Annotated in this window: 121 protein-coding genes and 1 riboswitch (1 of these 122 only partly in view); of the genes, 56 read left to right on the top strand and 65 right to left on the bottom strand. The window is 68.0% G+C overall.

Annotation, left to right across the window (positions count from 1 at the left end; genetic code table 11):
- Positions 1-589, top strand: partial view of a ParB/RepB/Spo0J family partition protein gene (locus V7D63_RS00605; protein WP_333590318.1) — the 3' portion only. The gene continues 1421 nt to the left of window position 1, outside the view; the window shows 589 of its 2010 coding nt (coding positions 1422-2010); the start codon falls outside the window, past its left edge; it ends in the stop codon at positions 587-589.
- 61 nt (positions 590-650) lie between these two features.
- Here V7D63_RS00605 and V7D63_RS00600 read toward each other — a convergent pair whose 3' ends face one another.
- On the bottom strand, positions 651-1283 hold the full coding sequence (locus V7D63_RS00600) for a hypothetical protein (RefSeq protein ID WP_333590317.1): 633 nt from the start codon (positions 1281-1283) through the stop codon (positions 651-653).
- A 110-nt stretch (positions 1284-1393) separates the two neighbouring features.
- Between V7D63_RS00600 and V7D63_RS00595 the strand changes: the two genes are divergently transcribed.
- The 8 genes from V7D63_RS00595 to V7D63_RS00560 all read left to right on the top strand — a co-directional run bounded on the left by V7D63_RS00595 (position 1394) and on the right by V7D63_RS00560 (position 10988).
- A complete protein-coding gene (locus tag V7D63_RS00595) occupies positions 1394-2353 on the top strand; it encodes a hypothetical protein (protein WP_333590316.1) in 960 nt (319 codons plus the stop codon).
- Positions 2354-2357: 4 nt separating this feature from the next.
- On the top strand, positions 2358-3866 hold the full coding sequence (locus V7D63_RS00590) for a hypothetical protein (protein ID WP_333590315.1): 1509 nt from the start codon (positions 2358-2360) through the stop codon (positions 3864-3866).
- Between the two features lie 88 nt (positions 3867-3954).
- Positions 3955-4869: a HEPN domain-containing protein gene (locus tag V7D63_RS00585; protein WP_333590314.1), complete on the top strand. Its 915-nt coding sequence runs from the start codon at positions 3955-3957 to the stop codon at positions 4867-4869.
- Between the two features lie 33 nt (positions 4870-4902).
- On the top strand, positions 4903-6624 hold the full coding sequence (locus tag V7D63_RS00580) for a hypothetical protein (RefSeq protein WP_333590313.1): 1722 nt from the start codon (positions 4903-4905) through the stop codon (positions 6622-6624).
- Positions 6625-6648: 24 nt separating this feature from the next.
- Positions 6649-7269, top strand: coding sequence for a hypothetical protein (locus tag V7D63_RS00575; RefSeq protein ID WP_333590312.1), 621 nt, complete (start codon positions 6649-6651; stop codon positions 7267-7269).
- On the top strand, positions 7270-8604 hold the full coding sequence (locus V7D63_RS00570) for a TIR domain-containing protein (RefSeq protein ID WP_333590311.1): 1335 nt from the start codon (positions 7270-7272) through the stop codon (positions 8602-8604).
- A 3-nt stretch (positions 8605-8607) separates the two neighbouring features.
- On the top strand, positions 8608-9675 hold the full coding sequence (locus V7D63_RS00565) for a hypothetical protein (RefSeq protein WP_333590310.1): 1068 nt from the start codon (positions 8608-8610) through the stop codon (positions 9673-9675).
- Between the two features lie 1016 nt (positions 9676-10691).
- Positions 10692-10988, top strand: a complete 297-nt coding sequence (locus V7D63_RS00560; RefSeq protein WP_333590309.1) for a DUF736 domain-containing protein — start codon at positions 10692-10694, stop codon at positions 10986-10988.
- Between the two features lie 54 nt (positions 10989-11042).
- Here the strand turns inward: V7D63_RS00560 and V7D63_RS00555 are convergent, their stop codons facing one another.
- Positions 11043-12170 carry a hypothetical protein gene (locus V7D63_RS00555; RefSeq protein ID WP_333590308.1) on the bottom strand — a complete coding sequence of 376 codons (1128 nt, stop codon included), beginning with the start codon at positions 12168-12170 and terminating at the stop codon, positions 11043-11045.
- A 246-nt stretch (positions 12171-12416) separates the two neighbouring features.
- Here V7D63_RS00555 and V7D63_RS00550 point away from each other — a divergent pair, with 246 nt between their 5' ends.
- From V7D63_RS00550 to V7D63_RS00530, 5 genes are all read left to right on the top strand, one after another.
- On the top strand, positions 12417-12938 hold the full coding sequence (locus V7D63_RS00550; RefSeq protein WP_333590307.1) for a MobC family plasmid mobilization relaxosome protein: 522 nt from the start codon (positions 12417-12419) through the stop codon (positions 12936-12938).
- Entirely contained in the window at positions 12935-13930 is a 996-nt protein-coding gene (locus V7D63_RS00545; protein ID WP_333590306.1) for a relaxase/mobilization nuclease domain-containing protein, read from the top strand. Before V7D63_RS00550 ends, V7D63_RS00545 begins: the two co-directional genes overlap by 4 nt.
- Before the next feature lie 76 nt (positions 13931-14006).
- Positions 14007-14600, top strand: coding sequence for a DUF6088 family protein (locus V7D63_RS00540; RefSeq protein WP_333590305.1), 594 nt, complete (start codon positions 14007-14009; stop codon positions 14598-14600).
- Entirely contained in the window at positions 14593-15606 is a 1014-nt protein-coding gene (locus tag V7D63_RS00535; RefSeq protein ID WP_333590304.1) for a nucleotidyl transferase AbiEii/AbiGii toxin family protein, read from the top strand. The genes V7D63_RS00540 and V7D63_RS00535 overlap by 8 nt, the downstream gene beginning before the upstream one ends.
- Before the next feature lies 1 nt (position 15607).
- Positions 15608-16450 (top strand): hypothetical protein, encoded by an 843-nt coding sequence (locus V7D63_RS00530; RefSeq protein ID WP_333590303.1) that lies wholly within the window; start codon positions 15608-15610, stop codon positions 16448-16450.
- A gap of 11 nt (positions 16451-16461) precedes the next feature.
- Here V7D63_RS00530 and V7D63_RS00525 read toward each other — a convergent pair whose 3' ends face one another.
- The 17 genes from V7D63_RS00525 to V7D63_RS00445 form a co-directional block, all read right to left on the bottom strand.
- Positions 16462-17064 carry an LPD7 domain-containing protein gene (locus V7D63_RS00525; RefSeq protein ID WP_333590302.1) on the bottom strand — a complete coding sequence of 201 codons (603 nt, stop codon included), beginning with the start codon at positions 17062-17064 and terminating at the stop codon, positions 16462-16464.
- Entirely contained in the window at positions 17061-18809 is a 1749-nt protein-coding gene (locus V7D63_RS00520; protein ID WP_333590301.1) for a type IV secretory system conjugative DNA transfer family protein, read from the bottom strand. The genes V7D63_RS00525 and V7D63_RS00520 overlap by 4 nt, the downstream gene beginning before the upstream one ends.
- A gap of 34 nt (positions 18810-18843) precedes the next feature.
- On the bottom strand, positions 18844-19851 hold the full coding sequence (virB11, locus tag V7D63_RS00515) for a P-type DNA transfer ATPase VirB11 (RefSeq protein WP_333590300.1): 1008 nt from the start codon (positions 19849-19851) through the stop codon (positions 18844-18846).
- On the bottom strand, positions 19851-20975 hold the full coding sequence (gene virB10 / locus V7D63_RS00510; protein WP_333590299.1) for a type IV secretion system protein VirB10: 1125 nt from the start codon (positions 20973-20975) through the stop codon (positions 19851-19853). The genes virB11 and virB10 overlap by 1 nt, the downstream gene beginning before the upstream one ends.
- Entirely contained in the window at positions 20972-21799 is an 828-nt protein-coding gene (locus tag V7D63_RS00505; protein WP_333590298.1) for a TrbG/VirB9 family P-type conjugative transfer protein, read from the bottom strand. Before V7D63_RS00505 ends, virB10 begins: the two co-directional genes overlap by 4 nt.
- Positions 21796-22479: a virB8 family protein gene (locus V7D63_RS00500; RefSeq protein WP_333590297.1), complete on the bottom strand. Its 684-nt coding sequence runs from the start codon at positions 22477-22479 to the stop codon at positions 21796-21798. The genes V7D63_RS00505 and V7D63_RS00500 overlap by 4 nt, the downstream gene beginning before the upstream one ends.
- Positions 22476-22694 (bottom strand): hypothetical protein, encoded by a 219-nt coding sequence (locus tag V7D63_RS00495; RefSeq protein WP_333590296.1) that lies wholly within the window; start codon positions 22692-22694, stop codon positions 22476-22478. Before V7D63_RS00495 ends, V7D63_RS00500 begins: the two co-directional genes overlap by 4 nt.
- Position 22695: 1 nt before the next feature.
- A complete protein-coding gene (locus V7D63_RS00490) occupies positions 22696-23616 on the bottom strand; it encodes a type IV secretion system protein (protein WP_333590295.1) in 921 nt (306 codons plus the stop codon).
- 11 nt (positions 23617-23627) lie between these two features.
- Positions 23628-23843, bottom strand: coding sequence for an EexN family lipoprotein (locus tag V7D63_RS00485; protein WP_298123379.1), 216 nt, complete (start codon positions 23841-23843; stop codon positions 23628-23630).
- A complete protein-coding gene (locus V7D63_RS00480) occupies positions 23840-24568 on the bottom strand; it encodes a type IV secretion system protein (protein ID WP_333590294.1) in 729 nt (242 codons plus the stop codon). Before V7D63_RS00480 ends, V7D63_RS00485 begins: the two co-directional genes overlap by 4 nt.
- Positions 24565-26940 carry a VirB4 family type IV secretion/conjugal transfer ATPase gene (locus tag V7D63_RS00475; RefSeq protein WP_333590293.1) on the bottom strand — a complete coding sequence of 792 codons (2376 nt, stop codon included), beginning with the start codon at positions 26938-26940 and terminating at the stop codon, positions 24565-24567. The genes V7D63_RS00480 and V7D63_RS00475 overlap by 4 nt, the downstream gene beginning before the upstream one ends.
- Positions 26933-27268: a type IV secretion system protein VirB3 gene (locus V7D63_RS00470; protein WP_066624953.1), complete on the bottom strand. Its 336-nt coding sequence runs from the start codon at positions 27266-27268 to the stop codon at positions 26933-26935. Before V7D63_RS00470 ends, V7D63_RS00475 begins: the two co-directional genes overlap by 8 nt.
- Complete coding sequence (locus V7D63_RS00465) at positions 27261-27443, bottom strand: hypothetical protein (protein WP_333590292.1); 183 nt, start codon at positions 27441-27443, stop codon at positions 27261-27263. Before V7D63_RS00465 ends, V7D63_RS00470 begins: the two co-directional genes overlap by 8 nt.
- Positions 27443-27742: a TrbC/VirB2 family protein gene (locus V7D63_RS00460; protein WP_066624959.1), complete on the bottom strand. Its 300-nt coding sequence runs from the start codon at positions 27740-27742 to the stop codon at positions 27443-27445. Before V7D63_RS00460 ends, V7D63_RS00465 begins: the two co-directional genes overlap by 1 nt.
- Position 27743: 1 nt before the next feature.
- Positions 27744-28370, bottom strand: coding sequence for a lytic transglycosylase domain-containing protein (locus tag V7D63_RS00455; protein ID WP_084375296.1), 627 nt, complete (start codon positions 28368-28370; stop codon positions 27744-27746).
- 61 nt (positions 28371-28431) lie between these two features.
- Entirely contained in the window at positions 28432-28695 is a 264-nt protein-coding gene (locus V7D63_RS00450) for a helix-turn-helix domain-containing protein (RefSeq protein WP_292072504.1), read from the bottom strand.
- Between the two features lie 82 nt (positions 28696-28777).
- Positions 28778-29272: a helix-turn-helix domain-containing protein gene (locus tag V7D63_RS00445; protein ID WP_218015909.1), complete on the bottom strand. Its 495-nt coding sequence runs from the start codon at positions 29270-29272 to the stop codon at positions 28778-28780.
- A 236-nt stretch (positions 29273-29508) separates the two neighbouring features.
- Here V7D63_RS00445 and V7D63_RS00440 point away from each other — a divergent pair, with 236 nt between their 5' ends.
- From V7D63_RS00440 to V7D63_RS00420, 5 genes are all read left to right on the top strand, one after another.
- The gene (locus V7D63_RS00440) at positions 29509-30075 is read left to right on the top strand and encodes a GntR family transcriptional regulator (protein WP_066624965.1); all 567 of its coding nucleotides are present in this window, start codon (positions 29509-29511) and stop codon (positions 30073-30075) included.
- Positions 30076-30144: 69 nt separating this feature from the next.
- Positions 30145-30270, top strand: coding sequence for a hypothetical protein (locus tag V7D63_RS00435; RefSeq protein ID WP_280513207.1), 126 nt, complete (start codon positions 30145-30147; stop codon positions 30268-30270).
- 93 nt (positions 30271-30363) lie between these two features.
- Positions 30364-30489 carry a hypothetical protein gene (locus V7D63_RS00430; RefSeq protein ID WP_280513208.1) on the top strand — a complete coding sequence of 42 codons (126 nt, stop codon included), beginning with the start codon at positions 30364-30366 and terminating at the stop codon, positions 30487-30489.
- A 92-nt stretch (positions 30490-30581) separates the two neighbouring features.
- On the top strand, positions 30582-31238 hold the full coding sequence (locus V7D63_RS00425) for a lasso peptide biosynthesis B2 protein (RefSeq protein WP_333590291.1): 657 nt from the start codon (positions 30582-30584) through the stop codon (positions 31236-31238).
- 1 nt (position 31239) lies between these two features.
- Complete coding sequence (locus tag V7D63_RS00420) at positions 31240-32955, top strand: asparagine synthase-related protein (protein WP_333590290.1); 1716 nt, start codon at positions 31240-31242, stop codon at positions 32953-32955.
- On the opposite strand, the gene V7D63_RS00415 is transcribed toward V7D63_RS00420, so the two are convergent.
- The 4 genes from V7D63_RS00415 to V7D63_RS00400 all read right to left on the bottom strand — a co-directional run bounded on the left by V7D63_RS00415 (position 32888) and on the right by V7D63_RS00400 (position 39803).
- On the bottom strand, positions 32888-35269 hold the full coding sequence (locus V7D63_RS00415) for a S9 family peptidase (RefSeq protein ID WP_333590289.1): 2382 nt from the start codon (positions 35267-35269) through the stop codon (positions 32888-32890). The two genes, V7D63_RS00420 and V7D63_RS00415, sit on opposite strands and share 68 nt — an antisense overlap.
- A gap of 6 nt (positions 35270-35275) precedes the next feature.
- Positions 35276-38227 (bottom strand): TonB-dependent receptor, encoded by a 2952-nt coding sequence (locus V7D63_RS00410; RefSeq protein WP_333590288.1) that lies wholly within the window; start codon positions 38225-38227, stop codon positions 35276-35278.
- A 93-nt stretch (positions 38228-38320) separates the two neighbouring features.
- Complete coding sequence (locus V7D63_RS00405; RefSeq protein WP_333590287.1) at positions 38321-39307, bottom strand: FecR family protein; 987 nt, start codon at positions 39305-39307, stop codon at positions 38321-38323.
- Between the two features lie 7 nt (positions 39308-39314).
- A complete protein-coding gene (locus V7D63_RS00400) occupies positions 39315-39803 on the bottom strand; it encodes an RNA polymerase sigma factor (RefSeq protein WP_066625047.1) in 489 nt (162 codons plus the stop codon).
- A gap of 476 nt (positions 39804-40279) precedes the next feature.
- On the opposite strand from V7D63_RS00400, the gene V7D63_RS00395 reads away from it, so the two are divergent.
- Positions 40280-40522, top strand: a complete 243-nt coding sequence (locus tag V7D63_RS00395) for a helix-turn-helix transcriptional regulator (protein ID WP_298123417.1) — start codon at positions 40280-40282, stop codon at positions 40520-40522.
- 194 nt (positions 40523-40716) lie between these two features.
- The gene (locus V7D63_RS00390; protein WP_333590286.1) at positions 40717-41016 is read left to right on the top strand and encodes a DUF7662 domain-containing protein; all 300 of its coding nucleotides are present in this window, start codon (positions 40717-40719) and stop codon (positions 41014-41016) included.
- A 67-nt stretch (positions 41017-41083) separates the two neighbouring features.
- On the opposite strand, the gene V7D63_RS00385 is transcribed toward V7D63_RS00390, so the two are convergent.
- The 7 genes from V7D63_RS00385 to V7D63_RS00355 all read right to left on the bottom strand — a co-directional run bounded on the left by V7D63_RS00385 (position 41084) and on the right by V7D63_RS00355 (position 46145).
- Complete coding sequence (locus V7D63_RS00385; RefSeq protein ID WP_017505554.1) at positions 41084-41311, bottom strand: hypothetical protein; 228 nt, start codon at positions 41309-41311, stop codon at positions 41084-41086.
- Between the two features lie 10 nt (positions 41312-41321).
- Positions 41322-41705 (bottom strand): copper resistance CopC family protein, encoded by a 384-nt coding sequence (locus tag V7D63_RS00380; protein WP_333590285.1) that lies wholly within the window; start codon positions 41703-41705, stop codon positions 41322-41324.
- 17 nt (positions 41706-41722) lie between these two features.
- Complete coding sequence (locus V7D63_RS00375) at positions 41723-42919, bottom strand: copper resistance protein B (RefSeq protein WP_017505552.1); 1197 nt, start codon at positions 42917-42919, stop codon at positions 41723-41725.
- Positions 42916-44727: a copper resistance system multicopper oxidase gene (locus tag V7D63_RS00370; RefSeq protein WP_442882100.1), complete on the bottom strand. Its 1812-nt coding sequence runs from the start codon at positions 44725-44727 to the stop codon at positions 42916-42918. Before V7D63_RS00370 ends, V7D63_RS00375 begins: the two co-directional genes overlap by 4 nt.
- A 126-nt stretch (positions 44728-44853) precedes the next feature.
- Positions 44854-45417, bottom strand: coding sequence for an RNA polymerase sigma factor (locus V7D63_RS00365; RefSeq protein ID WP_296166747.1), 564 nt, complete (start codon positions 45415-45417; stop codon positions 44854-44856).
- 9 nt (positions 45418-45426) lie between these two features.
- A complete protein-coding gene (locus V7D63_RS00360) occupies positions 45427-45867 on the bottom strand; it encodes a Spy/CpxP family protein refolding chaperone (protein ID WP_017505549.1) in 441 nt (146 codons plus the stop codon).
- Entirely contained in the window at positions 45864-46145 is a 282-nt protein-coding gene (locus V7D63_RS00355) for a hypothetical protein (RefSeq protein WP_017505548.1), read from the bottom strand. The genes V7D63_RS00360 and V7D63_RS00355 overlap by 4 nt, the downstream gene beginning before the upstream one ends.
- Positions 46146-46274: 129 nt before the next feature.
- On the opposite strand from V7D63_RS00355, the gene V7D63_RS00350 reads away from it, so the two are divergent.
- From V7D63_RS00350 to V7D63_RS00340, 3 genes are read left to right on the top strand one after another with little or no spacing between them, the layout of a single operon-like run.
- On the top strand, positions 46275-47426 hold the full coding sequence (locus V7D63_RS00350) for an acyltransferase family protein (protein ID WP_333590283.1): 1152 nt from the start codon (positions 46275-46277) through the stop codon (positions 47424-47426).
- A complete protein-coding gene (locus V7D63_RS00345; RefSeq protein WP_066629153.1) occupies positions 47423-47899 on the top strand; it encodes a DUF411 domain-containing protein in 477 nt (158 codons plus the stop codon). Before V7D63_RS00350 ends, V7D63_RS00345 begins: the two co-directional genes overlap by 4 nt.
- Positions 47900-47939: 40 nt before the next feature.
- On the top strand, positions 47940-48431 hold the full coding sequence (locus tag V7D63_RS00340) for a YybH family protein (protein WP_017505545.1): 492 nt from the start codon (positions 47940-47942) through the stop codon (positions 48429-48431).
- A gap of 175 nt (positions 48432-48606) precedes the next feature.
- Here V7D63_RS00340 and copD read toward each other — a convergent pair whose 3' ends face one another.
- The 5 genes from copD to V7D63_RS00315 form a co-directional block, all read right to left on the bottom strand.
- Entirely contained in the window at positions 48607-49521 is a 915-nt protein-coding gene (gene copD, locus V7D63_RS00335) for a copper homeostasis membrane protein CopD (protein ID WP_296166751.1), read from the bottom strand.
- Between the two features lie 4 nt (positions 49522-49525).
- Positions 49526-49888 carry a copper homeostasis periplasmic binding protein CopC gene (gene copC, locus V7D63_RS00330; protein ID WP_296166753.1) on the bottom strand — a complete coding sequence of 121 codons (363 nt, stop codon included), beginning with the start codon at positions 49886-49888 and terminating at the stop codon, positions 49526-49528.
- Between the two features lie 200 nt (positions 49889-50088).
- Complete coding sequence (locus V7D63_RS00325) at positions 50089-50535, bottom strand: DUF305 domain-containing protein (protein WP_066629159.1); 447 nt, start codon at positions 50533-50535, stop codon at positions 50089-50091.
- Positions 50536-50631: 96 nt separating this feature from the next.
- Positions 50632-51075, bottom strand: a complete 444-nt coding sequence (locus V7D63_RS00320; RefSeq protein WP_333590282.1) for a DUF305 domain-containing protein — start codon at positions 51073-51075, stop codon at positions 50632-50634.
- A gap of 146 nt (positions 51076-51221) precedes the next feature.
- A complete protein-coding gene (locus V7D63_RS00315; protein ID WP_054765702.1) occupies positions 51222-51635 on the bottom strand; it encodes a MerR family transcriptional regulator in 414 nt (137 codons plus the stop codon).
- Positions 51636-51703: 68 nt separating this feature from the next.
- Here V7D63_RS00315 and V7D63_RS00310 point away from each other — a divergent pair, with 68 nt between their 5' ends.
- The gene (locus V7D63_RS00310) at positions 51704-52468 is read left to right on the top strand and encodes a glutaredoxin family protein (protein WP_055808283.1); all 765 of its coding nucleotides are present in this window, start codon (positions 51704-51706) and stop codon (positions 52466-52468) included.
- Positions 52469-52711: 243 nt separating this feature from the next.
- Positions 52712-53881 (top strand): metallophosphoesterase, encoded by a 1170-nt coding sequence (locus V7D63_RS00305; RefSeq protein ID WP_333590281.1) that lies wholly within the window; start codon positions 52712-52714, stop codon positions 53879-53881.
- Here V7D63_RS00305 and V7D63_RS00300 read toward each other — a convergent pair.
- Together V7D63_RS00300 and V7D63_RS00295 are read right to left on the bottom strand one after the other, a co-directional pair.
- The gene (locus tag V7D63_RS00300; protein ID WP_333590280.1) at positions 53878-54525 is read right to left on the bottom strand and encodes a glutathione S-transferase family protein; all 648 of its coding nucleotides are present in this window, start codon (positions 54523-54525) and stop codon (positions 53878-53880) included. The two genes, V7D63_RS00305 and V7D63_RS00300, sit on opposite strands and share 4 nt — an antisense overlap.
- Positions 54526-54538: 13 nt before the next feature.
- A complete protein-coding gene (locus V7D63_RS00295; protein ID WP_333590279.1) occupies positions 54539-54985 on the bottom strand; it encodes a VOC family protein in 447 nt (148 codons plus the stop codon).
- Between the two features lie 98 nt (positions 54986-55083).
- Here V7D63_RS00295 and V7D63_RS00290 point away from each other — a divergent pair, with 98 nt between their 5' ends.
- Entirely contained in the window at positions 55084-55428 is a 345-nt protein-coding gene (locus V7D63_RS00290; RefSeq protein WP_333590278.1) for an ArsC family reductase, read from the top strand.
- Here the strand turns inward: V7D63_RS00290 and V7D63_RS00285 are convergent.
- Positions 55425-55664, bottom strand: a complete 240-nt coding sequence (locus tag V7D63_RS00285) for a DUF2188 domain-containing protein (RefSeq protein ID WP_333590277.1) — start codon at positions 55662-55664, stop codon at positions 55425-55427. The genes V7D63_RS00290 and V7D63_RS00285 overlap by 4 nt on opposite strands.
- Positions 55665-55803: 139 nt before the next feature.
- Between V7D63_RS00285 and V7D63_RS00280 the strand changes: the two genes are divergently transcribed.
- From V7D63_RS00280 to V7D63_RS00270, 3 genes are read left to right on the top strand one after another with little or no spacing between them, the layout of a single operon-like run.
- Positions 55804-56241 carry a hypothetical protein gene (locus V7D63_RS00280; RefSeq protein WP_333590276.1) on the top strand — a complete coding sequence of 146 codons (438 nt, stop codon included), beginning with the start codon at positions 55804-55806 and terminating at the stop codon, positions 56239-56241.
- A gap of 30 nt (positions 56242-56271) precedes the next feature.
- On the top strand, positions 56272-56802 hold the full coding sequence (locus V7D63_RS00275) for an RNA polymerase sigma factor (protein ID WP_333590275.1): 531 nt from the start codon (positions 56272-56274) through the stop codon (positions 56800-56802).
- Entirely contained in the window at positions 56792-57091 is a 300-nt protein-coding gene (locus V7D63_RS00270; protein ID WP_333590274.1) for a hypothetical protein, read from the top strand. The genes V7D63_RS00275 and V7D63_RS00270 overlap by 11 nt, the downstream gene beginning before the upstream one ends.
- Here the strand turns inward: V7D63_RS00270 and V7D63_RS00265 are convergent.
- Positions 57078-57899, bottom strand: a complete 822-nt coding sequence (locus V7D63_RS00265) for an endonuclease/exonuclease/phosphatase family protein (protein ID WP_333590273.1) — start codon at positions 57897-57899, stop codon at positions 57078-57080. The genes V7D63_RS00270 and V7D63_RS00265 overlap by 14 nt on opposite strands.
- Positions 57900-58062: 163 nt before the next feature.
- Between V7D63_RS00265 and V7D63_RS00260 the strand changes: the two genes are divergently transcribed.
- The 8 genes from V7D63_RS00260 (at position 58063) to V7D63_RS00225 (ending at position 64661) form a co-directional block, all read left to right on the top strand.
- Complete coding sequence (locus tag V7D63_RS00260; protein ID WP_333590272.1) at positions 58063-58458, top strand: DUF6249 domain-containing protein; 396 nt, start codon at positions 58063-58065, stop codon at positions 58456-58458.
- 25 nt (positions 58459-58483) lie between these two features.
- On the top strand, positions 58484-59032 hold the full coding sequence (locus tag V7D63_RS00255) for an RNA polymerase sigma factor (RefSeq protein ID WP_333590271.1): 549 nt from the start codon (positions 58484-58486) through the stop codon (positions 59030-59032).
- Positions 59022-59435, top strand: coding sequence for a hypothetical protein (locus tag V7D63_RS00250; protein ID WP_333590270.1), 414 nt, complete (start codon positions 59022-59024; stop codon positions 59433-59435). Before V7D63_RS00255 ends, V7D63_RS00250 begins: the two co-directional genes overlap by 11 nt.
- Positions 59435-60271, top strand: coding sequence for a 3-methyl-2-oxobutanoate hydroxymethyltransferase (gene panB, locus V7D63_RS00245; RefSeq protein WP_333590269.1), 837 nt, complete (start codon positions 59435-59437; stop codon positions 60269-60271). The genes V7D63_RS00250 and panB overlap by 1 nt, the downstream gene beginning before the upstream one ends.
- A 78-nt stretch (positions 60272-60349) precedes the next feature.
- Complete coding sequence (locus tag V7D63_RS00240; protein ID WP_333590268.1) at positions 60350-61123, top strand: tetratricopeptide repeat protein; 774 nt, start codon at positions 60350-60352, stop codon at positions 61121-61123.
- A 28-nt stretch (positions 61124-61151) separates the two neighbouring features.
- Complete coding sequence (locus V7D63_RS00235; RefSeq protein ID WP_333590267.1) at positions 61152-62582, top strand: PQQ-like beta-propeller repeat protein; 1431 nt, start codon at positions 61152-61154, stop codon at positions 62580-62582.
- Positions 62583-62602: 20 nt separating this feature from the next.
- On the top strand, positions 62603-64225 hold the full coding sequence (gene der, locus V7D63_RS00230) for a ribosome biogenesis GTPase Der (RefSeq protein ID WP_333590266.1): 1623 nt from the start codon (positions 62603-62605) through the stop codon (positions 64223-64225).
- Between the two features lie 181 nt (positions 64226-64406).
- The gene (locus tag V7D63_RS00225; protein ID WP_333590265.1) at positions 64407-64661 is read left to right on the top strand and encodes a hypothetical protein; all 255 of its coding nucleotides are present in this window, start codon (positions 64407-64409) and stop codon (positions 64659-64661) included.
- Between the two features lie 9 nt (positions 64662-64670).
- Here V7D63_RS00225 and V7D63_RS00220 read toward each other — a convergent pair whose 3' ends face one another.
- Positions 64671-65423 (bottom strand): SDR family NAD(P)-dependent oxidoreductase, encoded by a 753-nt coding sequence (locus tag V7D63_RS00220; RefSeq protein ID WP_333590264.1) that lies wholly within the window; start codon positions 65421-65423, stop codon positions 64671-64673.
- A 71-nt stretch (positions 65424-65494) separates the two neighbouring features.
- Between V7D63_RS00220 and V7D63_RS00215 the strand changes: the two genes are divergently transcribed.
- Together V7D63_RS00215 and V7D63_RS00210 are read left to right on the top strand one after the other, a co-directional pair.
- Positions 65495-65755: a CopG family ribbon-helix-helix protein gene (locus tag V7D63_RS00215; RefSeq protein WP_333590263.1), complete on the top strand. Its 261-nt coding sequence runs from the start codon at positions 65495-65497 to the stop codon at positions 65753-65755.
- Positions 65752-66051, top strand: a complete 300-nt coding sequence (locus tag V7D63_RS00210) for a type II toxin-antitoxin system RelE/ParE family toxin (protein WP_333590262.1) — start codon at positions 65752-65754, stop codon at positions 66049-66051. Before V7D63_RS00215 ends, V7D63_RS00210 begins: the two co-directional genes overlap by 4 nt.
- A gap of 90 nt (positions 66052-66141) precedes the next feature.
- On the opposite strand, the gene purF is transcribed toward V7D63_RS00210, so the two are convergent.
- The 10 genes from purF to rpsF form a co-directional block, all read right to left on the bottom strand.
- Positions 66142-67647 (bottom strand): amidophosphoribosyltransferase, encoded by a 1506-nt coding sequence (purF, locus tag V7D63_RS00205; protein ID WP_333590261.1) that lies wholly within the window; start codon positions 67645-67647, stop codon positions 66142-66144.
- Between the two features lie 30 nt (positions 67648-67677).
- Positions 67678-68265, bottom strand: coding sequence for a CvpA family protein (locus V7D63_RS00200; protein ID WP_333590260.1), 588 nt, complete (start codon positions 68263-68265; stop codon positions 67678-67680).
- A 155-nt stretch (positions 68266-68420) separates the two neighbouring features.
- The gene (gene radA / locus V7D63_RS00195; protein WP_333590259.1) at positions 68421-69785 is read right to left on the bottom strand and encodes a DNA repair protein RadA; all 1365 of its coding nucleotides are present in this window, start codon (positions 69783-69785) and stop codon (positions 68421-68423) included.
- A 73-nt stretch (positions 69786-69858) separates the two neighbouring features.
- Entirely contained in the window at positions 69859-70902 is a 1044-nt protein-coding gene (gene alr / locus V7D63_RS00190; protein WP_333590258.1) for an alanine racemase, read from the bottom strand.
- A gap of 39 nt (positions 70903-70941) precedes the next feature.
- Positions 70942-72420 (bottom strand): replicative DNA helicase, encoded by a 1479-nt coding sequence (locus V7D63_RS00185; RefSeq protein ID WP_333590257.1) that lies wholly within the window; start codon positions 72418-72420, stop codon positions 70942-70944.
- Between the two features lie 136 nt (positions 72421-72556).
- On the bottom strand, positions 72557-74974 hold the full coding sequence (locus V7D63_RS00180; protein ID WP_333590256.1) for a TonB-dependent receptor plug domain-containing protein: 2418 nt from the start codon (positions 74972-74974) through the stop codon (positions 72557-72559).
- 290 nt (positions 74975-75264) lie between these two features.
- A riboswitch (SAM riboswitch) is annotated at positions 75265-75375 on the bottom strand.
- A gap of 183 nt (positions 75376-75558) precedes the next feature.
- On the bottom strand, positions 75559-75945 hold the full coding sequence (locus V7D63_RS00175; protein WP_333590255.1) for a hypothetical protein: 387 nt from the start codon (positions 75943-75945) through the stop codon (positions 75559-75561).
- Positions 75946-76069: 124 nt separating this feature from the next.
- Positions 76070-76654 (bottom strand): 50S ribosomal protein L9, encoded by a 585-nt coding sequence (gene rplI, locus V7D63_RS00170; protein ID WP_333590254.1) that lies wholly within the window; start codon positions 76652-76654, stop codon positions 76070-76072.
- Position 76655: 1 nt separating this feature from the next.
- Positions 76656-76931: a 30S ribosomal protein S18 gene (gene rpsR, locus V7D63_RS00165; RefSeq protein ID WP_333590253.1), complete on the bottom strand. Its 276-nt coding sequence runs from the start codon at positions 76929-76931 to the stop codon at positions 76656-76658.
- An 11-nt stretch (positions 76932-76942) separates the two neighbouring features.
- The gene (gene rpsF / locus V7D63_RS00160) at positions 76943-77329 is read right to left on the bottom strand and encodes a 30S ribosomal protein S6 (RefSeq protein WP_333590252.1); all 387 of its coding nucleotides are present in this window, start codon (positions 77327-77329) and stop codon (positions 76943-76945) included.
- A 481-nt stretch (positions 77330-77810) separates the two neighbouring features.
- Here rpsF and V7D63_RS00155 point away from each other — a divergent pair, with 481 nt between their 5' ends.
- From V7D63_RS00155 to gmk, 9 genes are all read left to right on the top strand, one after another.
- Positions 77811-80597, top strand: coding sequence for a class I SAM-dependent DNA methyltransferase (locus tag V7D63_RS00155; RefSeq protein WP_333590251.1), 2787 nt, complete (start codon positions 77811-77813; stop codon positions 80595-80597).
- Between the two features lie 13 nt (positions 80598-80610).
- Positions 80611-81870, top strand: coding sequence for an Nramp family divalent metal transporter (locus tag V7D63_RS00150; protein ID WP_333590250.1), 1260 nt, complete (start codon positions 80611-80613; stop codon positions 81868-81870).
- Positions 81871-81923: 53 nt separating this feature from the next.
- Positions 81924-82868 carry an ACP S-malonyltransferase gene (fabD, locus tag V7D63_RS00145; protein ID WP_333590249.1) on the top strand — a complete coding sequence of 315 codons (945 nt, stop codon included), beginning with the start codon at positions 81924-81926 and terminating at the stop codon, positions 82866-82868.
- A gap of 163 nt (positions 82869-83031) precedes the next feature.
- Positions 83032-83772: a 3-oxoacyl-[acyl-carrier-protein] reductase gene (gene fabG, locus V7D63_RS00140; RefSeq protein ID WP_333590248.1), complete on the top strand. Its 741-nt coding sequence runs from the start codon at positions 83032-83034 to the stop codon at positions 83770-83772.
- Between the two features lie 275 nt (positions 83773-84047).
- Positions 84048-84287: an acyl carrier protein gene (locus tag V7D63_RS00135; protein WP_008264317.1), complete on the top strand. Its 240-nt coding sequence runs from the start codon at positions 84048-84050 to the stop codon at positions 84285-84287.
- A 115-nt stretch (positions 84288-84402) separates the two neighbouring features.
- Positions 84403-85677 (top strand): beta-ketoacyl-ACP synthase II, encoded by a 1275-nt coding sequence (gene fabF / locus V7D63_RS00130; protein ID WP_333590247.1) that lies wholly within the window; start codon positions 84403-84405, stop codon positions 85675-85677.
- On the top strand, positions 85674-86870 hold the full coding sequence (mltG, locus tag V7D63_RS00125; RefSeq protein ID WP_333590246.1) for an endolytic transglycosylase MltG: 1197 nt from the start codon (positions 85674-85676) through the stop codon (positions 86868-86870). The genes fabF and mltG overlap by 4 nt, the downstream gene beginning before the upstream one ends.
- A gap of 14 nt (positions 86871-86884) precedes the next feature.
- A complete protein-coding gene (locus V7D63_RS00120; RefSeq protein ID WP_333590415.1) occupies positions 86885-87751 on the top strand; it encodes a YicC/YloC family endoribonuclease in 867 nt (288 codons plus the stop codon).
- Positions 87741-88382: a guanylate kinase gene (gmk, locus tag V7D63_RS00115; protein ID WP_333590245.1), complete on the top strand. Its 642-nt coding sequence runs from the start codon at positions 87741-87743 to the stop codon at positions 88380-88382. The genes V7D63_RS00120 and gmk overlap by 11 nt, the downstream gene beginning before the upstream one ends.
- 20 nt (positions 88383-88402) lie before the next feature.
- Here gmk and rsmA read toward each other — a convergent pair whose 3' ends face one another.
- From rsmA to V7D63_RS00085, 6 genes are all read right to left on the bottom strand, one after another.
- Positions 88403-89233, bottom strand: coding sequence for a 16S rRNA (adenine(1518)-N(6)/adenine(1519)-N(6))-dimethyltransferase RsmA (rsmA, locus tag V7D63_RS00110; RefSeq protein ID WP_333590244.1), 831 nt, complete (start codon positions 89231-89233; stop codon positions 88403-88405).
- 126 nt (positions 89234-89359) lie between these two features.
- Positions 89360-90361 (bottom strand): 4-hydroxythreonine-4-phosphate dehydrogenase PdxA, encoded by a 1002-nt coding sequence (gene pdxA, locus V7D63_RS00105; RefSeq protein ID WP_333590243.1) that lies wholly within the window; start codon positions 90359-90361, stop codon positions 89360-89362.
- On the bottom strand, positions 90358-91692 hold the full coding sequence (locus tag V7D63_RS00100) for a peptidylprolyl isomerase (RefSeq protein ID WP_333590242.1): 1335 nt from the start codon (positions 91690-91692) through the stop codon (positions 90358-90360). Before V7D63_RS00100 ends, pdxA begins: the two co-directional genes overlap by 4 nt.
- Before the next feature lie 70 nt (positions 91693-91762).
- A complete protein-coding gene (locus V7D63_RS00095) occupies positions 91763-94216 on the bottom strand; it encodes an LPS-assembly protein LptD (protein ID WP_333590241.1) in 2454 nt (817 codons plus the stop codon).
- A 35-nt stretch (positions 94217-94251) separates the two neighbouring features.
- On the bottom strand, positions 94252-95388 hold the full coding sequence (gene lptG / locus V7D63_RS00090) for an LPS export ABC transporter permease LptG (protein WP_333590240.1): 1137 nt from the start codon (positions 95386-95388) through the stop codon (positions 94252-94254).
- Positions 95385-96518 (bottom strand): LptF/LptG family permease, encoded by a 1134-nt coding sequence (locus tag V7D63_RS00085; RefSeq protein ID WP_333590239.1) that lies wholly within the window; start codon positions 96516-96518, stop codon positions 95385-95387. Before V7D63_RS00085 ends, lptG begins: the two co-directional genes overlap by 4 nt.
- Before the next feature lie 148 nt (positions 96519-96666).
- Here V7D63_RS00085 and V7D63_RS00080 point away from each other — a divergent pair, with 148 nt between their 5' ends.
- From V7D63_RS00080 to V7D63_RS00065, 4 genes are read left to right on the top strand one after another with little or no spacing between them, the layout of a single operon-like run.
- Positions 96667-98106 (top strand): leucyl aminopeptidase, encoded by a 1440-nt coding sequence (locus V7D63_RS00080; RefSeq protein WP_333590238.1) that lies wholly within the window; start codon positions 96667-96669, stop codon positions 98104-98106.
- Between the two features lie 7 nt (positions 98107-98113).
- Positions 98114-98575 (top strand): DNA polymerase III subunit chi, encoded by a 462-nt coding sequence (locus V7D63_RS00075; protein ID WP_333590237.1) that lies wholly within the window; start codon positions 98114-98116, stop codon positions 98573-98575.
- On the top strand, positions 98533-98886 hold the full coding sequence (locus V7D63_RS00070) for a hypothetical protein (protein WP_333590236.1): 354 nt from the start codon (positions 98533-98535) through the stop codon (positions 98884-98886). The genes V7D63_RS00075 and V7D63_RS00070 overlap by 43 nt, the downstream gene beginning before the upstream one ends.
- A 23-nt stretch (positions 98887-98909) precedes the next feature.
- Complete coding sequence (locus V7D63_RS00065; RefSeq protein WP_333590235.1) at positions 98910-99203, top strand: I78 family peptidase inhibitor; 294 nt, start codon at positions 98910-98912, stop codon at positions 99201-99203.
- A 33-nt stretch (positions 99204-99236) separates the two neighbouring features.
- Here V7D63_RS00065 and V7D63_RS00060 read toward each other — a convergent pair whose 3' ends face one another.
- Genes V7D63_RS00060 through V7D63_RS00050 form a run of 3 tightly spaced genes read right to left on the bottom strand, consistent with a single transcriptional unit; the run spans position 99237 to position 101810 of the window.
- A complete protein-coding gene (locus tag V7D63_RS00060) occupies positions 99237-99617 on the bottom strand; it encodes a hypothetical protein (protein ID WP_333590234.1) in 381 nt (126 codons plus the stop codon).
- Positions 99618-99666: 49 nt separating this feature from the next.
- Positions 99667-99906 carry a DUF2164 domain-containing protein gene (locus V7D63_RS00055; RefSeq protein ID WP_333590233.1) on the bottom strand — a complete coding sequence of 80 codons (240 nt, stop codon included), beginning with the start codon at positions 99904-99906 and terminating at the stop codon, positions 99667-99669.
- On the bottom strand, positions 99903-101810 hold the full coding sequence (locus V7D63_RS00050) for an ABC-F family ATP-binding cassette domain-containing protein (RefSeq protein WP_333590232.1): 1908 nt from the start codon (positions 101808-101810) through the stop codon (positions 99903-99905). Before V7D63_RS00050 ends, V7D63_RS00055 begins: the two co-directional genes overlap by 4 nt.
- 142 nt (positions 101811-101952) lie before the next feature.
- On the opposite strand from V7D63_RS00050, the gene ndk reads away from it, so the two are divergent.
- Complete coding sequence (gene ndk, locus V7D63_RS00045) at positions 101953-102372, top strand: nucleoside-diphosphate kinase (RefSeq protein WP_333590231.1); 420 nt, start codon at positions 101953-101955, stop codon at positions 102370-102372.
- A gap of 121 nt (positions 102373-102493) precedes the next feature.
- On the opposite strand, the gene purN is transcribed toward ndk, so the two are convergent.
- Both purN and purM read right to left on the bottom strand, forming a co-directional pair.
- A complete protein-coding gene (purN, locus tag V7D63_RS00040; protein ID WP_333590230.1) occupies positions 102494-103084 on the bottom strand; it encodes a phosphoribosylglycinamide formyltransferase in 591 nt (196 codons plus the stop codon).
- 4 nt (positions 103085-103088) lie between these two features.
- Positions 103089-104126: a phosphoribosylformylglycinamidine cyclo-ligase gene (purM, locus tag V7D63_RS00035; RefSeq protein ID WP_333590229.1), complete on the bottom strand. Its 1038-nt coding sequence runs from the start codon at positions 104124-104126 to the stop codon at positions 103089-103091.
- 82 nt (positions 104127-104208) lie between these two features.
- Here purM and rnd point away from each other — a divergent pair, with 82 nt between their 5' ends.
- The gene (gene rnd / locus V7D63_RS00030; protein WP_333590228.1) at positions 104209-105360 is read left to right on the top strand and encodes a ribonuclease D; all 1152 of its coding nucleotides are present in this window, start codon (positions 104209-104211) and stop codon (positions 105358-105360) included.
- Positions 105361-105418: 58 nt separating this feature from the next.
- Here the strand turns inward: rnd and V7D63_RS00025 are convergent, their stop codons facing one another.
- The 4 genes from V7D63_RS00025 to V7D63_RS00010 are packed head-to-tail and all read right to left on the bottom strand — an operon-like array spanning position 105419 to position 110237.
- Entirely contained in the window at positions 105419-105784 is a 366-nt protein-coding gene (locus V7D63_RS00025) for a VOC family protein (protein WP_333590227.1), read from the bottom strand.
- Between the two features lie 5 nt (positions 105785-105789).
- Entirely contained in the window at positions 105790-107313 is a 1524-nt protein-coding gene (locus V7D63_RS00020; protein ID WP_333590226.1) for a Ppx/GppA phosphatase family protein, read from the bottom strand.
- Positions 107313-109523 (bottom strand): RNA degradosome polyphosphate kinase, encoded by a 2211-nt coding sequence (locus V7D63_RS00015; protein WP_333590225.1) that lies wholly within the window; start codon positions 109521-109523, stop codon positions 107313-107315. The genes V7D63_RS00020 and V7D63_RS00015 overlap by 1 nt, the downstream gene beginning before the upstream one ends.
- 36 nt (positions 109524-109559) lie before the next feature.
- Positions 109560-110237 (bottom strand): chromosomal replication initiator DnaA, encoded by a 678-nt coding sequence (locus tag V7D63_RS00010; protein WP_333590224.1) that lies wholly within the window; start codon positions 110235-110237, stop codon positions 109560-109562.
- 210 nt (positions 110238-110447) lie between these two features.
- On the opposite strand from V7D63_RS00010, the gene V7D63_RS00005 reads away from it, so the two are divergent.
- A partial coding sequence (locus V7D63_RS00005; RefSeq protein WP_333590414.1) for an OB-fold nucleic acid binding domain-containing protein occupies positions 110448-110598 on the top strand: 151 nt, incomplete at its 3' end.

The following is a 110598-nucleotide window of genomic DNA, read 5'->3' as shown; positions in this document are numbered from 1 at the left end:
TTATCCGGGCTACAGCGTGTGGACGCCCCTGCAGCTTCGGCTGACGACCACGGGGCTTGAGCGGCTGGCGCCGGGGGTGGACGACGGTCCCGCCGGTCGACGAGTCCGCGACCGGTGCGAGGCGTGGGGCGCGCGTCTGCCCGAGCGTCCGGAAGACCTCTGGGGCGTGGTGGTTGGTCTGGCGCCTTCGGACCAACTGGACCTTATGGCCTGTTGCGCCGGGGTCGGCCTCTACGCCGTGCGCGATCCGCACGACCGACGGCCCGGCGCCTTGGCGCAGGCCGAGACGCTGGCGACGGCGGTCGGGCTCGACATGGCCGGGACGTGGACGGCGACAGCGGGCAGCTACTTCACCCGTGTCGCCAAACCCAAGGTGCTGGAGGCGGTGACGGAGGCGGCGGGCGCCCAAGAGGCCGCACGGATCGCCGGGTTCAAGAAGGCGGACATGGCCGAGGCCGCCGAACGGTTGGTGGAGGGGAAGGGGTGGTTGCCCGTGCCGCTGCGGACGGTGTCGGACGCGGCCGAGCCAGAAGAGTCGGGCTCCGAACCGCCCCGCGATGACGACGCCTATTCGTTCGCCGCCGAATAGCGCCGTCCGAGGCGAAAACTCGCCGCGCGCCCTTTGGGGGCGCGCGGCTTTTTGTTGAGCGTCAGCTCACATCGTCGGCGACCTTGAGCAGCTCGCGAGCGAACTCGAACTCGCTGACGAGATCGCTGGCCTTCTCCTTCGGCCATCCCTGCTCTCGCAGGGTCGCATAGAGCAGATCGGTATCGAGACGCTTGCCGCTCCGATGCACGGTGGCGAGGAAGATCGCCCAGCGTCTGAAATCCGCAGGATGCGATGACCCTGACGACTGGTTGGCCGCACCCGAAAACTGCACGAGCAGCCGCGCGATCTCGGGGCCGAATTCCGCCGCGAGCGAGGTGCGGGGCAGCGATGTGACCACCGACAACGAGAGCGCCGCCGCCGCCGGCTGAACCAGCTGTTCGAGGAACTCTTGAAGGGCCGCATTGTAGACGGTCGTACCAAGGTTGCCGACGTCGCGGGGAACGATGTTCACGATCTGAATGCCCTCCGGCTCCAGATGCAGGGCCACCCCGAGGGCCGGAATTGAGCCGTCGGCCTCTCGCGAGAAGACGCGATAGTTGTCGTCGCCGATGTTTGCCTCGCCCTCCGTCGAGCGCGCCCAAGGCGCCTTGGCGGCGCGCGTCATATGGTCGACCAGCGCATTGATCTCTGCGCGGGTCCCGCGGACCTCAAGGTCGCGCATGACTTCCATCATCGTGTTTTCCTGTCTGGTGTTCGCATATTGTTCTTAGCGCGAAGCGGGCTAGGATCAAAACCGTCGCCATACCGGAACGAGAAATGCCCACAGGTTCGCTGTACGCAAGGATGCAGGCTCACGGCACCCTGACGGAGTCGCCGCGCGACATCCCCGACGCCGTCTATGCATTGCCGTCGACCCTGCACTGGATGCGGGGGCTGGCCATCCTGTCGGAAGCGCACGCCGTCTCGTTCCAAACTGGCAAGGCTTTCTATCAGCGAGTTCAACGCAAACACCTGCCCGAGCCCCAGCTGAATTCGATCTACGAACAATTGCTGTTCTCGCTGAACCAGGTCGCTGCGCTCGATGCGCTCGTCTTCGCGCCCAACAAAGCCGATGTCGCCCGGGTCGGCATCGTGACCTGGTATTACGGCGTCTATGGCGCCGCCTCGGCGATGATCGCGGCGGCCGACGGGTCGTTTCCGGAGACGCACGCCACGACGGCGAAGCAGTGGGACCGCCAGTTTGCCATCCCCGGACTGATCCTGCCCCCGTTCGCGGACCGGATCGACCGCCTCTGCCCGGCGGACGTGGAAGAGGCCCTGAAAGTCCCGCGCAGTCGCGGCAAGCATCCGCTGACCACCAAACCCCAGACCACGGAGGAGGGATGGGGATGCGTCGCCGAATACCTCTCCGGCACTGCGGGCTGGGAGCAATGGAACATCGAACAGAGCGTCAGGAGCGGGAGAGAGTTTCGCGATCTCGGCGTGGACAACTTCCGGACCAAGGCCGCCCGCGCGCTGAGGGACGAGGCGTTCGGGCGCCGCAGCATCTGCTTCCTTCATCAGGCCTCGCGTTACCGGGGCAAGGCCAACTACCGCGATGCGATCTTCCTCGCCTACGGCAAGTCGGTGCCGAAGCTGGTCGATGGCTTTATCGACGATCTACGCTTGGTGCTGAGGGCGTTCAGCGCCATGGCCGCCTCCTACTGTTCGGCCCGGGTCGGACCCGAGGAATGGGCATGGTTCGTCGGCGATCTCGCCGAACGCCGCGCGATCTCGTTGTCGCCGACTGATGTCTGGACCTGACCGCATGGCGGCCGCGCTCGCGATCCCCGACCTGGTCTCGGCCACGGACGAGCAGGTCGAAGCGATGTTCCCGTCGTTCGACGGTCGATGGAGCTCGCAGACCAAGTCCCTTCTGGCGCTTCACACCACCGACGGGCTGAATCTGGACGACAACTGGGCCAGCGTCCCGCAGGCTTGGAGGTGTCACGCCTGCGGCCGCCACAAGCGCGACCTGGCGCGCAAATCGCCGGCCGGCGTCCTAGTCTGCCGACTGGACTGGCATCACGACCACCTGCGCGACTTCGGCAAACGCCTGCTGCGCGACAAGGCGCATCGGCCGACCGATCCAGAGGCCTTCCGCCGCTGGTTCGGGGCCACCGACGCCTGCAAGGATCTGATCGAGCGCTTCCACCCGTCTTTCGTTTGCGTCGATTGCAACGCCGCCGACGGAGACGCGAAGCGCCGGCTCAAGGGCGTGGTCCATCCCGACTTCAGCTTCGCCCCGTCGGAGATTTCTCAGTTCATCACAGCCAGGCCGAACCTTCCGCACGAGGTCGACGTCGAGGCCGCCCTTGGCGTCTGGCGATCCGTCGAGGACGACGTGGGCGATCGTATCGCCTTCGTCGGTGTCCTCGCCCAGCGGGTGTCGGAAGGCCGCCATCAGCGGCTGGGCCGCAAGACCCATCCGGAAGACTGTCTGCGTCCGGTTCTGCGGGATATGACGCGACGGCAGCCGGACCCCGGGCTGAAGCTCGCGAGGGTGCCGCAGCTCTTGTCGGAACGATCCGTTCAGAACGACGGATTCCGGTCCTCGCTGAAGGCCCGCGCCAAATCGGTGCGTGTCCCCACCCAGGCAGATCTCGACGCCTTTACCGCCTCTCAGGATTCCCGCTCGCCGTGGGTTTGGCACGATCCAGACTGGCGCTGCCCGGCGTGCGATCGCTCGCGGTTCGAATGCCTGCGCGCGTCGGGGTCGGGGAAGTGGACAGGCCGGCTGCACTGTTTCCACGTCTACGAAGACGAGACGGATCCCGTCGCCTTGGAGCGCCGCAACGGCTGGAATGAAGGCCTGACCTTCCGATCGCATTCGGACGTGTATCTTTGTCAGGACTGCCGGTTGGTGATCACCGACACGAACAGGAGCCTCGCCGAGCCGTCCGACGACTGTCTGCGCCTGGCCGACTTGCGTGACCTGGCTGGGCAGGCGGCGCCGCACGCTCGCCCCGAGATCGACCTCGCTCGCGCCGCCGCCTTGGCCGAAGAGAACTTCGAGCATACCGAGGCCGCCAAGGCCTACTGGCGTCACAGGTCGGACAGCCGGGGGATCGCGATCGAATACGACCATCTGACCCGTTGGGTCGGGGTGTCGCGTGAGACGGCCATGTGGAACGTCTTGGAGCGGTTGGGCCGCTATGACCTCGAAGAGGAAGAGCTAGGGCTCCTGCTCGACTTCATGCTCGCGGAGGCCAAGCGGTTCTCCGCCGAGGACGAGGCCCGCCCGCGACGGCCGTGGGCCGGGAATGCAGCGGCGTGATGGCGACCACACAGTTCAGTGTCGGGAAAGTCCGCTTCGCGGCTAGATTGCGCTTGCGACGGCGCTGCCCGTCGGGGAGACTCCGCACGTGAAAAAGAGTCTCGATCATCTGCCGCCGCGCAAGCAGGCCGAGCTGCGCCGCGTGGTCGAGGTGCTGCAGGAGTCGTTCGCCGAGGCGACCTCGACGCGCCGCGCCGCGCGCCTGAAGAACGGCAAAATCCTCAAGATCGTCCTGTATGGATCGTACGCGCGCGGTGACTGGGTCCACGACCCGGTCGGCCGCTATTTCTCTGACTTCGACCTGCTGGTCGTCGTCGATCATGAAGACCTGACGGACGGCGAGTTCTGGCATGACGCCGAGAACCGGCTCATGCCGCTCGGGCCAGACATCCGCACGCCCGTCAGCCTGATCGTGCACAGCCTTAATGACGTGAACGAGCAGCTAGATCGGGGGCGCTACTTCTTCGCCGACATCGTACGCGAGGGGATCGTTCTGTTCGATACGCCCGGCGCCAAGCTGCACAAGCCCGCTGATCTGAAGGCTGCCGCGGCCTTGGAAGAAGCGGAGCAGCACTTCGAGAAGTGGATGACCAGCGCCACTGGCGCACAATCCATAGCGCAACATTCGATCGAGACAGGCCAGCCCAACTGGGCGGCGTTCATGCTCCATCAAACTGCAGAGCACCTCTATCACTGCATCCTGCTGGTGGTGACGCTGTACAGTGGCAAGGCCCACAACCTGGCCTTCCTCCGCAAGAAGACCGAGGCCATCGACGCCCGCCTGACCGAAGCTTGGCCGCGAGAGACCAAGTTCGAACGCCGTTGCTTCGAGCTGCTGCGCGAGGCCTATGTGAAGGCCCGCTATTCCAAGCACTACAAGATCAGCGGCGAGGAGCTGGCTTGGCTGACGGAGCGGGTCGAGGTGCTGCGTAGCCTGACGAAGGCGGTCTGCGAGGAGCGGCTCACACAGCTGCGCCGGGACGCCGGAGACGAGGACGAATGATCCGGCCGGCCCGGGTCGGATGAACAGGCGGCGATGAGCAGCAAGAAGCAGTTCGAGGCCCTGAAGGCCGTCGGCATCCTTCCGGACGAAGGACGGACCCAATGGCTTTCAGGCGCGGAAGAGAGCGTCAAATTCCTCGGTGCCAACGCAACGAGCGAGTTTGTCGTTCTGTACGCCAGCATGCCCTGCGCCTGGATCGTCAGCGCGTTTGCACTTACCGAACGGCTTCATCCTGTGGATCGGGAGAGTCTGCGCGAAGCGAGCATTTCTCTCGATGACACCTGGGTCATTCAGAAGAGCTACGGTGGAGGGGAGGGGCATCGCGTCTACCTTGATCCCCCTTTGTCCTTCTCCGCAAAGGCGCTCGAAGGCGGAGACCTACCGGTGTTCCGTAGAACGTTCTACGGAATGGACCGCGTTGAGCCTTTCGAGATCAATCAGAAGCTTCTGCACTGTCTGGGCTTGTTCTTCGTCGAACACCGAAAAGCGTACTGCCGCCTCGACTCAAACGGCGACCTTGAGGATGTGATCAACATCCACCGCGAAGAGGGCGCGGACGCATTCGATCGCAGAGAAATGGTGACGATCCGCATCGAGGATTTGGCGGAGTACCTAGCGCTCAGCAAAATGACGCTTGTTCGCAGGTTCGACTTCACCCGGGTCGATCATCGCACCTTCACCGGGTGGGGCGAGCCACAACGAGAGACCAAGGGTCAGGACGAGCTCTACTACAACCTGGGTTTGGGCGGCGGCAACGGGAGCTGGGCGAACGGCTACCAGCTGTTGCGGACCTCAATCACCATCGCGGACCTGGAAGCGCGTTTCGCCGCTGAGAATTCGTCCAAGGCGCATCGGGAGTACGAGACTTTCATAGCCTATGACTGGAAAAACCGGCGGGTCGTGGAGACTTCGTGTTCGCCTGAGGCGACCGGAAACTACTGCACTGAAAACGAGTTGCCATTCGAGCTCTCGCCAGCCTTTTTCCGCCCGGAGGTCTTGGCCCGCTATAAGGCTGACCCGGAGAAATACCGGCTCGACGACCGGTCCATCAGCTGTCGAAACGCCTGGACGCTGAAGACTTTCGATATCAGCGAGGCCGGCCAGGTTCACACGTATCTGGTCTATCTCGCCGACCTGCCTATCGCCGAGCAGCGCTACTGGAAGGCTTTCAACGAAGCCCCGAAAGCTGGCATTTCCAAACGTGCGTTCGAAACGGATTTCCAGGGCGAGTGGTCATCCCAATACGATCCGCTGTTCGAAGTGAAGCAGGCGGTCGAGCTGCTAAACAAGGCTGGTGTAGCTTGGTGGTCGCCCCGCGCCGAAGCGCTTTCTGACACCACACGGTATCCCAACACGGATTCGGAGAAGGAGTGGTCCGACGAAATCCTGGCGCTCGACCAACTGGTTGTTGAAGGCTTCATCGAGCGGGCGCTGAAGGCGTTGATCGAACATGCGGGTGGGGTCCAACCGACGCACTCCGGAGGTTTGAATGCGCTTGCCGCTGCGCTGCGTGCCCGTGGGCTGAGAGAGGATGAAGCGGCAAAGACCGTGCAGCCGTTCAAAACCCTGCATCATCTTCGCTCGAAGGTGAAAGGTCACTCGTCTCCGAGGGAGAAGGCTGAGCTCATCAGCGCGGCACTGCAGGCTCACGGATCGTTCCCTGCCCATTTTCTGGCTCTGGCTTCGGAAATCGATGTCGCTCTCGCCAACGTGCTGGCGGCGCTGGATGTCCCCGGCCGTAAAAGCAGCACATAGCGAACCGCCGGGGCGTGAAGTTCGATGGTCAAACTCAACTTCAATCTCGCCGCCTTTTCGTTTCAACGCGGCGTGGCGATTCTGGCGAAGAGCTTCGCTTCTGCGATCGTCGCGCTGAACGCGGATGTCCAGAACGCCAAGGACGAAGCGTTCGGCTACCAGCAAGCCCTCGAACAGGGAGGTGAGTGGATCGGCGAAACTGACGAGGACGGCACCGTCATCTGGGATCAGTCCCAAATCCTGGATTACGAGGTCGATGTCGTGGACGAAGCCGCTCAGGAACTAAGAAAGGCGTTCGCGCTTGCGCTCTATCACCACTGGGAGCGCTCAGCGCGACTGTGGACCCAAGCCGACAACTGGTCGCACGAGCAGCTCGTCGCCGCGTCATTGAACAGGGGCTATCCCATTGACCCAAGGCTCGCGGCCGTCCGGGATCTGGTGAACACCTTGAAGCATAACAAGGACCGCTGGGGACGGGATCTGCTGAAGAGCTGGCCGGACGTATTCCCCTCGGATTTCGTCGAGCGCCCGAACAGGCGTACCGATTGGTACGAAACTATCCAGTTGTCGGACACGCAGGTTCGGGACGCGTTCAACATCGTCGCCGCTTCCGGACCGACGACCGACATGTTGCCGAGCACCTGAATGCAGCACGACGTCTTCATCTGTCACGCCAGCGAGGATAAGGACGCGGTCGCGCGTCCGCTCGCCGAAGCGCTTCGTGAGCGACACATCGACGTCTGGTACGACGAGTTCTCCATGAAGGTCGGTGACAGCCTGCGGGAGGCCATCGACCGCGGCCTGGCGAACTGCCGTTACGGCATCGTCGTCGTAAGTCCGGCGTTCTTCCGCAAGCGGTGGACACAGCGCGAGATGAACGGTCTGGTTGCTCGCGAAATGAGCGAAGGGCGCAATCTAGTGCTGCCGGTGTGGCACGAGGTGGAGCTGTCCGACGTCGTCGCCCAATCTCCGCCGTTGGCCAATGTGGTCGCGACGCGCTCTGCTGTCGGTCTGGAGCGGATGTGCGCGGAGCTCCTGCGCACCATTCGCCCGGACGAGAGCCCGCTTCTGGTCGCGCGCGACGAACTCATTCGCTTCGGCTGGTCGCCGCCTCCGATCTCGGACGAGTGGTGGCTCGACATGACTGAAGCCCAGGAACACGCGGTCTCGTCGATGTGGTCCGTACCCTGGCGGTTTCCGCTGCCGGAGCAGCTCGGCAGCCAAGGCCGCCGGCGCGGACTGAACATCGCCTGGACCGCTCTCCAGCTCGACTGGCAGCATCAGGCCGAGCATCACAAGATTTGCCAGATCACTCCGCCGGACGAGGTGCTTGCCTTCGTCCGCAGTGACCCGGCACTCACCGAGGCCGCCCACGACTATCCCCAGTATCTGGCGAACTATGCGCCACAGCTGCTGATCCCTGAGTTCTCGGCGGAGTTCGCAGAGGATTTTGACGAGCTGCTGCGAGAATCCGAAGACCGTTGGCGCACCGATCCGGATCGACGGTTCCCGGACGCTCGCTGTGATCGGCAGCTGGCCTTTCGGCACGCCGAGCTCGGCCGCCATTCGGCGAAGGAGGTCGCCGAGAAATGGATGGTCGGCTTGGGCGGAGACCACAGCGCGAGGATCTACGACGAACCCGACTACATCTTCTGGCTTCTGTCATCCGACAGCGATTGGATGCCGACGCATATCCGGGCCTTCCTGATAGAAGGCTTCAAAGAGCGCGCCATGTGGGAGCGGAATCTCCTGGATGAAACGAAGGGGGCTTTCTTTGACGCCATGCTGAAGACGCGAAGGACACCGTTTCGGTGGACGCGCGCCTTGAAGGCCGATCTCGAACGGATCGTATCGAAGACGATCCGTTCGATGGGCCTCAAGGCGAAGGCGAGCGAGATCGTCGATCGTTTCATCGAGGAGGACTTCGTCGGGGTCGTGGATCGGGTCGAACGCGAGCGCGCTGCGGCGCGCAGGCGCTGATCCATGACCGAGGACGGGGATGATCGTCGGCGGTTCTGGAGTCGGTCCGCGCCGCTGCGCGCGCTAACCGAGGAGGAGAGGGAAGCCGCTCTAAGTCATCTCAAGGACCGCGCGGTGGGTCGGATGGCCGCGCATCATTTGGCCTTGGAAATGCAGGCTGGGCAAAAGCGGGCGCACCACGGAGATCCTGACGCCGCGCGGCATTATCTGGAGCTGGTTCGCGCCCTTCGCCAAGGCGGACGCATCACCTATGCCGAGTACGTTCTGCAGGTCGGCAGCCGTATGGAAATGGTCTCGGATCATCGGTGGTTTCAGGGCGACTACACCGCGGACTTGCAGCCGATCAGCGACGCGATGGACCGGATCACGCAGTCGCATGGGCTATCGCGGGAAGAGTACTGGCCTCGAGGAGAAGAGCCGGAAGACTACCGTGTCCTGTCCGACGCCTATTCCGCCTGTCTGAACGCCAAGCTGATCGAGACCATGCGCGAGTTCGGCGAGGAGGAGCTTGCCGATCTTCGGGAGCGGGAGCCCGCGCGTTACGACGCCTTGCGCGAGGAAGGACGGCGGTCCGTCTTCGAGAAAGATAACCGCCTTACCGCGCTGGCCACCCTGATCGACTACTATGAGCACGAAGCCGAGGCGGCCGGAAACGCGGGCGCGTACCTGGCCGGGTGCCTGATGTGGGGCGCAGCGGCGGAGGGGAGATTGCTGCTGTGGTGCCTGCGCGCGCCCGCTCTTGCCGAACAAGCTCGCCAAGCCCTGCCGTCAAAGAGTCGGCCGAAGAAGCCGGACCCGGCGGACTGGACCTTGGACGGTCTCGTTCAGGTGGCGCACGGCGCAGGGTGGATCGGTGTCTTGGAAGACGATGACTTCGTCTTTGTCGTTGAGGGTTTGCTGCAGAACCTGCGTCAGTCGCGGAATCTCATTCATCCTGGCCGATCGCTCCAGCTCGAACCGCATCTGCGGAGGGACAAGACCGCTTTTGATGATGCGAAGGCCGCCTATGCGGTGCTCAGGATGAATGAGGTGGCGCACGCGCCCCGGCAACCGGATGACCAGTCCAACTAGGGCGGGCTTCCACAGGATAAGAACAAAAAGAGAACAAATATCTTGCGGCGGCGGCCTCGTTCTGCGTAACCCGACGACCGGGTCGGTTGGCTGGATCGGAGCGGACCGTGAGAGAGCAGAGCATGCGGCGTGTGCCGCGAGAAGACATGGCGCCCGAGGTCGGGCGACGCTTGGTGGTGCGGTGTGACCGTCCGCTCTGTGATCGTGCTGTCTTGATGGATCCGCGTCCGGTCTTCGGCGCGCCGCGATACTGGCCGGCTGTCGGGCCGTCTTATCGGTTCCGATGCCAGTGCGGGCATCGGGTGGCCTACGTCTCCTATACCGACAACGCGGATCAGGCCGAGGGACCGATTTCGCCGGCCGCGCTCAAGCTCTGGTTCTAGGATGCACAGGCCGTTTGGGCCGCCGGCTCCGCCGCGCCTCGTTACGATGCAGTCGGCACGGCGGCACGGGCTGCTGTTGCGCATCGCCTGCGAACCCTGCGGCAGGACCGAGTCGATCGAGGGGGCCGCCTTGCCCGTGATCCCGCGCGCTGTCGCCGTGGGCGAGTTGTGGTTCGCCGGGCGCTTCCGGTGTGCGACCTGCCGGCGGCCGGCGTCCAGGCTTGAACTGATCGAACGGGGGCAGTTGCAGAAGACGCTTGAACGGTGGGGCCTTGGCGAACCCTTCGTGGCGGAAAGGCTGCGTCGACATTGGCGACATGATCCCTACGACCGGCGTGACTGGCCCGCGTGGTTCAGGCGTGGGTGACCACCCGTCTCCTCTGCAGTAGGTCAGCCTTGCGCGGCCTCTCAATGGCCTGATCTGACCGAAGCCCGTCCGCCTTCCGCAACCGGTCGCTCGGCTTTCTTCCCCGGCCTGACGGCCTTCCTCGCGAGGCAAGAAAGCCGCTCTCCCGGTCCTCCGCTGCGCTGCGGGGTCTCGCAGTGCTCGCCCTGCGGGCCGTCCGGCCCCCGGTCCGCCGATCGCCATCGAGGCCGCGGCAGGCGTGGCCCGACAGCAAAGGAGAGACGACCATGGCCACCATCGGCACCTTCAACCAGCAAGCGGACGGCAGCTACAACGGTTCGATCAAGACCCTGACCCTCAACGTCAAGACGGCCCAACTCCGGGCCAATGAGAAGACCGACGACAAGGCTCCCGACTTCCGCATCTTCTCCGGCCAGACCGAGTTCGGCGCCGCCTGGAAGAAGACGAGCCAGCAGAACCGCGAGTACCTGTCGGTCAAGCTCGACGATCCCAGCTTCCCGGCGCCGATCTACGCCTCGCTGGTCGAGATCGAAGGCGGACACAGCCTGATCTGGTCCCGCTGATCTAAGGGCCGCGGCGGCGCGGGGACCGCGCCGCCGCTCCGGCTTCGGCGGTGTTCAGAAGTCGAGGAAGAGGGCGGCCTTGTGACGGTCCGCGAGGCTGACGATCGTATGGGTGAACGCCGCGTTCTCCGCATAGCTGGCCTCGAGCAGTCGGATCAGGCGTTCCCGGTTTCGCGCCTGGGCCGGCGACAGATTGTCCTTGAGGTCAGAGACATCCTCCGCGGTGCTCGCAGACACCCAGCTGAAGAGCCGTCCCAGCAGGCCCACCAGCACGTCTGAAACCTGGACCCCCGGGTCGTCGTGCGACCGCGTAACGAAGCGGTAGTTGCAGAACGGCGCTCCGTTGTCGGTCAGCGTCATCGCGGCGAGCTCGCTGGAAACGACATCCTCGGCGTCGAAGATGTGGCTCGCGTTCTTCAGGATGCAGATGCGTTCAAGGAAGAAATCTCTGAAACCGTCGATCAAAACGCGCGCCTTACCGCCCTCAATGAAGGGCAACGGGTTGTGGCGGCCCATTTGGAGAAGTCCCCGGAGCATCTGATAGCCAAAGTGGTCCAGGTGGTCAGAATAGTCGCTCGCGAACTCGATCAGCGCGCTCATGAAGGCGTGCCGGTTTTCCGGAAGAAGGTCCGGGTAGTCGAACCGGGACATCAGCGCCGCGGTCCGGGCGCGGTCGGCGCGAAGCACGGTGGAGAGATCCGATTTCAGGGTCTCGTCGAAGCCGTCCGGCATCTCGCCGGTAGCCAGCACCGAGTCGACGACATCGACGACCGACCAGTAGAACGGGTCGAGCGCGAGGTAGTGGACCAGGAGCTTTTGCTCGATCGCCCACTCAAGAAACACCTCCAGCTTTCGCGACCCCAATACGGTCGGAAAGTCACCCTTGCCGAAGAGGCCGAAATGCAGCTCCTCCGCGTTGGACTGGATTCTGGCGCGGGTTCTTAGGGGACCGAGATCGATAGGCGCCGCGTCCCGTCGGCCGAACCCGCCGAGCACCCAGCAGTTCAGCACCGGCACGTTGAAGGCGTTGGTTTCCAGATGCAGCCGCCGGATATTGTTGGTCTCGTCGTAGTAAAGGACGTAGGCGACATCGGCCCGATGAAGGCCGTTCTGACGAATGAATGGAAGCCGCATCGCGTTGACGTCGATGGGCCCACGTTCATTCGCTTCGGTCGGGTTCATGCTCAACTCTCTGCGGATCTCGGCGAGACTCCGGCCTGCCTTCTGATGCGACGATTCTCGCTTGGGTCTCGCAGTTCCTGGCAGGTCCCCGCCTAGGCTGGGGCGCCCTTCAGGGCGGCGGGCGAGCGGCCGGCTTCGGACGCCGAGGGGAGGGCGGGCACCCCCGGAGGCCTACGGGGCGAGGGGGGTGACGGTCTAGGGCAGGATAGGCTTTGCGCCGGCAATGTCTGACAGACCCGCTCTCCCATGGACCGCCTCACCCTCCGCGTTTCGCCCGATCTGATCCGCCGGTTCGACGCCGCCGCGGCCGGTCAGGGCGGACGCTCGCGGCTTCTCCGGCGGCTCATGGACGGCGCCGCCCAGGCGGCTCTTCCGGCGCCGGAGGACGCGCCGGTGGCGGTGCAGTCGGGCAAGCTGACCCTGCGTCTGGGCGAAGCGGACCTGCGTCTCCTGGAGCGCGAGGCGGCGGCGACGGGCCTGTCGCGAACCCAATGGAGCGTGGCGCTCATCCGTCGCCGCCTGCATGATCGGCCGCAGTTCAGCCGGCCGGACGCCCTGGCCCTGATCGAGGTGCGCCGCGAGCTCAGGCGGATCGGCGTGAACATCAACCAGATCGCCCGCGCGCTGAACACCGCCGTGATGGACGGCATGGTGCTGGATCTGGAGGTGGCTCAGTTGGGGGTCTTCCAGGCCGAAATCTCGGCCTGGGTCGAAGCGCTCGGCGAGGCTTTCGAGGGCAATCTCGCCTACTGGGCGCCGGCGTCGTGACCGACTTCCGGTCATCGCACGGGTTCGAGGAGGTGCTGCGTCCGCCCGTCGAGATCCGGCGCGCCCGGATCACGCCTGCGGTGCTGCGCCCGTCTCGCGGGGATGGCGGCGATCCGGCCGTCCGGTTCACGCGGGTGGCGCGCAGCGTACCCGAGGTGATGGTGAAGATCACCGGACGGACCCGGGACAGCGCTCATCTGAAGGCACACCTGGACTACATCAGCCGTAACGGCGCCCTGGCGCTGGAAGGGCCCGATGGAGAGCGACTGGAAGGCCGTGGGCAGGTGCGAGAGCTGGCGCGCGACTGGGCCGAGGAGTTCGCCCTCGAGCCGGGACGCCGGCGGGATGCGTCGATCACCCTGTCGATCGTGCTGAGCATGCCGGCCGGGACCGACGCCGCCCGTCTGCAGGACGCGGCGAGGGCCTTTGCGGCCGGGACGTTCGGCGAGCGCTTTCCCTATGTCTTCGCCCTGCATGATGAAGGCCGACATCCCCACGTCCATCTGACGGTGCGAAGATTGGGGCGGGACGGCGAGCGGTTGAATCCCCGCAAGGCGGACCTGCAGGTTTGGCGGGAAGACTTCGCGCGCGCCCTTCGCGACCGGTCGGTCGAGGCCGAGGCGACGCCGCGCCGGACGCGGGGCGTCACTCGCAAGGCTGAGCGCATCCCGGTGCGCAAGATGCGAGAGCGGTTCGCGGCGGGGCAGGGGCCATTGCCCGAAGTGCTCGCCGCCGCCTATCGGGCCGCGCTCACGGCAGGCGGTGGCGAAGCGCCCTGGCTGGACGCGATCCGGATACGCGAGCTGGCCATCCGGCGGACTCTGGTGGTCGAGGCCCTGCGTCTGTCGCGATCGGAGCGGCCCCGGGACCGCGCTCTCGCCGCTCTGGTGGAGCGGTTCGTCCGGGAACGGCCGGCCCCGATAACGCGAGATCAGGCGCTGCGACAGAGACGGGAGGCCCGGCGCGATGCCGACCGGACGCATGACCGATAGATCGAACATTGCAGGTGGGAGCGTTGCGTTTGCGAAGTGTCAGAAGTTGTCTTATATTTCTGACACAGAGGTTGTGATGCAAACACTAGCCGATCAAATCATGGAGCGCGCCTCGACGCTGCCGGAAGGCGCGCCGCTCGCCGCCAAGGGGTTGCTGCACTTGGGCAGCCGCGCGGCTGTGGACCAGGCCCTGTCGCGGCTGGTGCGCCGGGGCCGGCTGCTGCGCGCCGGTCGCGGCGTCTACATGAGCCCGCTGGAAAGCCGGTTCGGCGCTCGTACGCCCTCGATCGAAAAGGTGGTGCGAGCCGTCAGCGAGCAGCGTGGCGAGGTCGTCGCCTCCAACGGGGCGGCCGCGGCCAATGCCCTCGGCCTGACCACCCAGGTGCCGATCCGCATGGTCTATCTGACCAACGGTAAGAGCCGTATCTTCAGCGTCGGCAAGCAGACGGTGGAGTTCCAGCACGCGCCCGCATGGCAGCTGCTCCTGGCCGATCGTCCCGCCGGTGAAGCGGTGCGCGCCCTGGCCTGGCTCGGGCCAGAGAAAGCCGGAACCGCGCTCGAAACCCTGAAGCGCAAGCTGGGCCCTTCGGCGTTCGGAGAGCTGGTGTCCGTCGGGCCACGTCTGCCGACGTGGCTGGCGCGGTCGGTGAGCCAGGCGGCGCATGTCTGACGTCTTCCTGCAACTGTCGGCCGAGGACCGGATCGAGGCGCTTGCGACGGCGGCGGCCGGGTCCGGGCGTCCCGCGCATCTGCTTGAGAAGGACGTCTGGGTCGTGTGGGCGCTTCGGGCTCTGTTCGAGGCGCCGTTGGGCGAGGCGCTGGTCTTCAAGGGCGGCACGTCCCTGTCCAAGGCCTATGACGTCATCCAGCGCTTCTCCGAAGACATCGACCTGACCTATGATATCCGCCGGCTCCTTCCGGACCTGGCCGACGCGCCCGAAGACCCCGTGCCGGAAACCCGCGCCGAGGAGCGGCGTTGGTCGCGCGACGTTCAGCGGCTGTTGCCGCTCTGGGTTGAGGGCGAGGTCCGGCCGATGCTCAAGGCGCGCCTGGCTGCCGACGGCGTCGCCGCCAAGGTGCGGATCGAGGGCGCCAAGGCCTTCGTGGACTACGCCCCGACCAGCACCGGCACGGGCTATGTCTCGCCCAGCGTGATGCTCGAGTTCGGGGCTCGTGCGACCGGCGAACCGAGCGCTCCGCGTCCGGTGGTCTGCGATGCGGCCGCTCATCTGCCGGGGGTGGCGTTCCCTACCGCCACGCCGCGGGTGATGGCCGCCGAACGAACCTTCTGGGAGAAGGCCACGGCGGCCCATGTCTATTGCGTCCAGGGTCGCCTGCGCGGGGATCGCTTCTCGCGTCACTGGCACGATCTGGCCCGCTTGGACGCCGCCGGTTTCGCGGAGACAGCGATCACCGATCGCGCGGTGGCCGAGGCGGTCGCGCGGCATAAGGCGATGTTCTTCCGCGAGACCGCCGACGGCGCGGAGATCGACTACGGCCAGGCGGTCGCCGGCGGTCTTCAGTTGAAGCCGGAGGGCGCATCCCTGGAGGCCTTAAGCGAGGACTATCGTCGGATGGTCGAGGACGGTCTGCTCGAGGCGGACGCCGAACCGTTCGAGGCCTTGATGGAGACCTGTGCGGATCTCGCCCGGCGCGCCAACGCCGGGGCGGCCTGACGTGACCTACGCCGCTGTCGAGCAGGAGGCGATCCTGCTGAAGGCCGTCTGGGACATGATCGACGACATGGTCAATTTCGAGATCTTCCAGTACCCGGTGACCTCTCGGCCGACCAATCTGGTGTTCGAGTCCGGCTCGCACAAACGGGTTTTCGCGATCCTTCTGGCCGACTTCCTGGCCCAGCCGAAACCGTCCGCCCTGCCGTTCGCCTTCGCGCCGTCCGGTCAGCCTCCGCGTGAGACCGATCGCACCTATCTCTTCTATCTCGAGGCCATCGGCCGCGAGCCGCAGCTCGGTCCCGACGCCTCGGGACTGGCGGCGGCGGCCTCGGCCTTCGCCGACTGGCTGAACGCCGAGTGCTACTGTCCGGCCGTCTGGCTTTCCGAACTGGATCTGTCCCTGGACCTGCGCGTCTCAAGGATCTGGCTGCTGAAGGTGGTCGGGGACGCCAACAAGCACAACTTTTCACGGCTGGGCGCGCGGGTGAAACAGATCCGCAAGATGCTCGCCCGGCACGGCCATGATATCGATGAGGGCAGGGTCTACCGCACCCTTCCGGACTTCCAGCACTGGTTCTACAGGGACGTCTTCTCCTATCACGCCAGTACCATCGCGGAGTTCCTGGACCAGATCCGGCGGGCCCTGTTCGACTATCTGTCGCCGGAATATGCGCGGGCCTGGCGGCGCGGCGATCGGTTCGACGGCGACTACAGCTTCGACGTCCCGACTGAGATCCGCGATCCTCTGGCGCTTGGCATGTACTGGGACCTGATGAATCTGAAGCGGGGCGGCCTTGCGTTTCCGGCCTTCACGGTCTCGCCCTACCTAAAGAACCAGTTCTAGACAGGGCGCCGCTAACGCTGCCGGTCGCGTCCACGCGCCGGTTCCCGTTCTGTCGGGCGGGAGCGGCCTGCGCGCGCCCAGGCGGCCTCGAGCAGGCGTGTCTGGATTGCGGCGTCAGGGACCAGGCGCGCCACGACGATGGCGGCCTTCGCCAAACGCTCGCCGAGCGCGTCGTGTGCCTTCGCGGTTTCGGCGTCTCGCCGGGGCGACGGACGGTCGAGGCCGGCGGCCTGCCGATCCCTTTCGCGCGGTCGATGGCCCTGCACCTCCAGCCCCAAGGCCTGGGCCTGAATCCACACCTCGCGCCGGAAGGCCGGATCGCCGGACACCCGAACCTGATCCCAGCCGCGGTGGCGGGCGATCTTGAGCATGTCGACGACCGCGTCCGGATAGGTCTGGCTGGAGACGAGCGACCTGCCTTGATCGCGGAACATCGGCTCGGACGCGCGATGATCGCGGAAGAAGCGTTCCGGTCGGCCCCGCAGGTCGCGCTCGACCAGATAGCGATCGAGCACCGCCTCCGGCACATCGCCTTTGGCGGTCGAACGCCGCGACCCGGTCGGGCCCGATGCGGGGCCGAGGCGGTTGGACGGGGCGGCGTCGGGCGTCCTCATGGCTCGCGCTCCAGCAAGGCCGCATCGACGACCCGATCCAGCCAGGCGCCGACGGCGCTTTCATCCGCTCCGGCTGGAGGCGGCAGCAGGCCTTCGGCGGCGAAGGCCCGGGCGATGACGTCGAAATCCATCGGATCCTCCTCCGGAACCGGGGGCGATGTCGGCGCGGCGACCGGCGCCAGATCGGGGGCGGGCCGCAGCCGGCGCTGGAAGACGCGCTCCCGGAAGTAGGCGATCTTCCGGCCCCGCACCGGCGGCAGGCCGGCCTTCAGCACCATCAGGGCCGATTGCGGGAGCTGCATCAGCTCCTGGGGCAGCATCAGCGCCCGGCGCTGGTCGGACACGGTCGTGCTGCGGCGACCCTGGCTCAGTCCCGTCGGTCGGCTGCGGCTGCGGCCGTCCGTCGTATAGGCGCCCAGCCGATCGCTGAGCTCCTGGGCGATCTTGAGCTCCTTGGGCGCGAAGACAATCTCGACTCCGCAGTTGGTCATCACCTCCTCGGCCACGTCCGGGCCGTAGATGGCCCTCAGCTGCGACGGGCTCTGAAGCACCGCGAGCAGCCGCAGACCGTAGCCGGCGACCCAGGCGAAGGCGTGGGCCAGCACCGGCGCGGGCCCGAGACGGGCGAACTCGTCGAGCACGATCAGGGCGGGGCGGTCGGCGGGGCCGGGCAGGGCGCGGCTGTTCAGGTCGACCAACTGCTGGAAAAGCAGCGCATAGAGCGGCTGGATCCGCAGCATATTGTCCGGCGTGGCGCCCAGATAGAGGGAGAGCCGGCCGCCGCGCAGGTCACGCAGGTCGAAGTCCGACGCGGCGGTGGCGGCGTCGACCCGGGGATTGAGCCAGAGCCCCATGCGGGTGGTGATCGACTGGCGCACCGAGGCGAAGGTGTTCTCGCTGGAGCTGGTGAAGTCGGTGAGCGCCACCACGACCGGGCCGGGCAGGGGGCGGCCCTCTTGTTCCCGGGCCGCGACGATCCGGGGCAGGCGTGCGCGGGCGTCCCCGGCGGTCAACTGACGGAAGATTTCGCCGAGGGTGAAGGGCCGTTCGGGCGTGGCCGCGACATAGCCTCCGACACCGATGAATCCGGTTCGCGCCGCTTCCGCCCAGAAGGGATCGGCGCGGTCGTGGACCGGGAACAGCATCACCGCCATGCGCTGCAGCTCGTCCAGCACGGCGATGGAGTCCGTGCGATCGACATGGCCGAGCGGATTGAACCGCGCCGTGCGCCCGTCCCGCGCCAGGGGATCGAACAGATGGACAGTCTGGCCGGCCTCGGCGCGATAGCCCGCCGTGGCGAGGAAATTCTCGCGCTTGATGTCCAGCACGACCACGGAGTCCGGCCAGGCTAGGAGATTGGGGATGACCACGCCGACGCCCTTGCCGGTCCGGGTGGGGGCGTAGAGCATGACGTGCTCGGGGCCGTCGGCGATGAGGAAGCCACCCTCGGTCCGGCCCAACACGATCCCGCGGCGCGCCCGCAAGCCCGCGTGGCGTTGTTCCGATCCCGACGCCCACCGGGCGGCGCCGTGCAGAGGCCGGCGTCGGGCGAGCAGGACGGCCGCGCCCAGAACCCCGCCCGTCAGCGCCGAACTCGACAGGCCGATGATCAGCCAGCGCCGCACCTCGGGATCCTGACGATAGTACCAGAGCCAGCCGGGAACGCGGGCCGGTTCGATGGTGCTGGAGAACTGCCCCAGGCCGATCAGGGCGATGAGCGCGGCAAGAACGGCCAGGATGGCCATGGCGGCCAGACCGCCGACGGCGAACGCCGTCGTCCTAGCCGCCGGTCTGGCGCTTGCGAACCGGGTCATGCCAGACCTCCGTCACGCGAAAACGCCCGTCGACCTTCTTCATCTGAATGACGACGTCGACGAGCAGATGCAGCAGGGCGCGGATGTCCTCGCGCGGCAGATCGCGCCCGCCTTCGGATTCCCGCACCAGCAGCGTCAGTTGCTCGAAGGCCAGGGCGGCGGAATCGGCATGCACCGTGGTGATCGAGCCCGGGTGCCCGGAGTTGACGTTGCGCAGATAGAAGAAGGCCGTTCCGTCGCGAAGCTCCTGCAGCAGGATGCGGTCCGGTCGCATGCGCAGGGCGCTTTCCAGAAGCTGTTTGGGTCCGATCTTGGCCAGCCCCTGTCCGTCCTTGGAATAGACCAGATGGACGACATTGCGGTGCGGCACCACGAACTCGCGCGTGTCCTCGATGGTCAGGAGCCGCTCGTGATCCGGGATGAGCTCGATCAACCCCTTCGCCAGGGTCGTCTTGCCCGATCCGGTCGCGCCGGAGATCAGGATGTTCCGGCGGGCCGCGACCGCCAGGGTCAGAAAGCCCGGCCAGTCGCCGGCCTGACGCAGACGCAACAGTTCGGCGTCGGCGAGGTCCGTGGACTCTGCCTGGGCGTCGGCGACCTGGTCGAACAGCCCGGCCGCTGCGAAGTCCTTCAGACCCATGCGTCGTCGCGACGGCTTTCTCAAGGTGAGGGAGATGCCCCCGTCCGCGGCGACCGGCGGCAGCACGATCTGACAACGCACGTCGCCGGGCAGGGTGGTGGAGCAGATCGGCTGTTCGGGCCCGACGTCCTGTCGGGTGTAGGCGGCGGCCGCCACCGCCAGGGTCCGCAGCCACGCCTCCGTCAACTCCGGCGCCTCGGACCAGCGCCACGCGCCGTCCGCCTCGACCCCGACTTCGCCCGGTCGATTGATGACGACCTCGGTCACGTCCGAGGGCTCCAGAAAGGGACGGAGCGGCGCGAGGTAGTGATCCAGGACCGAAGTGTCGTCCATCAGCGGGGCTGCAATCGATAGACACTGGAGAAATCCAGATCCTGGGCCACGAAGATCGTCACCTCGGCGCCCTGACCCTTGCGGAGCGTCGGTGGGATATCGACGGACCCTTGCAGGGCGACGCTGGCCGCGTCTGACGGCAGGCGCCCCGTAGAGGACGCGCCGTCGTTCTGACCGACGGCGGTGTAGACGCCGTCGTCGACGATAGAGAGCAGCAGCGCGCCGCCGAACCGGTCCCAGAAATGGGTGTCGACGACCCCGTCAAACCCCGATCGGCCCAGGGCGTCGGCCGCCGGCGAGGCGAGGGTCACGACGACCCCGGTCGGCGTCACCGCCCGGGTCCACAGGACGAACAGCCGGCGTCGGCCCTGCTGGAGACCGCCGCGATACTCGCCCAGAACCCGCGTACCGCGTTCCATCAGCACCACGGCGCCGTTGTCGGACCAAGCGTCTCGCGGCAGGACGCAGGTCACATAGCCCGGCGTCGTGCTCTCCAAGGCGGTCTGCAGGACGCAGGGCACGCTGGTTCCTGCGGTGATCAGCAGATTTCGTTCGGGAAGGCGGCCCGCGCGCGCCTGCCCGACGGGCGTAACCTGACGCAGCTGGTCGAGCGAGGTCGGAGCGCCCGGAGCCGGTGGCGTGGCCAAGGCTGGCGGCCGGGTTGTCTGGCCGGCGCCGCCGGCACGGCTGTAGGCGAGCACAGGCGCGCGTCGGGCGCTTTCGGCCAGGGCGCGGCGTTCCTCCGCCGGGGAGGGGCCGGAATGGCTGGTCGTCCTGTCCGGCGATTGAGCTTCGAGCGGCGGGATGGTGTCCCCGTCGGTCAACATCGGCGCTTCCGGATCGACGGCGTCGCTCAGCAGCGGCGGAGTCTCGCGACGGGCGGGCTCGAACGGCGCAGTCTGTCGGGGCGGGTCATCGCCTCGGGTCTGTTCCGCCCCGTCGGCGTCGCCGCGATCCCAGCTGGCGATCAGGAAGACGCCGCATCCGAGGGCCAGGGCGGCCATGGTGATGATCTTGCCCTGTCGCCCGCCGAGCCGCCCGGCGACGGGCGAGATTCCGCGATCGCTCGCCTGCGACGGAGGCCGAGGCTCATCGGCAGGGGGCGTTGGATCGAGGCTGGTCATGACCGGCCTCCGACGGGCGCGCGATCGACGGCGGGCGAGGCCGTGCCAGTGCCCAGGCCGACGCCGAGGGCGTCATAGGCGTCGTTGAACAGGCAGAGGACCGATCGGCCGCGTCTCAGCCGCAAACCCCGCGCGACGCCATGAATCACTACGAACTCGCCGCGGACGTCATAGGGGATGAGTCGTTCCGATCCGTCCTCGGCGACCTCGAACAGGGCCGGCAGGGCCTGGACGCCGGGAAAGCGCAGCACGGTGAAGCGACCGTTGTCGCTGACCTCGCTAGGCTGCAGGGCGGCGTCGCCCTGCGCGGACCAGGCCAGATTGCGCGTCCCCTCGACCACGCCGTGTTCCAGTTCCAGGCCGATGAGCCGCTGCTCCACGGCCTCGGCCTGGACGGCCAGCGCGCGGGCGGCCTCGGCCTGTTCGTCGGCTGGGTAGCGGAAACGGACCTGATAGGCGATCGCCGTGCGGTCGTCGGGTTCGCGGGCGAGCAGTTCGAAGGCGTAGTGCCGGACCGCGCCGCCGCGCTCGGTGACGACCAGAAGATTGGTCGCCTGATGGCGCTCGCGGGGTTTTAGAAACAGCACCGATCCTTCGGCGGCCACCTCCCAGGCGACGCTGTCGCCGATCGCGGCGTGACGGATGGTCTCCTCCGGAGAGAAGACGATCTGTGTCGCCGTTCGGAAGGCCCCGGCGATCCGGTAGACGGCCGCCGGATCATAGGTGAGCTCGCGGATGCGCGGGTCCAGCGGCGCCTGCGCCGCGACCGGGGACCCGAGGGCGAGGCCGGCGACCAGCGTCAGCAGGGGAAGGGGGCGTCTCATCGGATGACCTCCGGATCGGCGCGGTAGGACGTCACCTGGAAGCCGAGGGGGTTCCTCAGCCGGTCGGGTTCCGACATCGGCGCGCGGGTGTAGGTGAAAGCGATGGTGGCGATCCAGTCGCTCTCCACCGTCTGCTGGGCCTGGCGGACCGTGCGGTGGAAGCGGACGTTGGCGACGCCGTCGTTGATGAAGCCGATGGCGCGGATCGAGATGACGGCCTCGCCGTCGCGGCCATAGAGGTTCTGCGGGCTGTCGGGATTGGAGCCGCGGAACAGATCGGCCCAGCGCCGCTGTTCGGCCGGCGCCGACAGGATGGAGACCAGACGGAAGGCGTCCTCGGCGGCCGGGTCGAGATAGCCCTCGCGCTGGCGCACATATTGGCCGAGGAAGTATTTGCTGACGGCCTCGTCGTAGCGGACCGGCCCGTCATCGGCCGAGAGGCCACGCACGACATCGACCGCGCCGGTCGTCCGGTCCACCCGGATGACGAAGGGTTCGGTGGACTTCAGCGGCGTCAGCATCGCCACCGCGCCGGTCGCGATTGCCGCCAGACCCGTGGCCACGGCCGCCGCCGACCAGGCCAGCCGGCGCGACCGGAGCGCCGAGGCCAGACGGTCCTGGTCCCAGCGCCGCGCCTCGGTGAAATAGCGCTTTAGCTCGGAGGAGGGGACGCCGCTCATGCGCAGCCTCCCGTTCCGACGCCGGGGCCGGCGTCGGGGCCGACATCGACGGCGGCCTCGGCCGGTCGCGGTTCGGCCCGGGGCGCGAGCACCGAACCATGGGGGTTGGCCGGCCGCCGGGCGGAGCCGTCGCAGGTCGGCAGGGCCGGATCGCCCCGGTGGGCGCAGGCGCCCAGCAGGATCAGGCCGGCGAGCAGGAGGGAGCGGTGGGTCATGTCAGGCGCCTCTCGGTCGGATGGAGCCGCCGCCCCTGGGCGGTTGGCGGCTGGCTTCTTGCGGACCCTGGGTGCGGCCCGAGCCGCTCCCGCCCAGGGCCGCGGCGTTGGCGAAGTCGGCGAGGCCGGCGCTGGCGCCGCCCGCGATGCCGGCGGCGATGGCCGGGGTCTGCAGGAAGAAGATCGCCCCCAGCAGGCACAGGGCGATGAAGATCAGGCCGCCGATCATCGAATCGGCCCCCTGGATCGCGCCCCACTGGTCGCGCACGAGCGACAGGACGAGCTGGAAGATGACGATGATCAGGGCGAACAGGACGAGGTAGTTCACCGCCTGGCTGAGCCAGCCGAAGAAGAAGCGGCGGGTCGCGTCGAACAGGGCGCAGGCGATGAAGATGGGGCCGAGGGTGACGAGCAGGGCCAGGGCCAGCTTGGCCACCAGCACCACGCCGAAGCCGAGGGCGGCGGCCAGGGCCCCGATGATGAAAACGGCGGCCGAGACGACCCAGGGGCCCGGATTGAAGGCGGAGCCGTCGCGCGAGATGTCCTCGCCGAGCCAGGCCGCATAGGCGAAGAACTGGTCGAAGGCCGCGCCGACGCTGGGAGTGTCCGCGCCGCTGACCGCCCGGGTCAGGGCGTTGGGCAGGCCGGTGAACAACGGCTCGGTGACGAAGGTGGAATAGGCGGCCGTGGTCGCCAGCAGATAGAGGAAGGCCAGTTTCAGCGACCGGACGGCGAAGTCCATCACCGGCTCGCTGATCGCGCCCCTGAGGATGGCGACGCCGTAGAGCACGACATAGAGCACTAGGGCGATGCGCAGCGGGCCCTCGACCTCGGCGATCACCGACGACAGACGGTCGCCGAGGAAGACGTTGAGCCTTTCGTCGATGAAGTCGTAGCTGGGCTCGAAGACGCGAAAGCTCATCGTCGGGATCCTCAGAAGGCCCGCTCATAGACGCGCATCCGCGCCTGCCGCCGCGCTTCGGCCAGACCCTGACGCGCCGCTTCGCATTCGCGCTCGGCGCGACCGGCGTCGCAGGCCGCCACGACCGCCTCGGCCGCGTCGGGATCCGCGGCGAAGTCTTCGGCGGTCCGCTCGGGCGCCCCGCAACCGACGAGTCCGAGGGCGACGAGCAGGGCGGACCGTTTCACCGGAACGCCCTTTCATAGACGTCCATGCGCGCCGTCCGGGCGGCTTCGGCCCGTTCGCGGGCGCGCTGCTCCTCCAGACGCGCCTCGGCCGCCTGGGTCAGGGCGAGACCCTGCAGCCGGACCTGTTCGTTCTGGATCATCGCCTGCTCGGCCGCGAGGCGGGCTTCGAGATCCAGGACGGCGCGGGCGTTGGGCGCGGTGTCGAGGGCGGAGCGGAGCGTCTCCAGACCCTCAAGACGCCGGTCCGCCGCGCCGCCGACCGCCTCGCCGATGGCGAGGTCCCGCGCGGTGCGGGCGCCGGCGCGTTCGAGGCTGTCGCGGTAATAGGCCTCGGCCGGATCGAGGTCGCCCGCCGGCGGCGTATAGAGCCGGGTGTCGCGGCGGATGGCGTCGGCGCGGTCGGCGAGGTCGCCGAGCGCGGACAGGTCGCCGTCGGCCGCCGCGCGAAGGGCGCGCATGTCGGGCAGCGGATTGCGCACCGTCGGCAGGCCGAGCTCGCCGGCCAGGGCGTTGACGCCGGACAGGTCGTTCAGGCTGTCGAACAGCTGCCGGCCCTGTTCGACCTGGGTCTGCAGCGCCCTCAACTGGTCCAGGGTCGTGCGCGCCTCCTCGATCATTTGGGCCAGGGCCCGGGGATCGTGGACGATCTGCTGGGCCTGGACCGTCGGGGCGACGGCGAGGACGAGGGCGGCGGCCGCCGCGGCGAAGGGAATGCGGGTTCTCACAGGAACCTCCTCTGGTCATGGAAGGGATCGCGCCAGCGCGCGTACTCGTCGCCGACCTCGGCGCGCAGCCGGTCGAGCAGGGCAGTGGTCTCGGTGCGGCCGGACAGGATCGACAGGGCGTCGTCCATGCCGCCCAGGTCCAGTTCCACGACCACGCTGTCATGGCCCTGCTTGACCAGGAAGCGGTGCGACTCCGGGGTCAGCACCTCGCGCACCAGGCGGAACTCCTCCTGGGTCAGGCCGAAGCCGTCGACATAGTCGCGCGCCTGACCGTGGGCGTTGGGCAGGAAGATCTTGGTCGCGCACTGCTCGAGGATGGCGTGGGCGATCGGGGAGCGCAGGGCGTCGGCGGGCGACTGGGTGCCGAACACCATGAAGGCGTTCTGCTTGCGCCAGGTCTTGAGCCCGTCCTGGGCGAGATCGGTGAAAGCCGGGTCGCCCAACACCTTCCAGAATTCGTCGATGTCGAGGACGAGGCGGCGGCCGTCAATCCGTTCGGCGATGCGGTGGAACAGATACATCATCGCGGGGGTGCGGACCTCATCGTGGTCGAGCACCTGGGTGATGTCGAAGCCGGCGAATCGGGCCTCCAGGCTGAGAGCATCCTCGTCGTTGTCGAGCACCCAGCCGAGCGGCCCGCCCCTTTGCCAGCGTTCCAGCCGGGCCCCCACGCCGCCGGCGTCGCCCTGGCCGAGCAGGCTGCGCAGGGCGGCGATGGAGCGACGTTCGGGCGGAAGGGCCTCCAGCGCAGCCACGCCCTGATCGATGGCCCGGGCCTCGGGCACGGTCAGGGTTTCGTTCGGTCGGGCGACGAGGGCCCGGACGAGCCGGACCAGGAAGGCGCGGTTGGCGGGGCCAGGATCGAGCGCCTTGAACGGGGCGAAGCCGGTCGGCTCGCCGTTGCGCAGGGCGAGGTAGGTTCCGCCGCAGGCGCGGACGAAGATCTCGGCGCCCCGGTCCTTGTCGATGAACAGCTGCTGGGCGTCGAACCGCTCCAACTGCGCCAGCATGAAGTTCTGGACGACGGTCTTGCCCGATCCGGACGGTCCGCAGATGAAGGTGTGGCCCAGATCGCCGACATGGAAGTTGAACCAGAAGGGCGAACCGGCCGTGGTGCGCAGCACGGCGACGGCCTCGCCCCAGTGATTGCCGTGGGCCTTGCCGACGGGATGGGCGTGGAACGGCGCCAGGGCCGCGAAATTGCGCGAGGTGATGGCGGCGGGCCGGGTGCGGCGGGCGAAGGCTCCGGGGAACTGGGACCAGAAGGCGGCTTCCAGCCCCAGATCCTCGCGCGCGACGACCAGGCCGGAGTCCGCGAGGATGGCGCGGGCCTTGGACAGATGCTCCGCCAGCGCGGTCGGCGTGTCGCCGTGGACGAGGATCGAGGCCTGATGCTCGCCCATGACGAAGCGGTTGCTGACGAGATCGTCCAGCGCGTCGGACAGGCCGGTGATCTGGGAGGCCGCGCGGTCGCGCGCCGAGACCATCTGGTTCTGCTTGCGCTCCATCACCGCCCGGGCCGAGGCCTTGGACAGGAAGGCGAAGGACTGGCTGATCACGAAGCCGAAGCGGACGCTCAGCAGGTCGTCCCACAGTCCGGGCCGGGTCGTCGCCGGATACTCCTTGATGGCCAGGACGCCGGCGTAGCGCGCATCGGCCGCGTCGCGCAGCTCGAGGGTCTCGCGACCGAAGATGGCGCGCACGGTGTAGACCGCCGAGCCAAGGTGGCCGAACACGATTGGGACCGGCGACCGGCGTCCGGTCAGGACGAGGCGCATGACCTCCATCGGCTCGGAGAACCACAGGCCGTCGCGTTCGTAGAGACCGAGCCGGCGCGGCGCGTAGCGCCCGAGGTACTGCGCCAGATCGCGCCCGGCCTCCTCGATGCGCCGGATATGGGCGACCTCGACCTCGCCGTCGTTGCGGCGCGCCGCCTTCAGACGCTTCGCCAGCGCCGCGGCCCGGTCGCCCGCGTCGCGACCCGGATGCAGGACGAGGGTGACGAACAGTTCGTTGATCCAGAGCTGCCGGCCCGCGACCCGATTGTCGTAGAGGGCGCCGAGCTCTCCGGCGAAAGTCGACCGAAAGCCGGAGGACCGCTCCAGGTCGACCGGACGGCGGACCACATGATGCCAGACCGCCAAGCGGTCGTCGGCGAGATTGCGCCAGGCCTGGTTGAGCTTGACGTGCCAGTCGTTGAGATCCCGGGCGTCGGCGGTCTCGAAGCTGGCGCCGTCGATCTGGAACACCATCATCAGGGCGCCGCTGTCGAGTGCGACCACAGGGTCGGAGACATGACGCGCATAGGGCAGGTGCGGCCGGGCGTCGGCCTCCCGCCGCAGGCGCGCCGGAGGAACCCCGCCCTCAGCCACGGGTCAGCTCCGCCAGGCGATAGCGGCGGACGAGGGGGAGGGGCGTCGCCGAACTCCCGCCCCAGAGGCCCGCATTGCGCGACCGGCCCTTGGTGTCGACATAGACGAAGAGGAGCCGGAAGGCGTTGTGGTCCGCCCGGCAGATCGCCCGGAAGACCAAATGCAGGGCCGGGGCGACGAGCAGATAGAGCAGGCTGCCGCCGACGAGGAAGACGACGCCCGAGACGATGACGTTGACGCCCATGGCCTCCATGGGCACGCCCAGGATCATGGCCGGCCGCGTGCAGGCCAGGAACAGCGGGTCCTCGGTCAGACGTTCGTCAGCCATGATGACCTCCGGCGGACAGGCGCGACAGGGTCAGGGCGAGGGCGAGCCCCGAGGCGAGGCCGGCGAGGATCTGGGCGAACCGCGTGGGCGAGATCAGCTTCAGGCCGAGCATCAGGCACAGGGCCAGGACGATCGAGGCCGAAGCGACCGCCAGCCAGGGCAGGGTCGCCTCCATCACGCACCGCCAGTGATCAGGTTGACGATCTCGGCCGCGCCGAAGACCACGACGATGCCGAGCACGACGATCGCCGCCCGCCGCAGGTCGAACAGGCCGAACATCCACAGGATGCCGACGACCACGACCGCCAGCACGGCCAGAAGCCGGGCCGTGTTGCCGGTGAGCATGTCGACGACGTTCTGCAGAAGGCCTTCGACATTGGCCGAGGCGAAGGCGGGCTGGACCAGGACGAGGCTGGCGGCGAGGGCGATGGCGCCGGCGGCGCCGGCCCTGCGGACGGTCGCGGATGCGGTCATCTCAGAACTCCGTGTCTGGGGCGGCGGTGAAGGTGAGGACGGCGCTGGCCTGGGCCCGCCCGAAAACGTCCCAGGCGGGCGGCGGCAGCGGCGGAGCGGGTGGTGCGGGCCGGTCGTCTGCAGGGGTTCGAACAGGGGCGAGCGGCAGGACGCCGAGGGTCGCGGCGGCCGCCTCGACGCGAGCGACGTAGCCGTTGCGGAAGCCGCGCTCCGGATGGCCGGTGTTGTATCGGGACAGCGCGACCCTCAGGGTCGTCTGGCGATCGACACCTTCGGCCGGGCGATAGCCCGCGCGCAGGACGACGCCGGCGGCGGCGAGGTTGCGGCACGGGTCGAAGGCCGCCTCCACGGACAGGCCGAGCCAGTCCAGATTGTCGCTGTTGATCTGGGCCACGCCGAGATCGAGGTTCGCGCCCCGCGCCAGCAGGCCGCGGGCGATGCGCGCCGCGTCCGCGGCGTCCCGAGGCGATCGGGCCGGACGCGGACCCCGGTTGACGCCGATCGCGATCGGGTTGAACCGGCTCTCCGCATAGGCGATGGCCGCCAGGGTTTCCGGCGCCACTTGCGGCGCGCAGGCCTGGGACAGGGCGAGGATCAGATTGAGGTCCAGCACGGCGGGCTCCAGCATGAGCCCCCAGCAAACCCGATCGGGAGCGGGACCGGCGACCCGCGAGCTCCCCGCCGCAAATCTACGGTAGGAAGGTCCGGGGTTCGGACGGCCGCTGAGCGGCGGCGAGCCGGGCGACGGCCTGGATGCGGGTGCGGACGCCGAGGACGCGACAGGCGGCCATGAGATGCTCGTCGACCGTTCGGGGCGACAGGCCGAGCCGATCGCCGATCCGGGCGGAGGTCAGACCCAGAGCCGCCAGGTCCAGACATTCCCGCTGGCGATCCGACAGCCGGTGGCAGGGTGAAGCAGATGGGGCGGGGGAATGAGGGGGGAGGACTTTCATGCCCGAATCCAACCGCGCAATCGGTCCCGCGCGCCAGTCCGCGAGTCTCGGACCGCAAGTCTACGACCGTGGCGAGGGGGCGTTACGCGCCGTCGCCGGTCCCATCCTCCCGGGCGGGCGCCATCAACCGTCCCCGGCGCTGTTCAAGCCAGGCCTCGGCCTCGGCGTCGCGCCGGACGGATTGATCGGCGAGGTCCTTCAGGCTCTTGGTGAAGGCGTTGATGATGGTGCGGGCGTCCAGATCGCCGATGGCGTCCCCGGCTTCTTCGTCGAACTCCTGCAGCGCCACGGCGAGGATGGTCGCCAATTTGTTGTCGGCGCACCGCAAGGCGAAGGCGGGCGACCCAAGGGCCAGGGCGGCGAGGATTCCGTGCGGATCGCTGTCGGTGACCTCCGCGAAGCGGTGAATACGTTCGAGGTTGATCCGACCGGCGCCGGACTCGAAATGCTCATAGGACCGCAGCGCCATGTTCATGCCCTGGGCGACGTCCGCGGCCCGCATCCGCCGATGGGACCGGATCAGGCGCAGGCTGGAGGAGAGCACCGCGTTCGCCGTCTGGGTGTGTCGGGCGTCCATGTCTCCAGTTACTCCCTCGCCTCCGGCGCCACACGACTACGAAGCGAGTGCACCCCTACAGGTTGAAAAATGCCTTAGCGATGCGCCAAATGAAAGCCTAGAAAGATCAACAGCATAAAAGCTGCGGATACCGCGCAACTTTCTTGCGGACATCAGTATAGGAGGCGCCGCATGTCCCGATCGCCCCGAAGCTTGCCGGTCGTCGATCTGCGTCCCGGAGCGGCCCGGAGGCGGTCGTGAGGCAGCGCGATCCCTTCGGCCTGGCGCTCGCCAGCCTGCGCGCCGCGCTCGAGGACGGCCTGGCCCCCGGCCAGCATCTGTCCGTGGTCGACATCGCCGCCTCGCTCGGGCTGAGCACCAGCCCGGTGCGCGAAGCCCTGTCCCGCCTGTGCGGCGAAGGCCTCGTCGAGGATCGCCGCGGTCTGGGCTATTTCACCCGCGCCGCGCCTCTGGAGGACGTTCTGGGTCTGCTCGATCTGGAGGCCGCCCATGTCGGTCTCGCGGCGCTCTACACCCGGGTCGCCCAGCCCTGCGACGCCACGGACGCGTCCGTCGAGGCGTGGATCGACGACTTGGTCGACGCCTGTGACAACCAGCCCCTGATCGAGAGCCTCGTTCGCGTGCGCCGTCGCCTGGCGCCGCTCAGACGCCTGAACGGCCCGACCGAAGCGGCCGCGGGTCCCGCGCCGGCGAGCAAGGTCGAGGCCTACTATGCGCGCTGGCGGATCGCCGCGACGGGCCTCGCCTCCCGTGTTCGGCGGATCGATCCAGGTCAGTCGAAGTATACGCGAAATATAGTTTGAATCGATTTGCTTTCCGGCGTTGATGGTTCGTCGTCGACGTTTTGTCGGCCTTCAAAACAGGAGACGACCATGACCAAGAGCACCTCGCGCCTCGTGCGCCTCGGGGCCGCCCGCACCCTGACCCGCGCGGTCTCGCGCGGCGAATTCGACGAGCTGAATCCGGTGCTGAAGTACACCATTCCGCCCAGCGAATGATCGGACGGGCCGCTTCGGCGGCCCGGACGTCCGGGCCCGGCCTCGCCCCGGACGCCGCAAGCAGGGGCCATTCCTGACACAGGAGAGGGATCGATGAAGATCCAGAACGAGACGCGCATGCTGCGTCTGGGGGCCGCCCGTCGGCTGACCCGGGCGATCCTGATGGGACCGTTCACCGAACTGAACCCGGCCCGTCACTGGACCATGCCGCCGGAATGAGCCCAGGGGGCCGTCCGGTTCCGGACGGCCCCGCCGGGTCCTGCCGCAGGGCGGACCAGCCAAGTTCAGCTCTAACAGGGAGAGGTCTGGGAATGGCCGAAGCGCTTCGCGCCGAGGACGGTCACTGCGGCTGGCTCGCCGAGGGCATTCACGCGGTCCGTGTCGGCGACGATCTGGTCCTGCTCGATCTCGCCGCGGACGATTATCTGTGCCTGCCGGAGTGCGGCGATCTCCGGATCGAGGGACGGCGGGCGCTGGGGTCGATAGACGATCTTCTTCGCCTGGCCGCCGAGGAGTTGCTGCATCCCACGTCGGCGCCGGAAGATCGGAGCCCGCCGCCGGCCCTGCCGTCGGCGCGCCTGCCGCCTGCGCCGCCGATCCGGCCGACGCTGCGCGACCTCGCCACCTTCGGCCTCATCTGGATCGACGCGGTGCGCCGCCGCCCGACGCTTCTGGACCTCAGCCGGCGATACGCCCGGCGTCGCGGTCGCCGGTCGGATCCCGAGGCGCTCGCCGTGCGGGTCGAGGTGTTCCGCCAGTTGCTGCCGCTGGCGCCCTGGACCGGCGCCTGCCTGCTCCAGGCGGAACTGCTCCTGCGCTTCGTCAATGCCGCGGATCTGGACGCGGACTGGGTGTTCGGGGTCCGCACCTTCCCCTTTCTCGCCCATTGCTGGTTGCAGAGCGGAGACCAGTGCGTCAGCGAAGCCCCGGAAACCCTGACCGTCTATCGACCGATCCTGGTGATCTGAGGTGGCGGCGGACTCTGCGATCATTCTGGTCGGCGACAATCCGGCTGCGCTCGACGCCTTGGTCGCGCCGCTTCGACAGCGCCTGAGCCGGGCCGGCTGGTCCCGCAAGTCGCATGACCCCTTCATCCAGGTGTTCGCCCCGACCGGCGGACGGCTCGAGGTGGCGCGGGGGCTCGACGGGCACGGCGTGGTGCTCGGCGAGATCTACGACCGCGAGGGCCAGGCGCTGTCGCTGCGGGCGCGCGGCGCCCTGGGATGCCGACGGCTGGACGCGGCGCAGGCCCGCACGGTCTGTTCGGACCATTGGGGGCGCTACCTGCTGGTCCGGCGGGTCGAGGGCGACGTCGCCGTGCTCCGCGACCCGTCGGGCGCCCTGGACTGCGTCGTCTGGCGCAAGGCCGGCGTGACCTTGATCTCGACGAGCGCCGCGGCGGTCATCGATCCCTGGCTGCCCGACGGGATCGCGCTGGATTGGGACGCGGTCGCCGCCCTGGTGGCCCGCCCCGGCGAATATCGACATCGACTGGCCCTAACCGGATTGCAGGCCGTCGCCGGTGGCGAACTGCGGGTCGTTGGGGAGGGCGTCAACCAAGGTCGCCAGATCTGGAGGCCCGCGGAGGTGTACCGGGACCGGGGTTCGCGTCCGCCTCCCGACCTCCGAGGGGCGGTGCAACGGTCGGTGCGGGCGCTGGCGGGCGACAGGCCCTGGATCACCGAGGTCAGCGGCGGCCTGGACTCCGCCATCGTGGCGGGCGTCCTGACCGCCGACCAACGCCGCAACGTCGCCGCCTGGGTCAACCATTACGTCGATCAGCCCGAGGGCGACGAGCGGGCCTACGCCCGTGCGGTGGCGGAAAGGCATGGCTTTACGCTGACGGAAGTCCGTCGCGACGGCCTCAGGCTCGACGCCGCCCGCCTGGCCGCGTGCGCCGAGACCTTCCGGCCAGCGGCCAACGACATCGATCCCGACTACAACGACGACATCGCCGACCGGATCGAGGCGACGGGCGGCTGGGGCTCGCTGACGGGGCAGGGCGGCGACGCGGTCTTCTTTCAGATGCCCAGCCTGCTGATCGGGCTGGACGAGATCTGGGAGCGGCGCGGTCGCGCGCGGTTGGTGGTCCTGCATCGCCTCTCGCGCTGGCTGCGGCGCCCCCTGTGGCCCACGGCGCTCGCCCGGGACTGGCGCGAGGAGGTCTGCCATCGCGCCGGCTGGGACCACCCCTGGCTCGACGATCTGCGCGGCGTCCCGCCTGCCAAAGCCTTGCAGATGTCCGCCTTGGCCTTCTGCCAGACGTTTCAGGGGCCGGCGGTGCGCAGCCGTCTGGGCCCCTGCGTCAATCCGCTGCTCAGCCAGCCGGTGGTGGAGGCGGGGTTGGCCCTGTCGGCGGTCGATCTGACCTGGGGCGGGCGTGACCGCGCCGCCGCGCGCGCCGCCTTCGCGGATGTCTTGCCGCCCTCGATCCTGGATCGCCGCTCCAAGGGCGAACTGGGCGCCTATTACGGCGGCGCCGTCGCCGCGCACCTGGACTTCCTGCGCGACTATCTGCTCGGCGGCGCACTGGCGGAGGCGGGGTTGATCGATCCCGGACTGGAGGACCGCCTCACCCGGGACGCCCTGCTGTGGCGCGGTGGTCATTCCCACCTGCTCAGTCTGGCGCTGACGGAGGCCTGGGTGCGCCGCTGGCGGGAGCGGCTGGACCGCCGGGTCCCATGAGATGCCGGCCGAACCAGTCGCGCACCTGGTCGTAGTAGAGCCGGATGTTGCCCGGGCTCTGAACGCCGTGGTCCTCGCCGATGAGGAGAGTCAGGGCCACCGGGCGGTTCAGACGGTGCAGCGCCCCGTAGAGCTGCTCCGACTGGCCCAGCATAAGGTCGTATTCTCCCACCACCAGAAGCGTCGGCGCGGTGATGCGGTCCGCCTGCTCGAACGGACTGTTGCGCCGATACCGGTCGGGCGCACGCCAGTAGGCGTCGCGCATCTCGGCCTGGCCGGACTCCAGCCAGCGGGCCCCAGCTGTCGCGGCGAGCGCATGCCCGCCCTCCAGCCGCAGGGTCGAACCGACGTCCCCGATGACCGTCGAGAAATTCATCGGCCCGTTCAACGCCACCACGGCGTCGAAGCGGGGAGACTGGGCCGCGCTCATCACGGCGGACCAGGCGCCGAAGCTCCAGCCCCACAAGCCGATCCGGTCTGCATCGACCAACCCTTCCGCCGCCGCGGCGTCGACGACCGACAGGATGCGTTGGGCGAGGCCGTCAGCCGGTTCCGGGGTCGCGGGAAGGTCCGGGATGAGGATGGCGTAGCCCGCCGTGACCATCAGCTGCGGCGCCAGCGACAGGCTGGTGGACTCCCGCCGCATCCACCACGGCGGGGCGGGGTAGGCCTCGCCCTGATAGGGCACCACGATCACGGGCGGCGCCGCTGTCGGGTTTGACGGCGGATAGAGCCAGCCGCCCGCGCCGCCGACGCCGGTGACCCGCCGGGGCGCCGCGACCGCGATCCGGTCGAGTTCGGGGTTCAGCCGCCAGACCACCTCCCGGCGAGGACCACTCTGTAGGCGAAGCGTATTGGATTCCGCCTCCGGCCCGCTCCGGTCGAGGCCGATCTCCCGGCTCCAGCTGATCGCGGCCCCTGGCGTCGCTGCGACGCATCGAGACTCGGCTCCGGGATCGGCCCAGACTTGGCACAGTCGCCCATCGGGACGCTCGGCCACGGCGAAGGCCGCCTTCAGCGGACCGCTCTGCGCCCGTAATCCGAAAGGACCGCGGGGGTTCACCGCCGACGCGACGGCCCCGAGATCGGGGAGCTCGCCGTCTGCACCAAGGCGCACGACGCGCCCGCCGCTGGTAAACAGAACCGAGGACCGACCCTCGGCGACGAGCCGGGCGTCCGGAGACAGGCCCAGGAGCGGCAGGGCGTCGGCGCCGGCGACGAACCAGCCCTCGCGGGATCCGGAGCGGCCCTTGAAGATCGGGGTCTCGCCCAGCCAGCCGCCCTCGGCCGTCGCCATGCCCTGGAAGTCGATCGGCGTGGTCGGGTGCGCTCCGGCCGGGGTCACATCCCGCGCCGCGCCGTCCGGAGCGACGGTCAGGAGCCGGGCCGGCTCGTCGCCGATCGTGGCCACGAGAAGCGCGTCGGAGGCTGGCGACCAGGCGAGCAGGCTCGTAGAGATGTTGCCGGCTTCGGGCGGCCGGACGGCGGCCCCGGTGGTCAGCTCGACGAGCTCCAGCCCCCGGGCGCGGCGCACCTCGCTCGCGGTATCGGCGGAGGGCGGCGGCAGGAGGGGGCCGTCCAGCAGAAGCGCGGCGTATCGTCCGTCCGGAGAGACCTCGAGGTCGAGGAAGGGACCGTCGGCGATCGCCGCGGCCTCTCCGGTGACGGCGTCGATCCGCCAGAGACGTCGCGGCGGCAAGGCTTCCGGCGGGCCGTCTTCGCCCACCGTGATCGCAGCCGGCGACCCGGCCGTCGCCGCCGCCCTCAGCGCCAGCAGGCGTGCCTGTTCGGCGCGGGGGCCCGCCAGTCTTGGAGGAAGCGCCCCGTCCGGCATGCCAAGCACGACGAGGGTGTCGTCCGTGAGCCATTCCAGGGACCGGCCCCATAGGCCAAGCTCCGGCGCCACATCGGTCCACACCACCTCCCCCGCGGCGATCTCGACGATTCCCAGCCGCCATTCGTCGTTCCGGAGCCGAAACACGGCCAGACGCCGACCGCTGGGCGAGAAGGCGCCGACGGAATAGCCGGCGTCTTCGTCCATCGTCAGGAGCGGTTGCGGATGGTCGGGGGCGTCGAGGTCGATGCGGTACAGCCGGGCGTACCGGTTGGCGCCTTCGGCCTCCAGATCATGGCGGGGGAGATCGCCTCGGGCGCGCCGCTCCTCGAAGACGGCGACCGCGCCGGACGGATCGATCGCGACCCGTCCGAAGCTCTCGAGCCCCAGAATGACATCCACCGTGAGCGGCTCTTGCCTGGCCAACGCCGGGCCCGCCGTCGCGAGCAGGCCCGCGAGGGCGAAAGCGACCATGCGCATGGACGCTCACCAGCGCTTGACGAGCTGAAGGGAGATCTGCCGGCCCAGCACATTGGTGTTGGCGGCGTCGTAACCGATCCCCGCCGGCGCATCGTAGAAGGGCGGCTCCTCATTGGTCAGGTTGAGCACATTGAGGGTGAGCGAAAGGCCTTCGCCCCATCCGCTCCCGAAGTCGTAGCGGACCTGGCCGTCCAGGGTGATCCAGTCATCGATCCCGCGTCCGTTGACCCGATCGCGTCCTCCGCTGACGTGGTTGAGGGCGCTGCCGAGGGTGAGCGGGCCCCGCTGCCACTGGGCGCCGAAGCGGCCCCGCCACCGGGCGGGAAAGTTCGGGGCGCCGAGCAGGTCCTCGGTGGGCGACGCAGCCGTGACCGTCCGGTCGTTGGTCAGCAGATGGGTCACGCTCGCGTCGAGCGAGATGTCATCCGACCCCAGGGTGAAGCGATAGCGGGTCGAAAGGTCGAGCCCCTCGACCTCCACGGCCGAAGCATTGACGTAGCGGTTATCGATGACGGCGCCGTAGGCGGTCGCCGGGAAGACGTTCGGATTGAAATTGCCCGGGTGGCTGAGCAGGGACTGGACATAGGCCCGGTCGTCCGCGTTAGAGCCGGGGCTCACATAGCGGATGAAAGGGGCCAGGGTCGGATCGTTGAGCGCATTGATCAGGTTCTCCGCGACCGGGGTCGCGATCCGGTCCTCGAAGGTCGTCCGGAACCAGCCGCCCTCGATCCGCAGCCCTTCGGCGGCGGCAGGCGTCCAGACGAAGCCCGCCGTCCACGATTCCGCGGTCTCCGGGATGAGATTCGGGTTGCCCCCGTACTGGACGATGCTGATCACATTGACGCCGGCGCGGTCCAGGAACACCGGGCCGAGCCGGTAGGCGCTGTTCAACTCCCTCAGCGAAGGGGCGCGGAACGAGGTGCCGTAACTGGCCCGCAGGAGCAGATCGGGGGTCGGGTTGTAGAGGACGCCGACCTTGGGATTGCTGGTCTGGCCGATCCCCTCATGGTCCTCGACACGACCGGCGAGGGACAGCTCCAGCCGTTCGAGGCCGGGCCGGGCGTTGTCGGGCCCCACGAGCGGGGCGCGCAGTTCGACGAATGCGGCCGAGACGTCGCGCTCGAACGCCGTCGGGGCGGCGATGCGCGGCGCCGCGCCGGAGATGAAATTCTCGCCGGAGGTCTCGAAGCGCTCCTGGCGATAATCGACACCGACGGCCATGCGCAGGTCGCCGCCCGGCAGGGCGAAGAGGACGCCGTCGGCCTTGAGATTGAAGGAGCCGACCGTGCTGATGTTCTCGGACCGAAGGTAACCGGACCCGATGAAGGCCAGCAGGGCCGGGCTGTGGGCGGCGGGATCGCCATAGGGATTGAAATAGCCGTCGACCGCCGGGTTGAATGGGGTCCTCGGATCATTCGGCGTCGCGCCGAGGGCCTCGTCGAGCCGGGTCGTCTGCACCCGGTTCGAGGCCGTAAGCCCGGTGGTCTCGCGACCGCCGCTCAGATAGGCCGCGAGGTTCCATCCGGCGAGTTCGCCCGTGATCCCGACGGCGCCGCCGACGCTGCGGGAGAAGCCTTCGTCACGGCCTGGTCCCAGGTCGTTGATGAAGGAATAGGCGATCTCCTGATAGGGCTCGCCCGCCACCGGCACGAAGAAGGGATTGTCCGGCGTCACGAACAGGATGCCGATATCGGCCACCGAGTCCTGGCTGTAGGTCCGGTCGGTGTAGCGAAGGTCGCCGTCCAGACTGAAACCGCCCGGAAGGTCCTGCCGGCCCGCCACAAACAGGCTGTGCCGACGCTGGTGCGGCAGGCTCCAAAGACCCTCCATCTGATTGGTCAGATTGACCTCGCCCGGGCGAAAGTCTCCGGGCGTGAGGCCCACGCCGTTCTGGTTGCGAGGGACGGCGTAGACCGGTTCATAGGATCCGCTGACCGGATCGAAGGCCATGAGGTTGCCGGGGGCCGCGTAGGTGAAGCGCCGGTCCGAACCGCCCAGCGGACGCAGGTCCGCATTCGCGGTCGCGCGACGGTCGGCGGCGCGCAACTCGCCGCGGTCGTGGAATTCGTAAGCGGCGATGAGGCCGCCGCTGGACCAGTTGAAACCGCCGCTATGGGACAGGAGCGTCTCCTCGGCCCCGCCGTCGCTGGTGCCGCCGACGCGCAGCCGTGTTTCGGCGCCGTCGAACCGGGACTTCAGGATGATGTTGACGACGCCGCCGACCGCGTCAGCGCCGTAGAGGGCCGATGCGCCGTCGAGCAGCACGTCCGCCCGGGCGATGGCGCTGCTGGGAAGGTTGGAGATGTCCGAGAAGTCGCCGGCGCTGCCGGTGCCCGCGATGCGCCGGCCGTTGACCAGGACGAGGGTCGCATCCGCGCCCAGACCCCGCAGGTTCACCCCGGTCGCATAGGCCGAGTTGCGGCTCGTGCGGTCCGCGCCCGTTCCGGCCGAGCCCTCGTACGCGGCGCCCGTGAAGTTCTGGGGCAGGGCGGCGAGCGTCTCGGCGACCGTCGCGCGCCCCTGCCGCGCGATGTCGTCCTGGGTGATGACGGTGACCGGCGACGGACTGTCCGCGCCTCGCAGATAGGTCCCCGTGACCACGACTTCCTCAAGCTGGGTGGCCTGCGGTTCGGCTTCGGCACGGGCCGAGGGATCAACGAGCACGAAGACCGTCGGGCGGCTCTGGCGATAGGCCAGGCCCGTCCCGCGCAGGAGCTCCGCGAGCGCGGCTTCGGGGGTGTAGTCGCCGGTGAGGGCGCGGGCCTGTCGGCCGGCCACGAGTGCACTGGGATAGAGAATCTGCAGGCCGCTCTGCTGGGCGAACACCGGCAGGCTGCGCTCAAGCGGACCGGCGCCGATGCTGAACGTCCGGACAGCCTCGGTCGATTGCGCGATGACCGGCGTCGCGACACCCAGCATGAGCGCGGCGAGCGCGGTTGAAGTGAACCTGTGACTCATGATTTTCCCCCCTCTTTTCTACCCGCGGCTTTGCGGGGCGGGGAGGAGACGTTGGGTCGCGGGGCGTCCCCTAAGTCCGGACGCAGATTATTTTCATGCCGGCCCCAAAAGGATCAGATGGCCGTCGGCCGCCGTGGCGGCTTCCAGGTGATAGAGGTCGCGCAGGGCGGCGACGAAGCCGTCGACGTCCCCGGCATTGAAAACGCCGCTGACCCGGATCGACGAGATGCGTTCGTCGCGAAGCTCGATCGGTTTGGAGGTGTAGCGGTTCACTTCCGCCACGGCCGCAGCGATTGGCGTGTTCTCAAAAGTCAGCCGCCCGACCGTCCAACTGGTTTCGGCCGGGACATTGACCGCGACGACCCGGGGCGTTGGACCCGAGGTGGTGACCTGCTGGCCGGGCTCCAGGGTCCATTGGGCCGTCCTCGAGGACGGCTTGTGAACGTCGACGCGCCCTTCGACCAGGACGACACGCGCCCCGGAGCCGGATCGCCGAACGTCAAAGCGCGTGCCGACGGCGGTGACCTCCGTGTCGCCCGCCTGGACGAAGAAAGGCCGCGCAGCGTCGCCCTCGACCTCAAACATGGCGCGTCCTGCTGCGAGCGTGACCACGCGACGGGCGTCGGTGAAGCGAACGGTGACCCGCGAGTCCGTGTCGAGGACGATGCGGGAACCGTCTTCCAGCCGCACGGTGCGTTGCTCGCCGATGGCCGTGGCGTAGGCGTCCGGCCGCTGCAGGGACCACCAGGTCAGGCTCCCGGCTCCGATCACAAGCGCCATGGCGCCCGCGACGCCGAGCGGGATCAGACGGCCGGCGTCCCGCATCCGACGGCGCGGGCGCGCCTTTTCGACCCGACTCAAGGCCTCGTCGGCGAGCCCCGCCACCCCGGGGCTTTGCGCCAGCGTCCCTGCCGCGTCCCACATGGCTTCGAGACGGCTGAAAGCGCGCGCGTTCTCCGGGTCTCGCCGCCACGCGCTGAACGCCTTCACGTCGGCGGTCGTGACCTTGCGCTGGTTCAACTTGCTGAACCAGTCGGCGGCTTCCTTGCGCCTGATGTCGGCTTCAGCCTCGATCATCATCCGTTGCCTACAGGTCCAGCCGAGACGCGCAGTACTGAAGCGCCCTGGACATTCGCCATTCCACCGTTTTCACGCTGATCTCGAGCGACACGGAGATCTCGGGATAAGTCATACCGCCAAAGCGGTTCAAGACGAAGACGTCGCGGTAGAGTTGCGGCATGGACCGGATAACCTGTTCGAGAAGGACTTGGTCGAACTGCGGCGCGGCCTCGGCCTCGGCAGGTCTTTGAAGCGCCTGGCTCTGGCGGCGTCGGCCCTCTCTTCGGCTTTCATCGCGGACCAGATTGAGGGCGATCTGCAGCAGGAACGCTTTTGGATGGCGGATGTCCGACACGGCGTAAGGCGCCGCCCTGAGGTAGGTCTCCTGGACGACATCCGCCGCAGCGTCGGCGCCGATGTGAGGGCGCAACCGGCGATCCAGCCAGACGGCGTATCGCCGGTAGAGACGGTTGATCCCGTCCTGCGCCTCCACCCCCAGCTGCTTCGTATCGGTCACCACGGATCTCCGACCTCTCGACGAGAGGGGCGGGAATCCCGGCGTGGCCGCGCGATTCCGGGCAGGCGCGCCGACGCGCGCGCTCAGATGGCGGCAACCGGCCGACGCACAGAGCGGCAGCCGTCGATGATTTGATATCGCACAGGGGATTCCAGGCCCCTATCGGCGCGAACGCCGACATCGAAGCATGAATCAAACGGAATCCCGACGCAAGCGGGAGGGGTCGGGCGTTGGAATCCTCTGCGATCGAGGCCCGTTACTTCAGCGCGCAGCGCCGCCTCCGTCAGCGACGAACCCCGGCTCCGGCTGTGCGCCTATCTCGCGGCGCCCGACGGCTCCGCTGTAGGCGCGACCCTTCTACGGTTCAACCGGCGCCGTCGGACCGCAAGAAACCTGCGGGCGGCCCGCAATTGATCGACGTTGCCCGGGTCCGAACCCGCCGTGTACGGAGAAAGTCGGACAACCCGTGGTGTAATATGGAAGCTGTCTCCGAAGATCCGGACCGTGGATCGCCTGCGGTCGGCCTGAGCCCGCGCGAACAGGAATGCCTGCAATGGGTCTGTCGCGGGAAGAGCTCCTCCGACATCGGAACCATATTGTCGCTGTCGCCCCGCACCGTGGACAGCTATCTTGAGAAGGTCTGTTCCAAACTCCGGGTCCGGACCCGGATCGAAGCGGTCGCCTCGGCGGTCCGGCGCGGTCTGATCGACCCGGGATGAGGGAAGGGGGCGGGCCAGGAACTTCTGTGATGAAGCCCGGCGTTTCGCCGCCGATCGCCGCCGACGTTTGCACGTCCCCTGGCTCTCGATCGGCGCCTATCGTTCCCGGAACCCGCCGCCGGTAAGTCTAGATCGGGCAGCGCAAGCGCGCCAGCCGGGCTTGACCCCCGGCAGCAGCGGAGCAAGACACCCAGATGGCTAAATACACGCCGCTCGCAGCCTTTCTCAGACGTCAGACGGGCGCCGAGGTGGACCTGTCGTTTCGGGACATCGAGCGGATCGTCGGCGGCATCTTGCCCAAGGCGGCGTCGCTGGAGGACTGGTGGCGCGCGAATCCGGCGAGGGAGCAAATGCCCCAGCACCTCGCCTTCGCCGACGCGGGCTTCGTCGCCGATCCGCGGACGCGGGCCGAAACCGTCCGTTTCATCCGGGTTGCGGGAGTGGGCGTCACAGGGAGCGCGGCGCGGCTCAGCGCGACGAAGGCCGAGGGTTGAGGCCTGTCTGCTCCGGACAGACCTCCGACCCGTCGGAGCGCCTGCCGGAGTGGTTCAGATCGGGCGGTCAGTTATGGTCGGCGTGACCCTGGGGAGCCGGAGCATCCGAGGGCGCCGGCGCGGGCGGCGCGGGTTCGGCGGGCGGCGGAGCGTCGGACTTCATCTTGTCACAGCAGCTCATGGCGGCGTCAGCGGCCATATCCTTGCAGCATTCGCAGCCTTCGGCGGCCAAGGCCGCTCCAGCGCTCAGGGCCAGAATCGCGCCGGCGGCGGCCAGCAGGTTGGAAACTCGCATCGTCGTTCTCCTAGTGAACCATGAAGCTGACAGAGCCGGACATCTTGTGGCCGTCCGGACCTTCAGCGGTCCAGGCGGCGGTGTAGGTTCCCTGGGCAAGCCGGGGAAGGGCCACGCTGACGGTCGCGGCGGCCGGTGCGGCGGGGGCATTCACGACCACCGGGGCCTGCCCCTCGGCGCTCAGGGTCACCGTCTTCAGGACCATCGCATGGGGGAAGGTGACGCTGAAGCGTTCTGGCGATCCGTGGGTCATGGCCCCGTTTGCCGGAACCGTGGTGACGGCCGATTGAGGCTCGGCGGCCTGCGTCTGCATATTGTGCCCGGCGTGCGGATCCTGGGCGGCGGCGGCGCCGGCGAAGGCCAGGGCGGCCGTGAGGGTGAGAATGCGGATCATGGGGTGGTCTCCTTGGGTCAGAACCAGGCCTTGAGGCCGACGACGAAGCGGGTGTCATCAGCCTCACCGCCTCGGGCTTCGATGTAGTCGGCGGTGTTTCCCAGCGCCCGGCTCCACTCAACGCCGACATAGGGGGCGAACTCCTTGCGGAACTCGTAGCGCAGGCGCAGGCCCGCCTCGATGGACGACAAGCCCGAGCCGATCTCCAACTCCGGAATGTCGCTAGCTGAGGCGTCGATTTCGAGGCGGGGCTGGAGGATCAGGCGCTGGGTGATGCGCTGGTCGTATTCGGCCTCGACGCGGGCGGTCAGGTCGCCCTCGGTGGAGAGGAAGGCGGCCGCGTCGATCTCCCACCAATAGGGCGCCAGGCCCTGGAGGCCGAGGACCAGGTGCGTCGTATCCTCGCCGTCGGGCCGGAAATCCTGACGCACGCCGGCCTGCACATCCCAGAACGGCGCTATCGCGCGGCTGTAAAGCGCTTGGAGTTCGGCCTCTTCCAACTTGCCGCCAAAGTCGCCTTCGCCCTCGGACTTCCACCAGAAGCGATTGATGTCGCCGCCGCTCCAGCCCTGGACGTCCCAGAGATACGACTCCTCAGCACCGCCGAAGCCGGCTTCGAGACGATCGATGATGACGGCGGTGGTGCGGACCTCGCCGTTCTCGCGAACCAGAATCTGACGGGCGGCCGCCATCGCTTCGGCGCCAAAGACCAGATCGGCGGCGTGCGTGGGGCCGCTCAGGGCGGCGGCTGGGAGCGGGTCCTCCGGAGGACGGCCGGGATTGTCGGCGCTGGTCGGCACGTCCGGCGGCCCCATGCTCATGGTCGACATATCATGCCCGGCATGAGGGTCGACCTGGGTGGAGGGCATGGCGGACATGTCGTGGCCGGCGTGCGGATCGGGCTGCGCCGTCGGCGGCATTGTCGACATGTCGTGACCCGCATGCGGATCAACGACCGGGGGCTCAGCCGGCATCTGATGGCCGGCGTGAGGGTCGGCCGCTGGCGGCGTTGGCGCGGGCGGCATGACATGACCGGCGTGCGGGTCTTGCGCCGACGGCCGGGTGGACGTCTGAGGCCGAACGGCCGGAGCGGGCGTGGCTCGCGGCGCCGCGGTCGCCGGCATGACATGGCCCGCGTGCGGGTCCTGCGCTTGGGCGGTGACGGCGCTGGCGGCGAGGATCAGCGGAGCGAGGGCGACGGCGAAGCGGTTCATGACGCGCCTCCGTCCATTGGTCGGACCGTCACGACATTGAACATGCCGGCGTGCATGTGCATCAGCATGTGGCAGTGGAAGGCCCAGTCGCCGGGCGCGTCGGCGGTCAGGTCGAACGTCACCTTGCCCCCGGGCGCGACGTTTACCGTGTGCTTCAGCGGCTGATGCCCCGGGGGACCGCCGGTCACCAGTTCGAAGAAGTGGCCGTGCAGGTGGATGGGGTGGGCCATCATGGTGTCGTTCACCAGGGTCACGCGCACCCGCTCATTCCGCTCGAAACGGATGGGTTCGACCAGTTCACTGAACTTCCGCCCGTCGAAGCCCCACATGAACCGCTCCATATTGCCGGTCAGGTGTATTTCCATGGTCCGCGACGGCGGGCGTTGGTCCTTGTTCGGCTGCAGCGACACCAGGTCGGTGTAGACGAGAACGCGGTGGTCGACGTTGGTCAGGCCGATCGGCCGCTCGCCGAGGCGGTTGGCGGGGGCCATGGCTATCGCGTCGACGCCCACGCCGACCGCCATATCCGGCGGGGCGTTCTCTGGATCGCGCATGTTCATTCCGGCCATGGACATTCCGCCCATCTCGCCCGCCGGCGCCGCGCCTTGGGCTGGGGCGCCGTGGTCCATGCCGGCCATCGTGCCGTGGTCCATTCCGGACATGCCGCCCATTGAGCCGTGATCCATTCCGCCCATGCCCATGTCTCGCATGGTCAGGTTCGGGACCTCGCGCAGCGGCGGAACCTCGGCGGTCATGCCCAGGCGCGGCGCAAGGGTGGCGCGGCCCATCCCCGAGCGATCGATCGCCTCCGAGACGATGGTGTAGGCCCGGTCTTCAGTCGGCCGGACGATGACGTCGTAGGTTTCGGCGACCGAGATCTGGAACTCGTCGGTCTCGACCGGGCGGACGTTCTCGCCGTCGGCCTGCACCACGGTCATCGGCAAGCCGGGGATGCGGACGTTGAAGATCGACATGGCCGAGGCGTTGATGATGCGCAGCCGCACGCGCTCGCCGGGGCTGAAAAGGCCGGTCCAGTTCTCCTGCGGCCCGTGGCCGTTGATCAAATAGGTATAGGTCGAGCCGCTGACGTCGAGGATGTCGCGCGGGTCCATCCGCATCTCACCCCACATGCGCCGCTCCTCCAGGCTCATGCGGTCGCTGCCGTTGATCAGACCGGCGAGCGTGGTGCGCTGCCGGTTGAAGTAGCCCGGGCTCTTCTTCAGCTTCTCCAGGATTTCGTGTGGGTGCATGAAGCTCCAGTCCGACAGGACCAGCACATGCTCGCGGTCGTAGGCGACGGGATCGACGCCTGCCGGGTCGATGACGATCGGACCGTAGTGGCCCATCGCCTCCTGAAGATTCGAGTGGCTGTGGTACCAGAAGGTGCCTGACTGCTTGATCGGGAACTCATAGACGAAGGTTTCCCGCGGCTTGATGCCCGGGAAGCTGATGCCCGGGACGCCGTCCATCTGGAACGGCAGCAATAGGCCGTGCCAATGGATCGAAGTGTCCTCATCCAGCCCGTTGGTCACGGAGAGTCGCACGTTCTGTCCCTCGCGCAGGCGCAGCAAGGGCGCCGGGAGCACTCCGTTGATCGTCACGGCATGGCCGGTCCGCCCCCCGACCGTGAAGGGCGAGTGGCCGACTGTCAGGTCGATGTTGGGCCCACTCAGCGTCGGCAGGTCCGTTCTCAAGCCCGCCGTACCGGTCTGCGCCCAGGCCGGCAGAAGTCCCTGCAGGCCAAGCAGCCCGCCGCCAACGGCGGCGCCCCTGAGAAGCATTCGGCGATCGAAACTTGGCATGGGCATAAGCGTGGGGTTCCTCGGACGCGTGTCGGCTTCTGGTTGACATACGCACGTCGGCGACAACGCCCTTGCGTCAGGTCGCCACACCGCGAAAAAAGACGCTCTTCACCATCGGGCGAGACGAGGAGGTCAGGCGCTTCCGGGAACAGTCATGTCCTCTGCCAGCCGCTTGCGGGCGCGGGCGATCCGTGTCTCCACGGCCTTGGTCGTGACGCCCAGGATCGCCGCGATCTCGCCGTGCGAGCGACCTTCGAGCGTAGCGAGCAGGAGAGGGGCCTTGAGGCCGTCCGGCAGGCGGGTCAGCGCGCTGCGCAGCGCCTCGGCGCGGCGGCGATCGTCGAGTCGGGCTTCGGGAGATGGCGTTTCCATCCGGACCGCTGACGCTTCGGGGGCGTCGAGGCCCATGACGCCGCGCACCACCCGACGCACCGCACGCCGACGGCTCCAGTCCCTGCATTTGTTCAGGGCGATCGAGCGGAGCCAGACCTCGAAGGGGCGAGCCGGATCGTACCTTCGCAGGGCGAGCCATGCGGCGGTGTAAGTTTCCTGGAGCAGGTCGTGCGCTTCCGCTTCGTCGCCGACATAGCGACGCACGAACCGATAGAGATCCCCCTTGGTCGCTGCCATCAACGCGCTGAACGCGCTCGCGTCCCCGCCAGCCGCGCGGGCTTCAATGCTGTCGCCGTCGTCCACGGGCCCCGCCTAGCCGGCGTCGGCACGCAGGGCGTCCACCACCGCGGCGTCGAAGACCTCGGCCTGCGCCGGGGTGAGCACCGACCGCATCTCGAAGACGTGGGCGATAGTCGCTTTCTGCAGATCGCCCATGGCCACGTGGAAGTGATCCACCGCCGCCTGCACCTGGGGCGTGTTGCCATCGCTTGCAGCGATGGCGGCGGCGAGCTCGCGGTTGGCGGCTCGCACTTCTGCCTCCAGCCCGGGGCGGCGCGCGGCGAAGCGCGCTTCGATCGCGTCCAGACGACCATCCTGTTCGGCGCTCAGGTTCAACTGCTCATGGACGACGCTATGCAGGCTCGGCGGCTGACGCTCGCGCATGACCCAGGTTGCGCTCGCCCAGGTCGCCGCGCCGCTGGCGAGCGCCGCCAGCACGGCTGTCAGGACGATCGATTTCCAGCGCGCTCTCATCCCCGGGCATCCAGTGGACCGAGCGGCGACAGGCCCGCCGAGACGGTGAAGATGCGCAACTCAGACGGCTCAGGCCGCGGCGACGCCACGAGGAGCAATCCACCGTTGGCCACGCCGAGCACGAGCGCCAGCCCTACGGCGGCGACCCGAACCTGGCCCATTGACGCCGCCTCCCGGCGCACGGCGATCCGTGTCCAGACAGCGTCTTCCAGGCCGTCCAGCCGCCCCGCATCGTCTGGCCCTTCCGCCGCAATCAGTCGTTCGATCTCATCAGTCATTGCGCACCTGCATCACGCCCCCTTTGCCATACGCGCCAAACCGTCCGGCCCCTTACGAGGGGACGAGATGTCCGCCGCGTAGATACCAGAGAACGACCGGGAGGACCCGCTCGTGTCGGGGGAGGCGATGTGAGCGAGAGGACAGATCCGGCCGCGGGTCCGTTTCCGGATCGGCTCGATCCGCTGACGGGGGTGAGGTTCTTCCTCGCGCTCGGCGTGGTGCTGTTTCACTACCAGCTGCAATGGACGCTGCCCGAAGGTGCGGCCGGACTGTTAAACCGGGCCCGTCTCGGGGTCGATATCTTCTTCATCCTGTCTGGGTTCATCCTCACCCACGTTTACCTGCAGGGTGATCAGCCAGTGAACTACAGGCGGTTCATCGCGGCGCGGTTCGCGCGCATATACCCGGCGCATTTGTTCATCCTGTTGGCGATGCTGTTGCTGGTGCTCGCCGCGCCGGTGTTGGGCATCGGCCTGGAGCCCGGGCGGTTCAATCCTGCGGATTTTCTGGCCACCCTCTTTTTGGTTCAGGCCTGGTTGCCGCGAGACGGGATGGTCCTGTGGAACGGTCCCGCCTGGTCGCTGTCAGCCGAATGGTTCGTCTATCTCGCTTTTCCAGCCTATGCTGCGGTCGCCCTGCGGTTTCGACACAGGCCATGGATGCTCGTAGCGGCGGCGACGAGCCTGTTCATCCTGCTGGATGCGATCTACCGGCATTGGTTCGGCTCGGTTCTGCCCCGGGCGGAAGACAATATGGGCGTCTTGCGCATCATTCCGGAGTTCCTGCTCGGGATTGGCCTCTACTATCTCGGAGCGCGCTGGGCGCCGTCCCCGCGCGTCGCGATCGTCGGCGCCGTCGGAGCCACCGCGCTCCTCTTGCTCGCTATGCAGATCGGGGCCGATGATCGCCTTATCGTCGCCGCGTCGGGACCCTTCGTTCTCGCCTTGGCGCTGCTCGCCAAGGCGGGTGTCAGAACCTTCCTGTCGCACCCGGTCGCAATCTTCGCCGGTGAGGCCTCGTTCGCCCTCTACCTCGTCCATATTCCGATCCTGATGGTCTGGCGCAATGCCGCCCAGGCCATCGGGGGCCGGCCGGGCGACTATCGAATGGGGCTTCTGGAACTGGCGGCGATGCTGGCGGTGACCCTCGCCGCGGCGGCCGCCATCTATGGTCTGGTCGAGCGACCGAGCCGCCAGTGGCTGAGGCGGCGCACCTTCGGTCGGATGCCGGATGCCGACGCCAGACGCACCGTTCACAGCGATCAGGGAGAGCCCTTTTGACGACCGCCTACCTCCACCGAAGGCTTTTCTTAGGCGCCGCCGTCAGCGTCGCCCTGACCGGAACAGCCTGCGCCCAGACCCAGGCGTCGAGAACCCTCACGGTCTTCAAGACGCCAACCTGTGCGTGCTGCGACGCCTGGATCTCGCACATGCGGGAGGCTGGCTTCAACACGACCATCACCGTTCTGCCGAGCCTCCAATCCGTCCGCAGCAGCCGGGGGCTTCCGGACAGCCTGGCCTCCTGCCACACCGGGTTGATTGATGGCTATGTCGTAGAGGGCCATGTTCCGGCACGGGACGTCATACGGTTGCTTGCCGAGCGGCCGGCAGCGCTCGGTCTCGCGGTTCCGGCCATGCCCCTCGGTTCGCCCGGCATGGAGACGCCGCAGGGACACAAGGACCCTTACGACACGCTGCTGGTGCTTCGCTCCGGCGCGACGCAGGTGTTCGCCCGTCACAACCCGCCCACCTGACCTGACCTTGTCTCACCTGATTCATAAGCCGGAGCCCATCATGTCCCCCAAACCTCTCGTTCTCGCCCTCTCTCTCGCCGTCCTGTCGGTGACGCCCGCTGTCGCGCAGGACCATTCTCACGGCCATGCCCAGACCGCGGGGTCGATCAGCGCGGAAGCGACGGAGGCGGCCACGACCGTCGATGCCTTCCATGCCGCGCTCAAGGCCGGTGACACATCTGCCGCCCTGTTGCTTCTGGCCCCCGACGTCATGATCTTTGAAGAGGGCGGAGCGGAGCGCTCGCGCGACGAATACGCCTCTCACCATCTTGCGTCGGACGCCGCCTTCGCGGCCGCGTCGGACAATGTCGTAAGCCGCAGATCGGGCTGGGCGGACGGCGATGTGGCGTGGATCACGAGCGAAGGCCGCACCACCGGTCAGTTCAACGGACGCGCCGTGGACCGTCTGACAACGGAAACCATGGTGCTAAAGCGCCACGCCGACGGCTGGCGCATCCATCACATTCACTGGTCGTCGCGCGCTCCGCGGTAATCCGCCTCTCCGGTTTGAACGCCTCAGTGCGAAAGCGCGCGGCGTTCAGACCGTATTTGTCCGCTTAAGCCGGGATCCGGGAAGCCCAATGGGAGGACGTGACAACATCTCGACCTCGGAGAATGGCGCCACGACCGCAGCGGTGCTCCACGCCGCGGGCCACTAGATCGTCGGATCACGTCGCGACCGGCGGAGGGAGGGTGCCCATAAGCGCGACGACGGCGAGGACGACGAGCCCGAGGGCCGTCTCCGTGACGATACTGCGCCGCAGCCGTCGAACCGCCGAGATTGACTGTCCTGTGTGCTCCAGTTCCAGACGCAGGGCGGGTGTCAGGCGGAAACGGTTGTCCGCCGCCAGGCCCAGCATCAGCACGAAGAGCGCCAGCTTGGCGATCAGAAGCTGTCCATAGAGGCTTTCGCCAAGGTTCACGAAACGCTCCGATCCGACGAGGAACCAGCTGTTCGCGAGACCCGTGGCCACAAGAAGGGCTACGACGAGCGTGCCCAGGCCCGAGAACCCATGCAAGGCACGGTAGAGGGCCCCATCGTCGACCCCGGGGCGGCGAAGCAGCAGGATCGTCAGCGCTACAAGCGCACCAAGCCAAAGGGCCGCCCCGACGGAATGGACGATGTCGGAGGCGAGGTGGACCAGGCCCTCGGGGCCTTCTGTCGCCGCGCCGTGTCCAGTCCAAGCGAAGCTCGCGACCACGAAGAGCCCAAGGCCTAGCGAGATGCTCCAGGCCGTCTTGCCCGGTCTCAAGGCCAGGACCGCGACGACGGCTGCGAGGGCGAGGGCGGCCCGCGCGACCATGGCTTTCCCCAAGGCCGTGCCGGTGATCATGAAAGACAGAGACACAGGCTTGATGGCTTCCGCCAGCGAGCCCGCCATGACCGCTGTCTGTGCGAGTAGCGCCAGGAGCGCGCTCGCGACGACGACCAAACCTGACCCTATCAGGATCGCGCGCGACCAGGTGAGATCCACGCCGTCGCCGCGCCTGAAGGTGTACAGCAGGAACAACGGCGTCCCGAGAAGGACGACGGCTCCGGCGTACTGGAGCCACCGGAGCGCGACGACCGCGATCTCGAGCACGGCGTCAGCGCACCGTGAAGGTGTACGAGCCGGTCATGCGGTGACCGTCGCTCGAGGCGATGCGCCAGTCGACGCGATAGTCGCCAGCAGTCAGCGGTCGCGTCAGAGTCCCGGTCAGGGTCTTGCCGTCTTCAGCGACCGAAGTGCGGACCGCGAGCTTCTCGCCGGCCGAGTTGACCACGTCGAAGCCGGAGAACGCAGGCACAGAGCGCTCGCTGAAGGTCAAGGTCAGCGTGCGGGTCGCACCGACTGTGGCGTTCGGCGCGGGCGTGGCGCTGACAAGACGAGCGTGAGCTGCCGCAGGTCCAGCGGCGAGGACGACCGCAGTCGCCAGGGCCGCATAGGGAACGGGGTTGAATGCACGCATACTGTGTCTCCTGACGAGTGGCCGGTCCGGCCTTCGACTAGTCTACGCGTCGCATCGACTTTCCCCTCGCCAACGGCGGCCGACGCTGGCCGACCTCACGCCGTGAAACCGACGACAACACTCGGGGCGGCGAGCGAGGCCACCTCGAACGGGAATGGCGAGTTGGCGGGACCGGCGGACGTGTCCCGCCGGAAGAGCCGTCAAAGCCGATCCTGAATCGCCTGCATCTGTCGGATCTCGCGCTTCTGGGCCTCGACGATCTCTGCGCACAGCGCGACCAGTTCCGGGTCGCTCAGCTTGGCCTTGCCGCACATCAGGATCGCGCCGGAGTGGTGGGGGATCATTCCTCGAATGAGTTCCTTGTCGCCGATCGCCGCCTGGGTGCGCATGGCGTAGAAGCTGCCCGCGAAGATGATCACCGAGGCCAGCCCAATGGCCAGGTTGAGCCGATTGTTCGGATACATCTCGCGCATCAGAACCAGCATGAGGACAGCCATTGGCGCGACCATCATCAGCGTCATGTAGAGATTGTTCAGATTGAAGTTGAAGTGATCGAGCGTCGCGATCATCGTGAACATCACCAAATACATGATGATGAAGTGGACGATGAGTTCAATCGCGAGGTTGCGATAGCTCTTTTCGTGCATGAGTGACCTCCCGCCGGCGGACAGACGCCGACGATCGACGCCGTTCAAAAGCAAATACGCACGGGCAGACCAGTCCCCGCGCGTATTCGTCCCGCGTCAGGCTCCGGGCTGGACCGAACCCGAAGCGGGGGTTGCCGCGGCGGACCGATGTTGCGCGACCCACTGCTCCAGCGCCGTGATCTCCTGGCGCTGCATCGTAATCGTCTTTTCGGCCATCTCGCGGAGCGCAGCGTCCGGGTTCTCGCGCATCAGAACCTCCGACATGGCAATGGCGCCCCGGTGGTGCTCGATCATCTTCAGGGCGTAGGTCTCCTGCGGGTCTGCGCCGTGCGCCTGCATCATGGCCTGATGCATCTGCAGTTCAGAGGTGGAAAAGGGCGTCTCGGGCCCCGCCATCGGCTGGACCGCCGGAACGCTGTGTTCGGCCGCCGACCCCGAGTCGGCAGTCGCGGTTCTATCGGCCTGTCCCGCAGGATTGCACGCCGTGAGGAGCACGGATAGCGCGGCGGTCGCCAGACCAACGTTCAGTTTGATCGACATCTTCGTTCTCCGAAAGTGATGATCAACGAACAGTTCTGGCTGCGGGACGTTCCGGTCCTCGCGCTTGCGTGGCCACGCAGTCGGGTTTTTCCCAGGCGGGACGGCTGCCGGCCCTCGCACCCCGTTCGCCAAGACAGGGCAAGATTTCAAACCTTTTCACCCTGAAAGGCCGAAATGATCGGACACGGTCCGCTGTCGTTCGCCGCGCAAGCGCTCGCCAGTCGGCGCAACGCCGCTCTCGCCCCCTCAAGATCGGAGATGGTTCGATCCAGCGCCTCCAGCCTCTCCGCGGCCAACGCACGGGCGCGCGTGCGATCCTCGCCAGCGTCGAGCGACAACAGCTCTTTTATCTGCTCGAGGGTGAAGCCCGCCGTCTGTGCGGAGCGAATGAACTTCAGCTGGCGCACGTCCTCCTCGCCATAGCGTCGAACGCCCGCGCCAGCGCCATCACGCGACCATTTGTCAGGCGTCGAAAGCAATCCGCGACGCTGATAAAAGCGGACAGTCTCCACCCCGACGCCGCCGTCTCGCGCCAACCCTGCGATCGTCCGAACGTTCATGCTTGACTCCGTATCTAGGTACGGAACCTAAGAGCTGTAGCTCGGATTTGAAGATCAAGGAGCCTGCAATGACCAAGACCGCTGTCATCTATCGGATGGTGATGCCCGACCACACCTGTCCGTGGGGGCTCAAGGCCCGGCATCTTCTCAAGAGCCGGGGCTACAAGGTCGAGGACCACTGGCTCACGACCCGCGAGCAGACCGACGCCTTCAAGGCCGAGCACGGCGTCAAGACGACGCCTCAGGTCTTCATCGACGGCCAGCGTGTCGGCGGCCACGACGATCTGCGCCGCTATCTCGGTCTCAAGGTCCGCGATCCCAAGGCGACCACCTACACGCCGGTCCTCGTCGTCTTCCTGACCACCGCCGTGATGGCGACGATGCTCAGCCTGACGATTTTTGGCACGCCGTTCACCGTGCGGGCAGGGGAGTGGTTTATCGCCCTGTCTATGATGGCCCTCGCCATGCTGAAGCTCCAGAACATCGAGAGCTTCTCATCCATGTTCCTGAACTACGACCTGCTGGCCAAGCGGTGGGTGCCATACGGCAAGGTCTATCCGTTCGCCGAGTTCGGGGCAGGCGCGTTGATGGTCGCGGGCGTCCTGACCTGGTTGTCGGTCCCGGTGGCCCTGTTCATCGGCGGCATTGGCGCGGCCTCGGTCTTCAAGGCTGTCTACATCGACAAGCGCGAACTGAAATGCGCCTGCGTCGGTGGAGACAGCAATGTGCCGCTTGGCTTCCTATCCCTGACCGAGAACCTGATGATGATCGCCATGGCGATCTGGATGCTGGTTATGCACTACGCTCTGCCGGCGTCAGCGATGGCGATGTAGGTTCTGTTCATGCTAGTCTAGCGGAGGCAAGTGAACGCGCAAGAGTCGATTGTTAATTCGAGTTTGAGATTGTCAATACGTCTCGAAAGATTGCGCGATCACGCGGTTTTTACATCGGTCTATTTATCTAATGTTTTCAGAACCAAGCCGAACGGTCGGGCGGCGAGCCGGTGTTAAAGTAGGTGGGCCGCGAAAAAACCAACTGATTCATGATTTTATCCAGCTTAGAGCAATCGAGTGGGAGTGAGCCGCATCACGCGACGGGCCATCGGCGCGGCGGCGCTGGCTGCGGCCCTGGGCCTGGCCGTCGCCGTTCAGGCGCAGCAGCGGCCGGACCCGGCGAGCATCACGGCGGCGGGCGACGGTCCCTATGTGACGCCGGGACCGTCTCGCGGATGGCTGGCGCGCGGCGTGTCGCCCGAGCTGACGTCCGTGGAGCAGCGCATCGCGCCGCGCGGCGCGATCACGGTCGCGGCGGTGGGCGAGGTTCCGGCCTTCACCGTTCCCTTGCGCCCGCCTGTTCAGGGCCAGGGCGCGGACACCCTGCCGCTAAGCCCCGATGCGCGGCTGATGGTGCTGGCCGACACCCATGGGGAATATGAGATCGTCGTGGAGTTCCTGCGGCGCCAAGGGGTGATCGACGCGAACCTGCGCTGGGCCTTCGGCGACGGCCAGATGGTGGTGACCGGCGACATGTTCGACCGAGGCGCGCACCAGCTCGAAATCCTGTGGCTGTTCTACAAGCTGGAGACCGAGGCCCGGGCGGCGGGCGGGGCGCTGCATGTGCTGCTGGGCAATCACGATTCGATGAATCTACGCGGCGATCTGCGCTATCTGCATCCGCGCTATCCGCAGACGGCGGCCATCCTGGGCGCGGCCAGCTATACGGACCTGTTCACGGCCGAGAGCGTGCTGGGCGACTGGCTGCGGTCGCGCCCGGCGGTGCTGAAGCTGGGGGACCTGCTTTTGGCGCACGGCGGAATATCGCCGCAGGTCGTGGACGCCGGGCTGACGGTCGCGGACATCAACGCCGGCATCCGTCGCAGCCTGGACACGCCGGTGGCCCGCAAGGAGGAACTCGATCCCGTGGCGGCCCTGGTCGCCGGGACCTTCGGGCCGCAGTGGTTCCGGGGCTATTTCCCCGAACAGGCCCGGCCCGACCGCCCCTATATGCCGCGCGCGGACGTCGAGCGGTCGCTGGAATTCTACGGCGTCAGCCGCATTCTGGTCGGCCATACGGTGGTGGACGCCGTCAGCCCCCTTTACGGCGGCCGGGTGATCGCCGTGCAGGTCTATCCCGAATGGGACGCGCGCACCGGACGCCCGATCCTGGAGGCCGCGCTGCGCGAAGGCGGCCGTTGGTTCGGCGTCAACGCCCAGGGCGAACGCCGCATGCTGGCGATGGGCGACTAGTCTCGATCTGGCGCGCCCAGCGGGAAATAGTGGCGGAAGCGTCGGGCGTCGTCGACGCAGCGAACGACCGAGGGGCGGGCCAGCAGACGGGCGCGATAGGCCCATAGGTGCTCAAGCTCGGCCGGAATGGCGTGGGTCCAGTCGGCGTAGAACAGCGATGGGGCGGCGGCGCAGTCGGCCAGGCTGAAGCCGTGCTCCGTCGCCCATTCGCGCCCGGCCATGCGGTCGTTCAACCAGACATAGATCTGGTCCAGCATGCGGCGCTGTTCCTGGACGCCGTAGGGATCGCGCTGGGTCTCGGGGCGGATGGCGTCGAAGACGATGCGGCCCTGGGGCGTCATGACATAGTTGTCGAAGACCCGGTCCATCATCCGCACCTCGACCGCCGCCGCCGGATCGGCGGGAATCAGGGCGACGGGACCGGGATGATGCACGGCCAGGTGTTCGATGATGGCGGTGGCCTCCATCACCGTCCGGTCGTCATCGACCAGCAGAGGAAAGCGCTTCAGCGGCCACAGCGCGGCCAGTTCGTCCATCGCCCCCGCGTCCTCGACGAACCGGGTCTCGAACGGGATGTCGTTCTCATGCAAGGCGATCAGCGCCTTCCAGCAATAGGACGAGAAGGGATGGAGGTAGAGTTTCATGACCGCCACAGGATCAGCCGACGGCGGCGGCGTCCAGATCGGCGATGACGATCCTTCGCATCTTCAGCATGGCCTGCATGACCCGATCCGCCTTGGCGCGGTCGGGATCGGAGAAATAGCGGGGCAGGGCGGCGGGAATGATCTGCCAGGACAGGCCGTAACGGTCCTTCAGCCAGCCGCACTGGCTTTCCGTCCCGCCGTCGGCGGTCAGGGCGTCCCACAGCCGGTCGACCTCGGCCTGGTCGTCGCAATGGACATACAGGGAGACGGCCTCGGTGAACGGGAAACGGGGGCCGCCGTTCAAAGCCATGAACTGGCGTCCCGACAGTTCGAACACCGTCATCATGGGATTGGCGCTGACGACGCGGCTGTCGCCGAACAGGGAGACGTAGAAGGCGGCGGCCTCCTGGGCCTTGTCGTCGAACCAGAGAAAGGGGGTGATGGCGTGAGGCTGAGGCACGTCGAGGCTCCTCGCGTGGGGTCAGCATTGATAAAATGCCCGTGGGGTCAGGCGCAAACCCCTTGATCGCGCGCGCGTCCCCGGCCAGATGCGACGCCATGATCACGATGTACGGCATCCCCAACTGCGACACGGTCAAGAAGGCCCGGACCTGGCTGGACCAGAACGGCGCGGCCTATGTCTTCCACGACTATAAGAAGGCCGGGATCGACCAGGCGAGGCTGGAGACCTGGGTCGAGGATCTGGGCTGGGAGACGGTGCTGAACCGGTCGGGCACGACCTTTCGCGCCCTGCCCGAGGCGGACAAGACGGGGCTGGATGCGAACAAGGCGGTCGCGCTGATGCTGGCCCAGCCGTCGATGATCAAACGCCCGATGCTGGACCTGGGCGGTCGTCGCATCGCCGGGTTCAAGCCCGAGGTTTACGCCGCGGCCCTGGCCTAATCTTCGACGTCGGTTCGCGGGCGGTCGTGGCCGTCGGCGCGTTCGGTGACCCATTCGCCGTTGGCCGTCTCATATTCGATCCAGGCGGTCTCGTCCGAGACGCGCTGTTCGCGCGCGGCGCGGACGGCGGCGGCGTGGGCGTCGGCGTGCGAGGCGAACGTCTCGGAATAGGTGTCGCCCAGGCGATAGGCCCAGCCTCCATCATGTTCGACGATGCGATAGGTGATCTGGGTCATGCGAGTCTCCGTCCGAACCCATAGATTAGGCGCCGTCGGCGGAATCGGCCAGTCTGAGAAAAACCTCTCGTCGCGCCGCATCCGGTTCGCCCGCGCGTGACGACTACCCAATGAAGGCGCGCCGACAGGGGTCGGGCGCATGGAGAACAAGACGATGGAAGACCTGTTCCGTTCGTACTGGTGGCTGCTGTTTCCGATGGCCTGGTTCGTGACCGGGGCCGTGAGCAGTTTTCTGAACTATCGACGCCAGAAAGAGACGCTGAGCCTGCTGCGCACCTATGCCGAAAAGGGGCAGGAGCCGCCCGAGGCCCTGTTGAAGGTGCTGGACCGGCCGATCGACGCCGACACCGAATTCTTCGGCGACGCCAAGAGCCGCCGCGCGGGGCGTGGCGAGGGGGCCTGGTTCTCGGTGGTGCTGTTCGGCCTGATGGCCGCCGGGTTCGGCTACGCCAGCTTTACGGACATGTATGGGGCGGGCGACGCCTTTCTGATCGTCACCTTCGTGCTGGCCGCCTTGAGCGCGGCCTGTCTGGTCTCGGCCGTGATGAACCGGGGCCGTCGTCGAGACGGCGAGTGATCGCGAGGGGCGCACGCGGGGGGCGGGGCGTTGACCGACGACGCGGAACTGGTGCTGCGCGCGCGCGAAGGGTCGGACGCGGCCTTCGCCCGGCTGGTCGAGCGGCATCAGGCGGCGGTGCGCGGCTTTCTGCGCCGGACCCTGGGCGGCGGCTGGGCCGAGGCGGACGACGTGGCGCAAGAGACCTTTCTGGCCGCCTGGCGAACCCTGCGGTCGTTGAAGTCGCCGACGGGGGTGCGGGCCTGGCTGCTGGGCATCGCCTGGCGCCGCGCGCAGGACCGCATCCGCTCCAGCCGCAGGTCCGCCGCCCGCGACGCCGCCTGGCTGGACGAGGCCGAGACGCCGGCCGGGATCTCGAACGAGGATCGCATGGCCTTGGCCGAGGCGATGGCCGATCTGGCGCCCGACGTGCGGGCCTGTGTGGCTCTGTGTCTGGCCGACGGCTGGTCGCACGGAGAGGCGTCGGCGGCCCTGGGCTTGCCTCTGGGCACGGTGAAGTCGCATGTTGCGCGAGGTCGAGCGCGCCTGTTGAAGGCGCTCGGAGGGCCTGATGACGCCTGAGGACAAGCTGAACCGGCTGTTCGCCGCCCAGACGCCGCCCGCGCGCGACCTGGCGTTCGAGACGGCGCTGGCCGAACGGATCGCCTTGCGGCGCGCCTGGGCGACGGCGGGGGCCATGGCGCCTTGGGCCATCGCGGCGACGGCGGCCCTGTGGGGACTTCAGCCGGTGGCCGGGGTCCTGGGCGAGACGCTGGGTCAGATCCTGGCGCCGACGATGACGGCCCTGGCCCTGGGCGGGCTGACGGCGGTGTCGGCCCTGGCCCTGAACCGGCGTTTCAACGCAGGCTGACGGTCGCGGCCACGCCGAAATGGTCTGACGGATATTCCCCGTTCACCGGCTGGTCGCCGATGCGATGCGCCTCGACCGGCGCGAAGGTCGCGGTCTCGGCGAAGATGTGGTCGATGACGCGCGGCTGATGTCCCTTGGCCGGGTTCAGGGTGGTGTCGACGCTGCCCCGAGGCAGAGCGCTGAAGAAGCGCGGGCCGGTCAGGGCGTTCAGGCCCGCGTCCTCCTGAACCGCATTGAAGTCGCCCATGACGATCAGGGGCGTGGCGTCGGCGGGCAGCCAGGCCATCAGATCGGCGATCTGGCGGGCGCGCACGGCCTGGGCGTCGGCCTGATAGGCCAGGTGGGTGTTGACGATGTCGACGGCGCGACCGCCCAGATCGACGCGGGCGCGGATGGCGGTGCGATAGTCGTCCAGCGGCTCCAGCTTCTTCCAGTCGTGGGCCAGCACCGGCAGGCGCGACAGAATGGCGTTGCCGTAGCGGCGCGGCCCGCCCTCGGCGTCGACCGACGAGAAATACACCTGATAGCCGCCCAGGGCCTGGGCCAGGGTGCGGGCCTGGTTGGGCAGGCCGACGTTGGCGTCCTCCAGCACCTCTTGCAGGGCGATGACGTCGGCGTCCGTGGCGCGCAGGGCCTCGGTCAGCAGGATCAGGCGGGCGGGCCAGTCGCCCTGATTGTGCCAGATGTTGAAACAGGCCAGCCGCAGGCGGCGGCCAGACGCGGCGGGCGTCGTGGCGCAGGCGGCCAGACCCGTGGCGGCCAACCCGGTGACGGCCAGACCTGAAATCAGGGTGCGGCGAGCGATCATGACGGTCTCCCAAGCGTCTGGCCGCCGTGTTGTAACCGGTTTCAACGACCTGTCGAAAGTTTCATCTTCTCTTGCGCATCCGTAAGCGGTCTTCGCCGCCTCTTGTTGTCAGAAGGCCCGGTCGTCACGCTGGGCCGTGGTCAACGCAAAGCGAGGAATTCACATGGAAGACTTCATTCCGGTCATCGCCATCCTGTCGGTCTTCGGCACCATCACGGCGATCATCGTCGGGCCGTCCTATTTCAAGACGCGCGAGCGCCGCGACATGCAGAAGACGGTGCGCGCCGCCATCGACAAGGGCCAGCCCATGCCGCCTGAAGTCATCGACGCCCTGTCGAAGGAGGCCGCCCGCAACACCCCGTCGCGCACCCGCGACATCCGTCGGGGCGTCATCTGGCTGGCGGTGGGCGTCGGCATGGCCGCCTTCAGCCTGATCAACAGGTACAACAATAGCTGGGACGATAACGGCTCGAACGGCCTGTTGGGTCTGGCCGCCGTTCCGGCGACCGTCGGTCTGGCCTATCTGGTGCTGAGCTTCTTCAACAAGAACAAGGACTGAGAGCCGGTTCCAAAGGTTCAGTCCCATGTTACTGCGTGATCTCCACGACGTCGAACTCGCCGCCCTGGCGGCGGCGGGCGGGCGGCGCGAGTTCGGCGAACTGGTCCGACGACACGGCTCCGCCGTGCGGGGCCTGCTGCGCCGGATGGGCGCCGAGGCGTCCCTGGCCGACGACATCGCCCAGGACGCCTTCCTGCAAGCCTTCGAGAAGTGCGCGGAGTTTCGCGGCGACGGTCCCTTCGCGGGCTGGGTCAAGCGGATCGCGGCGCGCCTGTATCTGAAGAAGCGGGCCAAGGAGGCGCGCTATGTGGCCGAAAGCACGCTTGAGGAGGCGGCGCCCGCCGTCGATACGCCCGGCCACATGGACCTGGACGACGCGCTCAAGACGCTGAGCGAGACCGAGCGGCTCTGCGTCTCTCTGTGTCACGGGGCGGGAATGGCCCATCCTGAAATCGCCGCCGCCATGAATCTGCCGCTCGGAACGGTGAAGTCTCATGTCAAACGTGGTCTGGATAAACTCCGCGCCCGGCTTCAGCCGGAGCCGCTGTCCGGGAGGGCCGTTCATGTCGGCTGACGAGTTCGATCCGTTCGTGGAGCGGCTGTTTTCGCGAACGCCGCGGATGGCCGACGCCGAGCTGTTCGCGGTCGAGGTGGAGGCGAAGCTGGCGTCGCGCACGCGGTTTCGCGGCCTGGCCCTGGCCCTGGCCGGCCTGGTCGGCGGCGCCATCGCCGTGCGCGAGACCATCAGCCTGAATTTCCAGGGCGTCGAGAATATGCTGACCGGCCGGTCGCTGGATGGCGGCGCCCGCTCGGTGATCACCGCCGCCCAGTCGGACATCCAGTCCAGCCTGGACCAGATGGGCCTGGCCGGATTGAGCCTTGGGTCCATGGGCGCGATGCAGCTATTCTGGATCACGGCCGGGGCGCTGGTCGCCCTGATGGCCGCCGGAGCCGTGAAACTGTCCCAGGAGACGTGATGTCCAGCCAGAAGCAGGAGACGGTTCGTCGTCTCGCCGCGCCCGACATCCTGGCGCGGAAAGGCGGCGAGCCGATCGTCTGTCTGACGGCCTATGACGCGCCGACGGCCGAGATCCTGGACGCGCATTGCGACCTGCTGCTGGTCGGCGACAGCGTCGGCATGGTGGTGCACGGCCTGCCCAACACCGTCGGCGTGACGCTGGAGATGATGATCCTGCACGGCCAGGCGGTCATGCGCGGCGCCAAGAAGGCCATGGTCGTGATCGACATGCCCTTCGGCAGCTATGAGGGCGACAAGGAAGAGGCCTATCGCAACTGCGCCCGCGTGATGAAGGAGACGGGCGCGCAAGGCGTGAAGCTGGAAAGCGGCCCGACCGTGCCGGAAACCATCGCCTATCTGGTCCAGCGCGGCATACCGGTGATGGGCCATGTCGGTCTGCGGCCCCAGGCGGTGCTGACCGACGGCGCCTTCAAGGCCAAGGGCCGCACCGACGAAGAGCGCCTGCGGGTCATGGCCGAGGCCGAGTCCACCGCCGACGCCGGGGCCTTTTCGGTCGTCATCGAGGGCGTGGCCGAAGGCCTGGCGCGCGAGATCACCCAGGCCATCGACAAGCCGACCATCGGCATCGGCGCCTCGGCCGCCTGCGACGGACAGATCCTGGTCGTGTCGGATATGTTGGGCGTGTTCGACTGGACGCCGAAATTCGTTCGGCGCTACGCCGATCTGCGAAACGACATCGGCGCGGCGGTCGGTCGATACGCCGCCGACGTGCGCGCCCGCCGTTTTCCTGCCGAAGTCGAGACCTACTTCTCGAAAAAGCCGGTTCAGCCGTAGCCGTTCGCGTTGCGGCGGCGGTTGCGACCCTCTAGGGTCGCGCGGCTTTGCTGATCAGAGATTTGGGGCGAACTTTCCGTGGTTGATGTCTTCGAACAGGTCGAGGAAGACCTTCGCTCCGACCGTTATTCGCGCATGGCGCGTCGCTGGCTGCCGGTTGTCGGCGGCGTATTGGCCGTGGCCCTGGCCGTGGCCCTGGCCTGGTGGGGCTGGGATACGTGGCAGACGTCGCAGGCGAACAAGGCCTCGGTCGCCTATGACCGCGGCATGGAGGCCTTGCAGGCCAACAACCTGACCGGCGCCGACACCGCCTTCGCCGAGGCGGTCAAGGCGGGCAACGGCGCCTATAAGGCCCTGGCCCTGTCGCAACAGGCCGGCCTGGCCCTGCAACGCAACAACAAGGACGAGGCCGTCCGCCTGCTGGACCAGGCCGCCAAGGCCTCGCGCGATCCGCTGCTGAGCGATCAGGCGGCGCTGAAGGCCGTCTTCCTGCTGATGGAAGGCCGGATCGACGCGGCCAAGTTCGCCGATATCCAAAAGCGGGTTGAGCCGCTGACCAAGGAAGGCCGCCCCTTGCGCGCCTTCGCCCAGGAGGCCCTGGCCCTGGCGCAGTTGCAGATGGGACAGATCCAACCGGCCCGCGCCGCCTTCGTGCAACTGCAACTGGGGCAGGACGTGCCGGATCAGGTGCGTCAGCGCGCCCAGGCGGCCATCGACACCATCGACACCGGCATCGCGCCCGCCCTGCCGCAGATCGTGACGGCCATGGACGCCATTCCGCCGACGTCGAGCCTGACGCCGGAACAGCGGGGCCAAGCCGCCCCGGCCGCCGCTCCCGCGCCCGCCCAGTAACCGTCCGAACGAGAGCGAAAGACCGCCCATGTCCCGCGTTCTGAAAGTCGCCGCGATCTGCGGCCTGGCCGTTTCGGTCGCGGCCTGCGGCACGGTGCGCAACGCCCTGCCGTTCAACCTGGGCCGGACCCAGGCTCCGCAAGCCGTCGCCAGCCAGGGCGAACGCATCTCGGTGCTGGATTTTGAACAACGGCTGGCTCCCTCGGCCGCCCTGTCGGGACGCGACTTCTTCCTGCCCGGACCCCAGGCCGCCACGGCCTGGACCCAGCCCGGCGGCAATGCCGAGAACGCGGTCGAACACGTGATCGCCGCGCCGGAATTCGCCGTCGCCTGGCGCCGCGACGTGGGTGCCGGCTCCAGCAAGACCACCCAGATCATGGCCCCCATCGTGGCCGCCAACGGCCGCGTCTTCGTGCTGGACGGCGAATCGACCGTCACGGCCGTGGACTCCTCGACCGGCGCTGTGGCCTGGCGCGCGGACATGAAGCCGGACGAGCGTGAACCCGGTTCGGGCCTGCTGGGCCTGCCGCTGATCAGCACCGGCGGCGGCGCCGTCATGGGCGGCTTCGGCGGCGGCGTGGCCGTGGGCGGTGACAAGGTCTTCGTGGCCTCGGGCTATCGCACCGTGGCGGCTCTGAACGCGGCCACCGGCGCGGTCATCTGGACCAAGCGCGTCGATGTGCCGATCCACAGCGCCCCGACGGTGGCGGGCGGCCGCGTCTTCGTGATCGACGTCGACAATCAGATGATCGCCTTCAACACCGAGACGGGCGACCAGGACTGGACCTATCGCGGCATCTCCGAGCCGGCCCGCGTGATGCGCGCGCCCAGCGCCGCCGTCACCGGCGACACGGTGATCGCGCCCTTCTCGTCGGGCGAAGTGGTCGCGCTGCGCGCCTCGAACGGCCAGCAGTTGTGGCAACAGGTGCTGAGCCGCACCAGCCGCACCAGCGCCCTGTCGGAAATCCGCGACATCGCCGGACGCCCGGTGGTCAGCCGCGGCTATGTTTACGCCGTCAGCCATTCGGGCGTGCTGGCCTCGATGGACATCCGTTCCGGCCAGCCGCGCTGGCAGTTGCCGATCGCGGGCGTCAACGCGCCGCTGCCGGCGGGCGACGTGGTCTATGTGGTGTCCAAGAGCGGCGAACTGACCGTGGTCAACCGCGACAGCGGCCAGGTCTATTGGACCCGCGACCTGAACGAGGGCCGCGTGCGTCAGGAAGGCGGCGTGCTGGGCCTGTTCGACCGCACCGTGCGGCCCGAGTGGAGCGGCCCGATCCTGGCCTCGAATCGGCTGGTCCTGGTCAATTCCGACGGCGATGTCGTGGGCCTGAACCCCAAGACGGGCGCGGTGGAGAGCACCATCCGTCTGGGCGCGGCCAGCTATGTCGCTCCGGCGGCCTATAACGGCGCGCTTTATATCCTGACCGACAAGGGACAGTTGGTCAGCATCCGCTGACCCGCGTATAGGCTGACGTCATGGCATTGAAGGTCGCCATCGTCGGCCGTCCCAACGTGGGCAAGTCGACCCTGTTCAACCGGCTGGTTGGAAAACGGCTGGCGCTGGTCGATGACCGGCCGGGGGTGACCCGCGACCGCCGCTATGCCGCGGGCAATATCGGCGATCTGGACCTGACCCTGATCGACACCGCGGGCTATGAGGACGTCACCGACGAAAGCCTGGAAGCCCGGATGCGCGAGCAGACCGAGGCGGCCATCGAGGACGCGGACCTGATCCTGTTCATGATGGATGCGCGCGAGGGCGTGACTTCGCTGGACCGCATCTTCGCCGACCGTCTGCGCCATCAGCACAAGCCCGTCGTCATGCTGGCCAACAAGGCTGAAAGCCGTGAAAGCGGCGGCGGCATCGGTGAAGCCTACGCCCTGGGCTTCGGCGAGCCGGTGGCCGTCTCGGCCGAGCACGGCGAGGGCATGGCCGACCTGTACGCCGCCATCGTGGCCGCCTCGGCCGACATCTTCGTCGAGGAAGAGGACGAGCCGGACAAGCCGATCCGCATCGCCGTGATCGGCCGCCCCAACGCCGGCAAGTCGACCCTGATCAACCGCCTGATCGGCGAGGACCGCCTGCTGACCGGGCCGGAGGCGGGGATCACCCGTGATTCCATCTCGGTCGACTGGGTCTGGGAAGGCCGCAACATCCGCCTGGTCGACACCGCAGGGATGCGTCGCAAGGCTCGGGTGCAGGAAAAGCTGGAGAAGCTGTCGGTCGCCGACACCATCCGCGCCATCACCTTCGCCGAGGTGGTCATCCTGGTCATGGACAAGGACGACGCCTTCGACACCCAGGACCTGCAACTGGCCGATCTGGTCGAGCGGGAAGGGCGGGCGCTGGTCTATGTCGCCGCCAAATGGGACCTGGAAGAGCACCCCCAGGCGCGGATGGCCGAGCTGAAGTCCCTGGCCGAGCACAAGCTGCCGCAGTTGAAGGGTTCGCCCTTCGTGGCCCTGTCCTCGTATTCGGGGCGCGGCGTCGAGCGGCTGATGCCCGCCGTGATCCAGGCCTATGACACCTGGTCGGTGAAGGTGAAGACCAAGGACCTGAACACCTGGCTGTCCATGGCGACCCAGCGGCACCCGCCGCCCGCCGTCGACGGCAAGCGGATCAAGCCGAAATACATCGCCCAGACCAAGGCCCGTCCGCCGACCTTCGTGCTGATGGCCAGTCGCGCCGAGTCGATGCCGGATCACTACAAACGCTATCTGATCAACAGTTTGCGTGAGAGTTTTGATCTTCCGGGCACGCCGATCCGCCTGACGGTCAAGTCGGGCGGCGCCAACCCCTATGCCGAGGGCGGCGCCAAGTCGGGACCGGAACGCTACAAGGGCGACGCCAAGACCGCCCCGCGCCGCGTCAAGAAGGCCGAGAAGGAAGAGGCCCTGTCCAAACTGCCCGGCAAGGCGCTGGAGCAGAAGAAGGCCCGCGTCGCCAAGCCCAAGATCCTGGGCGGCCTGAAGGCCAGCGCGTCCAAGAAGGCGGGTTCGAGCGTGGCGATCCAGAAGGGCGCGCGCGGCGGCGCGCGTCAGGTATCCCGCTCAGGCCGCATCCGCACAGGTCAGAAGGCCGGACCGAAGAAGCGGTAGGCGGAAGCGGGGTGTTCACCCGTCTATCAACCCATCCTGCTTGACCATTCTGGGTTGCACCGCGAGGTTGGCGGGGCCGCTTTCGAGGATGGATTACATGCACGTCGCCGTCGCTGCTCTTGCAGTCCTGTTGCAAACAGCTCCGCCTCCCGCGGTCTGTTCCATCCCGCAGCCGCCGCCCGTGGAGCGTCCAGAGAAACCGGCCCGGCCCGCCACGCCGTCCTGCGTCAACGAGGCCGCGGGCACGCACACCTGTAGGCCCGCGGTGGTCAACGCCTACCAGCGGGATATGACGGCCTACTCACAGGCCTTCAATGCCTATGTCGGTGCGGTGAACGGCTATGTCGACGCCCTGAACCGCTACATGCAGTCGGTGAACGACTACATCAGTTGCGAACGTCAGATCGTGATGCCGTCCCAGATCATCACCGGCTGACGGCCAGCGTCAGACCAGCGCCGCCACGCTGGGTCCCGCCTGCCAGTCCTTGAACTTGACCGTCAGGGGCGGGGTCAGGTCGCCGCGGGCCAATTCGACGATCAGGGGGGCGATGGCGGACGGCGGGTCCAGGTCCATCGGGTCTTCGCCGGGGAAGGCCTGGGCGCGAAGCTGGGTGCGCAGGCGGCCGGGATCGACGACGGAAACGCGGATCGGGGTGCTCTCGATCTCGTCGGCCCAGGTCTTCATCAGGGCCTCGGCCCCCGCCTTGGTCGCGGCGTAGGCGCCCCAGAAGGCGCGGGGCGCGGTGGCGACGCTGGTGGTCAGGTGCACCACCCGTCCGGCGTCCGAGGCCCGCAACAGCGGCTCCAGCGAGCGGATCAGGCGATAGACGCCGGTGAAATTGACCTTCTCCACCTTGGCGAACTCGCGCGGATCGGCGTGGGCCACGGGCGTCAGGCCCGACGCACCCATGGTCGCCGACGCCTGGACCCAGACGTCCAGCCGCCCGAACCGTTCGTAAAGCGCCCCGCCCAGCCGGTCGATGGCTCCGCCGTCCACTAGGTCGAAGGGGATCAGGGTGGCGTGTCTGCCGGTGGCGGCGAAGACGGCGTCGTCCAGCTCTTCCAGTCCGCCCTGGGTGCGCGCCGCCGCCACGACGTGGGCGCCGGCCTTGGCCAGGGCCAGGGCGCTCTCATAGCCGATGCCGCGCGAGGCGCCGACGACCAGGGCGATGCGATCTTTCAGGGGGAGGTCCGACATGGCGCGGTGGTACGGATGGCGGCGGCCGGGGTCAATGTGTTACATTGTGATCAACTTTGCTGGAGTCGATCATGTCCAAGACCGCCGCGATGACGCTTCGTTTGACGCCAGAACTGAAGAGCAAGCTGGCGGATTTGGCCGCGAAGACGGATCGGACACCCTCGGCCGTCGCCCAACGGGTGCTAAGCGATTATGTCGACCATCAGCTCTGGATAATCGAGGAAATCGAAAAGAGCCGGGAGGACTTCCGCCAGGGACGTACGGCTACTCACGAAGATGTAATGCGGCAGGCGCAGGAAATTATCGAAAGACACAAGAGCAAGGCCGCGTGAGGTCGATCGTCTGGTCGTCGCACGCCGAAGCCCAGTATCTCGCTGTCGTCCAATATCTTTCCGAACGTAATTCACAGGCCGCAGCCAAGTTGGTTCAGCGTGTTGAAGAGGCGGCCGAAAGTCTCGGGAAACGCCCCATTGGGCGACCAGGCCGCGCCACAGATACCTTCGAGAAGATTATTCTGAAGACATCGTATGTATTCGTTTACGAACTATGCGGTGACGAGCTTCGGATTCTTCGCATCTTCCACATGGCTCAGGACTGGCATGACTGGCGCAAGGACGAAGGCGCCTAGCATCCGGCCGCCGGTTGCCACAGGCTGAACAGCGCTTGATCGTCACAGACGACAGGAACTAGCCGTCGAGGTCGCCGAGCGTGAACCGGCCTAGGCGCTGACCAGCAGGGACAGTTGCCGGCCCGAGGCGTCGCGGCCGCCCAGTTCGATCTCGCGGTCCAGCAGGCGCGTCGGATAGTCGCCGGTGAAATAGTGGTCGGTGAACTGGGGCGCCTTGTCGTTGCGGCCGTCCTGGCCCAGGGCGCGGTACAGGCCGTCGACCGACAGGAAGCCCAGGGTGTCGACCTCCAGGTACTCGCGCATCTCGTCCATCGACTTCTGGGCGGCGATCAACTGCTCCCGCTCGGGCATGTCGATGCCGTAGAAGTCCGGGTACAGAATCGGCGGACTGGCCGAGCGCAGATGCACCTCGGCGGCGCCCGCGGCGCGCACGGCGCGGACCAGTTTCACCGAGGTGGTGCCGCGCACGATGGAATCGTCGATCAGCACGACCCGTTTTCCGGCCAGGGCGGCCTTGTTCGGGCTGTGCTTCATGCGCACGCCTTTTTGCCGTGCGCCCTGGCTGGGCTGGATGAAGGTGCGGCCCAGATAGTGGCTGCGGATGATGCCCATCTCGAACGGGATGCCGCTTTCCTGGGCATAGCCCAGCGCGGCCGGCACGCCGGAATCGGGCACGGGCACCACGATGTCGGCCGCGACCGCGTGCTCACGGGCCAGGGCGGCGCCCATGGCCTTGCGCACCTCATAGACCGAGCGGCCGTCCACGAAGGAATCCGGGCGCGAGAAATAGACGTATTCAAACAGGCAGGGCCGGGCGGCGCGGGCCGGGAAGGGCTTCAGCGAAGTCAGGCCGTCCTCGTCGATCACCACCACTTCGCCGTGCTCGACGTCGCGCACGAAGTCGGCGCCGATCATGTCCAGCGCGCAGGTCTCGGACGCCAGGACCCACGCCCCGCCGACCTTGCCTAGCACCAGCGGGCGGATGCCCAGCGGGTCGCGGGCACCGATCATCTTCTTGGTCGTCTGGGCCACCAGGGCGTAGCCGCCCTCGATCTGGCCCAGAGCGTCGATGAAGCGGTCGACGATCTTGGCCTTACGGCTGCGGGCGATCAGATGCAGGATCACCTCGGAGTCCGAGGTCGACTGGAAGATGGCGCCTTCCGAGACCAGGCGGTTCCGCAGGAATTTGAAATTGGTCAGATTGCCGTTGTGGGCGATGGCGATGCCGCCCGTGTCCAGATCGGCGAACATCGGCTGGATGTTGCGCAGGAAGCTGCCGCCGGCCGTGGAGTAGCGGGTGTGGCCCACCGCCGCCTCGCCCGGCATGCGCTGGGCCAGATTGGCCCCGCCGAAGGCCTCGCCGACCAGGCCCATGTGACGCTCGGTGTGGAAGCGGTCGTCGCCGACGCTGGCGATTCCACAGGCTTCCTGGCCGCGATGCTGCAAGGCGTGCAGGCCCAGGGCGACGATGGACGAGGCCTCGTCCGTGTCGGCCCCCCAGACGCCGCAGACGCCGCATTCCAGCCGAGGCCGGTCGTCGTCGGCGTCACGCTCGTGCAGGCGATGCACGACGGGGTCGGCGATGTGGTGGGTCATCGTCGGCGTCTCCGGCTGGCCGGGCGGAAGTCAGGATGGCGGCGAGGTAGTCCCGGATTGGGGCCGGGGCAAGGCTTCATCGCCTGAAAATCCTTCGCGAGCGGACGAAGCGACCACCGGCGACACCGCATCCATGCCTCGGCCGATGCCCGGCAGGATGAATTGGATCGTGCGGGCGGCCCCGGCGCTGAGCTTGTACAGCGACGCCTCGGTCAGCCAGCGCGGCGTCTTCTCGCCCGGCATGGCGGCCACGACCACAAGGTGGATGGCGCCCAGCAACACCAGCGCCCGCCCCGCGCCGACGAAGATGCCGAAGAACCGGTCGATCCCGCTCAGATGCGGATGGGCCTGGGCCTGTTTCGACAGTTGCGAGCCGAAGATGCGGATGCCCCAATAGACGGCCAGGAAGCTGACCACCGCGGCCAGGATCGACCCGGCCCAGTCGGGATTGACCATGGCCCGCCCGATCGGCGCCGTCAGCGGCAGGGCGATCAGGGCCAGGAAGGCGGCCAAGGTGAAGCTGAGCAGGGTGATGACCTCGCGCACACCGCCGCGCACCCAACCGGCCGCCGCCGAGGCCAGGATCAGGATGACGGCCAGGGCGTCATAGGCGGTCATCGCCTTTCCTCCCCATCGCTGATGGGCAGGGGGACCGCGAAGCGGTGGAGGGGCTTTATGTCCCCGGGCGCTGTCGTGCCTCGCTTCAAGAACCCCTCCGTCTCGGCCGCTGCGCGTCCGATTCACCTCCCCATGAAATGGGGAGGAGATGTCGATCAATACCGGTTTTCGGAGATTCTTTCGACGGCCTCGGACAATCGGCTGACGGCGGTGACCTTGGCGGCGCCGCCCTTGCCGTTCGGGGGCGGGGTCAGGGCCTGGTCGAAGCCCAGCTTGGCGGCCTCGCGCAGGCGCGCCTCGGCCCGGCCGACGGCGCGGACCTCGCCCGACAGGCCGATCTCGCCGAACACGACGCAGCCCTGGGGCAGGGGCATGTCGGCGGCCGAACTGATCAGGGCGGCGGCGGCGGCCAGGTCGGCGGCCGGTTCATTGACCCTGAGACCCCCCGCCACGTTCAGATAGACGTCGCGATCGCCGAACCCCAGTCCACAGCGCGCCTCCAGCACCGCCAGAACCATGGCCAGCCGCCCGGAATCCCAGCCGACCACGGCCCGGCGCGGCGTGCCATAGGCGCTGGGCGCGACCAGGGCCTGGATCTCGACCAGCACGGGGCGAGAGCCTTCGATTCCGGCGAAGACGGCGGCGCCGGGCGCACGTTCCTTGCCCTCGCCCAGGAACAGGGCCGAGGGGTTGGCGACCTCGCGCAGGCCCGAATCGCCCATTTCAAACACGCCGATCTCGTCGGTGGCGCCGAAGCGGTTCTTGCCCGCGCGCAGGATGCGGAACGGATAGCCGCGCTCGCCCTCGAAGGTCATGACGGCGTCGACCATATGTTCGACCACGCGCGGCCCGGCGACCTGACCGTCCTTGGTGACGTGGCCGACCAGGATGACGGCCGGGCCGCCCGCCTTGGCCAGGCGCACCATCTCGCTGGCGCAGGCGCGGACCTGGGTGACCGAGCCGGGTCCCGCCTCGTGCACGTCGCTCCACAGGGTCTGGATGGAGTCGATGACGACGATGTCGAACCGCACGCGCTTCAGCGTCGATAGGATTTCGCGCAGGGCCGTGGCGCTGGCCAGTTCGACCGGGGCCTGGGCCAGGCCCATGCGTCGGGCGCGGCTGCGAATCTGTTCGATGGCCTCTTCGCCCGAGATGTAGGCGACGCGGCGCCCGGCCAGGGCGGCCTTGGCGCAGACCTCCAGCAGCAGGGTCGACTTGCCCACGCCGGGGTCGCCCGACAGCAGCAGGGCCGAGCCGGGCACCACGCCGCCGCCGCAGACGCGGTCGAACTCGGCCACGCCGGTGACCAGGCGCGGCGGTTCGGGGTTTTCCGATTCCAGCGACTCGAAGGCCAGGCCGCGCGAACGGCTGGTCGCGGCCGGTTTCAGGGCGCCGGGCGGGACGGCGCGGCTTTCCTCGACGATGGTGTTCCACTGGCCGCAGGCGCCGCACTGGCCCGACCATTTGCCGTGCACCGCCCCGCAGGACTGACAAACATAGATCGCGCCGTCTTTCGCCATGGGGTCGGCTTACAGGAGTCGCGGGCGGCGGGGCAGGGGGCGCGGTGAAGGCCCCGACCGCATCTGTCGTAGCTCAGTCGACGTAGACGCGCGGCACTCGGGCGGTGACCGAGGTCAGCAACTCATAGGCGATGGTTCCGGCGGCGGCGGCGGCGTCGTCCAGCATCCGGTTCGGGCCGAACAGTTCGACCGTGTCGCCGATCGCCACGTCCAGACCCGTCACATCGACGGCGCAGACGTCCATCGACACGCGGCCCAGGATGGGACGCAGCTCGCCCGCGACCCAGACCCGGCCCGCGCCCCGGCCGGAATAGGATCTCAGAACCCCGTCGGCGTAGCCGGTGGCGCAGGTGGCGATGCGGCGCGGCGCATCCGCCTCGAAGCTGCGCGAATAGCCGACGGTCTCACCCGCCGGAACGTCGCGGACTTGCAGGATGTCGGCGGTCAGGGCCGCGACGGCGCCGATGCGCGGATCCGGCCGCCCTTCGGGACCGCCGCCGTACAGGCAGACGCCCGGCCGCACGGCGTCGAAGGCGTAGTCGGGACCCAGGAAACAGCCGCCGGAGTTGGCGAACGAACGCACGGCGCCCGGATACCGGTCGGCGACGGCGGCGAAGGCGTCGCGCTGGCGCCGGTTCATCGGCTCGGCCGGTTCATCGGCGCAGGCCAGGTGGCTGAGGATCAGATCCAGGCCCTGGAACGGCGCGGGCGCGTCCTCGGGCCGGAAGCCCAGGCGGTTCATGCCGGTGTCGATCTGAAGCCCGCAGGCGCCGCCGCCCGCCGCCCGCCAGGCCGCGAGCTGGCCGCCGTGGTTCAGGACGGGACGCAGGGTCGAGGCGATCAGCACGCCCTCGGTCCCGGCGAGGCAGCCGTCCAGCACATAGATCGTCGGCTCGGGTCCCAGGGCCGCGCGCAGGGCCGCGCCCTCGGCGGCACGGGCGACGAAGAAGGTGCGCGCGCCCTCGGCCCGCAAACGCTGGGCGCAGGCCGCCGCGCCCAGACCATAGCTGTCGGCCTTGACCACCGGATGCACCGGTGCGCCGGAGGCCGCCGCCAGCGCATGGAAATTGCCGGCCAGGGCGTTCAGATCGACGGTCAGACGGGCGGGAGAGGGCATGCTTCGCTTATGCCGCAACTGCGAAGGCGGTGGAAACCGTCAATCGTGGCTGTAGGCGTCGTAGCGACCGTCGCGCGCCAGGTTGCCGAAGCGGGTGGTGTCGGCGTCGAACGACAGCCTGACCGTACCGATGGGACCGTGACGCTGTTTGCCGATGATGACCTCGGCGACGTGTTGCAACTGGTCCATGTCCTGCTGCCACTTCAGGTGCTCTTCGGAGCCTTCACGCGGTTCGGCGCGGCCCAGGTAATAGCTCTCGCGATAGACGAACATCACGCAGTCGGCGTCCTGTTCGATCGAGCCGGATTCGCGCAGGTCGGACAGTTGAGGCCGCTTGTCCTCACGCGATTCGACCTGACGGCTGAGCTGAGACAGGGCGATGATCGGCACCGACAGCTCCTTGGCCAGGGCCTTCAGACCGCCGGTGATCTCGGACACCTCCTGCACCCGGTTCTTCTGGCTGTTGGAGTCGCCGGTCGTCACGAGCTGGAGGTAGTCGACGATGATCAGGTCCAGCCCATGCTCCATCCGCTTCAGGCGGCGGGCGCGGGCGGCCAGTTTGGAGATCGACAGGCCGCCGGTGGCGTCGATGTACAGAGGGCTTTCGCCGATCTCGACGGCGGCGTCGCGGATGCGGCCGAAGTCGGTGGCGTCGATCTCGCCCTTGCGCAGCTTGTCGGACGACACGCCTGAGGCGTCGGCCAGGATGCGCATCGCCAACTGCTCGGCGCTCATTTCCAGCGAATAGAAGGCGACCACCCCGCCGGAACGGGTCTTGCGCCCCTCGGGCGTCGGCTCCCAGGTGTAGTTGCGGGCGATGTTGAAGGCGATGTTGGTGGCCAGGGCGGTCTTGCCCATCGATGGGCGGCCCGCCAGGATCAGCAGGTCGGACGGGTGCAGGCCGCCCAGCTTCTGGTCCAGGTCGTCCAACGCCGTCGCCAGACCGGCCAGCTTGCCGTCGCGCTGATAGGCCTCGCCCGCCATTTCGACGGCCCCGGCCAGGGCGGCCGAGAAGCTGACGAAGCCCGAGGATGGGGCGCCGGTCTCGGCCAGGTTGTAGAGCGACTGTTCCGCCTGTTCGATCTTGTCCAGCGCCTGGGTCTCGGGATCGGGCGCGTCCTTGATGATGTCGCCGCCGATGCGGATCAGGTCGCGGCGCAGCGCCAGGTCATAAACCAGCCGCGCATAGTCCGGCGCATTGGCCGCGGGCGGGGCGCGATCGACCAGATCGGCCAGGTAGCTTATGCCGCCGAACTCCTGAAAGGCGGGGTCCTGTTTGAACCGCTCCATCAGGATGCGGGGTTCGGCCAGAAGGCCCTGACGGATGTGGTCTTCGATCGCGTCGTACAGGCGCTGATGGAAGGGTTCGTGGAAATGGGCGCCGCGCAGGCGATCCGACAGCCGCTCGAACACGGCGTTGTCGAACATCAGGGCGCCCAGCAACGCCTGCTCGGCCTCCAGGTTGTGGGGCATCGAGGCGATGGAGGTCGCGTCAGTGAAGGGCGAGACGGCGTTCATGGCTTAACCCTTTGCCTACGCCGTCCCGCAAGCGCCAGCCAAGACGCAGTGATCCGGGGGACAGTTTCCCGACAGGCTGTGGGCAAGGTCGGCGGCGCGGGATCAGCCGCGCCGCCGCCTTCACGTCATGCCGTCGTCACCAGGACAGCGTCAGACGCGCATAGCCGTACCGGCCGTTGAAGCCGAACGGGGAGTAGTAGGGGAAGCCGAGCACGCCGTTGCTGTTCAGCGGGGCCGGAACATGGTCGGGGTATTCGTCGAAGACGTTGTCCACGCCCAAGGACAGGGTCACGGCCTCGGTCGCCCGCCACCGGCCCTCCAGATCCGCCACGGTCTTGGCGCCGGTGGAATAGTCGTTCGCCGTCGCCGTCGCGGGCTGCAGCACGTCGCCATAGTGGGTGACGCGCACCGAGGCGCCGAAACGGTCACCGCGCCAATCCGTCGAGAACACCGCCTTCTCGCCGGGCGTGCCCTGTTGAAGCGTCTCGATCCGGTTGCGCGCGAACAGGGTCGGGGCCGGGTTCAGCCCGCCCGTATTGGTGGGGACGCGGGTGACCTCGGTGTCGCTGACGTTGGCCGCCAGGGTGAAGTCGAAATCACCCAGCCTGTCGGTGGACAGGCGGTAACGCGCGACCAGGTCCACACCCTGGGTCGTGACGTCCACGCCGTTGAGGAAGAAGCGCGCCGCCTGGACGCCGAACGGATCGAGCAGCGAGGCGACCTGTCCGCTGAAGCTGCGGTTGATCAGCTCGGACAGGGCGATCTGGTCTTCGATGTCGATGTGATAGGCGTCGATCGTCAGATCGAACGGCCCGGCCCGCAAGACCGCGCCCAGCGACAGATTGACCGAGGTCTCCGGCTTCAGCGGACGGGCGCCCAATGCGGCCGCGACCGGGCTGGTGGCCGGGAAGGTGCCGGTCTCGACCACCACGCCGCTCTGGATCACCGAAGAGGTCGAGGTGAAATAGCTCTGTTGCAGCGAGGGGGCGCGGAAGCCGGTCGAGACCGTGCCCCGGATCGCCAGCTCCGGCGTGACTTCATAGCGGGCCGACAGCTTGCCGGTCGTCGTGCGGCCGAAGTCGGAATAGTCCTCCAGCCGCAAGGCCCCGGCGATGCGCAAGCGGTCGCTGACGGGGATTTCCACGTCCGCATAGGCGCTGAGCGCGGTGCGGTCCTCATCGACTTCGTTGGAGGGTTGCAGGCCCACGAAGCCCTGGGCGCCCCCGGCCAGGGCGGTGTTGACGCCCAGCGGCCCACGGTTCCAGGATTCCGGCTGGCCGGCCTGGATCTCATAGGTCTCACGCCGCGCCTCGACGCCCCAACTGAACACCAGAGGCTCGTCGCGGCCGATGTCGAACTCACGCGTGAAATCCGCCCCCAGCACGACCTGGTCATAGATCAGGGCACCCGCGTCGAAGCTGGTCGGGGAGGCGGCGCCGTAGGTGGCGTTCAGCGAGCGTTCGGTGCGCAGGCCCAGGGCGTTGCGTCCATAGACGAGGCTGACGTCGGCGTTCCATCCGCCGACCTGACCGCGCAGGCCCGCCGCCGCCGACAGGTCGCGGCTGTTGACGGCAATCAGCGGCAGGAAGCCGTCGGGATAGAGGGCCGGGACGTTGTTGACGTTGTTGGACAGGCGGGGGAAGGCCGCGCTCTCGCTGTCGCGATCCTGATAACCCAGCCAGCCGTAGCTCTCCCAGCCGCCCGACAGGGGTTTGCCGGCGTTGACGAAGGCGCTCCACTGCTGGACCTCGGGGTCGCCCAGACGCGCGGTCACCCGGCCGGCGGCCGCGGGGCGGGGGTCATAGTCCGAACGGTTGGTGGGTTCGCGGGTCAGATATTCGCCCGAGACCGTCAGGAAACCGTCCGAGCCCAGGCCGAACCCCTGCCAGAGCGAGCCGGTGATCGTGCGTCCGTCGGTCTCGTCGCGTCGGCCGCGCGCGGTTTCGACCGTCGTGGCGTACTGGCCGTAGGTCACGCTGGCGCCGCCGCCCGACGCGGCCTCGCGCAGGCGCAGATTGACCACGCCCGCGATGGCGTCCGAGCCGTACTGGGCCGAGGCGCCGTCACGCAGCACCTCGACGCGATCGAGGGCGCCGACCGGGATGGTGTTCAGATCAACCGCCGACGAGCCGCGGCCGACCGAGCCGTTGACGTTGACCAGGGCCGAGGCGTGGCGTCGCGTGCCGTTCACCAGCACCAGCGTCTGGTCGGGCGACAGGCCGCGCAGGGTGGCGGGACGGATGGAATCGGTGCCGTCGGTGGCCGAGGGACGGGGGAAGTTGATCGACGGCACGGTCTGGGCCAGGGCCGTCGCGAACTCCGTGACGCCCCGATTGCGCAGGGTCTCGGCGGTGATCACATCGACGGGGGCCAGGGAGTCCAGACGCGACCGGTTGGGCGCCCGCGTGCCGGTGACGATGACGTCGTCGACGGCGGCGTCCTTGTCGGGTTGAGCTGGCGCGGTCTGGGCCAGGGCCGGGGCGGCCAGGAGCAGGGCGGAGGCGGAGACGCCGCCGAACAGGGCGGCGCGGGCGGCGGTGAAGAAGCGGGTCATTGTTTTTCTTGCTTTCGTCAGGGCGCAGGACCTCAGGCGGCGTCGCGCGCGGCGATCACCGGGTCCGGCGGTCTTGGATTGTCAGGTCAGCTCAGGTCGGCGAGACGCCGGGCATCGGCGGCGTTCAGGCCGCGCGGCGACATCGCATGGGCGCGTGACGACGCGAACGCGCGGCGCACGGGCGCGGGGCCAGGAGGGATTCGATCATCAGTACGTCACGCATGGTCATCTCCCGCTCGCTCGGGAACCACATCGGTGACAATGGGAGGAAGGCGTCGTGACGCCTGTGCCTCTCATCTGCCGCGGACCCGGGGGTCCCCGAAGGAGTTGGCACCTTACGGATGGTCCGCAGGTTGCCCTGGCGTCTAAGGGCCTTTTCCCTCAGCCAGTCTCGATGAGCGGTTGCGATACTGCAGCGCAACACGTGAGGAGGTCAAGCCTGTTCGGCAAAGAAATTCGCGTATTCGGACCCTGCTGTCCGAAATTTCCAGGCAATGCGGTGATGCGAGGTGGTTCCATGCCGTCACGGCGGTCACGTCGCCCCATGTCGGAGCCGAAGCCTCCGCCAGCGGATCAGGTCCGGCTCAGCCCCGGCAGGGGTAGCGGTCGGCCATCCAGGCGCGGAAGCCGTCGGTCACGCTCATCCGGGCGCGACGCGGCTGGGGGATGGCGTTGAAGAAGGCCAGCAGTTGGCGCGGATTCACCTGGATCTTGTCGGCCGGGCAGGCGACGGGGGTGCGGCCCGCGGCGCGTGCGGCGCGGATCTCGCCGCCGATGACCCGGAAGGCCTCATTGGCTTCACCGGCCAGGCGGCGGGCGCTGGGCCGCAGCATGGCGGTGGGGTTCAGGGGGATGCGGTTCGCCTCGGTCACGAAGGCGTCCAGCGTGCGCGCCGGCTGGGCCAGGGCGGCGACAGGCGCGCCGAGGGCCGCAAGACCGACAGCCAGAATGAGCGCGATGCGGCGGATCATGTGGGTTCCCTCCCGTAACCGTGCCGAAGCTTCAGCGTAACCATGGCGGAATGTGGGCTGGTACGACAAAGGGCGCGTCCGTCGCCGGACGCGCCCTCGATCGGATCGCGAGGACCGAAGAGGCTTAGGCTTCTTCGCCCAGGCCGTCCTGCTGACCGGCGCCGCCGGCCAGCATGTCGGCGGCGGCTTCTTCAGCGGCCGCGCGCTCTTGCGAGAATTGCGCGGCGATGACGTCCTCGCCCTTCGCCTGACGTTCGGCTTCCTCGGCCGAGCGGGCGATGTTGATCTTGACCTTGGCGGTGACCTCGGCGTGCAGGCGAACCGGCACTTCGTGGACGCCCAGGGTCTTGATCGCGGTGTTCAGAACGACCTGCGAGCGTTCGACCTTGCCGCCTTCGGCCTGGATGGCCTCGGCGACGTCGCGGCCGGCGACCGAGCCGTACAGTTGGCCCGTCTCGCCCGCCTGGCGGATCATGACGTAGGTCTGGCCGTCGATCTTGTCGGCGACCTTCTGAGCCTCGGCCTTGTTCTTCTCGTTGCGGGCCTCGATGGCGGCGCGTTCGACTTCAAAGGCCTTCAGGTTGGCGCTGGTGGCGCGACGAGCCTTGTCGCGCGGCAGCAGGAAGTTACGGGCGAAGCCATCCTTGACGGAGACGACGTCGCCGATGGCGCCGAGGTTCTCGACGCGTTCAAGCAGAACGACCTTCATCTTACTTCACCACGTACGGCAGGAGGGCCAGATAGCGGGCGCGCTTGATGGCCTTGGCCAGTTCGCGCTGCTTCTTCTGGGAGACGGCGGTGATGCGCGAGGGCACGATCTTGCCGCGTTCGGAGACGTAGCGCTGCAGCAGCTTCACGTCCTTGTAGTCGATCTTCGGCGCGTTGGCGCCCGAGAACGGGCACACTTTGCGGCGACGATAGAAGGGGCGACGGGCCGGGCCGGAGCCGACCGGAGCGCCCGGGATCGGGGCGGTGGCGTCAGTCATGTTGAGGCTCCTTAGGCTTCGGCTTCGACGGCGTCTTCACGCGGGCCGCGTTCACGCTCGCGCTCGCGTTCCCGCTCGCGGCGGGCCAGCAGCGGCGACAGTTCGAGGTCAAGCTCCTCGACGCGGACGGTCAGCCAGCGCAGGACGTCCTCGTTGATCGACAGTTGGCGCTCGACCTCGGCCATGGCGGCCGGGGGGGCGTCGACGGCGAGCAGCGAATAGTGCGCCTTGCGGTTCTTCTTGACCCGATAGGTCAGGTTGCGCAGGCCCCAGTATTCGATCTTGGCGACCGAGCCGCCGCCGGCTTCGATCAGGGACTTGATGGTGTCGTTGAGGGCTTCGGCCTGTTGCGCGCTGATATCCTGGCGCGACATGACCGTGTGCTCGTACAGAGCCATGGGCAGTCTCCCTTTGCGAACGTCGGCGCGAGCCGGCCGGGTGAGCCGGAACCACGATGGATCTCAGTGCGGCGAACGGGATGATCCCGCCCCTTTGACGTTCCGCGAAAGAGACCGACGTCCTGGAAAGCGGGCGCGTATAGGGGAAAAGCCGCGCGGGGGCAAGGCGGCGGGACCGACCGGCGCGGATCGGACTCCGAAAAACACAGTGCAAAAGGCGCCAACCGCGCCAGCCGCCCGGATCGACGGCGCAGGGGACGAACGGCGGGCGGCGGATTGGACTCCGAAAAACACAGTGCAAAAGGTGCAATTGGCGCCATTCGCCCGGCCGGGCGAGGGTGGCGAAGCGGCGATGAGAAGGACCGGCGGGCATTATAGGCGAGCCGGGAGAGGCGACGGGTCGAAAGATTTGGCGCGCGGACAACGGAGCGTTGCAAAGGCCGCCGGGACGCGAGAGGAAGGGCGGCAGGGGGAGTGAATTTTGCGTCTGAGCTGGAACACCATTCGCGCCAACGCAGCCGACTTCGCCCGCGAATGGGCGGACGCACGCTACGAACGTGGCGACACCCAGACCTTCTACAATGAGTTTTTCGAGGTCTTCGGCCTGAAGCGGCGCAAGGTCGCCACCTTCGAAGAACCAGTAAAGAAGCTAGGCGACAAGCAGGGCTTCATTGACCTTTTCTGGAAGGGCAAACTGCTCGTCGAGCAAAAATCGGCGGGGCGTGACCTGGGTCGCGCCCGTACCCAGGCGTTGGACTACTTCCCGGGTCTGAAGGACCACGAGCTTCCGCGCTATATCCTGGTCTGCGACTTCCAGACCTTCCACCTGACCGATCTGGATACGCGCGAGGAGGTGCGGTTCGCCCTGGCCGACCTGCCGGCGCACATCGAGGCGTTCGGCTTCATCGTCGGCATCGAAAAGCGCATCTTCAGGGATCAGGACCCAGTCAACGTCCTGGCCGCCGAGATCATGGGCAAGTTGCACGACGCCCTGAAGGCGTCGGGGTATGAGGGGGCGCCGCTGGAGCGGCTGTTGGTGCGGCTGTTGTTCTGCCTATTCGCGGATGACACGGGGATCTACGACGAGCTGGGGCTGCTGCAGACCTTCATCGAGGATCGGACGGCGTCCGATGGGTCGGACCTGGGACCGCGGTTGTCGGAGCTGTTCCAGGTTCTGAACACGCCGGTCGAGAAACGCCAGAAGAGCCTCGACGAAGACTTGGCGAAATTCCCCTACATCAACGGCGACCTGTTCGCCGCCCCCCTGCCTATTCCGGCCTTCGACAAGGGGATGCGCGACCGCCTGTTGGAGGCCTGCGCCTTCAGTTGGGAGAAGATCAGCCCGGCCATCTTCGGCGCCCTGTTCCAGTCGGTGATGAACGCCAAGGAGCGCCGCCAGAAGGGCGCCCACTATACGACCGAAAAGAACATCCTGAAGGTCATCGAGCCACTGTTCCTCGATGATCTGCGGGTCGAACTGACGCGTATTCTGGCCCTGAAGAGGGGCCGTGAGGCAGTGTTGCGAGGGTTTCAAGACAAACTGGCCGGGTTGAACCTGTTCGACCCGGCGTGCGGGTGCGGCAATTTCCTGATCATCGCCTATCGCGAACTGCGCCTGCTGGAGATCGAGGTGCTGAAGGCGCTGTACCCGACCGGTCAGCGTGATCTTGAGGCCGCCGCCCTGTCCAAGATCGATGTCGATCAGTTCTACGGCATCGAGATCGACGAGTTCCCCGCCCGCATCGCCGAGACGGCGATGTGGATGATGGACCACATCATGAACAACCGCCTGAGCCAGGAATTCGGCAAGGTGTTCGCGCGTATCCCACTGAAGGCCGCGCCACACATCGTGCACGGCGATGCGCTGGAGATCGACTGGACCGAGGTGCTGGCGCCGGAGCGGTGCAGCTATGTGCTGGGGAACCCGCCGTTCATTGGCGCGAAGGTCCAATCAGACGCCCAACGCGCTCAAGTTCGGCGGATCGCCGCCCTGGGTAAATCGGGCGGCACCTTGGACTACGTTGCGGCGTGGTTTCTGAAGGCGGGCGAGTATGCCCAGCGATCCAGAGCGCACATCGGTTTCGTTTCCACAAACTCGATCACTCAGGGCGAGCAGGTCGCTCAATTGTGGCCGTTGCTGTTCCGGCGTTACGGGCTGGAAATCGCATTCGCGCACCGGACGTTCAACTGGGGATCGGACGCGCGGGGCAAGGCCCACGTTCATGTGGTGGTGATCGGACTGACGCGACGGGATGACGAGCCGGCGGAAAAGCGGCTGTTCAGCTATTCGGCGATCAACGGCGAGCCGGATGAGAGTCGGCACACGGCGCTGTCGCCGTATCTGTTCGATGCGTCGAAACTGGCGGATAGGCACCTTGTGGTGCGGGAGGTGAGTGGGCCGCTTGCGGACCATCCGCGCATGATCACTGGCACAAAGCCAATCGACGGCGGGAATTATATCTTCACTGAAGAGCAGAAGCTGGAGTTTCTTGGGTCGGAACCAGGGGCGGCTGCCTACCTTCGTCCATTCGTTGGGGGCTATGAGTTTATCAATGGTGATCCCAGGTGGCTTCTGGTGCTTGGAGATGCGTCCCCCGCAGCGTTGAAAGCAATGCCTGCCGTCACCGAAAGAATTCGGGCCGTAAGAGAATTGCGCGAGGCAAGCTCTAGCGCACCTACGCGCGCGATAGCGCGCTCACCTACAACATTTCACACCACTTTCCTGCCTGAGCGTCCATTTTTGGCGATGGCTCAGGTCAGCTCAGATCGGAGAGAGTATTTGCCGATCGGCTGGATCATGCCGCCGACAGTCCCTAGCGACAAGATCAGGCTGATTGCCGATGCCGAGAAATGGCATTTCGCAGTACTCACCTCCAAAGTTCACATGGCGTGGGCTAAAGCGGTCAGCGGGCGCTTGAAGAGTGACATTCAATACTCGGCCAACCTCACATACAACGCCTTCCCTTGGCCAACCCTCACCGACTCTAATAAGGCCAAGCTCGACTCCCTCGCCCAGGCCGTGCTCGACGCCCGCGCCGCCCATCCAGACGCGACCTTGGCCGACCTCTACGATCCCGATGTCATGCCCGCCGACCTGCGCAAGGCCCACCGGGCGCTCGATCTCGCGGTGGACCGGCTCTATCGCAAGGCGCCGTTCGAGAGCGACCGGGAGCGGGTCGAGCATTTGTTCATGCTGTACGAGAAGATGACCGCCGGGCTGCTGGCCAAGGCGGACAAGCCTAAGCGCCGTCGCAAGATCCTGAACTGACACGGCTGCCCCCATGACCGAACCCGCACCTGCTCCCCGCATCCGCTTCTCCCTGATCGGTCCTGGCATCGTGGTGGCGGCGACGGGCGTTGGGGCGGGGGATTTGGTGGCGACGCTCGTGGCCGGGTCGAAATATGGCTACGCCCTGCTGTGGGCGGCCGTGGTCGGGGCGGTGGTCAAGGTGGCGCTGGCCGAGGGGGTGGGGCGGTGGACCCTGGCCTCGGGCCGGACCCTGTTCGACGGCTGGTCCAGCCTGCCGGGCGGCGGGGCGAAGCTGAACTGGGCCACGGCCTATTTCGCCGTCTATGTGGCGGTCTGGGGCTTTGTTTATGGGGCGACGGCGATGACGGCGTCGGCCCTGCCGATGGCGGCGTTGTGGCCCGCGTTGGATCTGAAGACCTGGGGCGTGATCAACGGACTGGCGGGCCTGGGTCTGGTCTGGTTCGGGGGGTATGGCCTGTTCGAGAAGGTGATGGCGGCCCTGGTCGGGGTGATGTTCGTCACCGTGGTCGGGCTGGCGGTGATCGTGGCGCCGGACATTCCGCGGCTGCTGACCGGGCTGTGGCCGACGCTGCCGCCGGGGTCGGCCTTCTACACCCTGGGGCTGATCGGCGGGGTGGGGGGCACCATCACCATGGCGGCCTATGGCTATTGGCTGAACGCCAAGGGCTGGAAGGGACCGGAATGGATGGCGACCATGCGGCTGGACAACCGCGTGGCCTATGTCGTCACCGGGGTGTTCGTGATCGCCATGCTGGTGGTCGGGGCCGAGCTGCTGCACGCCGGGGGCGTGGCGCTGGCGGGCGGCGACCGAGGGCTGCTGGACCTGGACCGCGTGCTGCGCGAGCGGTTCGGGCCGGGGGTGTCGGCGATGTTCCTGGTCGGCTTCTGGGCCACCAGCTTCACCAGTCTGATCGGGGTGTGGCAGGGGGTCAGCCTGCTGTTCGCCGACTTCTGGGCGCACATGACCGGGCGGGCGGGCGACGCGGCGGTGCGAGGCCAACACAGCCGGGCGGCGCGCGGATACATGCTGTGGCTGACGTTTCCGCCCATCGCCCTGTTGTTCCTGGACCGGCCGTTCGCCCTGATCGTGGCCTATGGCGTGTTGGGCAGCCTGTTCATGCCGTTCCTGGCGGGGACGCTGATCTGGCTGTTGAACTCGGGCCGCGTGCCGACGGCATGGAGGAACGGCTGGACGTCCAACATCCTGCTGGCGGCGGCGGCGCTGTTGTTCGCGGTGCTGGCGGGCAAGGAGATCGTGGGGTTGTTCTGAGGGTCTGATCGGCCTACCCCTCGCGCCGGAATCAACGGTTCGGAGCGTCCTGAATGAGCCTCGCCTTTCTGTTCCCCGGCCAGGGCAGCCAGTCGGTCGGCATGGGCGCCGGTCTGGCCGACGCCTTCGCCGCCGCGCGCGAAGTGTTCGCCGAGGTCGACGACGCCCTGAACCAGAAGCTGTTCCAGTTGATGCGCGAGGGACCCGAGGATCAACTGACCCTGACCGAGAACGCCCAGCCGGCCCTGATGGCCGTGTCGGCGGCGGCGATGCGGGTGCTGAAGGTCGAGTTCGGGGTGGAGGTGACGCGCGCGGGCTTCGTGGCCGGGCATTCGCTGGGCGAATATTCGGCCCTGTGCGGGGCGGGCGCGATCAGCCTGGCGGACACGGCGCGGCTGTTGAAGCTGCGCGGCCAGGCGATGCAGCGGGCCGTGCCGGTGGGGCGGGGGGCCATGGCCTCGCTGATCGGGCCGAAGACCGACCTGGCGCTGGCGGAAGCCGCTGCGAAGGCGGGGTCCGAGGTCGGGATCTGCGTGGTGGCGAACGACAACAACGCGGGCAATATCGTCATCTCGGGCGACAAGGCGGCCGTGGACCGGGCCATAGAGGCGGCCAAGGAACTGGGCGCGCGGGCCATACCGCTGAACGTCTCGGCGCCCTTCCACTGTCCGTTGATGCAGTCGGCGGCCGACGAGATGGCTGACGCCCTGGGCGACGCGCGCATCGTCGCGCCCGCCGTGCCGGTGGTGGCGAACGTCACGGCGCGGCCTGAGAGCGATCCCGAGGTCATCCGCCGCCTGCTCGTCGAACAGGTGACCGGCCGCGTGCGCTGGCGCGAGAGCATGGAATGGATGGCGGGCGAAGGGGGCGTGACCCGCTTCGCCGAGATCGGCTCTGGCAAGGTGCTGACCGGCATGGCCAAGCGCATCGCGCCGGAGGCCGAGAGCGTGGCGCTGAACACGCCCGAGGATCTGGAAGCGTTCGCGAAGAGTTTTTGACTTCCCTTCTCCCCTTGCGGGAGAAGGTGGCAGGCGAAGCCTGACGGATGAGGGGGCGCTGGGTGCGTAACCCCTCTAGAGTTCAACCGGAGAGGTCGGTGTGACCCCTCATCCGGCCCTGCGGGCCACCTTCTCCCGCAAGGGGAGAAGGAAGGAGATTTAGATGTTCGACCTTACAGGCAAGACCGCGCTGGTGACCGGCGCGACGGGCGGGATCGGCGGGGCGGTGGCGCGGGCGCTGCACGCGCAGGGCGCGACGGTGGTGCTGTCGGGCACGCGGGAGGCCGTGCTGGCCGAGATGAAGGCCGGATTGGGCGAGCGCGCGCACTTCGCCACCGCCAATCTGTCGGACCCTGCGTCGGTCGATAATCTGGTGAACGCGGCCGAAGAGGCGGCCGGGGCGCCGCTGGACATCCTGGTCGCCAACGCCGGCATCACCAAGGACGGCCTGTTGATGCGGATGAAGGACGAGGATTTCGATCAGGTCATCAAGATCAATCTGGAAAGCTATTTCCGCCTGTCGCGCGCCGCCGTGAAGGGGATGATGAAGCGTCGGGCCGGACGGATCATCGGCGTGACCTCGGTGGTCGGGGTGACCGGCAATCCGGGCCAGACCAACTATTCGGCGTCCAAGGCCGGGATGATCGGCTTCTCCAAATCGCTGGCCCAGGAGGTCGGCAGCCGGGGGATCACGGTCAACTGCATCGCGCCGGGCTTCATCGCCAGCCCCATGACCGACGTGCTGAACGACCAACAGCGCGAGGGCATTCTGGGGCGCATCCCGGCCGGGCGGCTGGGCACGGGCGACGAGATCGCGGCGGCGGCGGTCTATCTGTCGTCTGATGAGGCGGCCTATGTGACCGGCCAGACCCTGCACGTGAACGGCGGCATGGCGATGATCTGATTTCCTCCCCGCTGAGCGGGGAGGGAGACCGCGAAGCGGTGGAGGGGTTTTGACCGCGCACGCGGCGTCCAGCCCCTCCGTCTCGTCGGCGCCGCCGACGATCCACCGCCCCATGAAATGGGGAGGAGACCCTTCCCCAGGGGAACGGCTGTGCTAAAGGCGGTCGCAACCGCCCGCGCCGAGGCCCGTTATGGTCTTGCACAAGCGGCGCCGTCGTCATACGGCATTGACTGAGACAACCGCCGCGCCCGCGGCATAGAAGGCAGAGACTTCCCATGTCCGACACCCTGGAACGCGTCCGCAAGATCGTCATCGACCACCTGGACGCCGATCCTGACAAGGTCACCGAAAAGGCCAGCTTCATCGACGACCTGGGCGCCGATTCGCTCGACAACGTCGAACTGGTCATGGCCTTCGAGGAGGAATTCGACATCGAGATCCCCGATGACGCCGCCGAGCACATCCAGACCGTCGGCGACGCCGTGAAGTTCATCGACGAGAAGTCGGCCGGCTGATTCCAGCCCGCCTGACTTTTCTGACGGCATCGATGGCCGCCGTGGCGCGCCCCTAGCGGGCGGGTCCGGCGGCCATTAGTCTTTCTACATACGGATTCTGCGAAGGAGCGCCTGTATGCGCCGCGTCGTCGTCACCGGCATCGGCCTTTTGACCCCCCTGGGCTGGGGCGTCGAGACATCGTGGAAGGGCATCGTCGAGGGCCGCTCCGGCATCGGCCCGATCACCAATTTCGACACCGAAGGTTATGGCTGCACCATCGCGGGCGAGATTCCGTCGGTGGACGGGCGCGGCGGCGGCGGGCCAGGCGACTTCGATCCCGAACAGGTGATGTCGGCCAAGGACCGCAAGCGGGTCGACGACTTCATCATCTACGGCATCGCCGCGGCCGACGAGGCGCTGGCGGATTCGGGCTGGAAGCCGGAAACGGACGAGGAGCGCGAACGCACCGGCGTGATGATCGGTTCGGGCATCGGCGGCCTGGGACCCATCGCCGACACCGCCATCGTGCTGAAGGAGCAGGGACCGCGCCGGGTCAGCCCCTTCTTCATCCCCATGTCGCTGATCAATCTGGTGTCGGGCCAGGTGTCGATCCGGCACGGACTGAAGGGACCCAACCATTCGGTGGTCACGGCCTGCGCCACCGGCGCCCACGCCATCGGCGACGCGGCGCGGATGATCGCCCTGGACGACGCCGACGTGATGGTGGCGGGCGGGGCCGAGGGTTCGATCGTGCCGATCGGCATCGCCGGCTTCCTGGCCTGCAAGGCCCTGTGCACCGCCTATAACGACACGCCGGAGAAGGCTTCGCGGCCCTATGACCGAGGCCATGCGGGCTTCGTCATGGGCGAGGGCGCGGGCATTCTGGTGCTGGAGGAATACGAGCACGCCAAGAAACGCGGCGCGAAGATCTACGCCGAGGTGGTGGGCTATGGCCTGACCGGCGACGCCTATCACATCACCGCCCCGTCCGAGGACGGCGAGGGCGGCCGCCGGGCCATGCAGATGGCGCTGAAGCGCGCCGGGATGCAGCCGTCGGACCTGGACTATGTCAACGCCCACGGCACCTCGACCATGGCCGACTGGATCGAGCTGAAGGCTATCGAGGGACTGGTCGGCGATCACGCCAAGAACCTGGCGGTCAGCTCGACCAAGTCGATGACCGGCCACCTGCTGGGCGCGGCCGGGGCCATCGAGGCGGCCTTCTGCGTGCTGGCCATCCGCGACCAGATCGCGCCGCCGACCATCAATCTGGACGATCCCGAGCATGAGACGGCGATCGACCTGGTTCCGCACAAGGGCAAGCCGATGAAGATCGATGTGGCGATGTCCAACAGCTTCGGTTTTGGCGGCACCAACGCCTCGGTGATCTTCAAGAAGGTGGAGGCATGAGCGGCGCCGAGCGACGCCCGCGTTCGGGCCTGGCGGTGGCGTTGCTGACGGCGTCGGCGACGGCCAGCCTGTTCCTGATCGCCGCCCTGGCCATCGGCTGGAGCGTCTATTTCGGGCCTGGACCGGTGGCGCGCCAGGGCGAGTCGACCGTCGTCAGCCTGCCCAGCGGGGCCGGGGTCTCGGCCATCGCCGCCAATCTGAAGGCGGCGGGTGTGATCAAGTCGACCGACATGTTCAAGGCGGCGGCGACCTTCACCGGGGCCGACCGCAAGCTGCGCGCGGGCGAATACGAGGTGCCGTCAAAGGCGTCGTTGAAGACGGTGCTGGGGCTGCTGACCGACGGACGGGTGGTGCGTCACTTCGTGACCCTGCCGGAAGGCTGGTCATCGGCTCAGGCGGTGGACATCCTGATGAAGGAAGACCTGCTGACCGGCGAGGCGCCGCCCGTGCCGCCGGAAGGATCGCTGTGGCCCTCGACCTATGAGATCTCGCGCGGCGAGACGCGCGCCTCGGTGATCCGGCGAATGCAGACCCTGGCCGAGGAGCGGCTGGCGCAACTGTGGGCGGCGCGCGGGCCGAACACCGTCGTGCGCACGCCGCAAGAGGCGCTGGTCCTGGCCTCCATCGTCGAAAAGGAGACCGGAATCGCCCGCGAACGGCCGCGCGTGGCGGCGGTGTTCTCGAACCGGCTGCGCACCGGCATGCGGCTGGAGAGCGATCCGACCATCGTTTACGGCATCACCCAGGGACGGCCCCTGGGGCGCGGCATCCGTCAGTCCGAGCTGCGGCGCGAGACGGCGTGGAACACCTATCTGATCGACGGCCTGCCGCCGACGCCGATCGCCAATCCGGGCGAGGAGGCGATCAAGGCGGTGCTGAACCCGCCCCAGACCCGCGACCTGTTCTTCGTCGCCGACGGCACCGGCGGGCACGTCTTCGCCCCGACCTATGAGGAGCATCTGCAAAACGTGGCGCGCTGGCGGGCCATCGAGCGTCAGAAGGCCGGCCTGCCGCCCGCGCCCGCCGCCGAACCGAGCGCGCCCGCCGAGGGCGATGCGGGCCAGGCCGTGATCACCATGCAGGCGCCGGGGGCGGTGACGCCGTCGCGGCCGCTGCGGCCCGCAACACCGGCGACCGCGGCGGCCAATGACGACATCGCGGCGGCGGCCCGGTCGGGAGCGCGCGGCGGGTGAGCGGCATCTTCGGCATGACCGGCTTCGGCCGGGCGGAGGGCGCTTCGGGAGACTGGAGCTGGTCGGTCGAGGCGCGCTCGGTCAACGGGCGCAATCTGGATGTGAAGTTTCGCGGCCCGCCGGGCTTCGACCGTCTGGAGCCGCTGGCCAAGGCGGCGGCCCAGGGCCGGTTCGCGCGCGGCCAGGTGACGGTCGGGGTCCAGGCCAAGCGGGCCGAGGCGGGCGCGGGCGCGCTGAAGGTCAACGGCGAGGTGCTGAACCGCTATCTGCGGCTGGCCAATGAACTGGTCGAGGGCGGGGCCGCCCCGGCCACGGCCGACGGCCTGTTGAGCCTGCGCGGCGTGCTGGAGATCCCCGACGAGGTCGAGGACGAAGCGGCGCGCACGGCGCTGGAGACCGCCATCGCCGCCGATGTCGAAAAAGCGCTGGAGGCGCTGAAGGCGTCGCGGGCGCGCGAGGGCCAGCAGTTGACCCCGGTGATCGACGGCTTCGTGACCCGGATCGAGACCTTGGTCGCCGACGCCGAACGCGAGGCGGGCGCGCAGGTCGAGGCGATCCGCGAGCGGTTCAGCCGCCGCCTGGCCGAACTGGCGCCCGACGCGCCTGGGCTGGAGGAGCGGATCTATCTGGAGGCGGCGGCCCTGGCGGCCAAGGCCGACGTGCGCGAGGAGCTGGATCGGCTGACCGCCCATGTCGCCAGCGCCCGCACCCTGTTGCAGCAACCCCCCGCCGGACGAAAACTCGACTTCCTGATGCAGGAATTCATGCGCGAGGCGAACACCCTCTGCTCCAAATCGGCTACGACGCCGCTGACCGCGACGGGCCTGGACCTGAAGGCGGTCATCGAGCAGTTGCGTGAACAGGTGCAGAATGTCGAATGAACGTACGCCCCGCCGGGGCGTCCTGCTGATCGTCGCCAGCCCGTCGGGCGCGGGCAAGACCAGCCTGTGCCGTCGCCTGATGGCCGACCACAAGGGGCTGGAGCTGTCGATCTCGATGACCACGCGCGGCATTCGGCCGGGCGAGGTGGCCGACCGCGACTATCACTTCGTCGAGCGCGCCGAGTTCGAGCGGCTGATCGCCGAGGACGCCTTTCTGGAATGGGCCGACGTGCACGGCAATCTGTACGGCAGCCCGCGCGCGCCGATCGACCGGGCGTTGGCCGAGGGCCGCGACGTGCTGTTCGACATCGACTGGCAGGGCGCGCGCGACATCGCGGAAAAATGCCCGGACGACGCGGTGCGGGTCTTCATCCTGCCGCCCAGCCTGGAGGAGCTGCGCCGCCGCCTGGTGACGCGGTCGCAGGACGCCGATGACGTGATCGAGCGCCGCATCGCCAACGCCAAGGGCGAGATCGAGCACTGCGACGACTTCGACTACGTCCTGGTCAATGACGATTTCGACCGGTCGTACGCCGAACTGGCCCACATCTATCACGCCGAACGCAGCCGCCGCCGGCGCAACCTGTGGGTCGAAGCCTATAAGGCCGCGCTGCTGAGAGAAGCGGTCTAGGCTGCGGCGACGGTCGGCCTTTAGGGCAATGCGGCGGCCAGGCGGAGGAAGCCGGCCAGGTCGATGACCTCGGCCCGGGCGTCGGGTTCGATGCCGGCGGCCTGGCACAGGGCGGCGCCGCCGAGCGGTTTCAGACTGGAGCGCAGCATCTTGCGGCGCTGGCCGAAAGCGGCGGCGGTGACGCGCTCAAGCCGTTTCAGCAGGTCGGGCGCCGGGCGGTCGGCGCGGGGGACCAGATGCACGACGGCTGAGGCGACCTTGGGCGGCGGGGTGAAGGCGGCCGCGGGCAGGTGCATGACCAGTTTCGCCTCGCACACCGCCTGGGAGATGACGGCCAGGCGGCCGTAGGCGTCGTCGCCCGGCGCGGCGACGATGCGCTCGGCCACTTCCTTTTGGAACATCAGGGTCAGGGCGTGGGGCGTCCACGGGCCGGTCAGCCATTTGATCAGCAGGGCGGTGCCGACGTTATAGGGCAGGTTGGAGACCAGATGGGCGGGACCGTCGACCAGATCGGCTTCCTGCACCTTCAGGGCGTCGGCCTGGACGATCGTCAGGCGGCCCGAGCCGTCGTCGAGTTCGGAGAGCAGGGGGACGAATCGCGGGTCCTTCTCGACCAGCACCACGCGGCCGGCGTCGGATTCCAGCAGGGCGCGGGTCAGGCCGCCGGGACCGGGACCGACCTCGATCACGGCGCGGCCCTCGAACGGCCCGGCCAGGCGGGCGATCTTTCGCGTGACGTTGAGGTCGAGCAGGAAATGCTGGCCGAACGACTTCTTGGCCGAGAGGCCGTGGGCGTCGAGGGTCTCGCGCAGGGTGGGGAGATCGGAAATCGCAGAACTCCATCCGCTCATCCCCGCGAAAGCGGGGACCCAGTTCTTTGGCTGCATACGCGACGATTGACGGTTTGTCCGCAGTATCGGGCAGACGTCTTGCAGCTCTCACTGGGTCCCCGCTTTCGCGGGGATGAGCGGCGTAATTTAGTGGGCGCGGCTCGCGGCCATCTCGGCGGCCAGGCGCAGGGCGGCGATCAGGCTGTCGGGGCGGGCCTGGCCCTGACCGGCGATGTCGAAGCCGGTGCCGTGATCGGGCGAGGTGCGGATGATCGGCAGGCCCAGGGTGGCGTTGACCCCGCCCCAGAAGTCCAGCGTCTTGACCGGGATCAGGGCCTGGTCGTGATACAGGCAGACGACGGCGTCATAGCCGCGCCGCGCCTCGTCGTGGAACAGGGTGTCGGCGGGGCGGGGATCGGTGATGTCGACGCCCATGTCGCGCAGGCGCCGGGCTGCCGGACGCAGCATCTCGATCTCCTGCATTCCCAGGGCGCCGTCTTCGCCCGCGTGCGGGTTCAGAGCGGCCAGGGCCAGGCGAGGGCGGGCGATGGCGAAGTCGCGGCGCAGGGCGTCGTCGACCACCTGGGCCGTGCGGATGACGCGGTCGGCGCTCAGGGTCTGGGCCACCTGATCCAGGGCGACATGGATGGTGACCAGACAGGCGCGCAGATCGCGCGCGGTCAGCATCATCACCGGCCCGCGCACCCCGGCGAAGGGCGCGTCGGCGGTCAGTTCGGCGATGAATTCGGTATGGCCGGGAAAACGAAAACCCGAGGCGTACATCGGCGCCTTGGCGATGGGGCAGGTGACGACGCCCGAGGCCTGGCCCGACAGGGCCAGGGAGACGGCTTCCTCGATCCAGTCGGCGACGGGGGCGGCGTTGGCCGGGTTCGGCGCGCCGGGCGTGACGGGCGCGCGGACGGGGCGGTGGATCACCGGCAGGGCGTGACCGAAGACGGCCGGGGCGTCCGAGACCGCCATGATCTCGCGCACGGGCGCGCCTTGCGTCCGCAGCACCTCGGCGTCGCCGACGACGGCGAAGACCGGGCCGGAGACCGACAGGGCGCGCCAGGCGGCGACGGCGATCTCGGGTCCGACGCCCGCCGGATCGCCGAGGGTGAGAACGAGCGGAGCGCCCGCCGCCGTCACTTCAGCTCGATCAGGGCGTCGGCGCGCAGATCGCGCATATAACGACGCGCCAGCATGGACAGGTTGGCGTTGCGCAGACGGCCCTCGACTTCTTGGCGCGACGGCACCTCGGGTCCGCCCGCGCGACGGCCGCACAGACCGATCAGGTGCAGGCCCAGCGGCGTGCGTACGGGGGTCGAGATGGAGCCGACCTCGGCCGAACGGGCGATCTGCTGGAACTGCGGAGCCAGGTTCTGAACATCGGCCTCGCCCAGGTCAGAGCCGAGCAGGCCCGCCTCGGACGTGGCGCGCGCCAGCATGGTGTCGCAGGTCAGTTGCGGGGCCAGGGCCGTCAGGCGCTGGGTCGCGGCGGCGACATCGGCCTCGGACGCCGTTTCTGGCAGTTCGATCATCACCTGCTTCAGCGAGACCAGGCTGGTCGCCGCGCCCGAACGCTTGTCGCGCATATAGATGATGTAGACGCCGCCATCGACCTGGATGGGGTTCGAGAGCTGGCCGACCTGAAGGGTGTCGAGCGTCGCCTGAAGCTGCGGATTGACGCTGCCCTGGACGACCCAGCCGGCGTCGCCGCCGTTGACGGCCGAAGGTGCGGCCGAGAATTGGCGGGCCACGGCCTGGAAGGGCGCGCCCTGAACCATCTGGCCGACCAGTTGCTGGGCGCCGTTCAGGGCCGCCTGCTGACCGCCGACGCGGGCGGCTTCGATATAGATTTCGCCGATCAGATACTGGGGCTTGGTGGCCGAGGTCTCGGCCTGGCGCACGGCCTGATCGACCTGGGCCTGGCTGACGCGCGAACGGGCGTTGAAACGGCCGCCGACCAGTTCACGCCAGCCGATCTCGGTGCGGATCTGCTCGCGCAGGGTCGAGGTGCGAATCCCCGCCTGACGCAGGAAGGTGATGTAGTTTTCCGGCGTGGTTCCGACCTGTTGGGCCGTTTCGGCGATCTCGCGGTCGACCTCTTCGTCGGTGATCTTCAGCGTGTCGTATTTGGCGATCTCCTGGGCCTGGAGATGCTCTTCGATCAGGGCGTTCAGGGCCTGCTGCTGAATGGCGGGCAGATTCTCGGGCGTCGGCTGGACCTGGGTCATGGCGATCAGCATCAGCATGCGCTGACGCAGGTCGAAGCCGGTGATGACGCGGTCGTTGACCGTGGCGACGATGCCGTCGGCCAGTTGGAACTGGGCCTCGGGCGCGGCGGACTGGGGCGCGGCCTCGGCGCCGGGGTTCAGGGCGCCGGCGGCGGCGGGCGACTGGCCCGGAACCTGAGCGAATGCCGCCGTCGAAAGCAGCGCGGCGAACGAGATCGCCGTGGTGGAAAGCCTCAAACCCATGGTCCGTCCTGGTTCCTCAAAGCCCTCGCCTCGACCCCGATCAGGGGGAGGTCCGGTCCCGTTTGCGCCCTCACCAGCGCGTTTCGCCCCGTCCATAGCCTGTACCGCCGAAAGTGGCGAGGTTTAGGCGAATGAAGACGCCCTCGGACGGTCCCGAAGGCCGCACGCGGGTGTTGTCGCGGCGGAAGCCGATCTCGAATCGGAAGCAGTCGTCGTCGAAAACGATCCCCGCTTCGGAACGGGTGATGATGTCGCGCTCCAGATCGGCGATGCCGGTGACGGTCACGCCCCAGTTGCCGACGACGAATTGCTGGGCCGCCAACTGCACGAATTCGTAATTGCGGTTCAGCGGCCCGCCCAGCGGGTTGGAACGGTCCACGATGTAGCTGACGGTCGCCATGTCGCGGCGGCCCCAACGGCCGTCCACCGCGGCCTCGGCGCGGCGCACGTCGCCCGAACCGTCCACGGTGGTGTGGAACCAGCCGCGAACGCGGTCGGACGGCGAGAAGGTTCCCTGAACCACCCAGTCCGAGGTCTTGGACGCCAGGCCGGTGGGATCGTACAGGCGCGAGGGATCGTCCGGCACGGGAACGCGGAAGGCGTGTTCTTCCTGGCCGCGGCTGGAGCGGCCGATGAACAGGCTGGCGCTGCGGCCGTCTTGCCAGCGCAGGGTGGCGCGGACCCCGGCCGTCAGGCGGAAACCGCCTTCCAGCAGGTCGTAGCCGGGGAAGCGGTCCATGCGGAACAGAGAGGATTCGTCCAGCTCTACGGTCTGGCTGTCCTCATTGGGAATGCGCGGGTCCTGGTCGACGCCGGTCGAGAAGGACAGTTGGCCCACCGGCTCCAGGATCACGTCGGCGCCCGAGGCGAGCCGGCGGATCAACGGATAGGCCACGTCCAGGCCCGCCGTGGCGCGGGTGCGGGTCACCGTCTCATCGGCCAGACCCAGGACCGGCGGAAGTTCGGCGATGGAATAGGTGTCGGCGCGCAGGTCCACGAACGGCTCCCACCGCACGCCCGCGGGACTGATGAAGGCGCGGCGCCAGTCCATCTGGCCGGTGACGCGTCGGGTGTCGACGCCGTCCAGGCCCGCCGTCGGGCCGGGCGGAATGATCTCGGGCCGCAGGACGGGCGATCCGACATAGGCGTCGCGGTACAGCGACACGGCCGAGCCGCGCAGGCGCAGTCGGCCGCCGAAGACGGGCTGGTTCGGCTCCCACCGCGCCTCGACGATGGGCGCGACCAGGGGCAGGGCGTCGTCGTTCTCGAAGACGTTCAGGGCCGGGGTGACGGGATCGAACCGGGCGACCCGCAGGCTCTGCATCGAGAAGGCGGCTACGGAGACGTAGGAGCGTCGGGTCTGGCGCTCGGCGTAAAGCTGGCTGATCAGGCGGCGGCGGTCGCCGTAATAGAGACCGTTGTCCTGATAGGGGTCGCGCACGTCATAGCGGTCGAACAGGGTCTTGTCGGACACGCGCTCGGCGGTGAAGCCCCAGCGCCAGGGACCGTCCGGGTCGAACCGGGCGTGGGCCAAGAGGTAGCTGCGGTTGGTTTCGTCGCCGAACTTGACGTTGCTCTCGGGGCGGCCGTCGCCGTTCAGGTCGAAGTCGCCGAAATTGCGCTCGTGCGTATAGCCGCCGCGCACCACGATCACGCCGTCGTCGAACCGACGGCGCCATTGCAGGTTCAGCAGCGGCGCCACGCGCGTGTTGATCTGCGGGCTGACCAGCCAGTCCTCGGACGGCGAGACGACGTGCAGATAGGGCAGCTCCAGGGAAACGCCCCGACCCTCGTCATAGGTCGGAACGGGAATCAGAAAGCCCGAGGCGCGATCGACCGACGGATCGGGGTGGGCGAAGACCGGCAGGAAGAAGACCGGCACGCCGCCGACCCGGAACAGGGCGTTGCGGTACAGGATCGCCCGCAGTTCCTCGTTCTGGACCACCTTTTCGGCCTGGATCGAGACGCTGGGCGTCTTCGGCCCGTTCGCGTCGCAGATCGGGCAGGGGGTGAAGAGGGCGTAGTTCAGCTCGTTGACGTTCTCGCTGCGGCGCACGGCCGAGGCGGCCATCAGGCTGGCGCCGTTCGACAGGCGCGTGGCGAAGTCGACGGCCACGCCGGCCCGGAGTTGGTCGTCCAGCTCGATCAGGTCGGCGAAGATCGTGTCGCCCAGCGGCGAGACCAGCTCGACCTGGCCCTCGGCCCCGCCGACGCCGCCGGCCAGATCGTAGCGGATCGTCTCGGCGCGCAGGGTGTGGCCCTGGAAGCGCGCCAGGGCGCGATCGGCGCCGGGACCGCCGTTCAGGACGACGACGTCGCCTTCGCGCGTCGTTTCGCGGGCATCGACATAGACGGCTTGCGGCGTCAGGCCGTCGGAACCGGGCGTCGAAGCGGCCTGGGGCGCGGGTTGTGGGGCCGGAGCGGCCTGGGCCAGGGCGACGCCGGGCGCGCAGGCGAGGGCGGCCCCGGCCAGAAGCCGGGTCCGTAAGCCCTGTCCGCGATGGGCGCGGCGATCAGCCTGCATGAAGGGTCACTCGGGAGACGTCTCGGGAGGGCCGATTAGCCGTCTTCGGTATAGAACAGCAAGGTGAAGGCCGCGAGCGCCGTCAATAGAGGCGGCAGCCAGGCCGACAGGAAGGGCGGCACCACCTCGGCCGAACCCATGGCCGCCGAGAATTGATTGATGAAGAAGAAGGCGAAGCCCAGCACCACGGCCGCCACGCTCATCCGCGCCAGATCGCCCAGACGCATCAAACGCAGCGAAAAGGCGGCGGCCAGAATCGACATGGCCGCGAACATCAATGGCGTGGCCAGAAGCTGTTGCAGGCGCAGGCGATAGGCGGTGGACGAAAATCCGGCCGCCTCGATCCGCGCGATCTGGCCGGGCAGGGACCAGAAGGGCGTCGACTGGGGCCGGGCGAACTGTTCAAAGGCCTCCTCGTCGGCCAGGCTGGAGATCAGGTCCAGCGTCGCATAACGCACGGCGCGCTGGCCGGTCTGGGCGCCCACGGCGTCGGTCAGGCGCCAGCGTCCCGCCGACAGGCTGGCGGTGGCGGCGTCGATGCGTTCCGAGAAGGTGCGACGGCCGTCCTCGGCGTTGGTGTAGATGAAGAAGGTCACGTCCAGCAGGCGGGCGTTGGCCCGGTCCTGGCGACCCGCGCGAATGATCATCTGACGCTGGTCGTCGCCCTCGCGCAGCCAGACCGCCTCTTGCCGTTCGCCCTGGACCCCGCCCGAAATGCGGGCGCGCTCGCGTTGCCACAGGCCGTCTCCGGCGGCGGCCAGCGGGCCGAGCACGGTGACGGTCAGGACGCCGATCGCCAAGGCGGCGCCGGCCGCCGGCAAGACGAAACGCCAGGCGGACACGCCGGCGGCGCGCATGGCGATCAGTTCGCTGCGCCGGTTCAGGCCGATGAAGGCCGACAAGGTGCCGAACAGAAAGACGAAGGGCAGAAGCTGCAGGATGACGCTGGGCGATTTCAGCAGCATCAAGCCGACGATGCGCACGGCCGACAGATCGACGTCGGAACCGAGACCGCGCGAGATCTCGACGAAGTCGATCAACATGATCAGGGCCGAGATGACGCCCAGCGCGATCAGCAACGACCGCGCCTGGGTCTTCAGCACATAGCGTTCGATGCGCCCCAGCCGGATGCGCGAGGCGGGCAGTTTGAGATCGAGACGGCGCGCGGTCATGCGAACCTCGCCTTCAGCCGCTCCAGCGGCGGCCAGACGCGGCGACGATGCGGCTTGAGGGTGCGGAACATCATGCGCAGGGCGACGGCGGTGGCGGCGACCGGCAGGAGGTACTGCAGGATGTTCAGCCATGGGTTCCAGACGCTGGCGGCGACCAGGCCGTATCCCGCGATGCGCAGGAACAGGAACAGGCCCGCCGCCTTGGCGATGCGGAACGCATAGCCGGTGCGCGAGAAGGCGCCGCCCAGGATGGCGTTCAGGGCCAGTGCCATGGCCATCAGGGCGTAGAGGGGCGCGGACAGTCTCGAATGGGCCTCGGCCAGCAGTTCGTCGCGCGGGCCGACCCGCTCCAGCGTCGCGGGCGACGGGTTGAACAGGTCGGTCAGATACAGGTCGCCGGGCTTGTAGCGGATCCGCTCGTCCGTCTCGGTGAACTGGGCCAGCGGGAAGTTGTAGCCGTCGAACGACAGGTATTCGAGCACGCCGTTCTTGGAGAACCGCTGCCACGAACCGCCGCGCATCGACAGATAGGGTTCGCCGTCGATGCGGCCGAACCGGGCCTCGGCCGCGTCCCAGGTGGTGACCTGGTCGCCGTCTTCCAGATAGACGAACAGGTTCTTCAGCAGGCCGTTCTGCTCGACCTGCTGGACATAGACGGTCAGGCCGTTGGGACCCTGGACGAAGCGGCCCTCCTCGACCAGCAGGGCGGCCAGGTCGGTGCGGACGGCGAAGGCCTGGGCGCGGGCCTCGCGCTGGGCCATGGGCTGGAGCACGACGCCGATCAACAGGCCGACGGCCGCCGCGATCAGGGCGATGCGGGCGGCGGGCCGGATGACCTGCCAGCGCGACAGGCCGGCGGCGAAGGCGGCCGTCAGCTCCTGCTCCCTTTGCAGCCGGGTCAGGGCGACCAGGGCGCCGACGAACAGGCCGATGGGCAGAATCACCGCCAGCAGTTGCGGCAGGGCCAGGAGAGTCAGCTTGGCCATGACCCAGACGCTCTGGCCGCGTTCGACGATGACTTCGAGCTGATCGAGGCTCTGACTCAGCAGCCCGATTCCGCACAGGGCGCCGACGGCGGCGACCACGGGCAGAGCGATCTGTCGGAAAAGATAGCCTTGAATCAGGGTCATGGGCGGAAAGAAATCGCCCGGTTGCAGGCGGCGGCTGAGAGGCGCATCTAATACCACATCCCAAGGCGTCCGCGACTGTCGCGGTTCGTTTTCATCGCCTTTTTGAGCAACCAAGACCGGGGCCGTAACCCCGGCTGGAGTCCCCAGTATGAAAGTTGAGTTCGTCGCGTCGGCCGGTTCCGCCGAAATCCTCGCCCTGTTCGTTCGCGAAGGCGGCCAGGCCCCAGACGGTCTGGCGGCGGCGATCAAGACCAGCCGGTTCAAGGGCGGGCGCAATTCGGCGCTGACGATTCCGGCTCCGGGCGGAATGGACGCGGAACTGGTCGTGCTGACGGGCCTGGGCGCCGAAGCGGCGGACGATCTGGCGCTGGAGGCCGCCGCGGGCGCGGCCTGGCGCGCCGTGGCGACCAGCGGCCTGTCGATCCTGACCTTCGACGCTTCGGGCCTGACCGCCGAACAGGCCGCGCGCGTGGGCTTCGCCGCGCGTCTGGCCGCCTATCGGTTCGACAAATACCGCACCAAGGAAAAGGCCGAGAAGATCCCGTCGGTGAAGACCGTTCGTGTCGTGACCGGCGACGTGAAGGCCGCCCAGGCCGCCTTCGCGCCGATGTCGGCCGTGGCCGACGGCGTGCTGTTCGCCCGCGATCTGGTGTCCGAGCCGGCCAACATCCTGCATCCCGAAGAGTTCGCCAAACGGGTCAAGGCGTTGGAAAGCCTGGGCCTGGAGGTCGAGATCCTGGGCGAGAAGGAGATGGAGAAACTGGGCATGCGCACGCTTCTGGCCGTGGGTCAGGGCAGCGAGCGCGACAGCCAACTGGCCGTCATCCAGTGGAAGGGCGGCAAGTCCGGCGAACAGCCGATCGCCTTCGTCGGCAAGGGCGTGTGCTTCGACACCGGCGGCATTTCGCTGAAGCCGGCCGACGGCATGGAGGACATGAAGTGGGACATGGGCGGCGCCGCCGCCGTGGCCGGAACCCTGATGGCCCTGGCCGGACGCAAGGCCAAGGTCAACGCCGTGGGCGTGCTGGGGCTGGTCGAGAACATGCCCGACGGCAAGGCCCAGCGCCCGGGCGACGTGGTCGTGTCCATGTCGGGCCAGACGGTCGAGGTGATCAACACCGACGCCGAGGGCCGCCTCGTCCTGGCCGACGCCCTCTGGTACACGCAGGAGCGGTTCAAGCCGAAATTCATGATCGACCTGGCGACCCTGACGGGGGCCATGATCGTGTCGCTGGGCCTGGAATACGCGGGCGTCTTCTCGAACGACGACGCGGTGGCGCAAGGCGTGCTGGACGCGGGTCCGAAGGTGGGCGAGAATTTCTGGCGCATGCCGATGCCCGAGGCCTATGAGCGGCACATCGACAGCCCGATCGCCGATGTGAAGAACACCGGCAACGGCCGCGCCGGCGGCTCGATCACCGCCGCCCTGTTCCTGCAACGCTTCACCAACGGCACGCCCTGGGCGCACATCGACATCGCCCCGACGGCCTGGGTCAACAAGAGCCAGAACCCGACCATCCCGGACGGCGGCGTCGGCTTCGCCGTGCGCACCCTGGATCGCATGGTGGCGGACAAGTACGAGAGCTAGGGTCCGCATGGCCGAGGCCGGGACGGAAATCTGGTTCTACCACCTGGAGCGCTCGTCGCTGGACCAGGTGCTGCCCGGCCTGTTGGAGAAGACGCGCGAGCGGGGATGGCGGGCGCTGGTCCGGGCCGATGACCGCGCCTTGCTGGACCATGTCGATGAGCGGTTGTGGACGTACCGGGAGGAGAGCTTTCTGGCCCACGGCCGGGCGGACCAGCCGCACGCCGAACGCCAGCCGGTGCTGTTGAGCGAATCAGGCGAGAACTCGAACGGCGCTCAGGCGCTGTTCATCCTGGACGGCGCGGAACTGGGTCAGACGGAGGCGTTCGAGCGATGCTTCATCCTTTTCGACGGGCGGGACGAGACGGCGTTGCACGGTGCGCGGGCGCGCTGGAAGACGCTGAAGGACGCGGGCGCCGACCTGGCCTATTGGCGTCAGGACGCGGACGGGCGCTGGGAGCGGGCGGCCTGATCCTGGCCCTGGCGGCGGCCTGTTCGTCGGCGCCGACCACCGAAGCCCGCGCGCCGCGCACCGTCGCCCATGCCGAACAGAGCCGTCCCGTCGTCGACCGCCAGCCCCCGGCCGGGGCGGATCAGTGCAAGGCCGGTGAAATGCAATGGCTGGTCGGGAAACCAAGGACCGACATTCCCGTTCCTGTGGAGGTGGTGAATCGGCGTGTCACCTGCACGACCTGTCCCATCACTGAAGATTATTCGGCTTACCGTTTGAATATATTCTTCAACCATGAAACCGGGATCATCGAACAGGTGCGCTGCGGCTGATCCCCGAACCGGAGTTTCGGACCATGCGCGAGCTGATGATCTTCGCGGCCCTGGGCGGCCTGACCCTGGCGGCCTGCGCTCCGGTGGAGGGCGGCGGCGCCTCGACCCCGCCCAGCGACGCCCCGGATCAGTGCAAGGCGGCCCAGTACCAGTCGTACATCGGCCGCAACCGCGTCAGCCTGCCGGCCAGGCCGGAAGGCGAGACCTGGCGCGTGACCTGCACCACCTGTCCGATGACGATGGACTACAACCCCAGCCGCCTGAACATCCTGTATGACCAGCAGACGGGTCTCATCCGCAAATTGACGTGCGGCTGAGATCGTCGGTCGGGCGGGCGGCGGCGCTGGACTCTAGGGGAGCAGGGGACTGAGGGTGATCTCGATCGCGCCTGAATCCTGTTCGACCAATGTAAACCGTGCGACGCGCCCACGCATGACCGAAAGGCGTGGCGCGGCGAGTTCGGTGTCGTTGCGCATCAGGCGGCTCTCTAGGAGAAGCTGGTCCTTCTCTCCGTCGCCTTGGACGCTGAGCAGGTTGACGTTGAACTCGTATCGGACGCCATCGACCGTGAGCGAGGTTTCGGCGGGCGAATTCTCGATGATCTGGCTGGTGCTGCTGAACTGGAGGTTCGGCCGGACCAGCGAAAGCTCGACCTGATAGCGCGCCGGAGCGTCCTGGGCGAAGGCGGGTGTGGCGACGAGGGCGGCGGCGGCGACGACGGCGCGGAACATGACGATCTCCTCTGACGAGAGGCACGGTAGCAGAATGCGGGCCGTTTGCCTAGCGCCGCTCCAGCGACAGGATGGCTTCGCCGACCTCGTCGAGCCTGGCCGACAGCGCCGCCTGGGCGTCGTATAAACCCCGGTTGTAGAAGGCCGGGCCGAACTCGCGGGCCAGGAAGTCGATCAGCATTTCAGCCGGCAGGCCGCCCAGCTCCATGTCGTATTCGTCGCGAAACCAGGCCTGAAGTTTCGGCGTCAGGGCCGCGATCTCTTCGCGGCTGAAAACGATCGGCTTCATTGCACCTCCGCCAGGGCTTCCTCGGCCTGGATCCAGGCGGTCTCGGCGGCGTCGAGATCGCCTTGCGTCTTGGCGCGGGCGCGGGTCAGACCCTCCAGCGCCTTGGGATTGGCGACGGCGGCGTTGGCCAGGTCGTCGTCGATGCGGGCGATCTCGGCGGTCAGGGCGGCGATCCGCTCCTCGGCCTTCTTGACGGCGTGGCGCAGGGTGGACGGCGAGGGGCCGTCTTTTTTCCTGCCCCTATCGCTCGCGCCGCGGGCGTTTGCGGCTTGAGGGGCGGGGGCGGGCGCGGCGGCTTCGTCTGGCCTGATCTGACCGGGGCGGACGCTTCCGGCCTGTTTGGCGCGGTCCAGGACGAATTTGGCGTAGTCGTCCATGTCGCCCTCGAACGGCTTCACCGTGCCGTCGGCGGCCAGCCACAGCCGGTCGGCGACCAGTTCCATCAGCGAACGGTCGTGGGTGATCAGGATGACGGCGCCCGTGTACTGGTTCAGCGCGTCCAGCAGGGCGCGGCGGCTGTCGATGTCCAGGTGGTTGGTCGGTTCGTCCAGGATCAGGATGTGCGGCGCGTCCATCGCCACCAGGTTCAGCAACAGACGGGCGCGTTCGCCGCCCGACAGACTGTCGACCTTGGTCTCCTGCTTTTCGAACGGCAGGCCGAACTGGGCCAGACGGCTGCGGCGGCTGGATTCGGAGGCGTCCGGCATGGCCCGGCGGATGATCTCCAGCGGGGTGTCGGTCGGGTCCATGGCCTCGATCTGATGCTGGTGGAACCAGCCCACGCGCATCTTGCCGTCGCGGTGAAACTCGCCCGTCTCGATGGTCAGGGCCTTGGCGATCAGCTTGGCGAAGGTCGACTTGCCCGCGCCGTTGACGCCCAACAGGCCGATGCGGTCGTCCAGATCCATGCGCAGGTTCAGGTTCCGCAGGATCGGCTTGCCCGGCTCATAGCCGACATAGGCCCGCTCCAGCCGGATCAGGGGCGGGGGCAGGGGGCGCGGCGGGCTGGGCAGGACGAAGGGGGCCACGCGCTCTTCGGGCGGCAGTTCCACGGTCTGCATCTTTTGCAGCTTCTTGACCCGCGACTGGGCCTGGGCGGCCTTGGACGCCTTGGCCTTGAAGCGATCGACGAAGGCCTGAAGGTGGGCGCGCTCGGCCTCCTGTTTGGCGCGGGTGGCCGACAGCAGGCGGATCTTCTCGGACCGCATCCGTTCGAAGTCGTCGTAGTTGCCGGTGTAGAGTTCCAGCTTGCGGTTCGACAGGTGCAGGATGTGGGTGCAGACCTCGTTCAGCATCTCACGGTCGTGCGAGATGATCAGGGCCGTGGCCGGATATTTCTTCAGCCGGGCCTCCAGCCACAGGGCGCCTTCCAGGTCGAGATAGTTGGTCGGTTCGTCCAGCAGCAGCATGTCGGGCTGGGCGAACAGGGCGGCCGCCAGGGCCACGCGCATCCGCCATCCGCCCGAGAAATGCGACATCGGACGCTGGATGTCCTCCTGGCTGAAGCCCAGGCCGACCAGGATTTCGGCGGCGCGCGCGGGGGCGGCGTCGGCGTCGATCTCGATCAGGCGCGACCAGATCTCGCCCATCTCTTCAGGCTCGGCGGTCTCCAGCCGGGTCAGCAGGCTGTGGCGCTCGGTGTCGGCCTCCAGAATCGTCTCCAGCACGCTGACGGGCGTGGCCGGGTGTTCCTGATCCACCGAACCGATGCGGGCGGTCTTGGGCAGGCTGACCTCGTCGCCGCCGGCGACCAGTTCGCCCAGGATGACCTTGAACAGGGTCGACTTGCCGATGCCGTTGCGCCCGACCAGGCCGACCTTGGCGCCGGGCGGCAGGCTGACGGAGGCGTCGTCGAGGAACTGGCGGCCCCAGGCGTTCAGGGTCAGGTTGGTGATCTGCAGCATGGCGGGTCGTAAATCTCGAGCGGTCTCTGTCACGGCGAGCCGCGAGACGGGCGATAAAGGCGAAATTGTGAGGCGGTTGGAAAGCGGAGAGGGCGCCGCTATAAGCCCGCGACCCTCAATCTCCCAACAAGAAGTCACTCCCATGACCGAACGCACCTTCTCGATCATCAAGCCCGACGCCACGCGCCGCAACCTGACCGGCGCCATCAACGCCGTGATCGAGGCCGCCGGCCTGCGCATCGTCGGCCAGCGCCGCATCCGCCTGACCGAAGACCAGGCCAAGAAATTCTACGAAGTCCACGCCCACCGTCCGTTCTACAACGAACTGGTCGGCCAGATGATCGCCGAGCCGGTGGTGGTTCAGGTGCTGGAAGCCGACAACGCCGTGGCCCGCTATCGCGAAGTCATGGGCGCCACGAACCCGCAAGAAGCCGCCGAGGGCACGATCCGCAAGCTGTTCGCCCTGTCGATCGGCGAGAACTCGGTCCACGGCTCGGACTCGATCGAGAACGCCGGCATCGAGATCGCCCAGTTCTTCACCGCCGATCAGATCGTCGGCTGAGGCATTGTTCTTGGGCCGCGATCGTCGGTCCTTCGGGAACTCCCGGCCCGACGCGGCCTGGCGCTGACGCGCCGGCCAAACGGATACAGCGGCCCGCGTTCGGAAACGGACGCGGGCCGTTTCATGTCTGGGATCGACAAAAGTCCGCCAGGGCCGCCGGATAGAGGGCGTGTTCGGCGACCAGCACGCGCTGGGCCAGGGACGCGGCCGTGTCGTCCGCCAGGATCGGCACGCGCGCCTGGGCCAGGACAGGACCTTCGTCGCACCCCTCGGTGACCAGATGGACGGTGCAGCCCGCCTCGGCGTCCCCGGCGGCGAGGGCGCGGGCGTGGGTGTCCAGGCCGGGATATTTCGGCAGCAGGCTGGGGTGGATGTTCAACATCCGCCCGGCCCAGCGCCCGACCAGCCAGGGGGTCAGCAGGCGCATATAGCCGGCCAGGGCCACGACCTGGACCTCATGACGGGCCAGCAGGGCGTCCAGCAGGCCTTCATGCGCTTCGCGGTTCTTGCCGGTGGGGCGATGGTCGACGGCGAGCGCGGACACGCCCTTGCCCGCTGCGACGGCCAGGCCGCCCGCGTCGGGGACGTTGGACAGGACCAGCACGACCTCGAACGGGCTGTCCGGCGACTGTCCGGCGTCGATCAGGGCGGCCATGTTCGAGCCGGTTCCCGAGATCAGGACGGCGACGCGGACTTTGCCGGACCCAGGCACCGGATCAGGCGGCGGTCAGTTGGCCGCAGACGAAGGCGGCTTCACCGGTGTTCAACAGGGCGGCCAGCACTGGCTCGGCGTTCTCGGGCGCGACGATCAGGATGAAGCCGACACCGCAGTTGAAGGTGCGGCGCATCTCGTGATCCGAGACGCCGCCGGTCTTTTGCAGCCATTCAAAGACGTGTGGCTGGGGCCAGGCGTTCCAGTCGAAGGCGGCGCTCAGCTCCTCGGCGATGCAGCGCGGCGGGTTTTCGATCAGGCCGCCGCCGGTGATGTGGGCCGCGCCCTTGATCAGACCCGCCTTCATCAGCGGCAGGACCGGCTTCACATAGATGCGGGTCGGCTCCATCAGGGCCTGGGCCAGGGTGCGGTCCTTGGCGAAGGGGGCGTCGTCGCCCCAGCCCAGGCCCGAGGTCTCGACGATCTTGCGCACCAGCGAATAGCCGTTGGAGTGCGGGCCGGACGAGGCCAGGCCGATGATGACGTCGCCCGCCGCCTGGCGGTCCAGATAGGGTAGGGCGTGGCCGCGCTCGACCGCGCCTAGCGAAAAGCCCGCCAGGTCATAGTCGCCGTCGCCGTACATGCCCGGCATCTCGGCCGTTTCGCCGCCGACCAGGGCGCAGTTCGCCTGGCGGCACCCTTCGGCGATGCCGGCCACGACGCGGCGGGCGTCGTCCACCGACAGCTTGCCGGTGGCGTAATAGTCCAGGAACAGCAGCGGCTCGGCGCCCTGGGCCAACAGGTCGTTGACGCACATGGCGACCAGATCGACGCCGACGCCGTCGTGCCGTCCGGTCTCGATGGCGATCTTCAGCTTGGTGCCGACGCCGTCGGTGGTGGCGACGATCAGCGGGTCCTCGAAACCGGCCGCCTTCAGGTCGAACAGGGCGCCGAAACCGCCCAGCGACGCCTCCGCGCCGGGCCGCCGCGTCGACTTGGCCAGGGGTTTGATGGCGTCGACCAGCATCTCGCCCGCGTCGATGTCGACCCCGGCGTCAGCGTAGGTCAGGCCGTTGGTGGGCGAATCCTTGTGCGCCGTCATTGCGTTGGGAGCCTTGAATCGGTGAACGAAAAGTCCGCGCGGCTCTTGCCACACGGGGCGTCGCGGGGGCTATAGCATTCCAATGACGCCGATCACCACCAATGACGCCTTGGCCGCCTTCTGCGACCGCCTGAAAGGCGCCCCCTTCATCGCCGTGGACACCGAGTTCATGCGCGAGACGACCTATTGGCCCAAGCTGTGCCTGATCCAGGCGGCCTCGGCGACGGATTCGGGGATCATCGATCCCCTGGCCGAGGGATTGGACCTGGAGCCGTTCCTGGCCCTGTTGCGCGACCCGGACATACTGAAGGTCTTCCACGCCGCCCGGCAGGACGTGGAGATCTTCGTCAAACTGGGCGCCATGCCCAAGCCGATGTTCGACACCCAGGTGGCCGCCATGGCCGCCGGTTTCGGCGATCAGGTCAGCTATGAATCCCTGGTGCGGCAGATGCTGCGCCAGGAGGTGGACAAGGGCAGCCGCTTCACCGACTGGGCGCGGCGCCCGCTGTCGGACGCGCAACTGACCTACGCTCTGGGCGACGTCACCCATCTGGCGGCCCTGTATCCCAAGCTGCGGGATCGGCTGGACAAGGAGGGGCGGCTGGACTGGGTGATGGCCGAGATGGAGGATCTGACCGATCCCGCCGTCTATGACACCGAACCGGAAAACGCCTGGAAGCGCCTGAAGCCCAAGAAATACGCCGCCAAATACCTGGCCGTGTTCAAGGCCGCCGCCGTGTGGCGCGAACGGGCCGCGCAAGAGCGGGACCAGCCGCGCGGCCGCATCCTGAAGGATGAGGCGATCGACGAACTGGCCACCCAGGCGCCGACCGACGTGGACGCCTTCAACCGCATGCGCTCGATCCCCAAGGGGTTCGGCGGATCGCGGCTGGGCCAGGATCTGATCGTCGAGCTGAAACGGGTGCTGGCCGATCCCGAGGCCCATGCGCCCAAGCTGGAGCGGCCCGCCCACGGCCAGCCCGCGCCGCCGTCGGTGGTCGAGCTGCTGAAGGTGCTGTTGAAGGCCAAGAGCGACAATGCCGGCGTGGCGACCAAGCTGATCGCCAATGTCGCCGATCTGGAGAAGATCGCCCTGGACGACGACGCCCCGGTCGAGGCCCTGCACGGCTGGCGTCGTCAGTTGTTCGGCGAGGACGCGCTGAAGCTGAAGCGCGGCGAGATCGCCCTGGTGCTGAACGGCGCCCGGGTCGAGGTGGTCGAGATCGAGGGGTAGGGTCGGTCCCCATGATCCCGTGCATTCCCGCGAAAGCGGGGATGAGCGGTAAGGGAAGCTAGGCCGCCGTCGGCGGCTGCCACAGCTCGATCGGATTGCCTTCCGGGTCGTGGATGCGGGCGAAGCGGCCGATTTCGGGCGTGGCGTCCCATTCCGGCTTGGTGATCACCTCGATCCCGGCGGCGCGCAGGCTGGCCAGCAGGCCGTCCAGGTCGTCGACCCGCAGATTGATCATATAGGCCTTGTCGGCGGCGAAATAATCGCTGTCGGCCTTGAACGGCGAGAAGACGGTCGGTCCCGCCTGCTGGTTCCAGATCCAGACGCCCTCGGGCGCGCCGACGCCCAGATGGGTCAGATACCATTCGGCCTGGGCCTTGGGGTCCTTGCAGCGGAAGAACAGCCCGCCGATTCCGGTCACCGCCATGTCGTCTATCCCCTATCGCGGACGCCAGACTGCTCGGCCTCGCGGCCGATGTCGAGCCTCAGACCCAAGGCGTCGGCCAGGGCGCGGGCGCGGCGGCGGGTCTGGTCGCCCAGCAACAGGTCGGCGTAGCCCGGAGCGGCGCTGAGACGCAGGGCGCCGTCGGCGACCACGGCCTGGGCGTTCGCCAGCAGATGCGCCGAGCGGCCGGACAGATCGCAGCCCAACCGCATGGCCAGGCCCAGGGCGCGGGCGCGGATCGCCGCCGTCTCGGTCAGCAGGCGTCCGACCGTCGCCGGTTCCGGCGTCGCCGCCCCGCCGCCGTAGCGGGCGTTGAGGGCCGCGGCCAGGAAGGCGCGCTCGGCATGGGTCTGGCCCGGCACCGGCGCGCGCAGCACCTGGTCGAACACCAGATTGACCCGGTGGTCGGGATGCAGTCGCGCGCCCAGGTCGGCCAGGTTGCAGGCGGCGCGCGACAAGACCGCGTCACGCTCAAACCCGAAGGCGGGGGGCAGGGCGGCGAGGATGGAGGCGATCCAGGCGTCCAGGGCGGTCGGCAGGGTGGGCGAGACCCCCTGGCGCAGGCCCAGGGCGGCGCTGCCGGCCAACAGGGGGTCGATGGCGGCGGTCTCCGGCTCCAGCCCCTCGAACAACAGGCCCTCGCGCACGCCCCAGGCGGAGAATTCGACCCGTTTCAGATCCAACCGTTCGATCAGCCGGTCCAGAACGACGGCGGCGTGCGGCAGGGTTTCGGCGCGTTTCTTGGACAGGCCGGGAATCTTGTCCAGAGCGCCGGGCGACGAGCGGGCGATCAGGCGGGCCAGGTCGCGCGCCTCGGCCGCCGACATGGCGAACTGATGGACGATGCGCAGCGGGTGGTCGTTCTGGGCCATGCGCACCTGGGCCAGGCTTCGCCAGGCGCCGCCCACGGCGTACAGGGTTTCGGCGCGATAGGCCGCGGCGACCGCGGACAGGGCCTTGTCGGCGACCGTCTGGACCCGGTCGGGATCGAACCCCTTCTTGCTCGCCAACGAAAAGGGACCCAGCGGCAGGGTGACGCCGCGCCCGACGGCGCCGTCGGCGATCTGGATCAGCTCCAGGCTGGCGCCGCCCATGTCGGCGACGACGCCATGCGCCGAGGGGGCGCCGGCCAGCACGCCCAGGGCGGCGTAGCGGGCCTCGTCCTCGCCCGACAGCACGCGGACCTGAAGACCGGTCTCGGCGGTGATCCGTTCGCGAAAGACCTGGCCGTCCTGGGCGTCGCGGACGGCGGCGGTGGCGGCGACGAACAGGGCCTGGGGCCGCACCCCGTCCAGCACGGCGGCGAAACGGCGAAGCGCGGTCAGGGCCATGACGGCGCCGTCCGGCGACAGTTTTCCGGTCACGGCCAGATCACGGCCGAGACCGGCCAGCACCTTTTCGTTCAGCACCGTCCAGACGGCGCGCCCTTCCAGCCGGTACAGCACCATGCGCACCGAGTTGGAGCCGATGTCGATGACCGCGACCTCACGCGGGGGCGTCGCCATGGGCATCAGCGGCGCTCGTATCGCAGACGGCCGGGCAGGGTCTTCACCTTGCGGCCGCGCCCGGACAGGCTGGGGTTGGTCATGAAATACTGGTGCGCCGAAAAGGGTTTGGCGGAATCGGCCGGCACGATGCGGCGATAGGCGCCGTCGGGCTGGAGCACCCAGCTTTGGGCGTCGTCCTTCAGATTGGCGACCATGATCTGGTCCAGCACCTGATCGTGGACGGTGGCGTTCAGCACCGGCGTCATCAGCTCGACCCGGCGGTCCAGGTTGCGCGGCATCCAGTCGGCCGAGGCGATATAGACCCGCGCCTTGTCGTGCGGCAGGTCCTGGCCGTTGGCGAAACAGACGATGCGGCTGTGCTCCAGGAAGCGGCCGATGATCGACTTGACCCGGATGTTGTCCGACAGGCCCGGCACGCCCGGCCGCAGGCAGCAGACGCCCCGCACCACCAGTTCGATGCGCACGCCCCACTGGCTGGCGCGATACAGGGCGTCGATGATCTCGGGATCGACCAGGCTGTTCATCTTGGCCCAGATGGCGGCGGGCAGGCCTTGGGCGGCGGCCGACATCTCCTTGCCGATCAGCTCCAGCAGGGTCTTCTTCATGTTCAGGGGCGAGACGACCAACCGCTCCAGGTCGTCGGGCGGAGCGTAGCCGGTGATGTAGTTGAACACCCGCGCGGCGTCGCGCGCCAGCGCCGGATCGGTCGAGAACAGGCTGAGGTCGGTGTAGATGCGGGCGGTGACCGGGTGATAGTTGCCGGTGCCGAAATGGCAGTAGGTCTTCAGGCCCTCGCCCTCGCGCCGGACCACGACCGACAGCTTGGCGTGGGTCTTATAGGCGACGAAGCCGAACACGACGTGGACGCCCGCCCGCTCCATGGCCCGCGCCCAGCGCAGATTGGCCTCTTCGTCGAAGCGGGCCTTGATCTCGACCAGGGCGGTGACGTTCTTGCCGTTCTCGGCCGCCTCGATCAGGGCGGCGACGATGGGGCTGTCCTTGGACGTTCGGTACAGCGTCTGTTTGATGGCGATGACGTTGGGATCGCGCGCGGCCTGACGCAGGAACTGGACCACCACGTCGAAGCTCTCGAACGGGTGGTGGATCAGCATGTCCTTCTCGCGGATGGCCGCGAAGACGTCGCCCGACTGGTCGCGCACCCGCTCGGGGAAGCGCGGCTCATAGCCGGGGAATTTCAGGTCGGGGTGGCCGTCGCGGATCAGCTCGTCCAACTGGGCCAGGCCCAGCATGCCGTTGACCAGAACCACGTCCTGGGGCGCCGCTTCCAACTGGTCGATGATGAAGGCGCGCAGATCGTCGGGCATGGACGCCTCGATCTTGATCCGCACGACCGAGCCGAGGCGGCGCTGTTTCAACGCCTCCTCATATTCCAGGACCAGATCCTCGGCCTCTTCCTCGACCTCGATGTCGCTATCGCGGATCATGCGGAAGACGCCCTTCTCGATCACCTCGAAGCCGGGGAAGAGGTGGTCGATGAACAGCATCAACAGGGTTTCGAGCGTGACGTAGCGCCGCCGCCCGGCCTTGGAGCGGCCGTCGGTCGGCAATTGCCAGAAGCGCCGCACCTGGGTCGGCACCGGCACCAGCGCATACTGGACGCGGCCGTCCTTGACCCGTCTCAACCGCAGCCCCAGCGAGAAGCCGAGGTTGGGCAGAAAGGGGAAGGGGTGGGCCGGATCGACGGCCAGGGGCGTCAGAACGGCGAACAACTGACTGAGGAATTCCGGCTCCAGCCGTTCCTTCTCGGTCTTGGTCACCTTGCCGATGTCGACGACCTCTATGCCCGCGGCGGCCAGTTCCCGGCGCAGCCTGCCCCAGCGCGCCTGTTGTTCGGCCATCAGGGTTCCGGCGGCGGCGTTGACCTTCTCCAGGGTCTGGGCGGGCGTCAGGCCGTCGGGCGAGACGACGCGCACGCGCTCGCGCACCTGGCCCTTCAGCCCGGCGACGCGGGTCATGTAGAATTCGTCCAGATTGTTGGCCGAGATCGACAGGAAACGCAGCCGCTCCAGCAGGGGATGGGCCGCGTTTCCGGCCTCTTCCAGAACGCGGGCGTTGAAGGCCAGCCACGACAGTTCGCGGTTGAAGAAGCGCGACGGCGATTCCATCAGCACGGCGTCCAGCGTCGACTGGGCCGCGCGAGAGGAGGGGACTTCTTCGCCCCGGGTGGCGTCTGCGATGGCGGCGTCGCTCATGGGCCGGTTCTGACGCGCTCGCGTGACGGCCGCAAGTCAGAGCGGCGGATCGTCGCTCGCCGCCTCCAGCACCTCGCGCGCCGTGGCGCGGGTGGCGGGCCGGGGGTCGGCGCTCAGACGCTCCACCACATCCGCCGCGGCCTGGGCTGAACGATCGATGCGGCGCAGCAGATAGGCGATCAGGTCGTCGCTGGGGGTGATGCTGCGTTCGGCGAACCGGGCGCGCAGCATGGCGGCCAGAACGGCGTCGTCCGGCGTCATGATCGTCACCACCGGCGTGGCGTTCAGCCGCGACCGCAGATCGGGCAGGGCGCGATCCCAGCCCTGAGGCGCGGATCGGGCGACCAGCAACAGGGCGCCGCCCGGCGCACGAGCCAGGTTGAACAGGTGAAACAGGGTCTCGTCGTCCGCGTCCGGCGCGCGGTCCAGCAGGATGGGGCGGCCCTCCAGCTCCAGCGGGTCGATCAGGGCCGCCTCGGCGCCGAGCAGGGCCACGGCCCCGACCCGTTCGGCCCACAGGGCGGCCAGGCGGCTCTTGCCTGAACCGGGCGGCCCGCTGAGGGCCAGGATCGGCGCGATCCCGTCGGGCCAGGCGGCCAGGCGGTCGAAGGCCGCGCGATTGGCGTCAGACACCACCAGATCGTCCGCCCGGGCGGGGCGGTCGGCCTGCAAGGGCAGGCGCATCTGCGGAGGCGGTTGACGGCGCGCGGACATGGCGGACGGCATAACAGCACTGTTCGACAGAGCGACGAAACTTCCATCCACTTCCGTGGACAAGCCGCGACAGGTGTTCAAAACTTTCAACAGACGGCCGCGCACGGCTTCGGAAGGCCCGCCAGCCTTGACTTTCCGGGGCGATGATGCGCCCTTCCGCCCCTCCCAATTCACGCCGTTTCCCGCGGCCGTTTGCAGACGAACCTTCCCATGCACGCCTATCGCACCCACACCTGCGGCGCCCTCCGGTCGACGGACGCCGGGTCGAACGTCCGGCTTTCGGGCTGGGTGCACAGGAAGCGCGATCACGGCGGCCTGCTGTTCATCGACCTGCGCGACCACTATGGCCTGACGCAACTGG

The sequence above is a fragment of the Brevundimonas sp. genome (assembly GCF_036732845.1).
Taxonomy (GTDB): Bacteria; Pseudomonadota; Alphaproteobacteria; order Caulobacterales; family Caulobacteraceae; genus Brevundimonas.
The sequence above is the reverse complement of the archived record's forward strand: the minus strand, read 5'-3'. Positions and strand labels throughout refer to the sequence as shown.

Coding starts and splice junctions, on each gene's coding strand:
- panB (WP_333590269.1), top strand. CDS start 59,435: ATGTCCAGCCAGAAGCAGGAGACGGTTCGTCGTCTCGCCGCGCCCGAC.
- V7D63_RS00025 (WP_333590227.1), bottom strand. CDS start 105,784: ATGGCGGTGACCGGAATCGGCGGGCTGTTCTTCCGCTGCAAGGACCCC.
- V7D63_RS00450 (WP_292072504.1), bottom strand. CDS start 28,695: ATGAAAGTCCTCCCCCCTCATTCCCCCGCCCCATCTGCTTCACCCTGC.
- V7D63_RS00540 (WP_333590305.1), top strand. CDS start 14,007: ATGCAAACACTAGCCGATCAAATCATGGAGCGCGCCTCGACGCTGCCG.
- V7D63_RS00600 (WP_333590317.1), bottom strand. CDS start 1,283: ATGATGGAAGTCATGCGCGACCTTGAGGTCCGCGGGACCCGCGCAGAG.
- V7D63_RS00430 (WP_280513208.1), top strand. CDS start 30,364: ATGAAGATCCAGAACGAGACGCGCATGCTGCGTCTGGGGGCCGCCCGT.
- V7D63_RS00520 (WP_333590301.1), bottom strand. CDS start 18,809: ATGGCCATCCTGGCCGTTCTTGCCGCGCTCATCGCCCTGATCGGCCTG.
- V7D63_RS00425 (WP_333590291.1), top strand. CDS start 30,582: ATGGCCGAAGCGCTTCGCGCCGAGGACGGTCACTGCGGCTGGCTCGCC.
- V7D63_RS00355 (WP_017505548.1), bottom strand. CDS start 46,145: ATGACTGATGAGATCGAACGACTGATTGCGGCGGAAGGGCCAGACGAT.
- V7D63_RS00380 (WP_333590285.1), bottom strand. CDS start 41,705: ATGATCCGCATTCTCACCCTCACGGCCGCCCTGGCCTTCGCCGGCGCC.
- V7D63_RS00385 (WP_017505554.1), bottom strand. CDS start 41,311: ATGCGAGTTTCCAACCTGCTGGCCGCCGCCGGCGCGATTCTGGCCCTG.
- rnd (WP_333590228.1), top strand. CDS start 104,209: ATGACGCCGATCACCACCAATGACGCCTTGGCCGCCTTCTGCGACCGC.
- V7D63_RS00260 (WP_333590272.1), top strand. CDS start 58,063: ATGGAAGACTTCATTCCGGTCATCGCCATCCTGTCGGTCTTCGGCACC.
- V7D63_RS00405 (WP_333590287.1), bottom strand. CDS start 39,307: ATGATGATCGAGGCTGAAGCCGACATCAGGCGCAAGGAAGCCGCCGAC.
- V7D63_RS00080 (WP_333590238.1), top strand. CDS start 96,667: ATGAAAGTTGAGTTCGTCGCGTCGGCCGGTTCCGCCGAAATCCTCGCC.
- copC (WP_296166753.1), bottom strand. CDS start 49,888: ATGCGTGCATTCAACCCCGTTCCCTATGCGGCCCTGGCGACTGCGGTC.
- fabG (WP_333590248.1), top strand. CDS start 83,032: ATGTTCGACCTTACAGGCAAGACCGCGCTGGTGACCGGCGCGACGGGC.
- V7D63_RS00255 (WP_333590271.1), top strand. CDS start 58,484: ATGTTACTGCGTGATCTCCACGACGTCGAACTCGCCGCCCTGGCGGCG.
- V7D63_RS00250 (WP_333590270.1), top strand. CDS start 59,022: ATGTCGGCTGACGAGTTCGATCCGTTCGTGGAGCGGCTGTTTTCGCGA.
- V7D63_RS00445 (WP_218015909.1), bottom strand. CDS start 29,272: ATGGACGCCCGACACACCCAGACGGCGAACGCGGTGCTCTCCTCCAGC.
- V7D63_RS00265 (WP_333590273.1), bottom strand. CDS start 57,899: ATGATCGCTCGCCGCACCCTGATTTCAGGTCTGGCCGTCACCGGGTTG.
- V7D63_RS00280 (WP_333590276.1), top strand. CDS start 55,804: ATGGAGAACAAGACGATGGAAGACCTGTTCCGTTCGTACTGGTGGCTG.
- V7D63_RS00290 (WP_333590278.1), top strand. CDS start 55,084: ATGATCACGATGTACGGCATCCCCAACTGCGACACGGTCAAGAAGGCC.
- V7D63_RS00020 (WP_333590226.1), bottom strand. CDS start 107,313: ATGCCCATGGCGACGCCCCCGCGTGAGGTCGCGGTCATCGACATCGGC.
- V7D63_RS00015 (WP_333590225.1), bottom strand. CDS start 109,523: ATGAGCGACGCCGCCATCGCAGACGCCACCCGGGGCGAAGAAGTCCCC.
- V7D63_RS00580 (WP_333590313.1), top strand. CDS start 4,903: ATGAGCAGCAAGAAGCAGTTCGAGGCCCTGAAGGCCGTCGGCATCCTT.
- radA (WP_333590259.1), bottom strand. CDS start 69,785: ATGGCGAAAGACGGCGCGATCTATGTTTGTCAGTCCTGCGGGGCGGTG.
- V7D63_RS00590 (WP_333590315.1), top strand. CDS start 2,358: ATGGCGGCCGCGCTCGCGATCCCCGACCTGGTCTCGGCCACGGACGAG.
- V7D63_RS00360 (WP_017505549.1), bottom strand. CDS start 45,867: ATGAGAGCGCGCTGGAAATCGATCGTCCTGACAGCCGTGCTGGCGGCG.
- rpsR (WP_333590253.1), bottom strand. CDS start 76,931: ATGACTGACGCCACCGCCCCGATCCCGGGCGCTCCGGTCGGCTCCGGC.
- V7D63_RS00565 (WP_333590310.1), top strand. CDS start 8,608: ATGACCGAGGACGGGGATGATCGTCGGCGGTTCTGGAGTCGGTCCGCG.
- V7D63_RS00075 (WP_333590237.1), top strand. CDS start 98,114: ATGGCCGAGGCCGGGACGGAAATCTGGTTCTACCACCTGGAGCGCTCG.
- V7D63_RS00215 (WP_333590263.1), top strand. CDS start 65,495: ATGTCCAAGACCGCCGCGATGACGCTTCGTTTGACGCCAGAACTGAAG.
- V7D63_RS00050 (WP_333590232.1), bottom strand. CDS start 101,810: ATGCTGCAGATCACCAACCTGACCCTGAACGCCTGGGGCCGCCAGTTC.
- V7D63_RS00435 (WP_280513207.1), top strand. CDS start 30,145: ATGACCAAGAGCACCTCGCGCCTCGTGCGCCTCGGGGCCGCCCGCACC.
- V7D63_RS00490 (WP_333590295.1), bottom strand. CDS start 23,616: ATGAGCTTTCGCGTCTTCGAGCCCAGCTACGACTTCATCGACGAAAGG.
- V7D63_RS00370 (WP_442882100.1), bottom strand. CDS start 44,727: ATGCCCATGCCAAGTTTCGATCGCCGAATGCTTCTCAGGGGCGCCGCC.
- V7D63_RS00455 (WP_084375296.1), bottom strand. CDS start 28,370: ATGCTGGAGCCCGCCGTGCTGGACCTCAATCTGATCCTCGCCCTGTCC.
- V7D63_RS00065 (WP_333590235.1), top strand. CDS start 98,910: ATGCGCGAGCTGATGATCTTCGCGGCCCTGGGCGGCCTGACCCTGGCG.
- rsmA (WP_333590244.1), bottom strand. CDS start 89,233: ATGAGCGGATGGAGTTCTGCGATTTCCGATCTCCCCACCCTGCGCGAG.
- V7D63_RS00300 (WP_333590280.1), bottom strand. CDS start 54,525: ATGAAACTCTACCTCCATCCCTTCTCGTCCTATTGCTGGAAGGCGCTG.
- V7D63_RS00085 (WP_333590239.1), bottom strand. CDS start 96,518: ATGACCCTGATTCAAGGCTATCTTTTCCGACAGATCGCTCTGCCCGTG.
- ndk (WP_333590231.1), top strand. CDS start 101,953: ATGACCGAACGCACCTTCTCGATCATCAAGCCCGACGCCACGCGCCGC.
- V7D63_RS00550 (WP_333590307.1), top strand. CDS start 12,417: ATGGACCGCCTCACCCTCCGCGTTTCGCCCGATCTGATCCGCCGGTTC.
- V7D63_RS00285 (WP_333590277.1), bottom strand. CDS start 55,664: ATGACCCAGATCACCTATCGCATCGTCGAACATGATGGAGGCTGGGCC.
- V7D63_RS00375 (WP_017505552.1), bottom strand. CDS start 42,919: ATGAACCGCTTCGCCGTCGCCCTCGCTCCGCTGATCCTCGCCGCCAGC.
- V7D63_RS00325 (WP_066629159.1), bottom strand. CDS start 50,535: ATGCACGAAAAGAGCTATCGCAACCTCGCGATTGAACTCATCGTCCAC.
- V7D63_RS00180 (WP_333590256.1), bottom strand. CDS start 74,974: ATGACCCGCTTCTTCACCGCCGCCCGCGCCGCCCTGTTCGGCGGCGTC.
- V7D63_RS00465 (WP_333590292.1), bottom strand. CDS start 27,443: ATGGAGGCGACCCTGCCCTGGCTGGCGGTCGCTTCGGCCTCGATCGTC.
- V7D63_RS00470 (WP_066624953.1), bottom strand. CDS start 27,268: ATGGCTGACGAACGTCTGACCGAGGACCCGCTGTTCCTGGCCTGCACG.
- rpsF (WP_333590252.1), bottom strand. CDS start 77,329: ATGGCTCTGTACGAGCACACGGTCATGTCGCGCCAGGATATCAGCGCG.
- mltG (WP_333590246.1), top strand. CDS start 85,674: ATGAGCGGCGCCGAGCGACGCCCGCGTTCGGGCCTGGCGGTGGCGTTG.
- V7D63_RS00135 (WP_008264317.1), top strand. CDS start 84,048: ATGTCCGACACCCTGGAACGCGTCCGCAAGATCGTCATCGACCACCTG.
- V7D63_RS00560 (WP_333590309.1), top strand. CDS start 10,692: ATGGCCACCATCGGCACCTTCAACCAGCAAGCGGACGGCAGCTACAAC.
- V7D63_RS00315 (WP_054765702.1), bottom strand. CDS start 51,635: ATGAACGTTCGGACGATCGCAGGGTTGGCGCGAGACGGCGGCGTCGGG.
- purM (WP_333590229.1), bottom strand. CDS start 104,126: ATGACGGCGCACAAGGATTCGCCCACCAACGGCCTGACCTACGCTGAC.
- purF (WP_333590261.1), bottom strand. CDS start 67,647: ATGACCCACCACATCGCCGACCCCGTCGTGCATCGCCTGCACGAGCGT.
- V7D63_RS00500 (WP_333590297.1), bottom strand. CDS start 22,479: ATGAGCGGCGTCCCCTCCTCCGAGCTAAAGCGCTATTTCACCGAGGCG.
- alr (WP_333590258.1), bottom strand. CDS start 70,902: ATGCCCTCTCCCGCCCGTCTGACCGTCGATCTGAACGCCCTGGCCGGC.
- der (WP_333590266.1), top strand. CDS start 62,603: ATGGCATTGAAGGTCGCCATCGTCGGCCGTCCCAACGTGGGCAAGTCG.
- virB11 (WP_333590300.1), bottom strand. CDS start 19,851: ATGGACGACACTTCGGTCCTGGATCACTACCTCGCGCCGCTCCGTCCC.
- V7D63_RS00320 (WP_333590282.1), bottom strand. CDS start 51,075: ATGTCGATCAAACTGAACGTTGGTCTGGCGACCGCCGCGCTATCCGTG.
- V7D63_RS00095 (WP_333590241.1), bottom strand. CDS start 94,216: ATGCAGGCTGATCGCCGCGCCCATCGCGGACAGGGCTTACGGACCCGG.
- V7D63_RS00270 (WP_333590274.1), top strand. CDS start 56,792: ATGACGCCTGAGGACAAGCTGAACCGGCTGTTCGCCGCCCAGACGCCG.
- V7D63_RS00100 (WP_333590242.1), bottom strand. CDS start 91,692: ATGGGTTTGAGGCTTTCCACCACGGCGATCTCGTTCGCCGCGCTGCTT.
- V7D63_RS00595 (WP_333590316.1), top strand. CDS start 1,394: ATGCAGGCTCACGGCACCCTGACGGAGTCGCCGCGCGACATCCCCGAC.
- V7D63_RS00175 (WP_333590255.1), bottom strand. CDS start 75,945: ATGATCCGCCGCATCGCGCTCATTCTGGCTGTCGGTCTTGCGGCCCTC.
- V7D63_RS00575 (WP_333590312.1), top strand. CDS start 6,649: ATGGTCAAACTCAACTTCAATCTCGCCGCCTTTTCGTTTCAACGCGGC.
- fabD (WP_333590249.1), top strand. CDS start 81,924: ATGAGCCTCGCCTTTCTGTTCCCCGGCCAGGGCAGCCAGTCGGTCGGC.
- V7D63_RS00505 (WP_333590298.1), bottom strand. CDS start 21,799: ATGAGACGCCCCCTTCCCCTGCTGACGCTGGTCGCCGGCCTCGCCCTC.
- fabF (WP_333590247.1), top strand. CDS start 84,403: ATGCGCCGCGTCGTCGTCACCGGCATCGGCCTTTTGACCCCCCTGGGC.
- lptG (WP_333590240.1), bottom strand. CDS start 95,388: ATGACCGCGCGCCGTCTCGATCTCAAACTGCCCGCCTCGCGCATCCGG.
- virB10 (WP_333590299.1), bottom strand. CDS start 20,975: ATGACCAGCCTCGATCCAACGCCCCCTGCCGATGAGCCTCGGCCTCCG.
- V7D63_RS00150 (WP_333590250.1), top strand. CDS start 80,611: ATGACCGAACCCGCACCTGCTCCCCGCATCCGCTTCTCCCTGATCGGT.
- V7D63_RS00185 (WP_333590257.1), bottom strand. CDS start 72,420: ATGAACGCCGTCTCGCCCTTCACTGACGCGACCTCCATCGCCTCGATG.
- V7D63_RS00220 (WP_333590264.1), bottom strand. CDS start 65,423: ATGTCGGACCTCCCCCTGAAAGATCGCATCGCCCTGGTCGTCGGCGCC.
- V7D63_RS00535 (WP_333590304.1), top strand. CDS start 14,593: ATGTCTGACGTCTTCCTGCAACTGTCGGCCGAGGACCGGATCGAGGCG.
- V7D63_RS00570 (WP_333590311.1), top strand. CDS start 7,270: ATGCAGCACGACGTCTTCATCTGTCACGCCAGCGAGGATAAGGACGCG.
- V7D63_RS00555 (WP_333590308.1), bottom strand. CDS start 12,170: ATGAACCCGACCGAAGCGAATGAACGTGGGCCCATCGACGTCAACGCG.
- V7D63_RS00060 (WP_333590234.1), bottom strand. CDS start 99,617: ATGTTCCGCGCCGTCGTCGCCGCCGCCGCCCTCGTCGCCACACCCGCC.
- V7D63_RS00200 (WP_333590260.1), bottom strand. CDS start 68,265: ATGACCGCCTATGACGCCCTGGCCGTCATCCTGATCCTGGCCTCGGCG.
- V7D63_RS00235 (WP_333590267.1), top strand. CDS start 61,152: ATGTCCCGCGTTCTGAAAGTCGCCGCGATCTGCGGCCTGGCCGTTTCG.
- rplI (WP_333590254.1), bottom strand. CDS start 76,654: ATGAAGGTCGTTCTGCTTGAACGCGTCGAGAACCTCGGCGCCATCGGC.
- V7D63_RS00460 (WP_066624959.1), bottom strand. CDS start 27,742: ATGACCGCATCCGCGACCGTCCGCAGGGCCGGCGCCGCCGGCGCCATC.
- V7D63_RS00310 (WP_055808283.1), top strand. CDS start 51,704: ATGACCAAGACCGCTGTCATCTATCGGATGGTGATGCCCGACCACACC.
- V7D63_RS00395 (WP_298123417.1), top strand. CDS start 40,280: ATGGAAGCTGTCTCCGAAGATCCGGACCGTGGATCGCCTGCGGTCGGC.
- V7D63_RS00340 (WP_017505545.1), top strand. CDS start 47,940: ATGTCCCCCAAACCTCTCGTTCTCGCCCTCTCTCTCGCCGTCCTGTCG.
- gmk (WP_333590245.1), top strand. CDS start 87,741: ATGTCGAATGAACGTACGCCCCGCCGGGGCGTCCTGCTGATCGTCGCC.
- V7D63_RS00120 (WP_333590415.1), top strand. CDS start 86,885: ATGACCGGCTTCGGCCGGGCGGAGGGCGCTTCGGGAGACTGGAGCTGG.
- V7D63_RS00010 (WP_333590224.1), bottom strand. CDS start 110,237: ATGTCCGCGCGCCGTCAACCGCCTCCGCAGATGCGCCTGCCCTTGCAG.
- V7D63_RS00495 (WP_333590296.1), bottom strand. CDS start 22,694: ATGACCCACCGCTCCCTCCTGCTCGCCGGCCTGATCCTGCTGGGCGCC.
- V7D63_RS00410 (WP_333590288.1), bottom strand. CDS start 38,227: ATGAGTCACAGGTTCACTTCAACCGCGCTCGCCGCGCTCATGCTGGGT.
- V7D63_RS00390 (WP_333590286.1), top strand. CDS start 40,717: ATGGCTAAATACACGCCGCTCGCAGCCTTTCTCAGACGTCAGACGGGC.
- V7D63_RS00415 (WP_333590289.1), bottom strand. CDS start 35,269: ATGCGCATGGTCGCTTTCGCCCTCGCGGGCCTGCTCGCGACGGCGGGC.
- V7D63_RS00055 (WP_333590233.1), bottom strand. CDS start 99,906: ATGAAGCCGATCGTTTTCAGCCGCGAAGAGATCGCGGCCCTGACGCCG.
- V7D63_RS00525 (WP_333590302.1), bottom strand. CDS start 17,064: ATGAGGACGCCCGACGCCGCCCCGTCCAACCGCCTCGGCCCCGCATCG.